Below are 115,343 nucleotides of genomic sequence, written 5' to 3'. Positions count from 1 at the left end.
CGGTGCGCGGCCTCTCGGGCCTCGGCGATCTGGTGCTGACCGCCACCAGCCACCAGTCTCGAAACCTGCGTTTCGGTATCGCGCTTGGCCGGGGTGAGGGCAAGGATATGTCCGGCGGGCTGGTGGAGGGCGCTTTTGCGGCAGCCGTCGCCGCCCGGCTCGGAGAAAGTCACGCTGTTGACATGCCGGTTACCGAAGCGGTGGCCGCCATCATCGACGGCAATCTGGACGTGGCGAGCGCCATGCAACAATTGATGACACGGCCCATCACCACCGAATGAGGCCGGGCCTGCTCCAAATCGCTGACGCTTTTGGAAGACATGATTTAATGAGGAGACGAAAATGCTGTTTGCCTTTATCTGCAAGGACAAGCCCGGCCATCTGAACGTGCGCATGGAAACGCGCCCGGCGCATCTGGAGCACCTGAACAAGCTGAATGCCGAAGGCACGCTGAAGATCGCCGGCCCGTTTCTCGATGCCGAAGGCAAGCCGAATGGCAGCCTCGTCATCGTGGAAGCCGCCGATATCGATGCCGCGAAGGCTCTCGCCAATGCCGATCCATACGCCAAGGCCGGCCTGTTCGAAAGCGTTGACGTGAAGCCCTATAATTGGGTCTTCAACAATCCGGGAGCGTGACCGGACATGGCGAATTACTGGCTTTACAAGTCCGAACCGTTCAAATGGTCCTGGGAAATGCAGAAGGCCAAGGGCGAGGCGGGCGAAGAATGGACCGGCGTGCGGAACTATCAGGCGCGCAACAACATGCGCGCCATGAAGATCGGCGACAAGGGTTTCTTCTACCACTCCAATGAAGGGCTGGATGTCGTCGGCATCGTCGAAGTCTGCGCGCTGTCGCACCCGGACTCGACCGCCGAAGGCGATCTGAAATGGGACTGCGTGGATATCCGCGCCGTCTGCGACATGCCGCAGCCGGTTTCGCTGAAGGATGTGAAAGCCAATCCCAAGCTGGAAAAGATGTCTCTCGTCACCTCCATGCGGCTTTCCGTGCAGCCGGTGACGGAAGAGGAATATCTTGAGGTCTGCCGCATGGGCGGTCTCGCCAATCCGCCAAAGTCACCGGATTGATGCCTCGGTGAGGACCGATCCCGAACGCTTCATTCTCGACAATACCGCCATCATGCATCCGCCGCATGTGCCGGAATTGCGTCTTCATCTCGCCACCGAAGCCCATGAGCTGTGGCTGAAGACGGAGGAGGAGCTGGAAGCGATCGGCCTGCCGCCGCCCTTCTGGGCTTTCGCTTGGGCCGGCGGGCAGGGGCTCGCCCGTTATGTTCTCGATCACCCTGAAAGCTTTCGGGGCCGGCGCGTGCTGGATTTCGCCAGCGGCTCCGGACTGGTCGCCATCGCCGCGGCAAAAGCAGGCGCTGCTGCGGTTCTGGCCGCGGATATCGACCCGTGGACGGAAGCGGCCATCCGGCTGAATGCGGCGCTCAATGCGGTCGATGTCGACTTTACGGGCCTCGATCTGATCGGGAAGCCGGTCTATGCGGATGTCTTGCTAGCGGGTGACGTGTTTTACGACCGTGACTTTGCCGATCGTCTCGTGCCTTGGTTTCTGGATCTTGCCGGAAACGGTGTGAGTGTGCTCGTCGGCGATCCCGGACGCGCCTATCTACCGAAAGAGCGGCTTTTGGCCGAGGCGACCTATCAGGTGCCTGTGACGCGGGCTCTGGAAGACAGTGAAGTAAAGAAGACCACGGTCTGGCGCTTTATTTGATTGTGGCACTTCGCGTTTCCGGACGCAGGACTGCTTCGCACTTTTGCTGGACATGCCCTAGGGCCGGATAATGCAGACGCCATGTTCATAGGCGCAGGCATCGCCTGCGGTTTCGGTATGGACATTGATGATCTTGGCCTTGGGGGCGAGTTGTGTAGCCTGGGAGACGGCTGTGCTTTTTCGCTGAAGCCCACCGCCAATTGCGAAATAATTGCCGTTGCCGCGAACCCGCAGGGCCGAGATAGCGCCCACATAAGTACCGCCCGAAAGGCTGGATGGCAGCCCCTCCGTGGAAAAGCTGACCTGGGATTGACGGTGCCGATAATCATGGCGGCCATCGAAATCCTGTGCCGCTGCCGGAGGCATAAGGGTGAAAAAGACGCCTGCAACCATCATGGTCAGGGCGGCGATTCGGTGCTGTAACATGAGCCTCATGCTCCGGTTTTTGAGGTTAACCAATGGTAAATTACACCTTTCCTGAATTACGTAAAGGTAAATATTTTAAGGGCGTAAATCTTGGAAACGCTCGATTTTTTATTTTCGAGCAAAAAAATTCCAAAAAAAATTCGTGAACCAATCGATTAAATTGGAATCGGCTATGAAATGTGCTTGTCGTGATGCCCCCATGTGATTAAACGTCGCGGTTGGTGCAATGCACATTCTTTCGTCATGTGCTGTTGCTTGGGGGCGTCCAATCTTGTGGGCGCACGGGAAAACGCCGCGAGGTTCTGATGGCGAATGCGACTAATAACCGGCCTCTGTCGCCGCATCTTCAAGTTTACAAGCTGATTCCGACGATGGTCGCATCCATCGTGCACCGTATCACGGGCGGCGCGCTTTATTTCGGAACGCTTCTGGTTGCCTGGTGGCTGATCGCAATCGCCTCGGGTCCGGCCTATTACGACTGGGTCAACTGGGCGATGGGCACGATCATCGGCAGGCTCATCCTGATCGGATACACCTGGGCTCTGGTTCATCACATGCTTGGCGGCTTTCGCCATTTCATGTGGGATCTGGGCTACGGCTTCGAAAAGCACTTTACCACCAAGCTGGCGAAGGCCTCGTGGGTGGTGTCGATCTGTCTGACCGCGCTGATCTGGGTCATTGCCCTGATCGTGCGCTGAGGAGATTTTTCATGGATATGCGTACACCTCTCGGAAAGGTTCGCGGCCTCGGCTCCGCCAAGGAAGGCACCGACCATTTCTGGCGTCAGCGCGTGACTGCGGTCGCCAACGTTCCGTTGCTCATCTTCTTTGTCGTCTTCCTCATCAGATATGCCGGCGCGCCTTATCCTGAAGTCGTTGCGGCGCTGTCGAACCCGCTCGTTGCGGTCATCATGGCTCTGGTTTTGGTTTCCGGCCTCATCCACATGAAGCTCGGCATGCAGGTCATCATTGAAGACTACATTCACGCCGAGGTTTCGAAGCTCGTTCTTCTGATGCTCAATATGTTTTTCGCGGTTCTCATTGGCGGTTTCTCCATCTTCGCCATTTTGAAAATCGCATTCGCAGGATAAGTCCGCCATGGCATCGATCAGTTCACCTTCCCAGAATGGCAAGGCCTACACCTATGTCGATCACTCCTATGACGTGATCGTGGTGGGCGCCGGCGGCGCGGGTCTGCGCGCAACGCTCGGCATGGCGGAACAGGGTTTCCGCACGGCCTGCATCACCAAGGTTTTCCCGACGCGCTCCCACACGGTTGCGGCGCAGGGCGGCATCGCCGCATCGCTCACCAACATGACGCCCGACTGTTGGCAGTGGCACCTTTACGACACCGTAAAGGGCTCCGACTGGCTCGGCGATGTCGATGCGATGCAATATCTCGCCATGGAAGCGCCGAAGGCGGTTTATGAGCTGGAACATTACGGCGTGCCTTTCTCGCGCAATGAAGAAGGCAAGATCTACCAGCGCCCGTTCGGCGGCCACATGCAGAATTACGGCGAAGGCCCGCCGGTGCAGCGCACCTGCGCCGCCGCCGACCGTACCGGCCATGCCATTCTGCACACGCTTTATGGCCAGTCGCTGCGCAACAATGCCGAATTCTTCATCGAATATTTCGCGCTCGACCTTATCATGTCTCCGGACGGTCGCTGCACCGGCGTCGTTGCCTGGAACCTCGATGACGGTACGATCCATCGCTTTGCCGCCAAGATGGTGGTTCTGGCGACCGGCGGTTACGGCCGCGCCTATTTCTCGGCGACGTCGGCCCATACCTGCACCGGCGACGGCGGCGGCATGATCGCCCGCGCAGGCCTGCCGCTTCAGGACATGGAATTCGTGCAATTCCACCCGACCGGCATTTACGGCGCAGGCTGCCTCATCACCGAAGGTGCACGCGGCGAAGGCGGTTATCTCGTCAACTCCGAAGGTGAACGCTTCATGGAGCGTTATGCGCCTTCCGCGAAGGACCTTGCCTCGCGTGACGTTGTCTCGCGCTGCATGACGATGGAAATCCGTGAAGGCCGCGGCGTCGGCAAGAACAAGGACCACATCTTCCTGCACCTCGATCACCTCGATCCGGCGATCCTGCATGAGCGTCTTCCGGGCATTTCCGAAAGCGCGAAGATTTTCGCTGGTGTCGACGTGACGCGCGAGCCGATCCCGGTCCTGCCGACGGTTCACTACAATATGGGCGGTATTCCGACCAACTATTGGGGTGAAGTGCTGAATGCCGATGCCAGCAACCCGGAGCGTATCGCGCCCGGCCTGATGGCTGTCGGCGAAGCGGGTTGCGCCTCGGTTCACGGCGCCAACCGCCTCGGTTCCAACTCGCTGATCGACCTCGTGGTCTTCGGCCGTGCCGCAGCGATCCGCGCCGCTCAGGTCATCAATCGTGATGAGGCGGTTCCCGCTCTCGATACGGCTGCCTGCGACAAGATCATGGAGCGCTTCAACGGCCTGCGTTACGCCAACGGCTCGACGCCGACGGCGGTGCTGCGCGACAAGATGCAGCGCGCCATGCAGGACGATGCGGCCGTGTTCCGCACGCAGGAATCGCTGGAAAGCGGTTGCCAGCGTCTTTCCGCCATCTGGAAGGAACTGCCTGACGTCAAGGTCACCGACCGTTCGATGGTCTGGAACTCCGACCTCGTCGAGACGCTCGAGTTGCACAACCTCATGGCCAATGCGATCACCACGGTCTATGGCGCGGAAGCGCGCAAGGAGAGCCGCGGTTCGCACGCCCGGGAGGATTTCGTCGACGGTCCGTTCGCCGGTCGCGACGACGTGAACTGGCGCAAGCACACGCTTGCCTGGGTCAGCCCGGAAGGCGACGTCAAGCTCGACTACCGCCCTGTTCACACCGACCTCATCGCCGACGGCATCGATCCCAAAAAGATCGAGCCGAAGGCGCGCGTCTACTGATTTGAGGAACTGGATATGGTTGAACTCGCTCTCCCCAAGAATTCCCAGATCAGCGAAGGCAAGGTCTGGCCGAAGCCTGACGGCGCCAAGAATGTGCGCGAATACCGGATCTATCGCTGGAACCCGGATGATGGCCAGAACCCGCGCATCGACACCTATTATATCGATGTCGACGATTGCGGGCCGATGGTTCTCGATGCGCTTCTTTACATCAAGAACAATATCGACCCGACGCTGACGCTGCGCCGCTCCTGCCGCGAAGGCATCTGCGGTTCCTGCGCCATGAACATCGACGGCACCAATACGCTTGCCTGCACCAAGGGCATGGAAGAGATTAACGGTACGGTGAAGGTTTATCCGCTGCCGCACATGCCTGTCGTGAAGGACCTCGTCCCTGACCTGTCGAACTTCTACGCCCAGCATCGCTCCATCGAGCCATGGCTGAAGACGGTTTCACCGACGCCTGCCAAGGAGTGGAAGCAGAGCCATGAGGACCGCCTGAAGCTCGACGGTCTTTATGAGTGCATTCTCTGCGCCTGCTGCTCCACCTCCTGTCCCAGCTACTGGTGGAATGGCGACCGTTACCTTGGTCCGGCCGTTCTGCTGCAGGCCTATCGCTGGCTGATCGACAGCCGCGATGAGGCGACCGGCGAGCGTCTCGACAATCTCGAGGACCCGTTCCGCCTTTACCGCTGCCACACCATCATGAACTGCGCGCAGGCCTGCCCGAAGGGCTTGAACCCGGCCAAGGCGATCGCGGAAATCAAGAAGATGATGGTCGAGCGCCGCGTTTAAAGGCGATTCGCTGACGACAGAAAATCTAGCGGGCCGCGGTCTCGACCGTGGCCCTTTTTACAACCCGGCGTGGGAAAATTCGGTAAAAATCGACCGAAATGGTAATTATCCCGGCCATCGCTTGCGCAAGATAAGGCTTTGGTAATAATTCAGCCTTCTTGTTTGATCATGATCTTTCCGGAAGCGAGAGAATCGGGAGCTTGATATGCAATTCAGATATGTGGTGACGGGCCTTGCGGTTGTGATGACTCTCGCCGGTTGCCAACGTACCTCCTACGATTACAACAACAATGGCAGCAACAATCCCGGTTATACGCCGCCTTTGCAGGCGCAGCCGGTGCCTTCCGTCCAGTCCGGCGCCCTGCCGCCGCCCGGTGGCGCTTCCGGCAGCCAGTTCCCGTCTGCGCCCGCCTCGGCAGCTCCCGGCGGCACTGATGTCGCTTCTGCCGCTCCGCCGGCTGCTGCGCTTGACGTCACCAAGGAATCCATGGTCGGCAACTGGCGCGTTTCCAATGGCGGCGCCAATTGCGACATGTTCCTGACGCTCACCAATCTCGGCAGCGGGTCGCGCGGCGGCACGCGCGGCTGCGCAGGCGAGCTGACGGCGATGGGCTCCTGGGAGGTCTCCGGCAAGATGGTTCTCTTCAAGGACCGCGCCGGCAATACGATCGGCCGTGTCTATAAAAGCGCCGATGCGCGGTATGACGGCACGACCAATAGCGGCCAGCCGCTCAGCCTTAGCCGATGAGCGCTTCCGGTGCCGCCGGATTGCCGTTTTCGCTCTAAGCAATTCCATTCGCCGCGGGTGCAGACTGGCGCCCGCGTCCGGGGCGCTTTTTCATGAAGCCATTGCCTGATTACAATCATAGTGTCGTTGAACAGCTCAACGCATTGACGGCAGCCGGCACGTTGCAGGCTGACGCCGCGCAGCTTGGCGTGGCGGCGCATCTCGACCGTATTCTCGCCGACCTCAAGGCACGCAAGCCTGCCAGGAAAAAAAGCGCGCTCGGCTGGATGTTCGCACGCAAGTCCGGGCCTGCCGTCGCCGTCAAGGGGCTTTATGTCTATGGCAGCGTCGGCCGCGGCAAGACGATGCTGATGGATATGTTCTATGAAATGGCGCCGGTTTCTTCCAAAAGGCGCTGCCATTTTCATGAATTCATGGCGGATGTGCATAACCGCGTGCATGCGCATCGGCAGAAACTGAAGAATGGCGAGACCAAACAGGCCGATCCCATTCCGCCGGTGGCGGCCGAGCTTCTGGCGGAAGCCGAGCTTTTATGTTTCGACGAATTCACCGTCACAGATATTGCCGATGCGATGATCCTCGCCCGGCTGTTCAGCGAACTCTTCGCCAATGGCTGCACATTGGTGACGACCTCCAACGTCGTGCCCAACAATCTCTACAAGGACGGTCTCAATCGCGGCCTGTTTCTGCCCTTCGTCGATCTGCTGAAGAAATATGTTGACGTGGTGACGCTGGACAGCCCCACCGATTACCGGATGGAGAAGCTGGAAAGCCTGCCGGTCTATGTCACGCCGCTCGACGGGTCGGCGGATCAGGCGATGGACATGGCCTGGCGGCACATGACCGGCGGTCACCTCGTCGCGCCGACGGAAATACCGATGAAGGGCCGCTCGATTCTGGTGCCGCGCGCCAGCGGCCGGGTGGCGCGCTTTTCCTTCTCCGACCTTTGCGAAAAGCCGCTTGGGGCCTCCGACTTCCTGGCCATCGCCAATCGTTTCGATACGGTGTTCATCGACCATATTCCGCTGCTCAATGCGGACAAGCGGAACGAGACCAAACGTTTCATCATCCTCATCGATGCTCTTTACGACCACAGCGTTCGGCTTTTTGCATCGGCTGCGGCCATGCCGGAGGACCTGCTCGGCAAGCGCAAGGGAACTGAAGGTTTCGAATTCGATCGTACCGCCTCGCGCCTGTTTGAAATGCGTAGCGCCGATTATCTGGCGCTGCACCATGAAAAACGGCAGAAAGTTTGACACTTTCGTGACGTATTTTCTTACGTTTACGTAAGAAAATATTGATCTAAACGATTGAAAATATTCATCACAAAAGAATCTGTTGCCAATTTTAGCCAATGGGGCTAATCGAAGTGCGACAATTTTGGCTGCCGGTTTGGCGCGGTGAAATTGAATTGAAGCTCAAGAGGAAGCATTCGATGGCTCGCAAAAAAATTGCACTTATTGGTTCTGGCATGATCGGCGGCACGCTGGCGCATCTCGCCAGCCTCAAGGAACTGGGCGATATCGTCCTCTTCGATATTGCCGACGGCATTCCGCAGGGCAAGGGTCTGGATATTGCCCAGTCCGGCCCGGTTGAAGGCTTCAATGCAAAGCTGACCGGCGCTTCCGATTATGCCGCCATCGAAGGTGCAGACGTCTGCATCGTCACCGCTGGCGTCGCCCGCAAGCCGGGCATGAGCCGCGACGATCTTCTCGGCATCAACCTCAAGGTCATGGAACAGGTCGGCGCCGGCATCAAGAAATATGCCCCGAACGCGTTCGTCATCTGCATCACCAACCCGCTCGACGCCATGGTCTGGGCACTGCAGAAGTTCTCCGGCCTGCCGAAGAACAAGGTTGTCGGCATGGCCGGCGTTCTCGACAGCGCCCGTTTCCGTCTGTTCCTTGCCGAAGAATTCAACGTTTCGGTTGAAGACGTCACCGCTTTCGTTCTCGGCGGTCACGGCGACACCATGGTGCCGCTCGCCCGTTACTCCACGGTTGCCGGCGTTCCGCTGACCGACCTCGTCAAGATGGGCTGGCTGACGGCAGAGCGTCTCGAGCAGATCATCCAGCGCACCCGTGACGGCGGCGCGGAAATCGTCGGCCTGCTGAAGACCGGTTCGGCCTATTATGCGCCGGCCGCTTCGGCAATCGAAATGGCTGAATCCTATCTCAAGGACAAGAAGCGCGTTCTGCCCGCCGCTGCCCACCTCTCGGGCCAGTATGGCGTAGACGACATGTATGTCGGCGTTCCCACCATCATCGGTGCCGGCGGTATCGAGCGCATCATTGAGATCGAACTCAACAAGGAAGAAGAAGCCGCCTTCCAGAAATCCGTCGGCGCTGTCGCTGGTCTTTGCGAAGCCTGCGTCAACATCGCTCCGTCGCTGAAGTAATAGCCTAGCGGCTCCAAACAGGGATTATTCCATGAATATTCACGAATATCAGGCCAAGGCTCTTCTGAAGGGCTACGGCGCGCCGGTTGCTGAAGGCGTCGCCATTCTCAAGGTCGAAGAAGCCGAAGCTGCTGCCAAGCAGCTTCCCGGCCCGCTTTACGTCGTCAAGAGCCAGATCCACGCCGGCGGCCGCGGCAAGGGCAAGTTCAAGGAACTCGGCCCGGACGCCAAGGGCGGCGTTCGTCTGGCGAAGTCCATCGACGAAGTCGTTTCCCACGCCAAGGACATGCTCGGCAACACGCTGGTAACGGCGCAGACCGGCGACGCCGGCAAGCAGGTCAACCGTCTCTATATCGAAGACGGCGCCGACATTGCCCGCGAACTCTATTGCTCGCTGCTGGTTGACCGTTCTGTCGGCCAGGTCGCATTCGTGGTTTCCACGGAAGGCGGCATGGACATCGAGGCTGTCGCCCACGACACGCCCGAGAAGATTCACACCATCGCCATCAACCCGGAAAAGGGTGTGAGCGACGCTGACGTTGCCGCGATCTCCAAGGCTCTCGAGCTTGACGGCGTTGCAGCTGAAGACGCCAAGGCGCTGTTCCCGATCCTCTACAAGGCCTTCAATGAGAAGGACATGGCTCTCCTCGAAGTCAACCCGCTGATCGTCATGGAAAATGGCCATCTGCGCGTTCTCGACGCCAAGATGTCCTTCGACGGCAACGCGCTGTTCCGCCACGACGACGTCAAGGCGCTGCGCGACGAGACCGAAGAAGACGCCAAGGAAATCGAAGCCTCCAAGTGGGACCTCGCTTACGTCGCGCTCGACGGCAACATTGGCTGCATGGTCAACGGCGCCGGTCTCGCCATGGCGACGATGGACATCATCAAGCTTTACGGCAAAGAGCCGGCTAACTTCTGCGACGTCGGCGGCGGCGCCGGCAAGGAGAAGGTTGCGGCAGCCTTCAAGATCATCACGGCTGACCCGAAGGTCGAGGGCATCCTTGTCAACATCTTCGGCGGCATCATGAAGTGCGACGTCATCGCCGAGGGCGTAATCGCCGCGGTGAAGGAAGTCGGTTTGCAGGTTCCGCTCGTCGTTCGCCTCGAAGGCACCAACGTCGAACTTGGCAAGAAGCTTCTCAACGAATCTGGCCTTGCGATTACGGCTGCTGACGATCTGGACGACGCAGCCAAGAAGATCGTCGCGGCGATCAACGGCTAATTGAGGGACCGGAAATAATGTCTATTCTTGTTAATAAAGACACGAAGATCCTCGTTCAGGGTCTGACCGGCAAGACCGGCACCTTCCACACCGAACAGGCGCTTGCCTATTACGGCACGCAGATGGTTGGCGGTATTCACCCGAAGAAGGGCGGCGAAACCTGGACCGGTTCCAAGGGCGAAAGCCTGCCGATCTTCGCAACGGTTGCCGAAGCCAAGGAAAAGACCGGTGCAGACGCATCCGTGATCTACGTTCCGCCGGCAGGTGCAGCAGACGCCATCATCGAAGCCATCGATGCGGAAATTCCGTTCATCACCTGCATCACCGAAGGTATCCCGGTCATGGACATGGTTCGCGTCAAGGCCCGCCTCGACCGCTCCAAGTCGCGCCTGCTCGGCCCGAACTGCCCGGGTATCCTGACGCCGGAAGAATGCAAGATCGGCATCATGCCGGGCTCCATCTTCCGCAAGGGTTCGGTCGGTATCGTTTCGCGTTCGGGCACGCTCACCTATGAAGCCGTGTTCCAGACCTCCAACGAAGGCCTCGGTCAGACGACGGCTGTCGGCATCGGCGGCGACCCGGTCAAGGGCACCGAGTTCATCGACGTGCTGGAAATGTTCCTCGCCGACGAAGCCACCCAGTCGATCATCATGATCGGCGAAATCGGCGGCTCGGCTGAAGAAGATGCGGCGCAGTTCCTGATCGACGAAGCCAAGAAGGGCCGCAAGAAGCCGATGGCCGGCTTCATCGCGGGCCGTACGGCTCCGAAGGGCCGCACCATGGGCCACGCCGGCGCTGTTGTTTCCGGCGGCAAGGGCGATGCAGAGTCCAAGATCGCAGCCATGGAAGCGGCTGGCATCAAGGTGTCGCCTTCTCCGGCGCGCCTCGGCAAGACGCTGGTTGAAGTCCTCAAGGGCTGAGACCACATGAGACCGGTAACGGGCGGCGCGGCTTTAATGCCACGCTGCCCGATGCCGCAAGAAGACAGACAGCATACCGCCCCGGCGGCAGACAGCAATAATCTAAGCGGCAGGCCGGCGAACGGCCCTAACGGCATCGAGGAGGCGGACGGATAAGTCCGCAAGAACACAATGGCAAGGCAAGAAGCGAACGAGCAGTTTCAGATCACGTCGTTTCTGGACGGCGCGAATGCAGCCTATATCGAGCAGCTCTATGCCCGGTACGAAGAGGATCCCTCTTCCGTGTCGCCGGAGTGGCAGAGCTTCTTCAAGGCGTTGTCCGATAATCCGGAAGACGTGAAGAAGGCGGCCAAGGGCGCCTCCTGGAAGCGCGCCAACTGGCCGATCCCGGCGAATGGCGAACTGGTTTCCGCGCTGGACGGTAACTGGGCCACGGTCGAAAAGGCCATCGAGAAGAAGGTTCAGGCCAAGGCTGAAGCCAAGAGCGCCGACACCGGCAAGCCGGTCAGCGAAGCCGAAGTGCTGCAGGCGACCCGTGACAGCGTTCGCGCCATCATGATGATCCGCGCCTATCGCATGCGCGGCCACCTGCATGCCAAGCTCGATCCGCTCGGCATCGCCGTCGCGGTTGAAGATTACAATGAGCTGTCGCCGAAGTCCTACGGCTTCGAGGAAAGCGACTACGACCGCAAGATTTTCATCGATAACGTTCTCGGCCTCGAATATGCGACCGTGCGTGAGATGATCGATATTCTGGAGCGCACCTACTGCTCCACCATCGGCGTCGAATTCATGCACATGTCCAGCCCGGAAGAAAAAGGCTGGATCCAGGAGCGCATCGAAGGCCCTGACAAGGGCGTCGCCTTCACGGCGGAAGGCAAGAAGGCCATTCTGTCGAAGCTGGTCGAAGCCGAAGGTTACGAGCAGTTCCTCGACGTGCGCTTCAAGGGCACCAAGCGTTTCGGCCTCGATGGCGGTGAATCGCTGATCCCGGCGCTCGAGCAGATCATCAAGCGCGGCGGCCAGGAAGGTCTGGAAGAAGTCGTTCTCGGCATGGCCCACCGTGGCCGCCTGAACGTTCTGACCAACGTGATGGGCAAGCCGCATCGCGCCGTGTTCCACGAGTTCAAGGGCGGTTCGTTCAAGCCTGACGATGTCGAGGGTTCGGGCGACGTGAAGTACCACCTCGGTGCGTCCTCCGACCGCGAATTCGACGGCAACAAGGTTCACCTGTCGCTGACGGCCAACCCGTCGCATCTTGAAATCGTCAACCCTGTCGTCATGGGCAAGGCCCGCGCCAAGCAGGACCAGCTGGCCAAGCAGTGGGACGGCGATATCATTCCGCTGTCCGAGCGCGCCAAGGTGCTGCCGCTGCTGCTGCACGGCGATGCCGCTTTTGCGGGTCAGGGCGTGGTTGCCGAAATTCTCGGCCTTTCCGGCCTGCGCGGCCACCGCGTTGCCGGCACCATGCACTTCATCATCAACAACCAGATCGGCTTCACGACGAACCCGGCCTTCTCGCGTTCGTCGCCCTATCCGTCCGACGTCGCCAAGATGATCGAAGCGCCGATCTTCCACGTTAACGGCGATGATCCGGAAGCGGTGACCTATGCGGCCAAGGTTGCGACCGAATACCGTATGAAGTTCCACAAGCCTGTCGTCATCGACATGTTCTGCTACCGCCGCTTCGGCCATAACGAAGGCGATGAGCCGGCGTTCACGCAGCCGAAGATGTACAAGGTCATCCGTGGCCACAAGACAGTCGCGCGCATCTATGCCGACCGCCTGATCGCGGAAGGCCTGATGAACGAAGGCGAATTCGAGAAGATGAAGGCCGACTGGCGCGCTCATCTCGAGCAGGAATTCGAGGCAGGCCAGTCCTACAAGCCGAACAAGGCCGACTGGCTGGACGGTCAGTGGTCGGGTCTGCGCGCCGCCGACAATGCCGATGAGCAGCGTCGCGGCAAGACCGGCGTGCCGATGAAGCAGCTCAAGGAAATCGGCAAGAAGCTGTCGACCATTCCGGAAGGCTTCAGCGCCCACCGCACGATCCAGCGTTTCATGGAAAACCGCTCGCAGATGGTCGAGACGGGCGAAGGCATCGACTGGGCAATGGCGGAAGCGCTTGCGTTCGGTTCGCTCGTTGCCGACGGCCACAAGATTCGTCTTTCCGGTCAGGATTGCGAACGCGGCACCTTCTCGCAGCGTCACTCGGTTCTCTACGATCAGGAAACCGAAGAACGTTACATCCCGCTCGCCAACCTTTCGCCGACGCAGGCCCGTTACGAAGTCATCAACTCGATGCTTTCGGAAGAAGCCGTTCTCGGTTTCGAATACGGCTACTCGCTGGCCCGCCCGAATGCGCTGACGCTCTGGGAAGCCCAGTTCGGCGACTTCGCCAACGGCGCGCAGGTGGTGTTCGACCAGTTCATCTCTTCGGGTGAACGCAAGTGGCTGCGCATGTCCGGTCTCGTCTGCCTTCTGCCGCATGGTTATGAAGGTCAGGGTCCGGAACATTCGTCCGCCCGTCTGGAGCGCTGGCTGCAGATGTGCGCCGAAGACAACATGCAGGTTGCCAACTGCACGACGCCGGCCAACTACTTCCACATCCTGCGCCGCCAGGTGAAGCGCGACTTCCGCAAGCCGCTGATCCTGATGACGCCGAAGTCGCTGCTGCGTCACAAGCGCGCCACCTCTTCGCTGGCCGAGCTTGCAGGCGAGTCCTCCTTCCACCGTCTCCTGTGGGACGATGCTGAGGTCATCAAGGACGGCCCGATCAAGCTGCAGAAGGATTCGAAGATCCGCCGTGTCGTCATGTGCACGGGCAAGGTCTATTACGATCTGCTGGAGGAACGCGAAAAGCGCGGTATCGACGATATCTACCTGCTGCGTATCGAACAGCTTTACCCGTTCCCGGCCAAGGCGCTCATCAACGAGCTGTCGCGCTTCCGCAATGCGGAAATGGTCTGGTGCCAGGAAGAGCCGAAGAACATGGGTGCGTGGTCGTTCATCGATCCTTACCTGGAATGGGTCCTGGCGCATATTGACGCCAAGTACCAGAAGGTCCGTTATACGGGCCGTCCGGCTGCCGCCTCTCCGGCGACCGGCCTGATGTCCAAGCATCTGGCGCAGCTTGCTGCGTTCCTGGAAGACGCGCTGGGAGAGTGAGAACTCTCCCGCATCGCCCCGCAAAAAAGACACCTGAATAACGGAACTAGATCATGGCCACTGAAATCCGCGTACCAACCCTCGGCGAATCCGTCAGCGAAGCGACCGTCGGCACCTGGTTCAAGAAGGTCGGCGATACCGTCAAGGCCGACGAACCGCTCGTTGAACTGGAAACCGACAAGGTTACCGTCGAAGTCCCGGCGCCTGCCTCCGGCGTTCTCACCGAAATCGTTGCGCAGAACGGCGAGACCGTCGGTCTCGACGCGCTTCTCGGCCAGATCGCCGAAGGTGCTGCCGGCGCTGCAACCTCTGCACCTGCCGCAGAACCGGCAAAGCCTGCTGCGGCTGCCGCACCGGCGCCTGCCGCCGTTGCCGCTCCGGCAACCGGCTCCATGCCGCCTGCACCTGCCGCCGGCAAGCTGCTTGCTGAAAACAACCTGTCCGCCGATCAGGTCGACGGTTCGGGCAAGCGCGGTCAGGTTCTGAAGGGTGACGTTCTCGCCGCTGTCGCCAAGGGCGTTTCGGCACCTGCCGCCGCTCCGGCTCCGGTTGCTGCTGCTCCCCGTCCGGTTTCCGCCGAGCAGGATCAGGTTCGCGAAGAGCGCGTGAAGATGACCCGCCTGCGTCAGACGATCGCCCGTCGCCTGAAGGATGCGCAGAACACCGCCGCCATGCTGACCACCTATAATGAGGTGGACATGAGCGCCGTCATGGACCTGCGTAACCGCTACAAGGACGTGTTCGAGAAGAAGCATGGCGTCAAGCTCGGCTTCATGGGCTTCTTCACCAAGGCCGTGACCCACGCCCTGAAGGAACTGCCTGCTGTCAACGCTGAAATCGACGGCACGGACATCATCTACAAGAACTATTGTCACGTCGGCATGGCTGTCGGCACCGACAAGGGTCTCGTCGTTCCGGTCATCCGCGATGCCGACCAGCTCTCCATCGCCGGCGTCGAAAAGGAACTCGGCCGCCTCGCCAAGGCAGCGCGTGACGGTTCGCTCGGCATGGCCGACATGCAGGGCGGCACCTTCACCATCACCAATGGCGGTGTCTACGGTTCGCTGATGTCCTCGCCGATCCTCAATGCACCGCAGTCGGGCATCCTCGGCATGCACAAGATCCAGGAGCGCCCGGTCGCCATCGGCGGTCAGGTCGTCATCCGTCCGATGATGTATCTTGCGCTCTCCTACGATCACCGTATCGTTGACGGCAAGGAAGCCGTAACCTTCCTCGTTCGCGTCAAGGAAAGCCTGGAAGATCCGGAACGTCTGGTTCTCGATCTCTAAGACTGAAACAGGGGAGAAGAGGGATGGAAAACCTGGCCGGCGGGCATGGACCTTTCGTGTTCCTGCTGGCGCTCAGTGTCATTCTTCTTCTCCTGCATGTCTGCCTTCAGGCCATGTCCGCCACGCGGGAACTCGGCCTTGCCTGGAATGCGGGCGCGCGCGATACACGGCAGGACCTCACGGGTGTCTTCGCCGGGCGCGCGCAACGCGCCTCGGATAATTTTCGTGAGACCTATCCCGCTTTTGTCGGCCTGGTTCTCGCCCTTGCGATTGCCGGCGACGCCTCCGGTTGGGGGCTGACGGGCGGCTGGATATGGATCGCGGCGCGCATCGTCTATATTCCGCTTTATCTGGCAGGCATTGCCTATGTGCGGTCGGTCGCATGGGTCGTGTCGCTTGCCGGTCTGGTTCTCATGCTTGTCGCGCTGATCTGAGGTTGAGCCTATGCATCAATATCTCATCGAACTTGCATCCCTGATGGCGATCTTCTCCTTTGCGATCGTCTCTCCCGGCGCCGATCTCGCCATGGTCATGCGCCAGGCCATGGTGCATGGGCGTCGGCAGGCCATCATCACCAGCTTCGGTGTTGGAACGTCGCTGATGTTCCACGTCACCTATACGATCCTCGGACTTGGCCTCATCATTTCCCAGTCGATCTACCTCTTCAACATCGTCAAATGGCTCGGCGTCGCCTACCTGATCTATATCGGCATCAAGGCGCTGCGCGCCGGCAAGACCGAATTGCCTGCTGCTGAAGGTGAAGGCGTTCAGGCAAAAAGCGGCCAGACGGCGCTTAAGGCCTTCACGCTTGGCTTTGCCGCCAATGCGCTCAATCCCAAGCCGGTATTTTTCTTCCTGTCGATCTTTTCGACGGTGGTCCATGCGCATACGCCGGTCGCCATCAAATTCGGATACGGGCTTGTCATGGCAAGCTGCCTTATCCTGTGGTTCGTCGGCGTCAGCCTGTTCATGACGACGCCACGCATGCGCGCCGCGTTTCAGCGCGCCAGCCAATGGATCGACCGCACCAGCGGTGTGGTCTTCATCGCACTCGGTATAAAACTAGCAACGGAAAAAGCGGCCTGAATTTCAGGTCAAACGCAAGCAGGGCAATGATCCGGCATCTTGCCCGATATCAATCAGGAAAACGAACATGGCATATGATGTAGTTGTAATCGGCACAGGTCCCGGCGGTTATGTTTGCGCGGTCAAGGCGGCACAGCTCGGCCTGAAGGTCGCCGTCATCGAAAAGCGTGCGACCTATGGCGGCACCTGCCTCAATGTCGGCTGCATCCCCTCCAAGGCGTTGCTGCATGCCTCCGAAACCTTCGCCCATGTCGCCCATGGCGTCGACACGCTCGGTATCGAAGTCGCTGCACCGAAGCTGAACCTTGAAAAGATGATGGGCCACAAGGACGGCGTGGTGAAGGCCAATGTTGACGGCGTGGCCTTCCTGTTCAAGAAGAACAAGATCGATGCCTTCCAGGGCACCGGCAAGGTGGTTTCCGCGGGCAAGGTTTCCGTCACCAACGACAAGGGTGAAGTTCAGGAAATCGAAGCCAAGAACATCGTCATCGCCACCGGTTCTGATGTTGCCGGCATTCCGGGCGTTCAGGTCGATATCGATGAATGCGTCATCGTTTCCTCCACCGGTGCGATCGCTCTTTCGAAGGTTCCGGAAAAGCTGATCGTTGTCGGCGGCGGCGTCATCGGCCTCGAGCTCGGTTCGGTCTGGTCGCGTCTCGGCGCCAAGGTCACTGTCGTTGAATATCTCGACAATATTCTCGGTGGCATGGATGGCGAAGTTTCCAAGCAGGCGCAGCGTCTGCTCGCCAAGCAGGGTCTCGATTTCAAGCTCGGCGCCAAGGTGACGGCTGTTGAAAAGACCGCTGCCGGCGCAAAGGTTGTGTTCGAGCCGGTCAAGGGCGGCGCTGCTGAAACGTTGGAAGCAAACGTCGTGCTGATCTCCACCGGCCGCAAGCCCTACACCGAAGGTCTCGGCCTTGCTGAAGCCGGCGTCGTGCTGGACAGCCGCGGCCGTGTCGAAATCGACGGCCACTACAAGACCAATGTCGACGGCATCTATGCGATCGGCGACGTGGTGAAGGGCCCGATGCTGGCGCACAAGGCGGAAGACGAGGGCGTTGCTCTCGCGGAAATCCTCGCCGGCCAGCGCGGCCATGTGAATTACGACGTCATTCCGGCGGTCGTCTATACGCAGCCGGAAATCGCTTCCGTCGGCAAGACCGAGGAAGAACTGAAGGCCGCTGGCATCGCCTACAAGGTCGGCAAGTTCCCGTTCACCGCCAATGGCCGCGCCCGCGCCATGCAGGTGACGGATGGTTTCGTGAAGATCCTTGCCGACAAGGAAACCGACCGGGTTCTCGGCGGCCACATCGTTGGCTTCGGCGCCGGCGAAATGATCCACGAAATCACCGTGCTGATGGAATTCGGCGGTTCTTCGGAAGATCTCGGCCGCACCTGCCATGCGCATCCGACCATGTCGGAAGCGGTAAAGGAAGCAGCGCTGGCGACTTTCTTCAAGCCGATCCACATGTGATCGGTTTTGGAGCCCGCTGCTCCAACATTAAATTTCAGTCATCTGCCAAACCCCGGCTTGCCATGCAGGCCGGGGTTTTTCATACTTGCGCCATAGCCTGTCTAACCTTTTGATAAAAGGCAGTAAAATGGCATTTTCAACTCAAGTTTCCTTCACCGTTCCGCAGCGTGTCATTCACTGGACGATGGCGCTTCTGATCTTCTTCAACCTGCTGTTTCCCGATGGGATGGAACATGCCTACCGGCTGATGCGGCGGGGCGAAACGCTCACACCGGAACAGGTATCTTCAGCCAATATTCACGCCTATGTCGGCTTCACCATTCTGTTGCTTGCGGTGCTGCGCCTCTGTCTACGCTTCTTCCAGGGCGCGCCGCCGCATCCCGCCGAAGAACCGCGGCCGTTTCGGATCGCCGCGAAGGTGGCGCATTTCACCTTCTACGCCCTGTTCTTCGTCCTGCCCCTGTCCGGTATTGCCGCTTATTATTTCGGCGCTCAGCCGGCCGGGCAGTTGCATTCCGGACCCTTCAAGGCGCTGATGTGGGTGCTGATCGCCGGTCACGTCGTCGCCGTTCTGGTTCATCAGTTCTACTGGCGCACCAATGTCCTGAAGCGCATGACGCACGGCTAAGCGGCGGTTTGTCACGTTCCCGGTTTCTCGGAAAAAGAGGAAGGTGGCCCTTGCCGCATGGCGCGGCCGGGGTTCAGGAATGCGGGATATCAACGACATATTGCCCGGCGCGGACTGGCAGGATTGCTATCAGGGAGAGATGGTAACACCGGAGCCGTCCTCACTCGATGTGAGCAGGCTTCTTCTCGATCATCCTCCGGCATGGATCGGCAGCCTTATGGCGCTTCGAAACCGTATCGTATCGCTTTTCGGTTTAAGAGCGGTCGAACTGGCGGCTGGCATATCGGCAGGAGGTTTTCCCGTCCTGTCCTCCACGCCACAACGGACTGTGCTGGGCTTCGATGACCGCCATCTCGATTTCCGGATCGTCGTCGATCTCGAAGAGAAGGAAAACCGCCAGCTGGCGACTGTCACCACCATCGTCAGGCGCAAGAATCTGTTCGGGCGGCTTTATCTTCTTGTCGTCGGGCCGTTTCACCGCCGCATCGTGCCGGCGACGATGCGGCCGTTCTGCGCCAATGTCCGGCCCATCAGCATCGGAAGTGAGTGGATCAGTCAACCCGCGTGAGGGTGAAACCCTGTGCGCGCAGCAGTTCGATGACGCCTTCCTCACCGGGCAGATGCAGCGCGCCAACGGCCATGAAGACATTGCCCCTGGCAAGCTCGGGCGAGGCTCGTTCAGCCATGACATGGTTGCGGTCGGTGATGATGCGCTGTTCGAAGGCGGCGTAGCCCTGTTCATTTTCAGCCGCAGCCTTCTTGGGGTCCAGGCTTTTGAGCATGGGCATGGTCATGCCGATATCGCCGGCGACGTAGAGGTCGGTCATGGTCGTCATCACGTCATTCATGCGCTCGCCGAGTTCCAGCGTTTCGATCAGCGCCTGAAGATGAAATTCCATCGGCAGCTCGGACATGGCCGTCAGCTGCTCGACCATGGTCTCCAGCCCGACAAGATGCTTGCCGTCGGCAATCGCATCTTCGGCCAGTTTCTTGTCGAGGAAAGAGAGGCCGGTCGCCTTGCGGGCGAATTCACAGGCGGGAAGGGCGACGAAGCTCGAAAGCATCCACGGTTTCATGCGCGAAACGGCGTTCAGAGGAATGCCGCGTTCCTTGAGGCCTCTTTCGAGGCGGGCGACATTTTCCGGCGACAGGATATCGGTGATCGATTTGCCGTCCAGAAACATGGTGAGCTCAGGCTTGCTCAGCAGCGATGCCGCGACCTTTTTGTCGTCGACGATTTCGTCCGATTCCACGATGACAGTCGCGGCCTTCTCAAAAGCGGGGCTGGCGGCGGCAGGCATTTCCAGAACGCGCGGATCGGTGACATGCATGGTTCCGAGAAGATAGGACGGGGCAGTATCTGCCTTTTCAATACGCCAGAAATTGCCCTTGCCATTCGGGATTGCGGCCGCTTCCTGTTCGATCTTTGCGAAGCCTTCAGGATCGGCCTTGCGCATGTCCACAAGAATATCACTGCCCGTGCAGGTGATCTGCTGCTCTGCGGCTTCCGCTTGTCCCAGCGAAAGCAAGGTCATGAACAGGATTGCGACGGCGGTGACATGCAGGGCGGCAAGCAGCCAGAGCAGGGCGTCGCCGGTCTTGCCCATCAGGGTGGCGGTGAGATTTTGTGGTTTTATCAGGCTGTGCATCGGTCCAATCCGGTTGTCGTTCGCTTATAGAACGGCGGCTTGGATGTCTGGTTAATGATTATGGTTAACCAATTCCTGCTTCATGCGCGGGGATGGGCGTTGTCGTAGATTTCCAGCAATCTTGCAGTGTCCACACCGGTATAGACCTGTGTGGTGGACAGGCTCGCATGGCCGAGCAATTCCTGAATGGTGCGCAGGTCGCCGCCGCCGGCCAGAAGATGGGTGGCGAAGGAATGGCGCAGCGCATGCGGCGTGGCGTTTTCCGGCAGGCCAAAAGCGCCGCGCAGTTTCTGCATTTCCCGCTGGATGATGGCGGGCTGCAATTTTCCACCGCGTGCGCCGAGGAACATGGGTTCGTCCGCCGACAGGGCGTAGGGGCAGAGCTTGCTGTAGGTATCGACGGCTTCCGTCACCACCGCCAGCAGCGGCACGATCCGCGTCTTGTTGCCCTTGCCGGTAATGCGCAGGCTGCGGGCTCCGGGCGGGAAATCGGCGGGTGTGAGGTCGAGCGCCTCCGAAATGCGAAGGCCGCAGCCATAAAGCAGCGAGAGGACCGCAGCATTGCGGGCGGCGATCCACGGTTCTTCATTCAACTGCGCCTCGGCCGTGGTGATTTTCAGCGCCTGCCGGTCGGTCAGCGGTTTCGGCAGGGATTTCGGCTGTTTTGGCGCGCGCATGGCGGTAGCGCCCGCCGCGTTGACGAGGCTCTTTTTCTGCAGGTGGTGCAGCAAAGAGCGCAGGCCCGCCAGATGCCGGCCCAGCGAACGTGCGCCGGCGCCTTCTTTCCGCCGGTTGGCCAGAAAGGCGCGAAGATCCACCGGGCGCAGATCGGCAATGTCGGTTATGGAGGCCGGTTTGCCGATGTAACCGGTCAGGAACGTCAGAAATTGCCTGGTATCGCGCTCATAAGCCTCGACGGTATTGTCCGAAAGCCGGCGTTCGCCGGCGAGTGCGGCGAGCCAGGACTGGCGCTCGGCAAGAAGATCGGCTTGGGCAAATGTCAGGATTTCGGTCACGAGGCGCTCCATTCCATGCTTCGAAACTATGCGCTTATGGTCAGCATTTGGTTAAGAGGTGGACTTTGCGAGGCGCGCCCACTACATGCGGGCGGTTTCCTTTTTCCTGTCGTCGGGGCATGGTCGCCACATCATGGCAAAAGATTCGTCCGATCTATTTGGGGCTCTGTTCGACCCGCCGTCGCCCACGCGCACGGTGCCCGTTCTCGTGCCCATGCCTGCCCCCGGACCTTATAGCTACTCCGTACCGGAAGACATGGTGGTGGAGACGGGTTCCGTCGTGCAGGTGCCGCTCGGCCCCCGGCAGGTCTTCGGCGTGGTGTGGGACGATGCGGGCGAGAAGGGCGTCGATCCGAAGAAATTGCGGCCCATTACCAAAAGTTTCGAGTGCCCGCCGCTGAAGGCGGAGATGCGCCGCTTCGTGGATTGGGTCGCCGCCTACACGCTGTCTCCGCCCGGCCTGGTGGCCCGCATGGCGCTCAGAGCGCCTGCCGCCTTCGATCCCGAGCCGATGATCGAGGGGCTGCGGCTGACCGAAGGCCGGCCGGAGCGCCTTACCCCCGCCCGCGAGCGGGTGATGGAACTGGCGGCGGAAGGGCATGGCTGGACGAAGAGCGGACTTGCCCATGCCGCCGGCGTTTCGACCAGCGTCATCGATGGTCTCGTCAAACAGGGCGTGTTCGAGACGGTGTTTCTGCCGGCGCCGCCTGTCGTGGCCGAGCCAGATCCTGATTATGTCGAGCCGCGTCTGGAAGGCCCGCAGAAACAGGCCGCTTCCGAGATTCTCGAAGATGTGCGCAAGGGCGGTTTTCACGTCTCGCTTATCGACGGCGTCACGGGTTCGGGCAAGACCGAGGTCTATTTCGAGGCGGTGGCCGAGACGCTCCGGCAGGGCAAACAGGTCCTCATCCTGCTGCCCGAAATTGCGCTGACGGCGGCCTTCCTTGAGCGTTTTCAGGATCGTTTCGGTGCGAAACCGGCGGAATGGCATTCGGACCTGTCGCCGCGCATGCGCGAAAAGGTCTGGCGGCAGGCGGTGACGGGCGAAGTGAAGGTGGTGGCCGGTGCGCGCTCGGCGCTTTTCCTGCCCTTCGACAACCTCGGTCTGATCATCGTCGATGAGGAGCACGATCCGGCCTATAAGCAGGAAGACCGCGTCTATTACAATGCCCGCGACATGGCGGTCGTGAGAGCGCGGATCGCGGAATTTCCTGTCGTGCTGGTGTCGGCCACGCCGTCGGTGGAAAGCCAGGTTAACGGCAGTTCGGGGCGTTACAACACCATTCACCTGCACACGCGCTTCGGCGATGCGGCGATGCCCGATCTGCATCTTGTCGATATGCGCCGCCATCCGCCGGAACGGGGAGGGTTTCTTTCCCCGGTTCTGCTGCGCGGTATCGGCAAGACCATCGAGAAGGGCGAGCAGGCTCTGCTCTTCCTCAATCGTCGCGGTTATGCGCCGCTGACGCTCTGCCGGGTTTGCGGCCATCGTTTCCAGTGCCCGCAATGTTCCAGCTGGCTGGTGGAGCACCGGTTCCGCAATCAATTGCAGTGCCACCAATGCGGCCACAACGAGCCGACACCCGACCATTGCCCGGAATGCGGCACCTTCGATCATCTGGTGGCCTGCGGGCCGGGTGTGGAGCGCATCGCCGAGGAGGTGGAGAAACATTTCCCCGAGGCCCGCACCATCGTGCTCTCCTCCGATCTCATGGGCGTCAAGCGGTTGCGGCTGGAGCTGGAGGCGATCGTCAAGGGCGAGGCCGATATCGTCATTGGTACGCAGCTCGTCGCCAAGGGGCATAATTTTCCGCTGATGACGCTCGTCGGCATCGTCGATGCCGATCTCGGCCTTGCCAATGGCGATCCGCGCGCGGCGGAGCGAACCTTCCAGCTGCTCTCGCAGGTGACGGGGCGCGCCGGGCGCACGGGGTTGAAGAGCCATGGCCTGCTGCAGACCTATCAGCCGCAGCATCCCGTCATGCAGGCCATCGTTTCAGGCGATGCCTCGGCCTTCTACGAAAGGGAAATCGTGGAGCGGGAAAAGGCCGTTCTGCCGCCCTTCGGACGGCTTGCCTCGATCATCGTTTCCGCCGATACGCGCGGGGAAGCGGAAACCCATGCGCGCGGCTTGAGGGCCGCCGCCCCGCAGGTTACCGGCATCATGCTGCTCGGTCCGGCGGAGGCACCGCTTGCGCTCATCCGTGGCCGCCACCGCTTCCGCCTTCTGGTGCACGGGCGGCGCAATTCCGACATGCAGTCTTTCCTTCGCACATTGCTGGCCAATGGCCCCAAAGAGCGCGGCAGCGTGTATGTTCAGCTCGATATAGATCCGCAAAGTTTCCTTTGAACTTTGCCGGAGGGGGCGTTTTCCCGCTGTCATGACCGTGTCATAACGCAGCAGGCAGTCAAAATGATTTGGGGAACGAGATGGAGTTTTATTTTCCCGCCGAGTTCGGCGAGCAGCTGGCCTTCGGTGCGGCGGCGGTGTCGGCCGTGATGGGCCTGTTTTTCATGTTTGCGCCGGGGATTACGCTGCGCGCCTTCGGTCTGCAGCCCGCCGGTGAGCGCAGGGATGGTTATGCGCTCGTGCGTTCGTCGCTTGCCGGGTTCTATCTCGGTCTCGGCGCTGCCGCCCTTCTTCTCGCGCAGCCCATGGTCTACCTCGCCTTCGGTGCGGCTTTCGGTCTCAGCGTGTTCGGCGGCATTCTCTCCATACTGTCAGATGGTGGCGCAACCATGCGGAATTTCATACTTCTGGTTGTGCACTTTCTGCTGTCCGCACTCGCTCTGAGCTACGTCTTCGGGCTGGTCTGAGGCGGGCTTTTTGGCTTTTGTGCCGCACATGCGCCGCATCCTGAGCGAAAACGGAAAATTTAAACGCATTCCCCCTTGCCCAAACGGCGCTTTCCGCTATTACGCGTGTTGCGAGTCCCGGCGTCCTATGCTAGACGGACCGCGAAATTGGGAAAAGGCAGGGGGGAATTCCGGTCTTTTTCGGGGAAATTGAAACGATTTCAAGAATTTGATGCGGTGGAGCCCCATCGCAGATGGTCTTGGACGATTAGCAGGGAAAAAGTGCCCGTGGCAGAGACCTCCCAGGGAACATCCGGTGTAGCGGAAAGGTATGCGTCGTCGCTTTTCGAGCTTGCTTTGGAAGCGGGTACGGTCGAAGCGGTTCAGGCCGAACTGGACAAGTTTGGCGCACTTCTCGACGAAAGCGACGATTTGAAGCGTCTGGTTGCGAGCCCGGTGTTTTCCGCCGAGGATCAGTTCAAGGCAATCACCGCGATCTGCGAAAAGGCCGGTATTTCCGGTCTCGCTCTCAATTTCCTCAAGGTTGTTGCGAATAACCGCCGTCTCTTTGCCGTTCCCGGCATGATCCGCGCCTACCGCACCATTGCCGCCGCCCACCGCGGCGAAATCACCGCCGAGGTCACCTCGGCACATGCGCTCGACGAGGCGCAGGAAACTGAACTGAAAGCGGCGCTGAAGAGCGTTACCGGCAAGGATGTGACGATTTCCGTTACCGTCGACCCGTCGATCCTCGGCGGCCTGATCGTCAAGGTCGGCTCTCGCCAGATCGATACGTCTCTTCGCACCAAACTTTCCACCCTTAAGCTTGCACTGAAAGAGGTTGGCTGATGGATATCCGCGCCGCGGAAATTTCCGCAATTCTGAAAGATCAAATCAAAAATTTCGGCAACGAGGCGGAAGTCTCGGAAGTCGGCCAGGTGCTTTCCGTCGGTGACGGTATCGCCCGCGTTTATGGCCTCGACAATGTTCAGGCCGGCGAAATGGTCGAGTTTCCCGGCGGCATCCGCGGCATGGCGCTCAACCTCGAAGCCGACAACGTCGGTGTGGTTATCTTCGGTTCGGACCGTGACATCAAGGAAGGCGACACCGTAAAGCGGACTGGCGCTATCGTTGACGTTCCGGTCGGTCCGGAACTGCTCGGCCGCGTCGTTGACGCGCTGGGTAACCCGATCGACGGCAAGGGCCCGATCAATGCCGCCAAGCGTTCGCGCGTTGACGTCAAGGCTCCCGGCATCATTCCGCGCAAGTCGGTTCATGAGCCGATGTCGACCGGCCTCAAGGCCATTGACGCCCTGATCCCGGTTGGCCGCGGCCAGCGCGAGCTCGTCATCGGCGACCGCCAGACCGGCAAGACCGCCATCATTCTCGATACGATCCTGAACCAGAAGGCCATTCACGACAATGGTCCTGACGGGGACAAGCTCTATTGCGTCTACGTCGCTATCGGTCAGAAGCGTTCGACCGTCGCCCAGTTCGTGAAGGTTCTGGAAGAGCGCGGCGCGCTGCAGTATTCGATCATCGTTGCCGCCACGGCTTCCGATCCGGCTCCGATGCAGTACCTCGCTCCGTTCGCCGGCTGCGCCATGGGCGAATATTTCCGTGACAACGGCAAGCACGCTCTCATCGGTTACGACGACCTTTCCAAGCAGGCCGTTGCCTATCGTCAGATGTCGCTTCTGCTGCGCCGTCCTCCGGGCCGCGAAGCTTATCCGGGCGACGTTTTCTACCTTCACTCCCGTCTTCTCGAGCGCGCTGCAAAGCTCTCCGACGAAATGGGCGCTGGTTCGCTGACGGCTCTGCCTGTCATCGAAACCCAGGGTAATGACGTTTCGGCCTTTATTCCGACCAACGTGATCTCGATCACCGACGGCCAGATCTTCCTTGAAACCGACCTGTTCTATCAGGGTATCCGCCCGGCCGTTAACGTCGGTCTGTCGGTTTCGCGTGTTGGTTCCGCCGCCCAGATCAAGGCGATGAAGCAGGTTGCCGGTTCGATCAAGGGTGAACTCGCCCAGTATCGCGAAATGGCCGCCTTCGCCCAGTTCGGTTCGGACCTCGACGCTTCCACGCAGCGCCTGCTCAACCGCGGCGCTCGCCTGACCGAGCTTCTGAAGCAGCCGCAGTTCTCTCCGCTCAAGACGGAAGAACAGGTTGCGGTGATCTTCGCCGGCGTCAACGGTTACCTCGACAAGGTTCCGGTCGCACAGGTCGGCAAGTTCGAGCAGGGCCTGCTCTCCTACCTCCGGTCGGAAGGCAAGGCGATCCTCGACACCATCCGCACGGAAAAGGCTATCAGCGACGATACCAAGGGCAAGCTCAAGGGCGCTCTTGACAGCTTCGCCAAGTCTTTCTCGTAATCAGGGCTCTTTTACTCGGACGGATAACGGATGCCTTCACTAAAGGATCTGAAAAACCGCATTGCCTCCGTAAAGGCGACGCAGAAGATTACCAAGGCGATGAAAATGGTCGCCGCGGCGAAGCTTCGGCGCGCCCAGGAAGCTGCGGAGGCCGCCCGGCCTTATTCTCAGCGCATGAGCGCCGTTCTCGCCAACATCGCCAAGGCGGTCGAGGCAGACGTTGCTCCGGCGCTGATGACCGGCACCGGCAAGGACGACGTGCACCTGCTCGTCGTCTGCACGGCTGAACGTGGCCTTTGCGGCGGTTTCAACTCGCAGATTTCCCGTTTTGCCCGCGATCACGCCCGCAAGCTGATTTCGGAAGGCAAGACGGTCAAGATCATCACGGTTGGCAAGAAGGGTTACGACAGCCTTCGCCGCGAATTTGCAGCCAATGTCATCGAGCGTATCGAGCTACGCGACGTGAAGAGGGTCGGTTTTGAAAACGCCGACCAGATCGCCAAGAAGGTGATTTCGCTCTTCAACGCTGGCGAGTTCGATGTCTGCACGCTGATCTATTCGGAATTCAAGTCCGTCATCAGCCAGATCCCGACCGGCCTGCAGCTCATTCCGGCCGCAACGCCTGTTGTGGAAGAGGATGCCGCGACGCAGAGCGCCGTCTACGAATATGAACCGGATGCGGCTTCTATTCTGGAAGACCTTATTCCGCGCAACATTTCGGTTCAGGTTTTCCGGGCTCTGCTCGAAAACGTTGCCGGTGAAATGGGCGCCAAGATGAGCGCGATGGACAATGCAACGCGCAATGCCGGTGAGATGATCAACAAGCTGACGCTTTCCTACAACCGTCAGCGTCAGGCTCAGATCACCAAGGAACTCATTGAAATCATTTCGGGCGCGGAAGCGCTCTGAGGTAAGGAAAGAGGGTAAGGATAATGGCTAAGGCAGCTACCCCCAAGAAAACCGCAGCGGTGAACGGCGCGGGCAAGGTTACCCAGGTTATCGGCGCTGTTGTCGACGTGGCGTTCGAAGGCGAACTGCCTCCGATCCTGAACGCGCTCGAAACCGAGAACAACGGCAACCGCCTCGTTCTGGAAGTCGCGCAGCATCTCGGTGAAAACGTCGTCCGTACGATCGCCATGGACTCGACCGAAGGTCTGGTTCGCGGTCAGGCCGTCGTCAACACGGGCGCTCCGATCGAGGTTCCGGTCGGTCCAGAAACGCTCGGCCGCATCATGAACGTCATCGGCGAGCCGGTTGACGAAGCCGGTCCGATCGTAACGGCCAAGAAGCGCGCCATCCACCAGGACGCACCTGCCTATGTCGAACAGTCGACGGAAGCGCAGATCCTCGTCACCGGCATCAAGGTCGTCGACCTTCTCGCACCTTACGCCAAGGGCGGCAAGATCGGCCTGTTCGGCGGCGCCGGCGTTGGCAAGACCGTTCTCATCATGGAACTCATCAACAACGTCGCCAAGGCACACGGCGGTTACTCGGTATTCGCCGGCGTTGGTGAGCGTACCCGCGAAGGCAACGACCTCTATCACGAAATGATTGAGTCGAACGTCAACAAGCTTGGCGGCGGTGAAGGCTCCAAGGCTGCGCTGGTTTACGGCCAGATGAACGAACCGCCGGGCGCCCGCGCCCGCGTCGCTCTGACCGGTCTGACGATCGCTGAAAACTTCCGCGACGAAGGCCAGGACGTTCTGTTCTTCGTGGACAACATCTTCCGCTTCACGCAGGCTGGTTCGGAAGTGTCGGCTCTGCTCGGCCGTATTCCTTCGGCCGTGGGCTACCAGCCGACGCTGGCAACCGACATGGGCCAGATGCAGGAACGTATCACCACCACGACCAAGGGTTCTATCACCTCGGTTCAGGCGATTTACGTTCCCGCCGACGACTTGACCGACCCCGCGCCGGCCACTTCGTTCGCCCACTTGGACGCAACGACGGTTCTGTCGCGTTCGATCGCCGAAAAGGGTATTTACCCGGCTGTTGACCCGCTCGACTCCACCTCGCGTATGCTTGATCCGATGATCGTCGGCGAAGAGCACTATGAAGTGGCCCGTAAGGTTCAGTCGACCCTGCAGCGCTACAAGGCTCTCCAGGACATCATCGCCATCCTCGGCATGGACGAACTGTCGGAAGAAGACAAGCTGACGGTTGCCCGCGCCCGCAAGATCGAGCGCTTCCTGTCGCAGCCGTTCTTCGTTGCCGAAGTCTTCACCGGTTCTCCGGGCAAGCTCGTCGCTCTCGAAGACACGATCAAGGGCTTCAAGGGCCTCGTCAACGGCGAATACGACAGCCTGCCGGAAGCTGCTTTCTACATGGTCGGTTCGATGGAAGAAGCCATCGAAAAGGCGAAGAAGCTGGCTGCCGAGGCTGCCTGATCATGAATTGGCAGGCGCGTGGTTCTAGCCGCGCGCCTCGCCGACAATGGTGGCGAAACCGGAACGGCTTTGCCTGCGTTGTAAAAGACAAGTCCGTGACGCCCGCGTAATTGAAAAGAAGTGAATAGCCATGGCTGACAGTTTCAAATTCGATCTCGTTTCCCCGGAGCGTCTGCTCGTTTCCGAAACGGTTACGGAAGTCGTCATCCCGGCTACGCTGGGTGAAATGACCGTTCTGGCCAATCACGCGCCGACGATGACCACCATCAAGCCGGGCCTGGTAACGGTGAAGTTCGCTTCCGGCGAGACGCATAAATATGTCGTCTTCGGCGGTTTTGCCGATATTCTGCCGACCGGCTGCACGCTTCTCGCTGAATCGGCTGTTTCTGCCGATGATATGTCTCCCGACACGCTGCAAAAGCGTATCGCCGCGGCCAAGGCCGAGATCGAAGAAGGCAATCATCATCACGAGCATCTGACCAAGCTTGAAAAGCACCTTTACGAACTGACGAACCTGCATGAGGTTCTCGTCGCTGCTTGAAAGCACCGGGCGGGTTCGAAAGAATGACTGCCCACAAAAAACTTAAAGCAGAAAGCGGCCGTTTCGGTCGCTTTTTTGTTTTCGGCCTCCAGCCCGTCAGGCGTGACATGGCTCTCTGCGCGCGCTGTTCAGTCAAGTCTGCACGAGGCTGTAGAATGTCGCTGGCAGAATTGCGCGACTGATTTACGTGCGAGAAATGGGGGAACGCTGAATAATGCCGCGCCTCCTGCGGTTCCCAATCGACCGGCGGCGCGGGAAACCGATTCCGATTTTCAGGGCTATAGGTTAGATGTGATGCCGGGAAGAGATGTCGCTTCTGTATCGTGAGCGGTATTGGATAAAGTTTCGTGACGGAGGAGTAATCGGCGTGTCGGCATCGGCAAAGGCAAGTTACCGAAGGGTCGCAAGAACCGCTCTGCGGGAAGGGGTTGTCAGCAGCGGTGAGCGTGCTGTGCCTGAGGAGGTGCCGGTCGCCTTTTCTTACGGTGGCAGCACGCATGCCGTGATGATGGCCAGCCCGGCGGATCTTGTCGATTTCGCCGTCGGTTTCAGCCTCACGGAGGGGATCATCTCCACGCGGGCGGAAGTCCATTCCATCGAGGTGGTTGAGGCCGGACAGGGTTATGATGTCCAGGTGGATTTACAGGACGCCAATGCCGATGCCCTGCGGGCAAGACGGCGGCATATGGCAGGGCCGGTGGGCTGCGGTCTTTGTGGCATCGAATCCATAGAACAGGCCGTTCGCGTGGTTCCGGATCTGAGCGACATCAGAAACAGCGTTGGCGGCCATGATATCGTTGCTGCAATCAGGGCGCTGAACGATGCTCAAAGCCTCAACCGTGAAACCAGGGCCGTTCACGGTGCGGGCTTTTATAATGTGAAAGAGGGGTTGTTGGCAGTGCGTGAAGATGTCGGCCGGCACAATGCACTCGACAAGCTCGCAGGTGCGGTCATGAATGCCGGCTTGGCGACCGGGGAGGGCATCGTGGCTGTTACCAGTCGGCTGTCGGTGGAGATGGTGCAGAAGACGGCCATTCTCGGCAGCCCCATTCTGGCGGCAATTTCAGCACCCACCGCACTTGCCATCGAAACGGCCGAGAGGGCGGGCATCACGCTTGTGGCGCTGGTACGGGGTGAAGACTTCGAAATCTTCACCCGCGCGGATCGTATCATTCTATAACCCAGAGGCCGCCTCATTCGGTGGCCTCTGGTTTCTAAAATTCGGCCCATTCGGCTGCCGCGTTCCCATGGGATATTGGCACGGCATATCGTGGCTGCGGGGCAGGCAGTCTGGTGACGGCGGCTGGTTTTTTGTCGGCCAGGCGGGCGGGTGATGCCGATGCCTCATGCGATATTCTGAACTGCCGCAGCAATTCGTGCAGATTTTCCGCCTCACTGGCCAGGCCGTGGCTTGCGGCAGTGGTTTCCTCCACCATGGCGGCGTTCTTCTGGGTCGCCTGGTCCATGACGTTGACGGCCTGATTGATTTCTCGGAGGCCATTGGCCTGTTCGCGTGAGGCCTCGACGATCGCCGAGACATTGGTGTCGATTTCACCCATCTGCGACTGGATATCCCGCAAGGCCTCGCCGGTCCTGCCAACAAGATCGACACCATTGGCGACCTGCTCGCGGGAGGTATTGATCAGGGATTTGATTTCCTTCGCAGCCACGGCGGATCGTTGCGCCAGTTCGCGTACTTCCTGCGCCACCACCGCAAAACCCTTGCCGGCTTCACCGGCGCGGGCGGCTTCAACGCCCGCATTCAAGGCCAGAAGATTGGTCTGGAACGCGATGTCGTCAATAACGCCAATAATGTTGGTGATCTCGCCGGAGGAGCGCGAAATCGCGTCCATGGCGGAGATCGCCTGCTGAACGATGTCACCGGAGTGCTCGGCATGTTCTCTTGTCCGCAGCACCAGCTTGCCGGCCTCGCCGGCGCGCTGGCTGGCGTCGGAGACGGTGGTGGTGATTTCCTCCAGGGCGGCTGCGGTTTCCTCCAGCGAGGCCGCCTGTTGTTCGGTGCGTTGCGAGAGCTGATCGGCGGCGATGCGGATCTCGCCGGAGCCGGAGGCAATCGTCGAGGCATTGTGGGCGATGGTCTGCATGGTGGCCTGCAGCTTGCTGACGACCTCATTGAAATCCGCCCGCAGCTTTTCCATGCTGGGCACGAAGCTGTTGTCGAGGCGCTGTACGAGATCGCCTTCGGCCAGTGCCTGCAGGGCTTCGGCAAGCACGGTGATGGCGCTCATGCGCGGTGTCACATCCGTGGCGAATTTCACCACTTTGACCACTTTTCCCGTGTCATCCAGTACTGGATTATAGGCGGCCTGGATCCATATTTCCTTGCCGTTCTTTCCGTAGCGGACAAATTCATCCGAGATGAATTCCCCGGCCGCCAGCCGCTGCCAGAAATTGCCATAGGCAGACGAGGCGGCATAGGTGGGATCGCAGAACATGCGATGGTGCCTGCCCTCGATTTCCTTGAGGTCGTAATTCACGGTGGCGCAGAAATTCGGATTGGCGGTGATGATGGTGCCGTCGGGAAAAAATTCGATGGTGGCCTGCGAGCGGGAGAGCGCTTCCAGCTTGCCTGCATCATCCACGGCCTTGATTTTCTTGGCGGTGATGTCGGTGGCAATCTTGACCACCTTATAGGGCTTGCCCGAACGGAAAACCGGGTTGTAGGAGGCCTCGATCCAGATGACCGAGCCGTCCTTGCGGATGCGGCGATATTCCTTCGCCTGAAATTCACCGCGGGCAAGAGAATCCCAGAAATCCTGATAGGCCCGCGACGCGATAAGCTCGCTGTCGCAGAAGATGCGATGATGTTTGCCGACGATCTCGGTGAGATCATAACCCAGCGCCGCGCAGAAATTTTTATTCGCGGTGAGAATATTGCCTTTAAGATCGAATTCTATGACTGCCTGCGATCTGGATATCGCATCGAGCAAGTTCCTGTTATCTGCGCTTTTCCCTAACCCCAGCATTAGACGTCCCCCAAAATCAGCCGACGGCGCGGTGAGCCGCACAGGAGATGCGGTCCACGTCGTATCATGTTGAACAACGAACAGGTTTGCCGCTGAAGGCGGCAATGCAGGCACTTCTGTCTCTCGGCCCTTGGTCAGGTATCTGCCCGCGTGATGATTGTGCTGGCGCGCTACTGATCTACGGCTATTAATATTAGACATCTATAATATTAAAAATGTTCTTATTTAATAAAACAGATGAAAAGGAAAAACAAAACCGCCGGGCGGGTGCTCCGGCGGTCTGAATTAACCGGTGGCCTTGCGGTGGCTAGGCCAGCCGAAAAGGCCTGATCAAGCGGCGAGGTCTTCCGCTTCGGTTCCCTTGAACATCTTCGCAAGGTTCAGGAAGCAGATCATGCCGTGTTCGTTGGCAATGATGCCTTCCGAATAGGACTTGTCGAACGAGGCCGAGATTTCCGGAACCGGCTGAACCTGGTTTGCGGGGATAGTCAGAATGTCGGAAACCCGGTCGACCAGCATGCCGATGACCATATTGTGCACTTCCGCCACCACAATGGCGCTTCTCTCATTGGCGACGGTGCTCTTCATGCCGAGCTTGTGGGCCAGATCGATGATCGGAATGACCGAGCCGCGCAGGTTCATGACGCCAATGACGTCTTTCGGCGCGTGGGGAATGGGCGTGGAGGGCGCCCAGCCGCGAATTTCGCGGATGGTCGTCGTCTTCACGCAGAATTCCTGATCATGCAGGCGGAACGCGATGATTTCGAGCGTCTCACCGCCAAAATTGGTAGAGTTAATCATTGCCATCAGAATTCTTCCCAATGCTCGCTGTGGAGGCCGGCGCAAGTGCACCGACACTTGCATATGCGGATTTGGCGTTCTGCCTGGTGCCTGAACAGCCGGAAACAATATTTCCGTCTTCAATGGAAGATTCGTAGCATGAGATGGTTTCGCAAACCTAAATGTGAACCGCCTCAATATTCCTTCTCGTAAAATATACCGGCTGCGCCTTCACCATCGCCGCCCGCCTCACCGCGCAGCTTCACACCACGCCCGACATCGAGGTTGATGATCGCCTTTGCGCCGGACTCGCCGCTTTGCTGCAGCTCGAGATAGGTTCTTTCGTTGAGATATTTGCCGGCGGAAACGCGGGCCTGTCCTTCGGAATCGGTCGAAATATCGAGATCGTCGACACCGAGATTGCTTCTGAGCTTGTCGAACAGCGAGGTGGAGCGCCCGCCGGCCAGCTGGGCGGCGGCATCGGCCAGCCTTGCGATCTGCAGAGCCGAGAGTTTCGACATGGACTGGCCAAAGATCAGCTGCGCCATCACCTCATCCTGCGGCAGGGCGGGCGCCGAGGAGAAAGCAAAGGTCGGATCGTTGGCATTGCCGGAAACGGACACGGTGATGGTCGTCGAGCCGACCGTCGAGTCCGCCTTCATGTCGAGAACCGGGACGAGGCCGCCGCCGAAACTGATATTGCCGGTGGTGAAATCGAGGCGGCGGGTGAGGATTTCAAGCCTGCCGCGACGCATTTCAAAGCCGCCGGAAATGACTGGAACGGCCGCCGTGCCGCGGATCGTCAGATTGCCCGTGAGTTCCGCATCGATGCCGCGTCCGCGTACGAAGATGCCGCTCGGGGCATTCACCTGCAGATCGAGGTTGATGGTGGACGAACTGCCGCTGCCGCCCTGATCGCCGCCGAGGGCCTTGGCCTGGGCTCGGACCTTCGGCGGGGCGTTCTTGTGCTTGACGTCGATTTCCGTCAGCGAAGCCGGGAGTTTTTCGGGAATGGTGATGGCGCTTCTGTCCAGCGTCAGATTGCCGCCCAGTATCGGGGAATTCAGCAGCGGGCCTTTCAGCGTCAGCGTACCGCTCACCACCGTCGTCACCAGCGTGCCGTCATTGTAACCGGCGCGATCCAGCGTGATCGATATATCGGCGGGGAAACCCGAGCCGCCGGCAATACCGACGCTGCCGGTTCCGGAAATCGTTCCGCCACCGGCGAGCTTCCCGTTCAATCGGGAAATGACGGCGCGATCACGGTCGAAGGTGATTGTTGCGCCCAGGCCATTGATCGTCAGGTTTCGGCGCACATCCGTCAGGCGCGTGCCATCGGTGGTGATGCTGCCGGTTACGGCGGGCGCGGAAGCGCTGCCGGATATTTTCACATCGATGGCCGCGGTGCCGTCCACATCGAGCCCCTGCGCTGCGGTTTGCGCTGCAACGGCGGAGAAGGGCAACCTGCCGGAAAAAGCCATGGAAAGCGGGCGATTGCCGGCGATGCCGAGCGTACCGCCGCCGGAAAGCGACATGCCGCCCTGGCCGGTCACATCAGTGTCGATCTGCAGGTTACCGCCAGCAAAACGGCCGTTCGCCTTGATGCCGAGCGCGGCGAGCCCCGCGGCGCGTGTCTGCGCGACCTCAGCGTTAACCCAGTTCAGATTGTAATCGACAGAGGGGTCGGATGCCGCACCCTTGGCACTGACCGTGCCGGAGATGTTGCCGGCGGCATCCAGCCCGGCGGCGAAGGCGTTTGCAAGACTGGCGGGGAGCGAACGGATATCGGCCCTGATGTCGAGTGTCGACCCGGCGGTGCCGTTGACCTCCACACGCCCGTCGCCCGTGACGATTGTCAGATCGGAGATGCGGGCCGCGCCGTTCTGGATGGCGATGGTGCTTGGTTTTTCAAGCCGCACCGCAATGCCCTTGGGGGCGGCGGAAAAAGCCTCGACCCGCACCGTCATCGGCGATCCGCCTGTTTCGGCGCTGCCCTTCACCACCAGCGGCGCGTTGTCATAACGGCCGTTGACGTCGAACGCAGTCGTGGTACCGGAATGGCCGATGGTGGCGTTCAGGCCTGATATCGCAGCGGCGCCGGCATTGACGCTGTCGGCGCTGACCTTGCCATTGATGGCGAGCGCCTGAAGATCATCGATGGAAATATCGGCGGCGAGCTTGGAGATCGTTGTTGTGCCCTGACGGATGCTGCCGCCATTCGCCTTTATCGTCGCGGCGATCCGGCCATTGGCGTTGCTCAGCGCGATATCGCCGGCAATATCGCCATCTGCCTGCTGCGCTGCAAGCGCGGCCAGCAGGGCGAGATCGGGGAAGTTGAAGGAAAGAGTGCCGCTCGGAAGGAATTGCTGCGAGAATTGCAGTTGACCGTTCAAGATATTGCGGCCCACCGCAACATGAAGTTCGGGTATCGCCGTGCCGTTTTCGGTCTGAACCACATTGGCGTTGGCGTCGATCTTCTGCCTGTCGAGGCTGCCGCTGGCTGTCAGCTTTGCCTGTGGTGCGGCCGGGTCGGCCTTGCCTGACGCGTTGACCTTCAGTGCTTCAAGCGCTCGTCCGGCAAGGGTCGCGCTTTCGGAACTCAGGGTGACGTTGAAATCAGGCGCGGTGAGCGCGCCGCTGGCTTCGATTGCAAAATCTGCAACACCTTTCGCCTGCGGCGTCAGCTTTTCGAGAGCCGGGAACTTGCCCGTCAGGCTGGCATTCAGTGCGTCGTTTTCGAGACTGACACTGCCTGCCGCCTCGATCGTTCCGGATTTCACGACGAGGTTCTCAACGCCGGTGCGCCCGCCGATGGTCAGGTCGATATCGCCCTGTAGGGCAATGGTGGTATCGAATTTTTCCGCGAGCGCCGGCGGAAGAGTGGCGGGCAGCGCAAAGAGCTGCACACTCGATGTCAGGCGGCTGTCGGCGAGATTGAAACTGCCGTTCAGCGTTCCGCCGACGCTTGCGCTTTCCAGCGTCGCGCCGTCAAAACCGATGGCGGAAGAGGTGAGGCTGAGCGGCGCCTTGATGGTGAGCGGCGCACGCACCAACCGGTCGATATCCGGGCTGACGAAGGAGGATTGGGCCACCGCGAGAACGGTGGCGATCGTGCCGCTGCGGTCCGCAATATTAAGATCGGCGCTTTCGGCGGTCAGTTTAAAATCGTCAAGCCTGCCCTGCGGCAGGGAAAGGCTGCGCAGGGACACAGTGGTGTTGAGATGCGCGGCATCCGCACCGCCCTTCAGGGAGAGATCGAGGCCGTTGATGAGGGCCTGAACTTCGCCATTGCTCAGCGGCCAGCGAAAATCCACGGGCCCGGCCGTGCCGATGAGATTGGCGGCGAGATCGTTCTGGCCGTTCGGATCGACGGTGCCGGATGCCGTCAGCAGCAATGTACCTGTCTCCAGCGTGCTGCTGCCGATTTCGATGCGGCCCTGCGGTGAGAGCGTGGCGTTTGCATCGAGCTTTGTCTCACCGGCAAAAAGCTGGCGGAAGGCGGGAGGCAGAAGCAGGTCGGGCTGGCCACCGCCTGTGATTTCGATACGGCGCGTTCCGTCTTCGCCGAGTAGGTGGCGGCCGGTGACGTTGACGACAGGGTTGCCGGCGACATTGCCACGCAGCGTGCCCGTCCAGTTGGAAAGAGGGCCTTCGCCATTGAGGTCTATCGCCACGGCAGGTGTGCCGGGAAGCGACAGCAGCGTGGCGAGAAGACCGCCCTCGGGCTCCTTCATTTCCGCTTTCAGCTTCAGAACATTCTCATTCGGAAGGAAAGCGACGTCGGCATTGACCTCCGCATCCGGCGCATTCAATCGGTGAGCGGTGAGAGACAGCCGCATATCGTCCTGAGCGGCCTTGAGATTGCCTTCGGCGGTCAGGTCGAAAGGACGACCGAGAAGCGATTGCCCGAGGCTGATATCGGGAAAGCGGAAATTGTCGATGGCGATTTCGATCGGCAGCGAGGAACTACCGGAACTCTTGGCTGTCGTTTGCTCGGGCGCAAGCGGCTTGCGTTCGACATCGATCGACCCGGCCGAGACCCGATCGGCATGGAAGGTGCCGGCAAGCAGCGAAAGCGGCGACCAGTCCACCGCGATCTGGTTCACGCGGGCATAGGGTCCCTGCCTGTCCGAGAGGGTGACATTGTCGAGCCGCAGGCGCCCGGTCAAAAGGCCGCTCGGTGGAGAAATCTCGATTATCTGATCGGGCGTGGAAACGAGCGATGAAATCTGCTTTGCGGCAATTCTTGCGCCCATCGGCGTAAAACCGACGAACAGAACCGCAAGCAACACCAGCGCCACGCCGCACAAAGCGACGTAACCCAGCCATTTCAGCAATCGAATCAACGTTTTCATAAAGGGTAATCTACACTCTGTTGCAAGGGTGTTCGACCGCGGCGTTTAAAAAGACTGGCCGATGCCAGCATAAATGCCGAAACTGTTACCGCCGTCATATTTATCAAGCGGCATGGCGACATCGAGACGCAGAGGCCCGAAGGGTGTCGCGTAACGCAGACCGATACCGGCGCCAGCCCGGATATCGGAAAAATCGGGTGTCACGTCTTCCGAAACCACGCCCGCATCGATGAAGGGCACGATGCCGATCGTATCGGTAACCTTGATGCGGGCTTCGATGGAGCCGACGACATAGGAGCGGCCGCCCGTCGCGTCGCCGGCGGCATTATAGGGCGATATTTCCTGGTAGCTGTAGCCGCGCACCGATCCGCCGCCGCCGGCATAAAAACGCCTGGTGGTGGGTATGTCCTGCAGATCGCTGCCGCCGACCAGCACGCCGCCGGAAAGTTTTCCGGCCATGATCAGCCGGTCCTCGGCGCCAAGTCCCTTGTAGCCCGAAATGGAACCTTCGAAGGAGGAAAAGAAGGTGCCGTTCAGTGCTTCATAGCTCGGCTTGGCGGCCACCGCGGCGCGAAAGCCTTCAGTGGGATTGAGCTTGTCGTCGCGGGTATCACGAATGAATTCCAGCGGTATGGAGGTGGTCAGATATTCGTTCTTGCCGAAGGCGTCTTCGGTATCGGCCCATTGCACCTCGAGACCGGCCGCGGCGGTGTCGGTATCGTTGAGTTCATAGGCAAAACCGGCCGTGCCCGTCAGCGTCTTTGCCTCATAGGTATCGGGATGTTCGGTCTTGGCGATCAGGCTGGTCTTGAAGGTCGTGCGTGGATTGAACATACCGGGTTTGGTGAAAGTGATGCCCGCCGAATAATCCATGCCTTCGACGCTCGATGCTTCGGCGATGCGCGAGACCGAGCCTTCGATACGCAGCGATTCCGCCTGTCCGAACAGGTTGCGGTGACCCCAGTAACCCTGGAGGCCAATGCCTTCCGTGGTGGAATATTGCGCGCCGACACCGAAATAGCGGTGCTTGCCTTCAGACACCTCGATGGTGAGCGGAATGGTGCCGTCGCGGGCGAGCGTTCCCGCCTCCTTGATGGTCAGGCTGGAAAAGACGCCCAGCTGGCGCAGCCTGTCGGCGGCCTTGCGCAGCTTTTCCGGCGAATAGGGCTCACCGCCATTGAGGCGTGAATAACGGCGTATGAAATCGCCATCGACGGTTTTTTCGCCTGAAACGGTGACCGTGCCGAGCGGGGCGACGGGACCGCCTTCAGCCGCCATGGTAATGTCAACCGTGCTGGTCGCGTGGTTTGCTACCGCCTCGCGCTTTGTCAGCTTCGCAAGCGGCCGGCCTTCGGCCTTCAGATCGTCGATCAGCTTGTTGCCGGCGCGGATGATCGCCAGAGAGCCGGCATCGCCGCCGCTGATCAGGCCATATTCTTCGAGGTTGCGACCGGTCACATCGCCTTCGAGCCGGACGTTGCCAAGCGTGAACTTCGGACCGGGCGTCACCGTTATGACCACGGGTACCGGCACGCTGTGATCGAAAACCGGATTGGGCGGCAGCTCGTCGACGTTTTTCCCGGCCACCGTAACGTTGACGATGCCGCCATAACGGGCGTTTTCATAAAGGGCTGCAATCAGCCTGTCCCTGTCGTCTCTTGCCTTTATCAGAAGGCCGAGATCGCCGGAGGCGGGCTTGTCCTTGTCGGCCAGGAGAAGCGAGCTGTTTTCGAGGCTTTCTTTCAGGGATTTGTCAGCGTCGGCAGCATTCAGCGTAACGGCGTATTTTACCGGATTGATAACTTCGACTTCAGGTTCCTCCGAACCCCACAGCCGCATGCCGAACAGTTTGAAGGCGAAGGCGTCACGCGTAAACGCCGGATACAAAGCGAACGTGAAAGCAACCGCAAGTGCGGTGCCAGCCTTCCGATACGCAATACCTGTCTTCGGGTTAGTTCGTGTTCTTCGCATAAGCTGCTTTATGGTTGAGCCTTTATTGTCGCCCTAACCCGTTTCCTGTCCGTTAACATTGCAATTTAATCATAAATAAACGGCTTTGAGGACCCTTCTTCCTGTCTTTTGCCCGCCACAACGCAAAAAGCCCCGGGTGACCGGGGCTTCTGTGCAACGGTATCTCGTGACGAGATTAGCGGCAACGTGCCGTGTAACGCTGACCGTACTGGTCGCGATAATAGCAATAACCCGGCTCAGAAGCATTGCCGATCAGGGCGCCGCCTACACCGCCGATTGCTGCGCCGACTGCCGCGCCACGAACGTTGCCCGTGATGGCTCCGCCAATAACAGCACCGGAAACGGCGCCGATCGACGCACCCTTCTCAGTCTGCGTGCAGCTTGCAAGCGACAGGCCGACGAGCGCAAATATGATTGCCTTTTTCATGAAACTCTCTCCAACGTTACAATGAGCTCTTCGGCTCGGTAGGCGTCCCATATTTATCTGCGGCGACTGCTACCTCCGACCGCCACAGATAACTAACAATTCGATGCCGTTTAGGGAAGCCTCCTCTTCAGGCATTCCTCCCGAGCGCAGATCGATTGCGTCCCAAACAACGGGGCCGTGCGAAAAAGGTTCCAGATTTCGCGGTTTTTTGATGTGAATCAATTTTGTACTTTTCATCGGCTTCTATAAACGGTTTATTGGAATGGTTCAAAACAACGGCGAATTGACGCAGAGGCAGTTAAAGTGACCTGCATGGGTTGACGGCCCCGGTGTCGGGGCAGAAAACGATCTGGTCAATTCTGGAGCATGGCATGGACTTCGAGGCATTTTTCACGACAGAACTGCAAAGCCTGCATTCTGAGGGACGTTATCGCGTTTTTGCGGATATCGAACGCCAGCAGGGTAATTTCCCCCGCGCGACACGGTATAACGCCAATGGCGAGCGTAAGGATGTCACGGTTTGGTGTTCCAACGACTATCTCGGCATGGGCCAGAACCCGAAAGTCATCGAAGCCATGAAAGCCGCCATCGATCACTGTGGCGCGGGTGCGGGAGGCACCCGGAATATTTCTGGCACCAACCACTACCACGTCCTGCTCGAGCGCGAACTTGCCGACCTCCACGGCAAGGAATCGGCGCTGATTTTCACCTCGGGTTATGTTTCCAACTGGGCCACCCTCGGTACGCTCGGTCAGAAAATTCCGGGCCTGATCATTTTCTCGGATGCGCTCAACCATGCATCGATGATCGAAGGCATCCGTTACGGCCGTTGCGAGCGGGTGATCTGGAAGCACAACGATCTCGAAGACCTCGAGGCAAAGCTGAAGGCGGCGGATCCGAATGCGCCGAAGCTGATCGCCTTCGAATCCGTCTATTCGATGGATGGCGATATCGCGCCGATCAAGGAAATCTGCGATCTGGCCGACCGTTATGGCGCGATGACCTATCTCGACGAAGTCCACGCCGTCGGCATGTACGGACCGCGCGGCGGCGGCATCGCCGAGCGCGAAGGCCTGATGGATCGCCTGACGATCATTGAGGGAACGCTCGGCAAGGCCTTCGGCGTCATGGGCGGTTATATTACCGGTTCTACAGCGGTCTGCGACTTCATCCGCTCCTTCGCTTCCGGCTTCATCTTCACGACGGCCTTGCCGCCGTCGCTTGCCGCCGGCGCGATTGCGTCGATCCAGCATCTGAAGGCAAGCCCCTTCGAGCGCGCCCGCCATCAGGACCGGGTGCGCAAGCTACGCGGCCTTCTCGATGCGCGCGGTATTCCGCACATGGACAACCCAAGCCACATCGTGCCTGTCATGGTGGGCGATGCCGCCAAGTGCAAATGGATTTCGGATATCCTGCTCGATAGTCACGGGGTCTATGTGCAGCCGATCAATTATCCGACCGTGCCGCGCAAGACCGAGCGCCTGCGCATTACGCCGACACCGCTGCATAGTGATGCCGATATCGAGCATCTGGTTGGCGCTCTGCACCAGCTCTGGTCGCATTGTGCGCTGGCGCGGGCGGTGGCGTGAGGTTCGCCGGAGTTTTCTGAATGTAAAGATGAAGAGAAGCGAGCTCGGATAGCGGGGTGAGATGCAGAGGCCAGTCCAGTATCCCAAACCGGAAGATTTCATAGCCGCGCTCGCCAATCCGTTCGACAGCGAAGCCGTCACGAAGGTTGTGGCGCCTTTTGGTCTGAGTTGGTCGAAAGCCGTCAAACTCGACAGGGATCTGGCGATATTTGATCTCAGCGCGACAGCGTTCGGCGTGGACTTTCATTTCAAAGATCAGGGTCTGGTGAATGAAAACGATGGCCATTCCGTTGGTGAGGGTCCCAACCTGCTGACCAGTTGTGCTTGCTGGGGTTATGAGAAAGGTGTCGAAACCTATGGCGGGCCTTTGTGGAGAGACCTTCGTTTCTCAGACACCACAGCCGATGCAATCGCCAAGCTGGGTGAGCCGAACCGGATCGGACGATACGATATTCACCGTTGGATTTTTCCGGATTTCCAGCTGTCGATCCACTGGAACAGCCCAGACAAAATCCGCGTCGTATCTTACTGGATGGTATCGGAATAGACCGCACCTCTGTGGCGATGCCGTTTAAGCCGCTTTTCCGATGTCGGCGACTATCTCCATCGCATGATCTCGGGCCTCCTCATCCGCTGCGAAAACGTCTTCAATCGTGGCTGCGGAGCGACCGTCATGCATGCGGTCCATGACCGTTTCGACGATCTCGGCCATATCGAGAAAACCGATATTGCCCGCAACGAAAGCGTGAAAGGCGGTCTCTTCGGCGGCGTTCAGGGCGGCGCCCTGCAAACCGCCGCGCTCCAGCGCCGTGCGGGCCAGACGGATCGCCGGGAAACGGGCTTCATCCGGCGCTTCGAAATCCAGCCGCGCCAGTTTTGCGAAATCCAGCCGCTCGACACTCAGATTGCCGCGTTGCGGATAGGTGAGGGCATAAGAAATGGCGGTGCGCATGTCGGGAGAGCCGAGCTGGGCGATATAGGAGCCGTCGGTATAACCCACCATCGAATGGATGATCGACTGCGGATGGACGATCACCTCCACCTGGTCGGGCCTGAGATCAAAGAGATATTTCGCTTCGATCATTTCCAGCCCCTTGTTGAACATCGAGGCGCTGCCGATCGACACCTTCAGTCCCATGGACCAGTTGGGATGCGCGCGGGCGATATCCGCCGTGACATTGGCCATCTCGTCACGCGACCAGGTGCGGAACGGGCCGCCGGAGGCCGTGAGCACGATACGTTCCACGGCCTGCCTGTGTTCGCCCGTCAGGCACTGGAAGATCGCACTATGTTCGCTGTCGACCGGGATCAGCCTGCCGCCGCCCTGTTTGACCGTGCGCAGAAAAACCTCACCCGCGGAAACGAGGCATTCCTTGTTGGCAAGCGCTATGTCTGCGCCACGTCGTGCGGCCGTCAATGTCGGGGCAAGGCCGGGCGTTCCGGCAATCGCCGCCATCACCCAGCCGGCTTCCATCGAGGCTGCTTCTTCAAGCCCCGACTTGCCCGAAGCTACCCTTATTCCGGTGCCGGCAAGGGCGGATTTCAGCGCTTCGTATTTGTCGTCTTCGGCCGTGACCGCGAACCGCGCGCCGAACTCACGCGCCTGTTCCGCCAGAAGCGCGATATTGCCTGCGCCGGTCAATGCCATGATCTCGAAACCGTCGCGGCCGCCAAGCTGACGGACGACATCCAGCGTATTGGTGCCGATCGACCCCGTCGAACCCAATATCGTCAGCTTGCGTGGCATTTCACTGGCATTCGTCATGTTCAGTCCGTCGGTCGTTTCCGGTTCGCAGCTTTGGTGCACGTCGCTTTCCCGAAACCGCTACACAGTTTCGGTCGGCACGCATTAGCCTCTACTCGCGAAAACCAGCCATAACAAGGATAAAGCCGGGCTATTGTTTTTGTGCGGGGCAAAGCCATATGCAAGAAAACAGTGAAAGGATATTGATGCGACGCTTCCTGGTTTCCAGCGGATGGATTTTTGTAGCGAGCCTTGTGCTGGTTCTGGTCTTCATTCCTTTCGATCCGCGCCTTTCCGAAAGCGCACAGGCTCTGCCAGGCGGTGTGGTTTCCTTCAACCGCGCCATTACCGACTTTGGAACGTTTCGCTGGATGCTTTATTCCACAGGAGCGCTCGCAATCCTCGCCTATATCGGTGCGCGGGTCCTGCAGGCGCAGACCTATGCCGGCCGCCTGAGAACGGCATGGCGGCTTCTTGCTTACTTCTTCCTGACGATCGGGACGGCGAGCATTCTCGTGCACACGCTGAAATTCCTGATCGGGCGGGCGCGGCCGGAGCTGCTTCTGGAAATGGGCGCCTATAGCCTGACCCCATTTACCGGTGACAATCTCTATGAAAGTTTCCCTTCCGGCCATTCGACGGCCGCCGGAGCTTTTTTTGGTGTTTTCGCCATGCTGATGCCGCGCTTCCGCTGGGCATTTCTGTTGCTTGCCCTTGTTGTCGGCGTTTCACGCGTCATTGTTGGTGCGCATTATCCAAGCGATGTCGCCGCCGGGCTGCTGCTGGGCATATGGACGGCCATGGCCTTCGCCTTTATCTTCGCCCGGTCCGAAATGCTGTTTCGTTTCGATGCACAGGGCTGGCCGCAGCCGAAAAATGCAAATCTTCCGGCGGCGGACGCACGATAGAGAGCTTTAACGGGATGAAAACGGGGGAAGGTGATGGAAGACGCGAAAGCCCGGCATGAAACGGACGGCGGGGCCGTTCAGCACATCCGCACTTCCGTTGCCGTGGCCGGCGGCGGGCCGGCCGGCTTGATGCTCGGCCTGCTGCTCGCCCGCAGCGGTATCGATGTGGTCGTCGTTGAGAAACACGGGGATTTTCTTCGCGATTTTCGCGGCGATACCATCCATCCCTCCACGCTTGAGCTGATGGAACAGCTCGGTTTCATCGATGAATTCCTGAGCCTGCCGCATACGCGCGCGCCACAGCTGCACGCGGTTATCGACGGTGAGCGCATCACGATTGCGGATTTCTCCCGCCTGCCGGTCCGCCACCGCTTCATCGCTTTCATGCCGCAATGGGATTTTCTCAATTTCATCGTCGGAAAGGCGGGGCAATATGAGAATTTCCGGCTGTTGATGAATGCGCCCGTAACCGACCTGATCGAGCGCGACGGGCGTGTCGGCGGTCTCACCGTCACTACGGCGGAAGGCGAAATCGAGATCGAGGCCGATCTGGTGGTCGGTGCGGACGGGCGCAACTCCATCGTCCGCGAGGCGGCGGGGCTCGAAGTCCAGCGCTTCGGTGTTCCGACCGAGGTGCTGTGGATGCGCCTTTCGAAACAGCCGGGCGATCCGAAAGAAACCATGGGTCATGTCGGCTCGCGACAGGGTTTCGTCATGATCGATCGAGGTGACTACTGGCAATGCGGTTATGTGGTGCGAAAGGGATTTTTCGCGGACATAAAACTCGAAGGGCTTGAGGCCTTCCGGGACAGGGTTGCGGAAATCTGCCCTTTCCCGCGGGAAAGGCTCGATGAACTCGGGAGCTGGGACGATGTGCATCTCCTGACCGTTCGTATCGACCGGCTGAAGCGCTGGTGGAAACCCGGCCTGATCTGCATCGGCGATGCGGCCCACGCCATGTCGCCTGTCGGCGGCGTCGGCGTCAATCTGGCCGTTCAGGATGCGGTTGCGGCAGCCAATATATTGGTGCCGGTGCTTGTGTCCGGCCGGACCATTGGCGAAGACGATCTCGCTGCAATCGAAAAGCGGCGATCCTTCCCGACCAAGGCTACACAGTTTCTGCAGCGGATGATGCGTATCGGCCGCAAGAGCGGACAGGCGGAGAAAAGGGAAAAGCCCAAAGGCCCGCCGGCTTTCGTGCGGGCGATCATGCGGTTTCCGCTTCTTTCTCACCTGACGGGCCGGCTGGTGGGGCTGGGTTTCCGACGGGAAAAGATCGAGACGATGTGAAGCCGCTCAGGCGGTGCCGGCGGCTTCTTTCTCATATTTCAGTCCGATAACGGCGGAACCGATCAATCCCGGCTCGATGCGGCAGATGGCGGGCACGACCAGCGGGCGGTCGAAGCGTCTGAGAATGCGGCTCCTCACCACCTCGTCCAGAGCAGCCAGAAGCGCCCTTGAATTGGAAAGCCCGCCGCCGACCGGCACGATCGTTGCACCGGTGACGTTGATAACCATCGCCAGAGGCGAGGCGAGAATATCGATGAGGATGTCGATGGTTCTGGCGGCCTTTGTATCGCCCGCTTGCCAGGCCGCAATAATATCTTCGCTGTTCATCTCCTGCCGATGAAGATGGGCGTGCAGTTTTTCCATGCCGCGGGCGCTGCCGATGGCGTCGACACAGCCGGTGAGGCCGCAACCGCATTCGAAGCGCGGCAGCGAGACGGGCGGATTGCCCGCCAATGTTGCGGCGACCGGCCCATGTCCCCATTCGCCGGCAAAACCGCCATCGCTGTTGATGAGCTTGCCGTCGATCACCAGTCCGCCGCCGACACCCGTTCCGAGGATGACGCCGAAGACCACGCGATGGCCTCGGCCGGAGCCGATTTCGGATTCTGCAATCACGAAACAATCCGCATCATTCGACACGATGACGGGGAGGTTCAGCGCTTTTTCCAGTTCGTCCTTCAATACCCTGCCATGGATGCTCGGAATATTGGCGACGGTGGCCTTGCCATTGTCGGGGTCGATGACGCCGGCAATCGACAGTGAGACACAGCCAGGGGTGCCGCCGCTGCCGTCGATGACGGATTTGAGGCCGGCGGCGAAGTCTTCGAAACTCGTTTTCGGCGTTGGTATGCGCGGTACGGGGCGGATATCGTCGGGCGCATAGGCAATCGCGCCCTTGATGGTCGTTCCGCCAATATCGAAACAAACGATCATGATTCACACTCCGGAATGTGCGGCATCGTGGACTTTTTCTCCGCCGATCCATGTCGAATGTATCTGGATGTCGGGTGTCAGAATGACGAAATCGGCATCGAAACCGGGCCGGAGGTTTCCTTTATCCGAAGCGCCCATGGCCTGCGCCGGATAGGCGGATGCCATTCTGAGCGCTTCTTCCAGAGGTGTATCAAGCTTTTCATGCATGAAACGGATGCAGGAAAGCATGTCGATATCCGCTCCCGCCAGTGTGCCGTCGGCCAGGGTCAGTCGCCCGCCATTACGATAAACGCGCCGGCCGTTCAGTTCGAACCCGTCATCATTCGTGCCGATGGTGGACATGGCATCGGTGACGAGGAAGATGCGGGCCGGGCCGTTCTTGGCGCGCAGCGCAATGCCTATCGCGGCGGGATCGACATGGAAACCGTCGGCGATCAGTCCGCAATCCAGCTTGCCGTTTGAAAGTGCGGCGCCGACCAGCCCCGGCTCGCGGTGGCCGAGCGGGCTCATGGCGTTGAAGAGATGCGTCACCATGGATGCGCCCGCCCCGGCATAGGCCGTCGCGACATCGAGGCCCGTATCGGTATGGCCGAGGCTGACGACGATACCGGCTTTGCGCAGCGCTGCGACCTGCTCCTCGGTTACGTTTTCCGGCGCGATGGTTGTCAGCACGAAAGGAAGCTGCGCCTTGCAGTCCGTCAGAACCGCAAGATCGGCCGCTTCCATCCTACGGATCAGCACCGGATCATGGGTGCCCTTACGTGCGACAGACAGATGTGGCCCCTCGAAATGCAGGCCGAGAAAGCCGGGCACCCCTGCCTTGTGGGCGGCGATGCCGGCTTCGGCGGCCTTGGCTGTAATATCCGGCCTGTCGGTGATGAGCGTGACCATCAGCGCCGTGGTGCCGAATTGCGCATGGGCCGAGCAGATGCGGGCAATGCCTCCCACGTCTGGCTCATTGTTGAACATCACGCCGCCGCCGCCATTAACCTGAAGATCGATGAAGCCCGGCGCAATGAGCAGTCCTTCCGCATCGATGATTTCGGCGTCCGCGGGCACGGACACACGGTCGGCGATGTCGGCAACGTGGCCATCACCGGTCACAAGCACCTTGCCATCGTGCCAGGCGGAACCATCGAAAATACGGGCGCCGACAAATGCCTTGCTGCTGCTCATTGGGTTTCCGTCACCTTCTTCAATGCCACGGGCGCATCCGGATTGAAGCCGCGTGCGCGCGACAATTGCTCGATGAAGCCGTAAAACGGGGCGATCAGCAACAGGGCGTCGGTCAGCGGGTGGTTGGTTTCCACGAAGGGCAGAGGCTTGGCCGGGCTGCCTTTTGCAGAGGTAACAAAAACACTTGCGCCCTTGCCGGCAAGACCGGCCGCGATATCCGTCACTGACGTTTCGGCGCGGTCACGCGCGGCAAAAGCGATGACGGGGAATTTCGGTGCGACCAGCGAAACGGGGCCGTGCATCACTTCCGCCGAGGAATAGGCCTCCGCGTGGAGTTCGCAGGTTTCCTTGCATTTCAGTGCGGCTTCCGCGGCAATGGCGAGGGCCGGGCCGCGGCCCAGCATATAGAGCGATTCCTCACCCTTGACCGCCTCGCCAATATGGCTCCAGTCGAGCGCGATGGCCTTGGCGAAATTCTGCGGCAGGGCGTTGACGGCTTTGGCGAGCAGGCTGTCTTCGGTCCATTCGGCAAGGATTGCGAGGCCAGCGACGATGGAATTGACGAAGGATTTGGTTGCGGCCACTGCCTTTTCCGGTCCCGCCTGAATATTGATTGCGTGATTGGCCGCCTCACCCAAAGGGGAGGGCAGTGTATTGACCAGCGAAAAGGTGAGCGCGCCGCCCCTGCGGGCGCTTTCAGCCAATGCGACGATGTCAGGGCTTTTGCCGGATTGTGAGACGGCGAAGGCCGCCGCCCGTTCCAGCCGCAGCTTTGTCTGATAGATCGAAGCGAGCGAGGGGCCGAGCGAGGCGACCGGAAGCCCGGTCTGCAATTCGATTGCATATTTCAGGAAATGCGCGGCGTGGTCGGAGGATCCGCGCGCAATGGTGACGATAACGGCCGGGTCGCGAGCCTTCAGCCTCTCTCCGGCCTCGTGGAAGTCGCCATTGGCATTGTCCAGCAGGCGGGCGACTGCATCGGGAATCTCGTCGATTTCCTGGCGCATCAGGGTTGTCATGGTTTTGTGTCCTTGATCAAGATTTGTCACTCGGGACCCATCGTCAGTTCGGCGACGAGGTCATAGGCATCACTGCGGTATAGCGCGCGGGATATTTCCATGAGGCGCCCACTTTCCAGATAGGCCATGCGCTGAACGGAAAGCGCCGCCGAACCCGGCGGAACGCCAAGCAGCAGGGTTTCCTCATCCGTGAGATTCCGGGCCGAGATGCGCTGTATGGCGCGCACGGGGCGAATGCCGTTTTTCTCGAGCTCCAGATAAAGCGAATTTTCCACCAGTTGCGGATCGGGTAGGATATCGCCCGGCAGACTGGTGACTTCGAGTGCGATCGGCTGGTCGTTGGCAAGGCGCAGGCGTGTGAGCCGCGCCACCATGGCGGATTGGGAAAGGCCGAGCGCCATCATCTCGTCGCCGGTCGGGTGGAACAGGCCTCTGTCCAGCCAACGGGTGCTCGCCGTCATTCCGCGCCGGCGCATGTCTTCGGTGAAGGAGGTGAGCTTGGTCAGGGGCTGCTGCATGCGGGTGATGGGCTTGACGACGAAAGTACCCGAACCGTGCCGGCGGACGAGAAGGCCGTCGCGAACGAGATCGTCCACCGCCTTGCGCACCGTGACGCGGCTGACGCAGGCGCTTTCGGCGATATCGCGCTCCGGCGGCAAGGCGTCGCCGTGCTTCAGCCGGCCGCCATTGATGGCGTCTTCAATTGTCTGGCGCAGTTTCAGGTAAAGCGGGCCGCCGCCTGATTGCAGGTCGTCCAGATTAAGCGCTGCCCCGTTCATCCATAACCTCTGTCACGATCCATAGTGGTCGGCGATATGGCCGGCTCTGGCTATATCATATGCCACGCAATCGGCAATACCAAAATAGAACCATTACTAGATTTGTACGATTAATCGGTGATTTTTTCGATACTTTGCCGAATAATAAGGCTGAATGCTTGATATTTCCGCATTAACCAAAAAAAATTTCCCAATAACGGAATTGCTCTGGACGATTGGCATTTTTTTGGTATTGTTTTTTGCGTCGGTGGTCGGCAACGATCCGTTTCGTATCCGTCGCGCCGGGGAAATCGATTTCCAATTCGCGGCAGCGTTTGCGAAATCGAATTTAGCTTGACCGGTGTGAAAATTAATTTCATCGTGGCAGGAAATTATCGCAGATAACTGGATAACCAGCACAGAAATGGTTGTTTCTGCGAAAATGAATTACGAATGAACAGGGAACAAAGTTCATGAAGGTGGGAATTATCGGACTCGGATTCCGTCTCGGTTATCTGGGCTACGTTTTTCATGAGATCGACAAGGATTTCGAGATCGTCGGTTACGTCGATCCTGCGCCTGCCGGCCTGCCGGGCCTGCAGGAAAAGGGCATTTCAGCCGGCAAGGCTTACGATAGTCCCGAGGCGCTGATCGCAAACGAAAAATTCGATCTCTTGATGATCGGCTCGCCGAACCACATGCATCTGGAGCATATCCGCATCGGGCTTGAGGCCGGCTGCACCATCTTCTCGGAAAAACCCATCGTCGTCAGTATCGAGGAAAGCCTCGAGCTTGCCCGGCTGCTCAACAAGCACGGTCACGAGCGTCTGCTTGTGGGTCTGGTTTTGCGTTATTCCCCGCTCTACCGCGATCTGCGCGCTGCGCAGGCCGAGGGCAAACTGGGCGATGTCGTTTCCATCGAGGCCTCGGAGCACATCCCGCCCTATCACGGCGCATTCTTCATGCGCGACTGGCGGCGTTACGAGAATTATTCCGGCTCCTTCATGCTGGAAAAATGCTGCCACGACCTCGACCTCTATAATGGCGTGGTCGGTGCGCGACCGCGTTTCGTCTCGAGCTTCGGCGGGCGCAAGAGCTTCACGCCGGCAAACGCGCCGCAGAATGACGGCATCAACGACATGGAGGTTTACCATCGCAAGCCAAGCGGCTGGATGGGCTCCGACAAGGTGTTCGACAGCGACGGCGACATCATCGACTACCAGACGGCCATCGTCGAATATGAGAACGGCGCCTCGCTTGCGTTCCATACCAATCTCAACGTTCCCGACGATTTCCGCCGCTTCTGCGTCATTGGCGCCAAGGGCATGGCCGAGGGCGATTTCGTGCGCGGCTTCCTCAACGTGCACAATGCCCGCACCAATGAGAAGACCGTGGCCAAGACCTATTCGGCGGCGACCACGCTTTCCCAGCATTATGGCGCCGATGAGCAGATGGCAGAGGATGTGATCGCCCATATCGTCAAGGGTGCGCCCTTGCCGGTTTCCGCGCTCGACGCAATCGAGGCCGGTATTCTGGCGCTTGCCATGGATGAAGCGCGCCATGGCCGCAAGGTGATCGATCTCAAGCCGGTGTGGGAGGAGTATGATCTGGCGTTGCACGGGCAGCCCAAATCCCCCGCCGTGAAATCGGCTTGAGGGGGGCGGCGCAATGGATGCGAAACGCAGCGCGGTCGTCTTTGCCTGGCTTCTTCTTCTGCCGGCGCTTTTATACATCACGGTTATCGTTGCTTATCCGCTCGTCGATACCTTCATCCTGTCCTTCACCGATGCGTCGCTTAGAAAAACGACGAACTGGGTGGGATTCATCAACTACGAGAAGATTTTCAACGCGACTTTTGCCGATGTCATCACGCGGACCTTTATCTGGACGTTCTTTTCCGTCTCGATAAAGATGATCATCGGCACATTTGGTGCGGTGCTTCTGAACTCGGCCGTTCCCGGCCGGGCGCTGTTTCGCCTTTTGACCATGCCGCCATGGATCGTGCCGATGGCTATCGGCATCTTCATGTGGGGCTGGATGTATAACGGCCAGTTCGGTATGATTTCCGGCGTGCTGCAAAATCTCGGGCTTGTGAATGGGCCTGTTGCTTTCCTTGCTTATGGCAACACGGCCTTCTGGGCGACGATCATCACTGACGTGTGGATCGGCGTGCCGATGGTGACGCTCTATCTGCTGGCGGCGATCCAGGCTATTCCGCAGGATCTCTACGAGGCCGCGTGGACGGACGGGGCAAGCCGCTTCTATCGCTTCCGCCGTATCACGCTGCCGCTGATGCTGCCCGCCATGATTACCATGTCGATGATTTCGCTGATTTCGACTTTCAATTCCTTCGATATCATCTGGATCCTGACGCAGGGCGGCCCGACCGGCCAGACCACGACCATGATCATCGACACGTACAAGACGGCGATCGGCTCCTACAAATACGGTGAGGGTGCGGCGCGCGCCGTGCTGATCTGCATCTTCCTGTCGATCTTCACTTATTTCTATTTCCGCATCACCAGCCGCATCTCGCAGGAGGCCAGCCGATGACCGACAAGAATGCGATGATCAACCGCTACAGATGGTATGAAATCGTCGGGATCTATTGCGGTATCGCCGTGTTCCTGACCTTCGTGCTGGCGCCCTTCGTGGAAGGATTTCTGGTTTCGCTGAAACCGCTCAGCCTGCTGTTTTCCTCGCCTTACAAGTTCTGGCCGACAAACGGTTCCTTCGAAGCTTATCGCACGATGTGGGTCAGCGTTCCGGGCTTTGCCCGCTACGTCTTCAACTCCTTCTTCATTTCGACGATCTCGACGATCATCGTTCTGCTTCTGGTGGTTCCGGCGTCCTATGCCTTTGCGCGGTTCCAGTTTCGCGGTCGCGGGCAATTGCTGGGCGCATTTCTGGCGATCAACATGTTCTCCGGCGCGGTGCTTCTGATTCCGCTTTACCGGCTGATGCGCAACATGGGTGTGCTCAACACTTATCTGGCGATGATCATTCCCGGTGCGGCCTTCCTGATCCCGACCGCCATCTGGCTGCTGCGCACCTACATGCTGCGTATTCCGCGGGAACTGGAAGAGGCGGCTTATGTGGATGGCGCGAGCTATTTCTACACCTTCCGCCGGGTGATCCTGCCGCTGGCGATGCCTGGTATCGCCGTTGTCTCCATCACCACTTTCATCGGCGCTTATGCCCAGCAGTTCATCTTCGCGCTCACCTTCAATTCCAAGACCGAATATATGCCGCTGCCCATCGGCCTCTTCGCCTATTTCGGTCGTCAGGAAGTCATCTGGAATGAGTTGATGGCGGCCAGCTTCGTCGGCATTGCGCCGGCCATGGTCGTGATCTTCTTCATGCAACGCTATCTCGTCAGCGGGCTTACCGCCGGCGCGGTGAAATAATCAACAACCGGAACGACCACCAAAAACGGGAGACTACCTATGGCACTGAAACATTACGGATTGGCGCTCTGCGCTTTCGCATTTGCCGGTTCCACTGCCCTTACCACGGTGACGGCGCATGCCGCCGACAAGGAGATCAGCTGGATCTATTGCGGCGACAAGATGGACCCCATCCATGAGAAATACATCAAGGAATGGGAAGGCAAGAACGAAGGCTGGAAGGTTGTGCCCGAGGTTGTCGGCTGGGCGCAGTGCCAGGACAAGGCCACCACGCTCGCCGCCGCCGGCACCCCGGTCGCCATGGCCTATGTCGGTTCGCGCACGCTGAAGCAGTTCGCGCAGAACGATCTCATCGTTCCGGTGCCGATGACGGAAGACGAAAAGAAGACCTATTACCCCAATATCGTCGATACGGTCACCTTCGACGATACACAGTGGGGCGTGCCGGTCGCTTTCTCGACCAAGGCGCTCTACTGGAACAAGGACCTGTTCAAGCAGGCCGGCCTCGATCCGGAAACGCCGCCGAAGACCTGGGCTGAAGAAATCGCCTTCGCCAAGCAGATCAAGGAAAAGACCGGCATTGCCGGTTACGGCCTGCCGGCCAAGACCTTCGACAACACCATGCACCAGTTCATGCACTGGGTTTACACCAACAACGGCAAGGTGATCGACGGCGACAAGATCACGGTCGACAGCCCGCAGGTTGTCGCAGCGCTGAAGGCCTACAAGGATATCACGCCCTATTCCGTCGAAGGCCCAACTGCCTATGAGCAGAACGAAATCCGCGCGATCTTCCTCGACGGCAAGGTCGGCATGATCCAGGCTGGCTCGGGCGCCGCCACTCGCCTGCAGGAAACCAAGATCAACTGGGGTATCGCGACGCTGCCGCTCGGTCCTGAAGCCAAGGGTCCCGGCACGCTGCTCATCACCGACAGCCTGGCGATCTTCAAGGGAACCGGCGTGGAAGAAAAGGCGACGGAATTCGCCAAATTCATCACCTCTCCCGGCCCGCAGGGCGAATACGAACTGCAGGGCGGCGCGGGTCTGACACCGCTGCGTCCGTCGCCGAAGGTCGATGAATTCATCGCCAAGGATCCCTTCTGGAAGCCGCTGATCGACGGTATCGCCTATGGCGGTCCCGAGCCGCTCTTCACTGATTACAAGGGTTTCCAGGACGTGATGATCGAGATGGTGCAGTCCGTCGTTACCGGCAAGGCAACACCGGAAGATGCCGCGAAGAAGGCAGCTTCGGCTCTCGAGCAGTACAAGTAATCCTCCATGAGCGGATGCGGGCGCAAGGCCGCCCGCATCCGGCAAGTTTCGCCGCGGGAATGCCTGCGTCCATGAAGGCGCTCTCTCCCGTGTTTTTCAACGGTTTCGATCCGGCGCGGTTTTGTCGCTGTTTCGGAACATCTCTGAACGTGGCCTGATGTCGGCCGCTGACGGGAGAGGCAAGTCTTGGGTCAGCTTTATCTCAACAACGTCCGCAAGAACTATGGACATTTCGAAGTCATCAAGGGCGTTCAGCTCGACATCAGGGATGGCGAGTTCGTCGTTTTTGTCGGCCCCTCGGGATGCGGCAAATCCACATTGCTGCGCATGATCGCCGGCCTTGAGGATATTTCCGGCGGCGACGTCGTCATTAACGGCGTGAAGGTCAATGAACTGCCGCCGGTCAAGCGCGGCATCGCCATGGTGTTCCAGTCCTATGCGCTTTATCCGCATATGACGGTTTTTGAGAACATCGCTTTTCCGCTGCGCGTCGAAAAGATGGAAGAGGACACGATCAAGCAGAAGGTCGAGGGTGTCGCGAAGATCCTCCAGCTCGACCAGCGCCTGCAGCAGCGCCCCGGCATGTTGTCCGGTGGCCAGCGCCAGCGCGTGGCGATCGGCCGCGCCATCGTTCGCGAGCCGAAGATATTCCTGTTCGACGAACCGCTTTCCAACCTCGATGCGGCGCTGCGCGCCGATATGCGCATCGAGCTCACCAATCTTCACCGGACGCTGAAGGCGACGATGATCTATGTCACCCACGATCAGGTGGAAGCCATGACCATGGCAGACCGCATCGTGGTGCTGAATGCCGGTGAAATCGCCCAGGTCGGCGCGCCGCTCGAGCTCTACCACAAGCCCGCGAACCTGTTCGTGGCTGGCTTCATCGGTAATCCGAAAATGAATTTTCTGAAGGTCACCTGCAAATCCGTCAGCGCTGAAGGGGTGACCGTGGCTTATGAAGGCCAGACGATCACCGTGCCGGTGGAGCCTCGCGCCGGTCTTGAAGGCGCACAGCTGACGCTCGGCATTCGCCCTGAGCATACCGGTCTTGAGACGGCCGACCTCAACATCAAGGTCGCGCCAAGTGTGATCGAGCGGCTGGGAGTGAATACGATTGCCTATGGCGTTGCGCCAACGGGCGAGAGCTATTGCGCATTGCTGTCCGGCTCCGCGCCCGTTGTCGTGGATGAGCCTATCGTCACCGGCGTCAAGGCGTCGGATTGCCACCTGTTCGATGAAAGCGGCATTGCCCTGGAGCGGCGCGTCGACCTTTCAGTCCTCAAGCTGATCCAGTAAGGGGCAGGAGGCGGGCCATGCATGCTGTCTTCCAAGGCCCGGCTTTTCCCGATGCGATCCGCTCCCGGCGGTTTTCTTCCGCCATAGCTCGACAAAAAAACAACGCCGGACTTTCGGTCCGGCGTTCAATGGCGTCACATGTGTCTGACGGATCACGGCATGGGATTAGCCATGTAGCCGGTGAAGCCGCTGATCTTCCAGCGTCCCTCATGCAACCGGCAATAATAGAGCGTCTGCCATTTCATGGCGTCGAAGCTGCCGTCAGCCTTGCGGAGCCCGCCGTCGAACTTCTTGCGCACCAGCGCGGTTTCGCCTTCCACCTCGATCTCCTCCAGCGTCGTGGTGGTGAAAATCGCGTTACGCGGGTCTTCAGCGAATTGCTGGGTCTGGAAGTCCTTTGCCTGCTTCAGCCATTCATCACGATAGGCTGCAAGCGAAGGGAAAGACAGGCGCCAGTTGTCCGGGTTTGCATCCCGGTTGGCGTTGATGCCGAGAAAGCCGTCCTCGACGAAATCATCCGCGACCTTCGACCAGTCGGCGGCCAGGAAAGCGTCGATGTCCCGCGTCACCAGCATCTCCCATATGGAATGGCGGGCAGTGTCGGTTTCGGGAAAGGGATTTTTGAAGGGATCACGCATGGTTTCGGTCCATTGTTGAAATTATTTTCAAGATTTGGAGATTTCTCTGGTGCGAATTGTTGCCATATGCTCATCTATCAATCAACAGAGAAAATAATTTTCAAATCAAAGGTGTCCGTCGTGTCGTCAAGGGGACGAAACATGGTCGATTCACAGGTCTATGCGGTTGACGGGCGCACTTTATTAGGGTGCATCGGCAACGGGGCCAAGGCTTAAGTTTTGGCGGAACGGAGACCGGTAAACATGGATATTTTTGCAAGGATACAGGAAGACAAAGGGCAGTTCTCGCAATCGGAGCGGCGAATTGCCGATATTCTGGTTTCGGACTTCGAATTTGCCGTCAATGCGTCGATCATCGAGCTTGCGGCCCGCGCCGAAGTCTCCCCGCCGACGGTGACGCGGTTCTGCCGCCGGCTGGGTTGCCAGAGCTTTTCGGATTTCAAGGTCAGCCTCGCCAAGACGGCCTATGTGGGTATCCGCTATCTCACCTCGGAACCGTCCAGCACCGGTCCCTCGGATGTCGCGGAAGAGGTGCTTGCCAAGGCGCAGGAAGCGCTTTTCCTGCTGCACAGGACGCTCGACCCAGCCCTTGCCGACGAGGCGGCCATCAAGATCGCCAATAGCGGCATGATCTATGCCTTCGGTGCGGGCGGCAATTCATCGATGATCGCCTCGGAAATCCAGAACCGGCTGTTCCGTCTCGGTTTGCGCGTTTCGACCAGCGCCGATCACAGCATGCAGCTGATGATGACGGCGGCGGCGCGCAAGGAAGACGTCATCATTGGTTCGTCCTTTTCCGGCCGCAACATGGAGCTGGTGAAGTGTTTCAGGCTGGCACGGGAAATGGGCGTCACCACCATCGCGCTTACCCAGAGCGATACGCCTGTTGCCGCGGCGGCTAATATGGTGGTGGCCGTCAATGTACCCGAAGGAAACAATATCTTCCGCCCCACCTCATCGCGTTACGCCTATCTGGCGGCCGTCGATGTTCTGGCGACGCTTGCTGCCTACCACCAGCGGCAACGATCGATGGTGACGTTGCGTCACATCAAGCAGCAGCTCGTGGAACATCGCGATCCGGATGACAAGCAACTGCTCGGTGACTGAGGGCGAAACACAGAAAAAAAGGCCGCTTTTCCTCAGAGACCGCCTGTGCGGTGGTGACGGAAAGCTTCAAGGGAGTGGTAGGAGATGAAGGACAGGAAAGACCAGCTCGCCATCGTAACCGGTGCGGCAGGTGATATTGGCCGGGCGATTGCTGCGGCGCTTTCCGAAAGCCATGCAAAGGTGGTGTTGGTCGATATTGATGCCAACGCCCTGTCCAATGCGCTTTCCGAGCTTTCCGGTCCCGGCTTTGTTGCGAAAACCTGTGATGTCACCGACCCTCAGGACCTTGCGCGGCTGGCCTCTGAAGTCGCCGAGCTGGGGGAGGTCACGACGCTTGTCAACAATGCCGGCGCCGCAAGGGCCGTCAGCCTGCATGACACGACTGCGGACATCTGGCGTCGGGACAATGCCCTCAATCTGGAAGCGCCGTTTCTCTGCTTCAGGGCATTCGAGGAGGTGCTGAAGCTTACGCAAGGCTCCGTGGTCAACATCACATCCGTTAATGGTATGGCGGTGTTCGGCCATCCGGCCTACAGCGCGGCAAAGGCCGGGTTGATCCACCTGACCAGGTTGATCGCCGTCGAATATGGCAAATTCGGCATCCGTTGCAACGCGGTCGCGCCGGGCACCGTGCGCACGCAGGCGTGGGAGGCGCGGGCGGCGGTCAATCCCCAGGTCTTTGCAGAGGCGAAGCACTGGTATCCGTTGCAGCGGATCGTCAGACCCGAAGATGTGGCCAATGCGGTCGCCTTTCTGGCCGGCCCGCAGGCCTTCGCCATCAGCGGTGTGTGTCTGCCGGTCGATTGTGGTCTCACGGCAGGACAGGCGCCGCTGGCCCGGACTTTTTCACAATCCGAACACTACTGACTAAAACCTTTTCACGGGTTCAATGCGCAATAAAGGGGAGCATCATGGCGCTCGCACAGTATCGTCTCGAAAATTCATGGCATCCGCTCAAAGACTCCGCCTCTGGCGGCTTCACCTTCACACTGGTCAATCTCTCCCGCGAGCCGCTGAAGGATTTTCGCATCGTTTATACGTCGCTGACGCGGACGGTGGACAAGCCGGTTTGCGGCAACGCCGTTTATCTGCGCCGCAACGCCAATTTCCATGAATTTGCGCCGCCGCCCGGCTTCGTGCTGGAAGCGGGGAAATCCTGGCGCTTCACCGTCGATGGCCTGCTGAGGCCCGCCCGTCATCGCACGGATGGTGCAAAATCCGCTTATGTCAGCCTTGCCGACGGCACACATCGTGCGGTGGATGTGGGTGACCTGATGCTGGATGGTCGCCACAGCGAGCCCGCGCCGGTGCTGCTTCCGGAAGGAGAGCTCGATCTGCCCTTCGCTATCCAGCCCTGGCCTGCCGAAATCGATGTCGAACCGGGCGAAGGCTTCCCCGTCGCACTCTTCCCGACGGATGATGCGAGGGTCGAAGAAGTGCTTGCGGTGGACACCGTTCTTTCGCTGTTCCGCCGGCTTTTTGCCGTCGGGCATGTGCCTTTCAGCCTTGCTCCGGTCCATGAGGGAAAACCACTGCATTTCAAGCAGCATAGCGGGCTGGAAGCGGAAGGTTATCGCCTTACTTTCTCAAGAGAAGCGGTCGTCGTGGAATATTCGGCCGCTGCCGGCCTGCAATATGGCCTGACGGTTCTGGCACAGCTGCTGCATGGCGCACGCATCGATCCCAAATTCCGTTTCCCTGCTGCCGGCACCATCAGCGATGCGCCGCGTTATAGCTGGCGCGGCTGCCATCTGGATGTTTCGCGGCAATTTTATCCAACTGGTGATGTGCTGCGGCTTATCGATATTCTCGCATGGCTGCGCATGAACCGCTTCCATTGGCACCTCACCGATGACGAGGCGTGGCGTCTCGAAATCAAGGCCTATCCGCTGCTGACGACGGTCGGTGCGACCCGCGGTCCGGACGCACCGCTTCTGCCGCAACTCGGTAACGGGGCTGAACCGGTTTCCGGCTATTACACGCAGGATGAGGTACGCATGGTCGTCGCGCATGCCGCGGCGTTGAACGTCGAAATCGTTCCGGAAGTCGATATTCCCGGCCACAGCACGGCGGTGCTTGTCGCCTATCCGGATCTGACGGACGGGCAGGAGGCGCCGGACAGTTACCGCTCTGTGCAGGGATATCCGAATAATGCGCTCAACCCGGCCATCGAGCCGACCTATGAGTTCCTCGGCAAGATATTCGACGAGATGGTTGAGCTCTTCCCGTCGCGGCTGATCCATATTGGCGGCGATGAGGTTGCGGATGGGTCCTGGCTTGCCTCGCCGCTTGCCAAGGCGCTGATGGAAAGGGAGGGGCTGGATGGCACCTTCGGCATCCAGTCCTATTTCATGAAGCGCATTCAGGGGATGCTGCATGAGCGCGGCCGCCAGCTTGCCGGCTGGGACGAAGTCTCCCATGGCGGCGGTGTCGATCCCTCAGGAACATTGCTGATGGCGTGGCAGAAGCCGGAGGTCGGCCTTGAGCTTGCGAAGCAGGGATACGATGTGGTGATGACGCCGGGTCAGGCCTATTATCTCGACATGGTGCAGGATGAGGCGTGGCAGGAGCCGGGCGCAAGCTGGGCCGGCACCGTTCCGCCGTCGCATACCTATGCCTATGAGGCCGTCGGCGAATTTCCCGAGGAGTTGAAGGAGCGGATGAAGGGTGTCCAGGCCTGCATCTGGTCCGAACATTTTCTCAATCGCGCCTATTTCAACCATCTCGTCTTTCCAAGACTGCCGGCCATTGCCGAGGCGGCCTGGACGCCAAAGGCACAGAAGGACTGGCTGCGTTTTTCCGCCATCGTTCCCTTGAGCCCGGTTTATTGAGGGGAAAGCGACATGCGTATTGCCGTTGGTGGCATCCACACCGAATGCAGCACCTATTCGCCGGTGCTGATGAACCAGGAGGATTTTCGCGTCTTTCGTGGCGTGGAACTGCTGGAGGCCGAGTACTTCAACTTTCTTGGCGAAGGTGAAGCGGAGGTCTTGCCGCTTCTTCACGCCCGCGCCGTGCCCGGCGGGCCGGTGTCGCGTGCGGCTTATGATGCATTCAAGCAGGAGTTCCTCGAACGCCTGAAGGCTTCGCTGCCGCTGGATGGGCTTTATCTTGCCATGCATGGCGCGATGAATGTCGAAGGCATTGACGACGCGGAGGGGGACTGGATTTCCAGCGCCCGCGCCGTGGTCGGGCAGGATGTCTTGATCTCTGCGAGCTATGATTTGCACGGCAATGTCAGCCAGACGATCATCGATCAGCTGGATATATTTGCCGGCTACCGAACAGCGCCGCATATCGATGTGCGCGAGACGATGGTGCGGGCATGGGCGATGCTGCTCAGGGCATTAAAAACGGGCGAAAAGCCCGGTGTGGCCTGGGCGAAAATTCCCGTGCTGCTGCCGGGTGAAAAGACATCCACGGAAGATGAGCCCGCCAGAAGCCTTTATGCCGTTCTGCCGGATCATGATGCCCGGCCCGGCGTGTGGGACGCAAATTTCATGATCGGTTATGTCTGGGCGGATGAGCCAAGGGCGACTGCCTGTGCGGTGGTGACGGGAACGGATAAAGCGGCCGCACAGGCCGCCGCGACCGAAATCGCGCAGTCCTACTGGAATGCCCGGCAGGATTTTCGTTTCGGCCCCGTGACGGAGCCGCTTGAGGCGATCCTGGATATAGCGGAAAAAACGACCACCCGACCAATCATTCTTGCCGACTCCGGCGACAATCCGACCGGGGGTGGGGTGGGGGATCGCGCGGATGTTCTGGCGGCGCTGATTGCGCGCAACTGGCAGGGCGCATTGCTGGGCGGCATTACTGACAGGCCGGCGGTCGAAGCCTGCTTTGCGACGGGTGAGGGTGCTGTGCTTTCCCTGAAGATCGGCGGCAGTCTCGATCCGCAGAGCCCCTCCGTTACCGCGGAGGCGCGTGTCCTGAAGCTGGACGATCCGGGAACTGCGGACCAGCGGCAGGCTGTGGTCGCCATCGGCGGCATCACGGTCATTCTGGCGGCACGGCGCAGGCCCTATCACATGATCTCCGATTTCATCCGCCTCGGCTTTGACCCGAAGGATGTGCGGCTGCTGGTTGTCAAATCAGGTTATCTTTCACCGGAGCTCGCGCCGATTTCCAACCCCAACCTCATGGCGCTGACGGATGGGGTTATCAATCAGGACATCGAGAACCTTCCCAATCGCCGACGGTCCGGAGATTTTTACCCATGGAAGCCGCATTTCGACTATACCCCGAAACCCATCCTTTCGGCCCGCTGGCAATGACAGCGGTCCGGTAGCTCTTACCCAGCGATCCGGCCGGGCCGGATCATCTCAGGCGAATCTCCATGCCGTCGGCTCTTTCCATCGTCATCAATAATCCGTCGATCCGCATCGGGGCGCTCGCCATCCTGTTCTTCGGTTTTTCGAATGCGGCGACCGCCCCCTATCAGGCGGTCATCGGTATTCGCGAAATCGGGTTGAGCAACAGCGTCTATTCGCTGCTGATGCTGTTTGCCGCCGTCATCAATGTCAGCGCCAGCGTGTTGATGGGTATCGTCGCCGACAGGCTGGGGGAATATCGCAAGCCCATGCTGTTCATCGCGCTCTTCGGCGTCAGTGGTTATATGCTGGTCTATCTGGTCGGCAACGCCATGGCTTTCGTAAGCGCCAAGCTCATTCTCCTGCCGATCTTCGGAGCGATGAATTCGCTGATTTTCGCCCATGTGCGCGCCGATGCCCGCAATCTTTCGACGGGTGAGATGATTGCGGTGAATTCGATCATGCGGGCAACCATCTCGCTTTCCTGGGTGCTGGTGCCCGGCCTTGTCGGCATTTTTCTGGTGAATTCCGGCAATATGCTGATGGCCTTCCTGTTTTCGGGCGTCTGCGCATTCATCTGTTTTCTGCTCGTCGCCTTCTGTCTGCCGAGGACCGCGACGCCCGCGACGGTCAATACAGAAGCGCGCTTCGGCCTGCTGGCATCGCTTGCGGAAATTGGATCGCGACGGGTGCTGCTCAGGATCATCGCCATTGCGCTCATCTGCTCCATGCTGCATCTCAATGATTCCGTGCGCTCGCTCATCATAACCGGGCAGGCAAAGGGTACGGTGGCGGATATCGGCATCGTGGCGGGTATTGTCGCCGCTCTGGAAATCGTCTTCATCCTCCTGTGGGGCTGGATCGAGAAGAGGGTGCCGCAGACACTGACGCTTGCGGCGGGAGCGGTGCTTTATGCCGTCTATCTGATCCTGCAGGGGCTTGCGACGGCGCCCTGGCATATTTATGCGCAGACGGTGATCAGTGCGCTGGGGGCTGCGGCGATCATCAGCATCCCCATTACCTATCTGCAGGAACTGATCGCGGACAGGCCGGGGCTTGGAAGCTCGCTGATCGCTGTGAACATCTTCCTTGGCGCCGGTCTGGGCGCCTTGATTTTCGCCGTTGGAACTCTGGTCTCGAGCTATTCGGGAACGTCCATATTGGGGGCGGCCGTGGGTCTCGGCGGCGTTTACATGCTTTACGCGCTTGATGGGAAAGGCCGCCGCAGGTAGAGCGTCGGCCGAAAATGTGGCTGGTTTTCGCATGATCCGGCGTGGAAACAGACCACAGTCAAATGAAAGAGGTTACGATGATTCTCGAGATTTGCGTGGACGATGTGGCCGGTCTGGAAGCCGCAGTCAGCGGCGGGGCCGACCGGATCGAGCTTTGCGCCGCCCTGTCCGGTGGAGGCGTGACGCCGTCGGCGGGCTTCATGCACCAGGCGGCGACCTATGGGTTGCCTGTCAGCGTGATGATCAGGCCGCGTGCCGGGGACTTTGTCTTCACGCGCGCTGAAGCAGATGTGATGAAACGCGATATCGACGCGGCACGGACTGCCGGTCTTTCAGGCGTGGTGCTCGGCGCATCGCGTGACGATGGATCGCTCGATATCGCCTTGCTTGAAGAACTGCGCCGTCATGCCGACGGGCTGGATATGACGCTGCACCGCGCCTTCGATGTCGTTCCCGACATGGATGAGGCGCTGGAGGCGGCCATCGCATTGGGGTTTCCACGAATTCTCACTTCCGGCGGTGCGCGTTCGGCGCTCGAAGGTATCGAGACTCTTGCGCGCCTGTCGGAAATCGCCGCAGGCCGGATCGTCATCATGCCGGGTGCCGGCGTGCGTCCGCAGAGCGTGCAGACAGTGCTGGATCGCTTTCCAATCAGGGAAATCCATGCATCCTGTTCCGCGGTTCCGCCTTATGATCCGGAAAGCATGGCGGCGAAGCTCGGTTTTACCGGTGCGGGACGCAAGGCGACGGATGAGGCGGCAGTGCGTGAACTAAAGGCGATCGTCAGCGCTCATCATAAAGGCGGCGCAACGCTCTAGCCGTTCCTGCCGCGCCATCGAGGTCGAGGTGGATTTTATCCGGTGCCGGCAGGGATAAGGCCGCCCTGATGGCATCAGCCATCGATTGCGCCGTGATATCTTCCTCCTCCAGCACCTGCGCCAGCCCCAGCCGCGCCAGTCGTTCGGCGCGCGCACTCTGTTCTGTTTCTCCTCCGGCGGCGAAGGGGATGAGGAGCGAGCGGCATTTGGCCCGGAGAATATCGCAGACGGTGTTGTAACCGGCCTGCGACACCGAAAGCCTCGCCCCGGCAAGCAAACTTGCGAAGTCCTTGCGGAAACGGAAGACGGAGACGTTCTCCGGCGCCCCGGCCGAGATCGCATCAAAATCCGCCTGCGGCATGTTTGGACCGGTTACGAGGCACCAGTTCTTGATGCCATCGAGCAGGGGGGCGGCCTCAAGGGCAGCCCGTATGAGTGTGGCACCGACTGCGCCACCACCGGCGGAAACGATGATATCGAATTTCTCGGCCGGTTCCGGCGGCGGAAGCGGAGCGACGAGACCGGTATAGACGATGCGCTGACCGATCTCGCTGGCAAGCGGGAAGGTTTCTTCCAGCCGGGCGAAATCCGGATCACCATGGACGAGCACCGCATCGAAATGTTTCTTCACCAGCGATACGGTCTCTTCATCTCGTCCCGGTTTGGTTTTTTCCTGCAGGATGTCGCGCAGTGACGCCATGACGAGCGGGCGCGGTTCGCTATCCTCGATCTCATCGAGAAGGGGCAGCAATTCGAAGCGCACCTGCCTGCGGCCAAATGGAAAAGCCTCGATGATCACAATGTCGGGTTTGGCGCCATGATAGGCCCCGATCAGCATATCGGTCCTCAGCCTCTTGAAGTCGTCGTCTACCGGTTTGCCGGAACTGTCGACCAGGCCGGCAAAGCTGCCGTCGCTGACGGCGATGGGCGGCAATTCGACATGGCGGATGCCTTCGCCCGGGAAGCCCGGGACCGGGGTGCCTCCCGTGACCAGAACGACATCGAAACCGTCAGCCTGCAGGGCGTTGGCAATGCGGCTGGCGCGGGCGATATGGCCGATGCCGAGAAGGTGCTGCACGTAGAAAAAAACACAGGGGCGCTTTTCCATCTCGGTCATGGTGTCTTTTCCCACTCAGTCTCGAAGAGAGCCTTTAGTTCGGCGACGCTGGTGCGATGATCGAAGGCCGTTCGCACGCGGTTTTCGGCGGCAGCGCCCAGACGCTGGCGCAATTGCGGATCGGTGATGGTCGCGCGCAGGGCCTCAGCGAAGGCCGCGGGATTTTCCGGTTCCGTCAGCAGGCCGTTTTCACCACTGACGAAGAATTCCGGAATGCCTGATATATTGGTGGAGATGCAGGTCAGCGCCTGGCTAGCGGCCTCGACCAGCACATTGGGAAGGCCGTCACGGTCGCCATCGCTGGTGATGCGGCATGCGAGTGCGAAAAGGTCCGCCTGCCGGTAGTTTTCCAGCACCTGTTTCTGATCCATGGCGCCGGTCCAGACGATCCTGTCAGCGATGCCAAGTTCGTCGGCGAGCTTCTTCAGCGCGGCCAGTTCATCGCCGCCGCCGATATGGGTAAAGCGCCAATGGACTGTCTCAGGAAGCGAGGCAAGAGCCCGCAGCAGGATATCGATGCCCTTTTTCTTGACCGCGCGTCCGACGCTTAAAATCCGTACCGGATCAACGGCATCCGATCCGTCCCTTGCAAGACGCGGTCCATCAAAATGCGGAAAACGGGTCAAATCGAGCCCGTGGTAACTGAGATGCACATTCTGCCTTGCACCTGAAAGGTTCTGCAGATGTTGAAATCCACCCGCAGTGCAGGTCACGGCCCAGCGGGCGCTTTGCAGTTTGGCGGCAAGGTCACGGTCGTTCGAGGTCCAGATGTCCTTCGCGTGCGCCGAAATCGTCCAGGGTGTGCCCGTTATGAGGTGGGTATAAGCGGCGACCGAGGCGGGCGTGTGGATGAAATGAACATGCAGCCACTCGGCATCCACAGGCCATTCATGGGCGAGCACGGCGGCCTGGCCGAAACGGCGGAAGCGGTTGCGGCTGAGATCATGCGGCAGATCGCTGAAAAACCGGCGAAGCGCCCTGGTGAAACCCGGCTTTTTGCGGCAGGCCCAGAGCGCTTTCAGAACCCGCAGCGGTTCCTCGTGCAGATATTCCGGCAGATAGGTGACCGGGGCGCGGATTTCATCATGAACGGGGTGGCGCTTCTTGTCCGTCGGCCGGCGCATGGACATGAGTTCGAGCTTCAGCCCGGCCTTTTCAAGCCCCAGAAGTTCCTGGGCGATGAAAGTCTCGGACAGGCGTGGATAGCCCTTGAGGAGCACCACGATTTTTTTTGTATCGGTCACGTTGCGCGTGTCTCTTTTGAAGCGGTGTTTGTTGGGAGGCCGGTCACGCGGTTAGCGTGATCGGCGCCTTGTCGCCCTCGGGCGGCAGCCATTCGGCGATCCGGCGCGATATGTTTTCCAGACCGTCGAGCTTCAGATCCTGCGAATTCACGGAGGGTGGCGCGCGGTTCGGCAGGGCTTTCAGCGCCGCCGCCATTTTTGCAGGGTTCTCGGCATCTTCCGGCAGAAGCATGTCGAAAAGGCCAAGTTCCGACGCGCGGCTGGCGCGGATAAGCTGTTCCTCGCGCGGCACGGTGCGCGGCACGACGAGGGCGGGTTTGTCGAAGGACAATATCTCACAGACGGTGTTGTATCCGCCCATGGAGACGACGGCCTGCGCGCCGGCGACGAGGTCTTCCATGCGGTTGTCGAATTCGATGATTTCGATATGCGGAATATCGGCGACGCTGTTCATGAAGCGCTGACGCTGATCGGCCGGCATGTACGGGCCCAGCACCACCAGCGCCTTATGCGTCAGTTCCTTGTCATGGCGATAGGCGTTGATGACGTCATCGATCAATTCGCTGCCATCGCCGCCACCGCCGGTGGTGATCAGAAGATAGTCGCCTTCCGGCCGGTGCGATGCAGTTTCTGCCTGTGTCTTCGATCTCTGCAGGAAGCCGACAAAATCCATCTTGTCGCGAACGGTCTGCGGAACATCGAGCCCCGTCAGCGGATCATGGAAATCCGGCGGACCATAGACCCAGACATGGTCGTAAAACTGGCCGATCTTGGTCATCACATTGTTGCGCTTCCATTCCGCTTCGAGCAGTTGCGGCGCATCCATGACGTCGCGCAGACCGATGACGAGCTTGGTTCCCTGCCCCTTGAGATAGGCGAGGGTTTCCTCCACCTCGCCGCGCAGGCCCATGGGCTCCTTGTCGACGATGAAGATGTCAGGCTGGAAGCTTTCGGCGGTGTGATAGATGATGGAACGGCGCATCTTCAGTGTTTCCTGAAGATCGATATGCCTGTCCATCGAGGTGTATTCGCCGTTGCGCAGCTTGATGACGCTCGGGATTTTCACGAAATCGACGCGGGCGCGATAGTCGAAAGCACCGGCAATCGTTGCGCCTGAAATGATGAGGACGTTGAGGCCGCGATAATCTTCCACCAGGGCATGCGCAATCGTGCGACACCGCCGCAGGTGCCCGAGGCCGAAGGAATCATGGCTGTACATGAGAATGCGCGCGTCGTTCAAACGGGAGCTCATGGGCCAGACCTCTTTTTGCCTTTCACGATGAAGGCGGCGTCGGAAGGGCAATGTATCAAGGCGTATTCCATTTTATCTGAAGGGGTCCGCAGCATCACGTAGTCCGTCGCCGAAGAAATTAAAGGCCAGAATGACGAGAACGACCGGGATCGTCGGGATGAGAAGCCATGGATATAGCGCAATGACACTGACGCTGCGCGCTTCCGTGAGCAGAATTCCCCAACTTGTGATCGGTGGCCTGAGACCGAGGCCAAGGAAGCTCAGTGCGGTTTCGCCGAGAATCATGCCGGGAATCGTCAGGGTGGCCGAAGCGATGAGGTGCGACATGAAGCCGGGAATAAGGTGTCTGCCGATGATGCGCGGCGTGCCGGCACCCATCAATTGTGCAGATAAAACATAGTCTTCCTCGCGAAGCGCCAGAAGTTTTGAGCGCACGGCGCGCGCAAGGCCCGTCCAGTCCAGCATGCCGAGAATGATGGTGATGCCGAGATAAACGAGGATGGGGCTCCAGGTCACCGGCATGATCGCCGCAAGCGCCAGCCATAGCGGAATGCTCGGGATGGATTGCAGCACCTCGATGATGCGCTGGACGATCAGGTCAAACGTGCCGCCGCGATAACCCGCCAGACCGCCGATCACAATGCCGAGAACGAAGCTCATCGCGACGCCGAGAAGGCCGATGGTCAGCGAAATGCGCGCGCCATAGATGATGCGGGACAGCACGTCACGGCCGAGACGATCGGTGCCGAGCAGAAACAATTCACCGCCCTCCGCCGGGCAGACGAGATGGGTTCTGCCCTCGAACATGCCCCAGAAGCGATAGGTATCGCCCTTGCAGAAGAAGCGCAGCGGCTGGATATCCGTCGGCACATCCCGGTAGACCCGTCTCAGATTGTCCATGTCGAGTGTCATTTCCCGGCCATAAACGAAGGGGCCGACAAATTTTCCATCATTGAACAGGTGAATGGCCTGAGGCGGGGCGTAGATATTTTCGATATTGCGGGTGTGGAGATTATAGGGCGCGAGGAATTCGCAGATCAGGATCGAAAGATAGAGCACCACCAGAAAGGCGCCGGACCACACCGCGATCTTGTGCTGGCGGAATTGCCACCACATGAGGCGGAGCTGCGAGGCCTTGCTGAAGGCCGCCATTCCTGACGTGTTGGGTTCGATCAGCGACGGGTCGAAGGGCGCGGTCGAGACGTAGTGGGGCAGGGCTTCGCCGGGTTTCGGAATGGATGAGGTCATTTGACGTTGCCACCTCCGAAGCGGATTCGCGGGTCGAGTATGGCAAGGGCGATATCCGACACCAGCACGCCGATTACCGTCAGGAAAGCAAGGAACATCAGGAATGAGCCGGCCAGATACATATCCTGGCTCTGTAACGCGCGGATGAGCATGGGACCGGTGGTTTCGAGTGACAGGACGACGGCGGTGATTTCCGCGCCTGAGATGATCGCCGGCAGGATGGAGCCGATGTCCGAGATGAAGAAATTCAGCGCCATGCGCAGCGGATATTTGGTCAGCACCTTGAAGGGGTGCAGCCCCTTGGCGCGGGCGGTGACCACATATTGTTTCTGCAATTCATCAAGCAGATTGGCGCGCAGGCGGCGGATCATGCCGGCGGTGCCCGCCGTTCCGATGATGAGGACGGGGATCCAGATATGTTCGAGGATCGACTTGAACTTCGCCCAGCTCATCGCCTGATTGAGATATTCCCGGCCCATCAGATGGCCGATGGAGATGCCGAACCAGATATTGGCGAAGTACATCAGGATCAGCGCCAGCATGAAGTTGGGAATGGCGATGCCGAGCAGGCCGAGGAAGGTGAGCCCGTAATCGCCCCAGCTATATTTATGCGTGGCGGAATAGATACCGATCGGAAAGGCGATGAGCCAGGTGACGATGATGGTGACGAAGGAGACCAGAACCGTCAGCCACAGCCGGTCTCCGACGACATCGGCGACCGGCAGCTGATATTCGAAGGAATAACCGAAATCGCCGACCAGCATGCCGGTCGCCCAGCGGAAATAACGGATCGGGGCCGGTTGGTCGAAACCATAGCGGGTGCGCAATTCCTCGATTTCGGCAAGGTTTGCCGTCTCGCCCATGGCGCGCAGTTCGGCGACATAGCTTTCGAAATAATCGCCCGGCGGCAGCTCGATGATGGTGAAAACCAGCATCGAGATCAGGATCAGCGTGGGGATCATGACGAGGATGCGCTTCAAAATATACCGCAGCATATCAGGCGTCTCCGTCATACCAGAAGCTATCCGGCATATAGACGCCGAGATAGGATGTGGGTTCGTAACCGAAAAGCGCCTTGTCCGGCACGTTTCGCATGCGTTTGACATGGACGACGGGCTGAAGCGCGCCGTTGACGATGCCGATGGAAAAGACCTGCTGCGTGTAAATACCCAGCATTTCCAGCCAGATGGCCTCCCGCTCCTGTTCTGTGATGCTTTTGCGCCATTTTTTCAGGAGATCGAGCAGATGCGCCGCTTCCGGCAGATCGGGCTCCTTGCCCTCGCGGCCGCCGGAGAGATAATGCACGCCCCAGACCGGCCATTGCAGCTGATCGTCACCGGTGGGCGCAAGGCCGGAAGGCAGCATGTCAGGTGTCGGCACACCATTGTCCATGCCCATCCAGACCGACATCAGCACCTCGCCGCCCATGGCGCGCTTGCGGAAGACATCGCGCTGGGTGGGACGTACGGACACCGCGATGCCGATATGCCGCCAATGGTCCGTCACCAGCTCCATGACGTCGGTTTCAAGCGTGCTTTCGCCCGTCGTCTCGACGATGACATAGGCCGGACGCCCATCCGGCAGGAGACGGAGGCCGGCATTGTCGCGCTTGTCGAGACCCGCTTCGTCAAGCAGCCTGTTGGCCGTCGCACGGTCGAAGGCGCTCCATGCGTCTGCGAATTCCTGCCGGTAGAGCGGGCTTTCCGGCAGAACCGTATCGGCGCTCTCCTTAGCCAGCCCATAAAAACAGACCATGTTGATTTCGTGCCGGTTTATCGCGAGCGACAGCGCCCGGCGCACGCGCACATCCTGAAAAGCGCTGCGCCAGACCGGATCGGCGCAATTCAGATTGGGCAGAAGCGCAATGCGCGAACCCTGGGAGCGCTTATAGAGGTTCACCTTCAGGGGAAAGCGCTTTTCCGCATCCTTCAGAAAGGTGTAATCGGCGAAATCGAGGCCGAAATATTGCAGGTCGCTGTCGCCCGAGGCCGTCTTGGCCGAGATGATGTCGGACGAGGTGACGTTCAGCAGAAACCGGTCGAGATAGGGCAGTTGCAGGCCGTTTTCATCGACACGGTGATAATAGGGGTTACGTTCGAAGACGAATTGTTCCGCCGGCGGTGCGGTGGTGTTGCGCCATGCATCCAGCGTCGGCAGATCGGGGTTTTCCGGCCGCACCTGCCGCGACATCTTGATGTGCAGGCCACTCCAGTCATCCGCCTTGTTTTTCTTGATGAGTTTGGCGAGCTTTTCCGCCGTCTGATATTTGACGTGAAACTGCTTCATATAGGCGGCGGGAAGGAACAGCCGCGCCGGTGAGGCAGCGGCGAGCTTCGCCAGAAAGTCCGGGTTGGGGCCGTCCCAGGTGTAACGTACCGTCAGCCGGTCGATGACTTCGATCAGTGGCGGTTTGCTGTTGACCAGAAGTTCGATTGGCGGACCGCCCTTGTGGATTTCCTTGTTGAGGGCGACGTCCTCCCAGAAATAGCGGAAATCCTCTGACGTGAAATCGCTGCCGTCAGACCATTTGTGGCTCTCGCGCAGCCTGAAGGTGAAGATGCGCTCTTCCTGTACGTCGTAGCTTTCGAGAATATCGGGATGCAGTTCGAATTTCTCGTCATAACCGACAAGGCGGGCATAGCTGCTGATCGGCATGAGCCTGATATCGCGCTGGCCGCCAATGAGCATGCGCACCGAGCCGCCATGTTTTCCCGGCTCGCGGCCAAGCGCTTTCATATCGATGACGCGTGGATTTTTCGGCAGGCGGTCTGCCACGTCCGGCAATTCGCCCTTTTCCCGTTTTTCCTTGAAATAGGCCGGATCGGTATAGGCGGCCCGCGCATAGGCCGGCAGGAAGACGGAGGCCAAGAGGGCAAGAGTGGTGCGGCGCGTGATCAAGGGCGAAGCTCCCGGATATCGGCATTGCCATTCGCAAGAACGAAATGGCCTTCGCCGAGATCGGCGGAAATCATGTCGCCGTCACCCTCGTCGCGGAACTGTTTGCCCCAGTCGAACTTGCCCGTCGCGCTGATCTTGCCGATGGTGCGGAAATCGAGCGGGCGGTCGAGATCGGGGAAAGGCACGGCGGCGAGCAGGGATTTTGTATAGGGGTGAACCGGAGAGCGCATCAGGATTTCGCGCGGCGCCAGCTCCACGATACGGCCCTCGCACATCACGGCCACGCGGTCGGCCATATAATCCACCACTGCAAGATTGTGCGAGATGAAGAGATAAGTCAGCCCGAGATCCTGCTGCAGATCCTTCAGCAGGTTGAGGATCTGCGCCTGCACGGAAACGTCGAGGGCGGAAACGGGTTCGTCGCAGATGAGAAGTTCAGGACCGAGCGCCAATGCCCTGGCGATACCGATACGCTGCCTTTGTCCGCCCGAGAAACTATGTGGGTAACGGTTCAGCGCGCTTTCTCCGAGACCGATGGCCCTGACGAGATTGCGCACTTTCTCCGCACGGTATTTCGCATCGCCCCGCCCGTGGATTTCCAGCGGCTCGCTCAGGATGTTACCGACGGTCATGCGTGGGGACAGTGACGATATCGGGTCCTGGAAGACCATCTGTATCTTCGACCGCAGTTCCTTGAGATCTCCATCCCTGGCATTGAGGACATCGATATCGCCCTCTGGCCGGTGAAAGCTCACCGAGCCTTCATCCGGGCGAACGGCGCGCATGAGGATTTTGCTGACAGTGGTCTTGCCGCTGCCGCTTTCACCCACCAGACCGAGGCATTCTCCGCGGCGGATTTCAAAACTGACGTTGTTGACCGCCTTGGTGGCGTTGGAGTCGCCCTTGCGGAACCAGCTGGACTTCCGGGTCGTGAAAGTCTTGCTGATATTGTCCACGGTCAAAAGCGGGCCGGGGGTCTTGTTCACCGCGGCGGTCTTCTTGCCGACAAGGCTTTCGTGGTCGATGTTGATTTCGCGCAGCGCCTTCAGCCTTTCGCCGGGCTTCATGTCGAAATGCGGCACGGCGGCCATAAGACCCTTGAGATAGGGATGGCCCGGAGCCTTGAAAATGTCGTCGACCGTGCCGGCTTCCATGATCTCGCCCTGATAGATCACGGCGACCTCGTCGGCGATGTTGGCCACCACGCCGAGATCGTGGGTAATGAGCAGCATGCTCATGTTCAGCCGGCTCTGGAGATCGCGCAGCAGCTTGAGGATTTGCGCCTGTATCGTCACATCGAGCGCCGTCGTCGGCTCATCGGCGATCAGAAGCGCTGGCCGACAGATCAGCGCCATGGCGATCATGGCGCGCTGGCGCATGCCGCCCGACAATTCGAAGGGATACATGTTCACGACCTTCTTGGGTTTGGAAAACCCCACGAGGTCGAGCGTTTCATGCATTTTTTCCGCGCGCTCCGCCGGTGACAGGACGCTGTGAATCCTGAGCGCCTCGTCGATCTGGTTGCCGATGGTGTGCAGCGGCGAAAACGAGGTCATGGGCTCCTGAAAAATCAGCCCGATGCGGTTGCCGCGAATGGCGCGGATTTCCCGGCCATCCTTCGGCAATTGCAGCAGGTCGACGGGGCCGGCTGCGGCGTTTTCCGGATCGGTGAACAGCACGCGGCCGTTCACACGCGCTGTCTTGGGATGGATGCCCATGATGGTCTGGCCGATCACCGATTTTCCGGAGCCGGACTCGCCGACCAGAGCGGTGACTTTTCCCGGAAGGATGCGGAGGCTTGCGCCCCTGACGGCATCGATGGTGCCGCCCATGAGAGAAAACGAGACCCGCAGATTTTCAATACGGAGCAAATCTGCGCCTGCACTCATGCCAAAGGGTTCCTTGCCGTCTCTTTATCGTTGCCTTGTGACAATTTGCTCAGGAGGGCTTAAAAAGCACGTTATCGCAGGGTTTGTTGTCTGTCTATGCCTCTGAAACATCGAATTGTTTAGCGAATTCAAAGCCGGCTTCCGAAACGCGATGGCTTGCCTGAGGCCTTTTGTTTGGCGATATGTTAACGAGCGTTTCTGGATGAGGATCCATGTCCGACAAGAAATATTATGACGCTGAACTCGATAAAGCCCGGCAGTTGCAAAATAACGGCCAATATGCGGAAGCCAATGCGCTTCTCTTATCGCTGGTTGCGGCAAAAGACGGGCATCTGATGGGCGAGAGAACGGTGCTTGGCTTGCCGCGCCGGCTGCACGCCGCGCGGCTGCGGCTCGCTAAGGCCGAGGGCGATATGGTCGCCAGGATCGGTTATCAATATACGCTGGTTCCACCGCCGCAGGTCCTGGCAAAATATGCACAGTTTTCCCCGGAAGAACGTCACGTAATCAGCCTCAAAAGCCGGGAGGATATCCCGAGGCTCATTCATCAGGTGTGGATCGGGGACAAGGCCCCGCCGGTATCGGTGGAGGCCTGGGCGCGCCATGCCGCAGAACATGGTTACGGCTATCGCCTGTGGCGGGAGGCCGATCTTGAGCGGGAAGGTGTTTTTTCAAACGATGTCTTCAGGACCATGCTGGAGAAGGGCGATTATCCGGGCGCGGTGGATGTCGCCCGCTATATCCTGCTGGAGCGGTTTGGCGGCATTTATCTCGACTGCGACTGGTATCCGGCCCGCGACGATGTGAGTTTTGATGCATTCCTGCCATTGGCGGGATTGACGGCGTTTGACGAAAAAACGCCGCGTGATACCGGTCACGGCAGCATGCTGCTTGCCAATTCCTTCATCGCCGCGCCTGCCGGGCATCCGGTGTTCCGCAGGATGCTCGACGCTTTTCCTGGAATTATCGAAGAAATGCCGCGTGCGCCGGCCTGGTGGTCGACCGGCCCCTTGATCTTTACCGTCGTCGCCCGTGCGGGAAGCATCAGCCTTGCGCCGGCGGCGTTTGTTGCGGCATCTCTGCCCGATCGTACGCCTTTGGAGGATGTGCAGGCGATCAGACGGGACCTTGCCTCTCAGGCGAGTGGGCTGCTGATCGCCTGGAAATCATGGTGAGATTTCGTCGACGAGGTCTTTCGAGGAACGCCAGCGTGCGGCGGCATGCCCTGCCGTTGCCTCAAAAAGTCGCCTGAGGAAGCACCAGACATTGTCATCATGCACGAGATGGTGGGTGAGGATGCCGGTTGTGCCGCCATTTTCAGCGGCCTTCAGGATGCGGGCGGCGGTTTCGGCGAAAAGAATGTCCTCTTCGCGGCCGCCACGGCTGCCGTGCCAATCGATCACATCGACGTGGGTATTCAGGCAGGGCGGCACGGTGTTTTTCTCCGGGCCGAACACGGACAGGGCACGATAACCGAGGCCGGCCAATCCCGCGACGATACCGGCGTCTATGCGGTTCCACGGCGGCACCAGCATCGGCACCAGGCGCCCGCCATGCAGGTCATGGAGCTTGTCCAGTCCGGACTGCAACTCATCGAGCACGATGTCCGGCTCACGATGCGATCCGAGTTCCTGCTTCTTTTCCTTTGTCCCGGCATAATTCACGTGGGACCAGCCATGGACGGCGACCTGCGCGATGTCGGACGAATCCAGATGCTGCGCGAGCTTCTCCGTCGTCGTCTCGGGAATGACCGCGAGCGTGACCGGCGCGGAAAAGCTGCCGCAAAGGTCGAGCAGCGTGTCGAGTGCCGGTGTCGGCTCCACCGCATCATCGTCCCGGAGCCAGAGGTCGGCCTTTAGGCCGCGCCGGTCGCATTCATCCAGCGCCGCAACGAGTTTTTCCAGACTCATGATCGTCGTGCCTTTGCTTGCAACAGGATATGGTTCAGTTTTGCTGCGGCATTTTCCAGAGATCGTTCGTTGGCGACGAACAGGCGGGCCGCCTGCGCCAGTTCTTCGCGCTGTCTGTCGTCACCGAGCAGGGTCTTGATTGCCTCGGCATAGGCGGCTCTATCATTTTCTGGTGTCAGTAATCCTGTGGCTCCGGATTTTACCACTTCGGGAACACCGGCCACTTTTTCGGCCACGACGGGCAGGCCGGCGGCCTGCGCCTCGAGATAGGCGAGACCATAGGCTTCGCCATGGCCCGGCCAGACATAGAGAGATGCCTTTGAAAGAAGCGCGGCGATCTCATTTGCGGTTTTTTGCCCGTGCCAGACAAGGCGGCGATCGGGAAAGCCGCTGAACATGGCCTCGACGGACCCGCGTTCCGGTCCGTCGCCGATGATATCGAGCACCCAGTCGAGATGCTGCGGCAACAGGGCGAGCGCTTCGGAAAGCGCGCGATAGCTGTCGAGTTTGTCGCCCGCCCGCATCATGGCGACGGTGATGAGTCTCGTGGGTTCCGGGCGGGGTGTGTTGGTGAGAAAGGCTCCGGCGTCGATGAAGGGCGGCAACATCGCCCATCGCAGGGCGGGCGAGGCCCGCACAAGCCCATCACGATCCCGTGCGGTGAAGCAGATATTGACCGCGGCTTGGTTCACTGCGGCCAGTAGCCCGTCCTGCACCACCTGCCAGCCCATCCCGTTGCGTTTGGGCGAGTAGGACGCTTCGGCGGTGATGTAGGGAATATCGAAGCGCCCGGCCAGTTCCGGCCCAAGCAAATCCGGCGCCTTGTAATAGGGGTGATAACAGAACCAGAGGTCCGGCGGCCCATCCTGTCGCCAGCGCTGCGCGATGGTTTCAATTTCGCGCGTTGCCTGCTCGGCAAGCGAAGTCCGGGCCGGGTCGTCCGGTTGCTTCAGGAAGCTGCGCAATTCGGAAGCGACGAAAACCTCGTGGCCGCTCATCGTCATCGCCTTCATCAGCAAACGGGCCATCAGCCGGTCGCCGGAGGGAACGGGATGGTTGGGTGATTTGAGCGGCGAATAAAAGGCGATCTTCATGGCGATGGTTGTGCGTTGTTGGCGGCTTGGGCGTCAACCGGAATTTGAAAGGGCCGAGCCTTGACAGGTCAGCCATTCTTGCCCAACTGAATGGCATCTTTTGTATATGCGCGGAGCGTGACACGCTTTGACTTCTCCAGACATTTCCAAGACCCTGCTTTCCAGCATCGACAACAGAAGCGCCAAGGCAGGGGTAATCGGCCTCGGCTATGTCGGCCTGCCGCTTGCCATGACGATCGCCAGGGGCGGTTTCAAGGTTGTCGGTTTCGATATCGATCCCGGTAAAATTACCGCGATCGATGCGGGCCGCAGCTATATCGAGGCCGTTTCGGACGAGGTGCTGACGAGTGTGAGGCAGGACGACGGTTTTGTCGCCACCTCAGATTTCTCCAGGCTGGCCGAATGTGATGTCATTGCCATCTGCGTGCCGACGCCGCTGACGAAATATCGTGAACCTGACCTTTCTTATGTCGAAAGGACCTGCCGGGAAATTGCGGCCCATCTGCGCAAGGGGCAGCTCGTGGTGCTGGAATCGACCACCTATCCCGGCACGACCGACGGGGTGGTGAAGACCATTCTGGAAAGCACCGGGCTTGTTTCCGGCACTGATTTCTTCATCGGCTTTTCACCCGAACGCGAAGATCCCGGCAATCGCGATTTCGAGACTTCGACCATTCCGAAGGTGGTTGCGGGCGATGGTGACGCCGCTGGAAAACTGATGGCGGCTTTCTACGGTTCGGTGGTTAAAAAGATCGTTCCCGTTTCCACCAATGCCACGGCGGAAGCGGTGAAAATCACCGAAAACGTCTTCCGCGCGGTCAATATTGCCCTCGTCAACGAACTCAAGGTCGTTTATGAGGCCATGGGCATCGACATATGGGAAGTGATCGATGCGGCGAAAACCAAGCCGTTCGGCTTCATGCCCTTTTATCCCGGTCCGGGCCTTGGCGGGCACTGCATACCGATCGACCCATTTTATCTCACCTGGAAATCGCGGGAATATGAATTGCCGACGCGGTTCATCGAGCTTGCCGGGGAAATCAATACGGGCATGCCGCGTCACGTCATCGGGCGGGTCGCCGAAGCGCTCGACATCCATTCCGGCAAGGCGCTCAGCCGTTCGAAGGTGCTGGTCGTTGGTCTCGCCTACAAGAAAAACGTGCCCGACATTCGCGAAAGCCCGTCGCTGAAGCTCATCGAGCTTATTCAGGAGCGCGGCGGCGAAGCGGCCTATTATGATCCGCACGTGGCGGGAATCCCTAAAACCCGGGAATATAGCCACCTGATGGGCATGAAATCGGTGTCATGGGACAGGCGGACGATCGGCGCATTTGACGCGGTTCTTGTCGCGACCGATCATGACAATGTCGATTATTCCGCTCTAAGCGAATGGGCGCCGCTCATCATCGACACACGGAATGTCTTCGCGCGCCGGGACATAGCCGCAAAACATATCATCAAGGCCTGACAGGATGAGCAGACTGGACAGCTTCATTCGCCGGTTGACCGCGCAGCGGGACATCCTCAACCATGTGGAGGCCGATCTCGATCTGCCGGATGAGGGCGCGTTGATGGAAATCGGGCTTGGAAACGGGCGTACTTTCAACCACCTTCAGGAACTGTTTCCCCACCGTCGCATCATTGCCTTTGACAGGGCCATGGGTGCCCATGCCTCCTCGGTTCCGGTGGCAGAGGATCTCGTGATCGGTGAAATCTCGCAAACCGCTCCGGCTTTCATCGGCGCGGAAGCGGCGATGGTGCATGCGGATATCGGCACGGGCTATCCGGAAAAGGACGCCGTGACGCTGACATGGCTGCCAGATATTGCGGCAGGCATGCTGGCGAAGGGCGGTATTGCAGTCAGCGGCCTGCCGTTGGATCATCCCATGCTGAAGCCGCTGCCGGTTCCGGCAAGCGTGCCGACGGACCGCTATTTTCTTTACCGCAAGATTTGAAACGGACAGCCGGGCAGCAGACACCAGGGATTCTTTATAGGTAACGCTCGCTCTCTTGTTTCGAGAGCAGGAACACTTTCATCTGCGAGTTTCGCCCGCGAATGGCGATCTCTTCGCTTCTGAGATCGGCAATATCCTGCCCCGCCTGAATGATGGCCGGTTCGGAAACGACGATGGCGGCGCCGAATTCCTTGGCCTTGGATTCGAGTCTGCTTGCCACGTTTACGGTGTCGCCGATGGCTGTCAGGGTTTTTGCTGCCCCATATCCCATGACACCGACGATGCTCGGACCGGAATGAATCCCGACCACCACTTCCAGACGGACGGCGAATTGTTGTTCCAACCCTTCGTTGAGGATCGCGATGTCCCGCAATATGGTTGCGGCTGCCTTCATGGCGTTGCGGCAGGCATGGGCATTATCCTCGCCAAGTCCGAAAAGGGCCATGGCGCCGTCACCGATGAATTTGTCGAGATGGCCGCCCGTCTGTTCAACGGCCTGGCCGACGATGGTGAAGTAGCGGTTCAGCAGGAAGACGACATCATAGGGCAGTTTCGCCTCGGATAGTGTGGTGAAGTTGCGCAGATCGCAGAAGAGGATGGCGATTTCCTCTTCCCTTCCGGGACGGGCCGGCTGCGCATCCGCCGGCAGGTCACTCTGCTGGGGCGGCGAAACGAGAAGCGCGATGCTGAGATCGCTGGTCGGGCGCAGCTGGCATCCGAGCCGCACATCAGAATCGGCATGGATGCGTCTCAATGTGGTTTGTTCTATATCTCCGGGCGGGGGAAGCGGGCCCTTGCTGTTCAGAACCTTGACCCGACAGGTTGAACAGCGACCCTTGCCGCCGCAGACGGAATAATGCGGAATTCCCGCAAGACGGCTGGCTTCCAGAATGCTGAGCCCGGCCGGTACATGCGCCTGCGCGCCATGTTCATAGCGGATTTCGATCGCCGTCAATCGTTGTCGAAAGCTGCGTACGCCACGCATTGCGAAAACCAGCATTACCGCGCCGACGAACAATGTCTCTGCCGTGCCGGAGATGAAGCGGATCTGTGTTTCCATTTCCCGCTGTAGTGGCAGCTCGTCCTTTTGAATCGTATTGTCGACAAGTCCGGGCGGAAGCGCGTATTTTTCGTCGATTTCAGCCAGCCAGCGGCCGGCGTCGCTGAAACCAAGCAGCGCCAGCAGCGGCAACATCACGGCCACCGTCATAAACAGCCCGGCTATGCGTGGATACCAGTCCCGGTAACGCAGCCAGAAATAAAGGCCGATGCATCCGTGGACCCAGATCACAATCAAGGCGAGGCTTTGCCAGGCGCCCTGTATCGGATTGTTGATCCACAGCCGGCGGATGACCGAGTAGTAGCCGACATCGATGCCGTAGAGCATGTGCGACACGCGGATATTGACGGCGTGGCCGATGATCAGGAACGGGATGGACAGGCCGAAGATGACCTGAAGCGCTTCGCGGAGCGGCATGCGCAGCGTTCTGCGCAGATAAAGCGAACGCAGGACAAGGCAGACATGCACCAGAACCGAACCATAAAAAAGCAGGCTGCTGACGGGATTGAGCCAGATCAGGCTGAACCATTTTCGCGCCCGCTCGGCGGTATCGATGGAGATGAGTGCGAGAGAATGATTGAAAAGATGGGAAAATACGAAAGCAAATATGATGAGGCCGGATAAAATCCGGGCGTGTCTCAAATTGGTCTCCGAAAAGAAACGGATCATACAAATCCCATCATGTGGCCATTCGACGCAGAATCATCATGTAGTATGTGGTGGCACCCTTATTGCAGGGCGTCTCGTGGCAATATCGTGGAGCAATTGATCGGGAACGGTCAATTGTGCGTGTTCGAATGCCCGCCTGGCAGAAGATGCCGGATCCGGACTTCAAAAAGCGGTCGGGTAGGCGTCCGACCCTGGCGAACGCCATCTTGCCTCAGAGTTCGATGACCTGACCGTCCATGGCCGCGAATGCACCGCCAAACCGGGCTTTCGCCTGTTTTTCGATACTGTCCAGTTCCTCGTCGCTGCGGCTTGGGGCGTGGTGGATGAAGCCGACACTTTTTGCATCGGCCAGTTTGGCGAGGCGGATCGCCTGTTGCCAGGATGAATGGCCATAGCCGCGATAAAGGCTCATCTCGTCATCTGTGAACATGGCATCGTAGAGGAAAAGGTCGACGTCCCTGATCAGGTCGAGGACGGTTTCGTCGACACTGCCCGGCTCATGTTCGGTATCGGTGATGATGGCAAGGGATTTTCCTTCCCAGTCCAGCCGGTATCCGATGGCGTTGCCGGGATGATTGAGCATTCCGGTTCTGATCGAAAGGCCGGGATGCACATCAAGTGCGTCGCCCGGCAGGAAGTCCCGCGTCGCGATCTTGGCGCAACAGATCTCCAGCGGCACGGGGAACCAGGGTGGGCTCATGAAGTCCTTGAGCATTTCCCGGGTCGTCATGGTGCCGGCGAGGTGGCCGGACCAGATGGCGACATCGTTGGAGCTGTTATAAAAGGGCTTGAAATAGGGAAAGCCGACAATGTGGTCGTAATGGCAATGCGAGAAGAACAGGTTGACGTCGCGAATGCCTTCCGCCCGCAGGGCAAGACCGGCGGGATGCAAGCCCGAACCCGCATCGAACAAAAGAACGTGATCGCCGCATCTTACCTCGATGCAGATGGTATTCCCGCCGTATTTTCGGAAGTTTTCACCTGAAACGGGAAGCGTTCCCCGCGCACCCCAGATCTTTACCCGAAAATTTCTATTACTTTCCCGACTTGCTGTGTCGGAATCGAACGCCATGACACACCCCAATAACAACGGAATCTTGCACGCTTTCCTCCCATGAAGCCCGTTGTCTCTACAGATTATTATATCCGCCCGTTTTTGGCGGATGCCTTTACCCTTATTCAGTCAGCATTTCATTTATATTGCAATAGTACGACATTTATTTTTCCAATATCGACCGTCATGGTAGCAAGGAATTGCCGCTTATGTTCTGGCGTTTGCGCGCGCTTTGCTCAGTTCCGCCGTGGTCTGGGTAAGGCGTTCGGCCAGAACACGCATGACCTTGATCGTGATGTCGGGGAAATCGGACATGAGCTTGAAGAACTGTTCCTTGCCGATACGCAGGGCTTCCACATTGGTGGAGGCGCGCACGGTCGCGGTTCTGACGCTATCACAGAGGATGGCGATTTCGCCGACGATGGCATTGCCGGTCATTTCGGCCACTTTCAGTGTGCCCGAAGGGGAGTCGACCAGTACATCCACCTTTCCGGTGAGGAGAACATAGGCCGCATCGCCGACATCTCCCTGCCGAAACAGCACGTCGCCGGCATGGTAGGACACCCGGTCGGACGCGAATGCGAGCAGTTTCAGTTTCGACGGTTCCATCTCCGAGAAAAACGGAACCCTTTTCAGCATTTGAATTTCGTCTTTAAACAGCATTGACTTACCCTGTTCTTGTTCCACCTCGGCCGCATTCTTGGACTTATGTTGCGACCATGTCCTTGAATGTACCGTTTTCCTCGGCGAGAGTCTCGTAACTTCCGTCGGCGGTGATCAGGCCCTGGTGAACAACGATCACACGCTCGAACAGGCGAGAGAGGGTCGCATTCGACAGAACCCATACGATCGCTGGGTTATTGTTGTTCTGTTTCAGGAGTGTGATGACCCGCTCGACAATTTCCTCCTGCTGTCGGGGATCGAGGCCGGGTAGAGGGCGGTTGAAGACGTAATAATCGGATTTGCGGATCAGCGCCCTTGCGAGATTGAGCTTCTGGCGCTGGAGCGGGCCGAGCCGCTTGCCGCCGGCGCCCAGGTTGAAGTCCAGACCCACCGCCAGCACACGCTCATAGACACCCTGTTTGCGCATGACATCGGCGACAATGCGGGTGATGCGCCGCGAGGCGTCCGTATAGCGATGGCTGACCTTGCCGAAGAGGATGTTGTCCAGCAGGCTGGTTGCGCTCATATATTTGCTCGGATCGTAGATTTCGATCACGTTTTTCAGGCTGTCGGGCAGGTTCTCGTGGAACATGTGCCGGACTTCGACGATCCGGTTCATGATCTCCGGCGACAGCAGACCGAAACGCTGGCGAGGTTCGATGTAGAAGAAGCTGAGCCGCAGCATTGCGCGCTTTTCGCTTTCATTGGCGTCGTCGAAACTCTTGCCCTGAAGGCGTTGCAGCATCCGCTGATAGACCGGGATGTCATCCGGCGTCATGAAGGTGAGCTGCTGGAAGAACGGGTGGTCTCCCGGCAGGTCGGCAAAGATTTCCACGATGTTTTCAGCAATCGTGTAGCCCATTTCGAACAGGGTTTTCACGAGGCCGGTCTCCCGCATCAGCGAACGGAAATAGTCGCTTTCGATGACGGTCCTGATCGTCTGGGACGGATCCCGCATGGTGCCGAACAGCAGGTTTTCGCCGACCGTCGCCTCGCTATTGTAGCTATCGAGCTCGAAAGGCGCGATAAGGCCGCTCAGATTTTCCTTTTCCAGTTCGGCGCGCAGGACATGCCGCAGTTCCACGATGCGGGCGGCGAGATGCAGGTCCGTCAGGGGATCGATCGATGAGCGAAGGGCGAATTCCAGAATGTCTTGCGACAGTTCCACGCTGTCGAGGACGGCAAGAATCGCCTGGATGAGGTTTTCCGGCTTGCCGTCTCCAGCGGGGCTGGAGGCATAGTCGATCCATTCGCTGTTGATGTCGATCAGCGGATTGCCCGCCATCTTGGCTTCGCGGATCTCCCATTTGCGGTGTTCCAGCGCTGCACCCTCGTAGTCCTTATCCGCAAGCGGCGCATGTTTGAGGCCGTAAAGCAGATTGTCCTTCAGGCTGGCGTGGAAGAAATAGCTGTCCGAGGAGACATAGGAAATGCGCCGCCCGGTGAGCGATTCCGGCAGTTCCAATATGTCGACGTCGTTGATGCTGACCTTGCCGGAGGTCGGCCAGAGCGTGCGGCCCATTGCATCCGCCAGCGCCTCGGCGCCCGAGCCGCCGACGATGGCGATTACCTCACCCGGCTCGATCTTCAGCGATGCCTGCTCCAGAAGCCGGCTGCCGCTGTCGTCCTCAAGCGTCAGATTGGCGACGACGATCGGGGCGCTGATCGCCGCGACGGCGCCGGGAGACAGTTTCTGCACCTTTTCGTCGATCATGTTTGGCGCATCGAACTGCTCGAAGACCTGCTCGTATTTCACCTGCACGTCCTGACGCGCCTGATCCCAGTCGATCAGTTCCTTCAGCGGCCCGGGCAATTCCTTATAGGCATTGATGACGGCGACCAGCTGCCCGACATCGAGGCTGCCCTTCAGGGTGAGATAACCGCCGAGCGCATAAAAGAAGAAGGGTGTGAGCTGTGCGAGGAAGTTATTGATAAATTTGACCAGAAATTTCCACTGGTAGAGATCGTAACGGATCTTAAAGATGTCGCCGAGCCGGTGCGAGGCATCCGCGCGCTCGTAATTGGACGTGTCATAGGCGTGGATGGTGCCGATGCCGTCGACCATTTCGCCGATGCGTCCGGCAAGCTGGCGGGCGCTCAGCTGCCGCTGGCGGCCGAGTTCGATGAGGCGGCGGCGCATTTTGGGAATGATGCCCACCTGGATCGCCGCCATGAAAGCCGCGATCAGGCCCAGCCAGAAGTTCTGAACCAGAATGAAGAAGAGTGCGGAGAGCGCCTGGCCGCCGAGAAGCGCCGGCTGCACGAAGGCGTCGCCGGTGAAGCCGCCGAGCGGCTCCACCTCGTCCTTCACCATGCTGGAGATTTCAGCGCCCTTGACCCGCTTGAAATGGGAGGGTGGGAACCGCAGGATCTTGTCTATGAGCTCGAAGCGGATACGCCGCAGAAGCCGCTCGCCGAGGCGGCCCTTGTAGGTATTGATGTAATATTTGAAGAGCCCGTTGATGATGACAAGCGCAAGGAAGGTCAGGCTAAGCGCCATCAGCATCGACATGCGGTTGAGCTCGAGCCCGGGGAACAATGTCACGGTGCCCCAATAGGGGATGTCGACCGTGAGATGCATGAAAAGCTGCGTCGCGTTCGCCCCTTCGAACCCGTCCCCCTGAATAGGCCCGTTGACGATCTGCTTGGGCAGATCGAAAGCAAGGAAATAGGGGATCATCGACAGAGCCACGATCAGCAGAATGAAAAGCTGCTGCCGCCTCGTGTGCGACCAGATATAACGCGTAAGGCTTTGTTCCATATAAAACTTCTATGACCTGTCGGGCGAGGCCCGGCGTGTTGGTTTGCGCGGTGTCTAGACGATCCGGTGGCCGGGTGGCGCAACCTCCTCCTGCAAATAGGTATGGGACTCGCTATTTATCAGTATATTCAAGCGGTTTCGAGCAAAATAGCGGTCCTGCAGAGACTTGTCCGTCATGCCGGCGATTGTTTTTTCAGGGGCGTGTATCGCAAGTGATATAAATGCGACTGTATTTTTAGACTTCTCTAATGTTGTTGTTTTTATTGTAGAACAGGCGTTAAGACGCTTCGATACAATGATCCCGTAATGGTTGAGCCAAACACTGGCACAATGATGGCAAGGTCGATGGCGATAGATATTTCAGAGCATGCAGGCAGCGATCCGTCCCTTGATACATTGTCGCTTTCCGGCATTGCATCGAACGGGGCTATTGCCCATCCCGTGTCTTTTGGCGGGCTCACCGGCATTTTTCATCCTGCACGGGAAGAGGCAAGGCAGGCTCATGCCGTTCTTTTTGTCAGCCCCTGGGGGATGGAGGAGCTGTGCAGCCGCAAGTTCCAGCGGGTTCTGGCCGAGCGGCTGGCTGATTGCGGTGTCGCGAGCCTGCGATTCGACTATCTTGGCGCGGGTGACGCCTTCGACCCCGATGATGCCGGCCGTACGGCGGACTGGCTTTCCGATACGCGCGCGGCACTCGCCTGTCTGAAGCGCCTTTCCGGATGCGCCGACGTGATTGTCGTTGCGCAGGGCCTCGGTTGCCTGATGGCGGCGCAGGCGCTTGCTGATGTAGCCGAAGCGGGCTCCATGGCGTTTCTGGCGCCTGTCGTTTCCGGCCGCGCCTATCTGCGTGAACTGGCGATGTGGTCGTCCATGATCGATGACGGCCTTGGCCTTCGGCCCGGACAACGCATGGCCGAGGCGGGATCGATTGCCGGCATGACCATGCCTGGGGGTGTTGCCGATGCGATCAAGAAGGCCAATCTTTCAAACCTCACTGTCGCTCCGGCGCGCGCCATTCTGGTTCTTTCCCGACCGGGCCGCGCAACCGATGCCGATTTCGCCCGGCACCTCGCCACCATCGGCGGTACGGTGCAGGAGGCGGAATTTTCAGGCTATGACGATCTCGTCTCCAGCCCGACGCTCTCGAAAATATCCGACGATGTGGTGAAGAGGCTGGTCGACTGGGTCCTGTCGCAGACCCATGCCGGGAGCCCAACGACCTCGGAGGAGGATGTCACCCTCAATGCCGCGCAGCGCGGCCGTGGTTTTTTCGAGCAGCCGGTACAGTTTGGCGAAGGTGGACGGCTTTTCGGCGTTCTCTGCACGCCGGACGACCGGGAGGTCGTTTCTTCCGTCCTTCTGCTTGGCGCCGCCTATGACCGGCATTCCGGCTGGGGCAGGCTTTCGGTGCAGATGGCCCGTATATTGGCGCGTGAAGGCGTCGCATCGCTTCGCTTTGATGCGGCCAATATTGCCGACAGTCCTCCGGTCAAGAATGTACCCGATCAGGTTCTCTACGATGTGGCGCAGAATGACGACGTGGCCGCCGCGCTCGATTTTCTCGGTATGCGCGGCAAAGGACCTTTCATTGCGGCAGGCCGGTGCAGCGGCGCTTATCTCGCTTTTAACGGCGCGCTTGCCGATGACCGGATCGGAGCGGTGGTGGCGGTCAATCCGGTTGTCTTCCACTGGCGCAAAGGCCGCTCGGTGGATGAAGCCCTGCATAAGCGACCGCGCTCCTTCGGAGAATATAGCCAGCGTTTTCGCCAGGGCGCGACATTCAAGCGCCTCATCAGCGGCGATGTCGATGTGGTGAGTGCCGGGCTGAATATCGCCAAGGCGACAATGAAGCGGCTTTCGACAAAAACGGCGCGGCTGTTCCGCAGGGGCAGCGAGGAAGGACGCGCCGTTTTCGGCGCTTTCGACCGGCTGAAGGCGAAGGGCATCGCCATTCGTCTGCTCTATAGCGACAATGACGATGGTCTCGAGCATTTCCAATATTACTTCGATGCCAATGGCGAAGGGTTGGCGGCCTATCGGAACGTATCTCTGACCATTATTCCCGATGCCGATCACAATCTCTCAACGCCGCAGGCCAAAGACATCTATATCGAGGCGGTGAAGCGACTGGCTCTAGAAGGAAAACCGCCGGCCGGAACCCAGTGACATCACCTCTCCGGAAGGCGGAGTTTCGGTGGTTTCCGCCTCCGGCAGAAGGCTGATTTTTCTCGTTTCGCCGGGGCCGAGATGAAACCAGTTTTCTGAGGTGCGATACCCCGGTGCTGCGATATGGACGGATTGCGCCAACCGGTCCGTGCCGATTTCGAGGAACCAGTTGCCACTCGCTTCGCTGATCGCAACCTGAAGATTTGCGGCATGCAGCGCCTTTTTCCGGCCGAGCGGAAAATGGAAGGCGTCGGCGATGACATGTCCGGTCGTGACGTCGCGAAGCCGGGCAACCGTCACATCATGGGATGGCGGGCCGAAACGATAGGCATAGGTCGTATCGAAAAACGCGCCGAAAAGGTCGGTTGCGGCAATCGTCTGGCTCTGCCGTGGCGAAAGCGTCAGCGGTCGTTTGGCGTGGACGACGGGCTGCATGCCTTCGCGCAGGCAGCTTAGCTCCAGCATGGCTTCGAAAGCGCCGCCGCTCTCGTTGAGGATATGAATATCCAAGCCATTGGTGCCTTCGTCGGAAAGGCTGACCTGGATGGGGCGGAACGCCCTTTTCAGCGCGTGCCAGACGGATTTGGGCTGGCCAGCGGCATCGATGATGCCCCAGCCCGCGCCGGGAACGAGATCCTGCAGGGTCCAGACCAGAGCGCCCTGACAAGGGGAACAGCTGCGCCGCCATTCGGCAAAAGTCGCTTCCATGACCTCGGCCGTCGCAGCCCGGGACATGTCGAGATAAAGGCCGCCGTCTTCGCGACGCAGAACATCCGGTTCGACGTCGTAAAGCAGTTTCAGATAATGGTCGCGAACATCCTCGAAATCCCAGGAGGCGCCGCGATCGCGCGGTGTGCGGGCTTTCCATCGTGGATCGTGCACGGCGACGCCGGGAAGATATCTGTCCAGCGTTTCCTGTTCAGGAATATTGGCGAAGGCGAGGCATTCCGCGGCGAAGCGCAGATCGGCGCGCCGCGCATCTTCCAGCGGGCGACAATAGGCGCCCACGCCGTAATAATGGCCGACCCCGGCGTTGGGAAAGAAGGGTAGCGCACCGCCGGAAGGGGAATTGGCGACATAGGCCGCATCCGGCCGCTTCTCGGCGAGGAGTTCCGGCAGGACCTCCTCGGTGAGCGTTCCTTTCCATATCTGCTCCGGCAGACCGAGCATCGCGCCCTGCTGGTACATTTCACTGCCGCCGCAGAAGACGGTGAGCGATGGAGAAAGCGCGGTGGCTTCGAGGAACTGCGAGATTTCCGTGACGATATGCTGGCGCAGGCTCTCGTCCTTTGCCGGGTAATCGAAATTGGCGAGCATGGCGTCCTGCCAGACCATGATGCCGAGTTCATCGCAAAGCGCGAAGAATTCCGGTGTCTCATAAGCCATGGTGCCGCCGATGCGGATCATGTTCATGCCGGCTTCCGCGGCTTTTCCAAGCCAGGGCTCGTAGTCTGGTCTTGTTCCCGGCAGGCGCACGATATCGGCCGTCGTCCAGACCGCGCCGCGGCAGAAGACCGGCTGACCGTTCACCTTGAGGCCGAAACCGTTACCGTCTTCGCCATGATCGATCTCGACCCGCCGGAAGCCGGTACGCCCCAGCCTATGTTGTTCGCCGTCCAGTTCCAAAAGCGTGTCGTGCAGCGCAGGCCTGCCATGGGTGTGCGGCCACCATGTTTCGACATCGGGTATGTGGAGCTCGCCGGAAAACTTGCCGTTCTCATCCCTGGAAAGTTCGGCGCTATAACCCGCGCAGCCAAGCCGTGCCGATTTTATGGCCCGGCTGGTTTCCAGCACGATGCCAATCGTTCCCGTTCCTGCCTCGTCCAGTGAAGATCGGAGCGTGCAGAGTACCCCGTCCTGCCTTATCAGGCTGATGGGCCGCCATGGGCCGGCGGCGTGGATTTCCGGGCACCAGCCGGGCATGTAACCGAGTGCGGTGGTGCGGATCAGCCGCAACCCCTGCGTATTCATCATCTGCGGCCGCCAGCGGGCGCGGGGACCGGGTTTTTCAAGTCTCGGCGCAAGCGCCCGGAAGCAGATCGAAAGCTCGTCCGCGCCCGTCAATTCGACAGGCACTTCCAGTCTTTCAAACATGCTCTGGCTTGCGGCAATCAGCTCGCCGTTGAAGAAGATTTCGGCAATGGTGGAGAGACCGTCGAAACGCAGGGTGGCGCGTTCGCGCGTATCGGAAATCATCGTCAGCCGATACCAGGCATCCCTGTCATTGAGAGGCGCCGGGGCAAGGCGGTCGAATTTTCCAACCGCTTCCAGAGCTTGCGCCACGGTGCCGGGAACGGAGACGTGAAGGCTGTCGAGCGGTGCGGGGATGTCGGATGGCGTCTCGCAGGCATCGGCGGGCGTCAGCGTCAGCGTCCAGCCTTCGCTCAGCAATTCCTCGCTTTCGCCCGGAAGATAGATCCTCACGCTGCCTCGCTGGCATCAGTGAGTTTGGCCGCAAGCGCTTCCATCACGCCATCCCATGCATCCGCTGCCGGATCGAGCACGGTGTCCAGCGCATCAAATTTACGGCGGGTGACGGCGCGGGCGAGCTGGAATTGCACGGTCTTGGCAACCTCGGAAATCTTGAGCGCGTGGTCTCTTGCTTCAGAAAAACCGTCTGCGTCCAGCCATTCGAGGTGGCTTGCCGCCAGTTCGAAATTGGCGCCGAGCTGGCGCAGCGTGTTGAAGGCATATTTGTGGAAAAAACCGAAGGGCCTGTCGGCGACCTTTTCCACCTGCGTCGGAAAAACGCCGGCAAAAGCGCGGACCGGGTTGGCGGAGGGCCGTCTGGAAAAATGAAACTTCAGGAGCCGTTCGGCCGTCTTGCGAATATGTGCGGGCGAGGTGCTGCTGTCCGCGAATTTCGCGAACTCGGTATAGGGCAGGAATGGCGGATCGGTCTCGGCCAGATGGTGCTGGAACAGGCCATCGAAGTCTTCGCCGGACAGGTGGAAGAAGCCGGCATTGTGGAAATAGTCGAGTTCGCGCTTCGCGAGGTCGAGCCGGTTGATGGCGATGGTGGTCTTGCCATGCTCCTTCCGGTAGCCCACCCCATGGGTATCCGGCATATAGAAGCTGTCCATCTCGATCAGGCAGATGCGGCCGCGTGCGAGCTGCGCCTCGATGTGGTTTTCCACGCTGTCGAAGATCGCAAGTTCGGTGGCGCGAACGCCATAAAGCGCCTCGAGGTCTTCCAGCGGCACCTTGAAGAAGGTGAACTGGTCGCCTTCGAAATCCTGCGTCAGCGTGAAACCGAACATGGCTTCCGGGGATAAGCCTTTCGAGGCCAGCACCTCGATCCATAAATCGATGTAGCAATTGGTTTCCGGCCACATTCTCTCGGAGGAATGAAGCGGATGCTGCACATAGTTCTTGGGATCGAGACCGGGGAAAATCTGCCGCATGAATGATCAGCCCCAGAGGGTTTCCACGACCTTTGAAGGCCATTTCTTCACATCGAGACCATGATGGGCAAACAGCGCCAGCGCGATGCGCTCAAGACCGAAACCGACGCAGGCGGTGTGGGCGACGTCACCATTCTCAAGGTTGAGGCCCCATTTCTGGCCGAAGGCATCCTGATGGTAGTTGAAGCTCATGCAGGCCGTCGGGCTGGTCGTTGACGTGACCGGGATTAAGAGTTCGAATTTCAGGTTCTGGTCGCGCTGGTTGTTGGCGAGCATCTTGCCGGCGCGGCCGAAGAAGGGATCGTTGGCGACATCGATGGTGACATCGAGCCCGACCGCCTTCATCATCTCCACGCCGCGATCCATCCAGGTCTGGCGGAATTCGGTGACGTTGGCCTCGGTTCCCATGCAAACATATTCGCGCATACGGAAAAGCTGCTGGCGGGCCGGATCCTTGGAGGGTTCATGGCGGAAGCAATAGGACTGGATGTCATAGAGACCGCCGCCTGCAGGCAGCGCGCCGCGCTTGGCAATCGTCGGATAAAGCGGGTAGCAGGCCGCCGGCGTCAGCACGATGTCTGTCGCTTTCTGGTCCTTGGTCCAGTCACCGCCCTCATCCATGGTTTTCAGCAGGCTGACATGGTCGAGCTCACAGCCGCAGAAGGAATGGACTGTGCCGGCGAGCTGCGGGAAGCTCTTCATGTAACCGCTCTTTTCGAAATAGGCGCGGTTGATGCCGGGCGGAAAGCGGATCGCTTCGGCGCCGTCAGCGCCGCCCGTGCGGTCGATCAGCCTCTCGAAGGCGGCAATGACATCCTCGAACTGGCCGCTGCGTCCATAAAGACCGTCCACACCCGTTTCAATCAGCAGGCCTTCTTCGAACAGTCGATCGAGAAACGATGTTTGCATGTCCATGGTCTTATCCCAAGAGGCTGGTGTCCTGCTTGTGAACCAGCAGGAGATTGGCGGAATTGCCAAGAATACGGTCGTTGGAAATCATCAGTCGGGCGGAATGCGCGTCACGCAGGTGCCGGCCGAGGCTGTAGGGCGTGCCGTTCTTGTAGCCCATGATGCCGCAGACCAGCATGGCGTGATCGATGATCTCGAGAATGGTTTCCGAAGAGCAGATCTTCACATTGTTCATGGCGACGGCAAAAGCCATCGACATCAGTTTTTCGGGGTCGCTCTTGGTATCCTCGTAAGCCTTGATGCCGGCGATGATGTTGGATTTCACGACCTGCAGCTTGGTGGAGACCTCGGCAAGGCGGATCGCGCCGGGAGGGGCGGTGCCGGGCGACTTGCGCGCTGCGGCTCTGACGAAGGACTGGGCGCGCAGCACGGCATCCGAGGCGATGCCATACCAGACGGCGCTCCAGAGAAGATGCGAGCTTGCAAGCATGGATTGCGCGGCGATTTCCGCGAAGGGCTTCGGGAATATTTGCGCCGCCGGCGCTTGCCCGCGGAACAGGAAACCATCCGAACAGGTGCCGCGCATGCCGAGCGTATCCCAGACATGGGTCTTTTCGAGCGTGTACTGGTTTTTCAGGAAGACCGTCATCACCTGATCGGCGGGCGCGGCATCCTTGTGGGCGCGCGAGGTGATGAGGATCGCATCGGCATTGCTGCCGTAGGAAATGACGGTGGCGTCCTTTTCCAGCCGGCAGTCATCGCCTTCGACCTCTATCGCGCATATGGAGTTGCGCAGATTGCCGCCGATGCCGCCTTCCGTGGTGGCAGAACCGAGCAGCAGCTGTTCCGCCGCCACGCGGCGCATGAAGTCCGCGTGCCATTCGCTCGCCTCGCCATGTTCCACAAGGCTCGACAGCTTGATGTGGTGCATGGCGAAAATCATCGCGGCTGCGGAACAGGCCTGGCCGAGGCGGGCGCAGATATCGGCGATTTCCTGCAGGGAAGCGCTTTCGCCGCCCAGCGAATAGGGAACCTGGATGCCGAGCAGACGTTCCTGCCGCAGTGCATCAACGGCTTCCTGGGGAAAGCGGCCGGTGACATCCACCTCATCCGCGTGTTTGGCGGCAATTGCCGCGACACGGCCCGCGCGCGCGGACAGCGTTTCATCCTGCGGCGCGACGGTGACGTTCATCAGGCTGCCTCTTTACCATCCAGAATGAGTTTAACGGTGTCTTCAATAGCCTTGATGCTGGCAAATGACTTGCGGTTCAAGAGATTGTCGGGGAATTCGATATCGAAAGCTTCTTCGATGCCGAGCATCAATTGCACCGATGCAAAGGAAGAAAGGCCCGCCGCATAAAGATCGGCGTCATCTGCAATCGTATCGACGGGGGTTGGAAGCTGGCCGAATTTTGCCAGTATTTCACGAATAGTCGCGTTCATTCCGACGTATCTCCCATGAATTTCACATCAGGATGGTTTGTGCTTATCGTTACGTAGCAAACGATAATATTCGCCTAAACCGTTAGGTTAATTACAACTAACGGCAGCATGCGCCATTCCCGCACCTTTGCCAAGCTTAGATCGGCGGCCTTGACAAAAGCCTGACGGTGTTTTTTGCTGTGGCCATTCACCAGGGGTGTCCCGTCAAGGGGCTGAGATTCTGCTTTCATGCGCAGTGACCCGTTGAACCTGATCCAGTTCATACTGGCGTAGGGACGGTGCAAAGACCGGAGGTCGGCTGGCGTATGCGTACGCTATCGGCGCGACGGTATTTTCCATCATTCCGGCTCGAACTGGGTCTCCACTGTCAAACTTTGGAGCCTCAAGATGAATATCGCTGCCAAGAATATCCCGCTTGCCGTCACCACCGGGCCGCACGCCGCCTCCACGAAAATCCACAGGTCGGGCATTTTGCATCCGCATATCCGTGTGCCGATGCGCGAGATCGCCGTACACCCGACGGCGGGCGAACCGCCGGTGACGGTTTATGATTCTTCCGGTCCCTATACCGATCCTTCGCATACCGTTCTGATTGAAAAGGGTTTGCCGCGTCTGCGTCATGACTGGATCGTGGCGCGCGGTGATGTCGAGGCTTATGACGGCCGGCACGTCAAGCCGGAGGATAACGGCTTTGCCACCGGCGAACGCCTGACGCCAGAATTTTCGGTGCGCCACCAGCCGCTCAGGGCCACCGCCGGTAAAGCCGTGACCCAGCTTGCCTATGCGCGGGCCGGTATCATCACGCCGGAAATGGAATTCATCGCCATCCGCGAAAATCTCGGGCGCGAGGTGGCCAAGGAAAAGCTGGCGCGTGACGGCGAAAGTTTCGGTGCGCATATTCCTGACTACGTCACGGCGGAATTCGTGCGTCAGGAAGTGGCGGCCGGCCGCGCCATCATCCCCGCCAATATCAATCATTCGGAACTTGAGCCGATGATTATCGGCCGTAATTTTCTCGTCAAGATCAATGCTAATATCGGTAATTCCGCCGTCACCTCCTCCATGGCGGAAGAGGTGGAGAAGATGGTCTGGGCGATCCGCTGGGGTGCGGATACCGTCATGGACCTGTCGACCGGGCGCAACATCCACAATATCCGCGAATGGATCATCCGCAATTCGCCGGTGCCGATCGGCACGGTGCCGCTCTATCAGGCGCTGGAGAAGGTCAACGGCATTGCCGAAGACCTCAACTGGGAAGTGTTCCGCGATACGCTGATCGAACAGGCGGAGCAGGGTGTGGATTATTTCACCATCCATGCCGGCGTGCGGCTGCATTACATCCCTCTCACCGTCAACCGCGTCACCGGCATCGTCTCGCGCGGCGGCTCGATCATGGCCAAATGGTGTCTGCATCACCACAGGGAAAGCTTCCTCTACGAGCATTTCGACGAGATTTGCGACATTTGCCGCGTTTACGATGTCTCCTTCTCGCTGGGCGATGGCTTGCGTCCCGGCTCGATTGCCGACGCCAATGACGCCGCACAATTCGCGGAGCTGGAGACGCTCGGCGAGTTGACGCAGATCGCCTGGGCGAAGGATTGCCAGGTGATGATCGAGGGCCCCGGCCATGTGCCGATGCACAAGATCAAGGAAAACATGGACAAGCAGTTGAAGACCTGCGGCGAAGCGCCCTTCTATACGCTCGGGCCGCTCACCACCGATATTGCGCCGGGTTACGACCATATCACCTCCGGCATCGGTGCGGCGATGATCGGCTGGTTCGGCACCGCGATGCTCTGCTACGTCACGCCGAAGGAACATCTCGGCCTGCCCGATCGCAACGACGTGAAGGTCGGTGTTATCACCTACAAGATCGCGGCCCACGCCGCCGATCTTGCCAAGGGCCATCCGGCGGCACAGGTCCGGGACGATGCGCTGTCGCGCGCGCGGTTCGAGTTCCGCTGGGAGGATCAGTTCAACCTATCGCTCGATCCGGACACTGCCCGCTCCTTCCATGACGAGACCTTGCCGAAGGAGGCGCACAAGGTGGCGCATTTCTGCTCCATGTGCGGGCCGAAATTCTGCTCGATGCGGATTTCCCACGATATCCGCGCGGAGGCGCAGAAGGAAGGGTTGGAGGCCATGGCCGCACGCTTCAAGGAGGGTGGTGAGCTTTACATGCCGCTCACGACGCCTGCGGATGCCGAGTAACATGCGCGTCCTTGTCAAGGGAACGGGGGTCGCCGGTTTGACGGCGGCCCTCGAACTGGCGCGAAACGGCTTTACGGTGGAGATTTGCGAGCGCAATGCCGAACCCTTTCGCGGTGCATCCTGGTATGCGGGCGGCATGCTGGCGCCCTGGTGCGAACGTGAAAGCGCTGAAGCGGCGGTTCTGACGCTTGGCCAGGCGGCGCTCGACTGGTGGGATGAAGCCACACCCGGTCTTGCCGTCCGCAACGGCACGCTGGTTGTCGCGCCAGCACGCGATAAGGCGGAGCTTTCGCGTTTCGCATCGCGGACCGACGGTTATCGCTGGGTGGATGAGGGCGAGATCGCCGCGCTGGAGCCAGATCTTGCCGGGCGGTTCCGATCCGGGCTTTATTTCCCGGATGAGGGGCATCTCGATCCGCGTCTTGCACTGAAATCGCTGCATCAGCGGCTTTGCACCATGGGTGTGCGTTTCCATATGGGTATCCCGTTGGATGAAGAGCCGTTCGACCGGGTGGTGGATTGCACTGGCGCTGCGGCGGTGGGGGAGATTTCCGGCCTTCGCGGCGTGCGGGGAGAGATGCTCTATCTCGCCACGCGGGAGGTTTCCCTGTCTCGTCCCGTCCGGCTGCTGCATCCGCGCATTCCGCTTTACATCGTGCCGCGCGAGCCCGGCCGTTTCATGGTGGGCGCGACGATGATCGAAACCGAGGATGCCGGCGCCATTTCCGCCCGCTCGATGATGGAGTTCCTGAATGCCGCCTATGCCGTGCATCCGGCTTTTGCGGAAGCGGAAATCATCGAGACAGGTACGGGCGTGCGCCCCGCCTATCCCGATAATCTGCCCGACGTCACGCAGGATGGCGGCACCATTTTCATCAACGGCGCGCACCGGCACGGCTTTCTGCTATCGCCGGCGATGGCGCGGCAGGCGGCTGAAATCGTCTGCCAAACTCTCTTTCAAAAGGAACGGGATCATGAAACTTCTGGTGAATGGCGACGAGCTTGATCTCGCCGCCGAGACGCTGGCCGGCCTGCTCGCCAGCCTCGAATACGAGGGTGAGTGGCTGGCGACGGCGGTAAACGGTGACCTGGTGCATTCGGAAGAGCGCGCCGATTATAAGCTGAAGGCTTTCGACCGTATCGAAATCCTCTCGCCGATGCAGGGAGGCTGAAACCATGCTGACGCTTTATGGCCGCGAGGTCTCGTCCCGTCTCCTGCTCGGCACGGCGCGCTATCCGTCCCCCGCTGTGCTTGCCGATGCCGTGCGGGCGAGCAACACGGATATTCTGACGATTTCGCTGCGCCGGGAAACGGCGGGTGGCAAGAAGGGCGGTCAGTTTTTCGAGCTTATCCGTGAGCTGGATCGCCAGATCCTGCCCAATACCGCCGGTTGCCACACGGTCAAGGAAGCGGTGCTGACGGCAAAGATGGCCCGCGAGGTGTTCCGCACCGACTGGATCAAGCTGGAGGTCATCGGTCATCACGACACGCTGCAGCCCGATGTCTTCGCACTTGTCGAGGCGGCGAAAATCCTCTGTGACGATGGTTTCGAGGTCTTTCCCTATACGACTGATGATCTGGTCGTCGCCGAGAGGCTGCTGGAGGCAGGCTGCAAGGTGCTGATGCCCTGGTGCGCGCCGATTGGCAGCGCCATGGGACCGCTCAATCTGACGGCGCTGAAATCCATGCGGGCGCGTTTCCCGGATGTGCCGCTGATTGTCGATGCCGGTATTGGTCGCCCGTCGCATGCGGTCACGGTGATGGAGCTTGGTTACGATGCCGTTCTGCTCAACACGGCTGTGGCGGGTGCGGGAGATCCGGTCGGCATGGCGGAGGCTTTCACCCGGGCGATAGAAGCCGGCCATCAGGCATATCTCTCCGGGCCGCTGGAGCCGAGGGACATGGCCGTTCCCTCGACGCCGGTGATCGGGACGGCGATTTTTTCCTGATCGTGGCTTGTCATCGACATCAGGCGGGTCACGTTTTGCGTTGACAGTGCGTGATGGTGGCGGGATACCGGGAGAAAAGGGAAACGGCATGGCGGCACTCACCAATTTTCTGACGGATATCGGCGGCGTTTCGGTCGGTAATGTCACCGATCTTGCCCTCGGCTCCGGTGTTACGGCGATTGTTTTCGAAAAGCCCGCCATTGCCTCCGGTTCTGTTTTGGGTGGTGCGCCGGGCGGGCGCGATACCGGCCTGCTCGACCCGGCGATGACGGTGGAAACGGTGGATGCCTTCGTGCTGTCGGGCGGTTCTGCCTTCGGACTGGATGCGGCGGGCGGCGTTCAGGCCGGGCTGCGCGAAATCGGACGCGGCCTGCAGGTGGGTTCCACCCGCGTTCCCATCGTGCCGCAGGCGATCCTGATGGACCTGCTGAATGGCGGCGACAAGGATTGGGGGCTGTATTCACCCTATCGCGAGATGGGATATGCAGCCTTCAAGGCGGCGCGTGCGACGCCCTTCGAACTTGGAACGGCCGGGGCTGGAACGGGTGCGACGACCGCCACCTTCAAGGGCGGGCTCGGTTCGGCAAGCGCTGTCAGTTCTGGCGGTTACAAGGTGGCGGCCATCGTTGCCGTCAATGCGCTCGGCTCGGCAACCGTTGGAACGAGCCGCCATTTCTGGTCCGCGCCGTTTGAAGTGCGGGGTGAGTACGGCGATTGCGGTTTTCCCGATCGTTTCGAGCCGGATCATACCGCGCTGCGCCTTAAGGGCGTCAATCTCACGGCAACGACCATCGGTGCGGTGGTGACGGATGCGGCGCTCACCAAGGCGCAGGCGCATCGCCTTTCCATCATGGCGCATGACGGGCTGGCGCGCGCCGTTCTGCCCGCCCATCTGCCGAGTGACGGCGACACCATGTTTGCGGCCGCGACCGGTGAAAAGCCGCTTGAGGGCGGCATTCATTTCACTGAGCTTTGCCATCTGGCCACCATCGTCATGGCGCGCGCGGTGGCACGTGGCGTCTATGAGGCGACGGCCTTGCCAGTGGATGGAGCGCAGAAGGCCTATCGCGATCTTCATGGACGGAGCTTTTGAACGATGAGTGAGGTCATCCCAACACTGAAACCCGTTCTTCGTATCGACTTTCCGCCCGGAGAACGTCTCGGTCATGGCAAGATCGAATTGATGGAGCTGATTGTCGAGACTGGCTCCATTTCCGCCGCCGGGCGGGCGATGGACATGTCCTATCGCCGCGCATGGCTGCTGGTGGATGCGCTGAACCATATGTTCAGGCAACCGGTGATCGAATCGCAGCGTGGCGGCAAACAGGGCGGCGGTGCGGCGTTGACCGCTTTCGGCACTGAGGTGCTGGAGCGTTATCGCGGCATGGAAAAGCGGATGAACGAGACATTGCGTCAGGATATCGACTGGCTGGAAGCCAACCGCAATCCTGATGCGGCTTTCAATAGGGATCGAGAGCCGCCGACTTTATGATTGCATGCACCGGTTTTCCGGGTTCCAGCTGCAGCCTCTCGCGTGACAGGTCGGTGATGCGCGACTGGATGATATCGCCGCCGCAATCCACCTGAACGGTGACCATACCGTCTTCGCTGGCGGCGACATCGCAGACATGGCCTTCGAGAATATTGAGCGCGCTCAGGCCCTCGGGCCTCACGGTTGCGAGCATGACGTCGCGTGCAGGTATCAGCACTCGCGCCGGAACGCCGGGTCCACCCTTCCGTGCCGGAACCTGCAGCAGGGCCGTACTCAGTCTCACGGCGGCGAGGCCGTGCCGTTCATCGAAGTTTTCGATGCGCCCGGAAAGAATGCTGCCCGCTTCGCGCCGCTCCAGATGTGTGCTGAAATCCGGTCGCGCCAGCACCTGGGCCGCTTTTCCCGCAGCTTCCACCTTGCCGTCGGTCATCACCACGATACGGTCTGCAAGGCGGGCGACCTCCTGAATGGAGTGGCTGACATAAACGATCGGGATTTTCGTCTCGTCGCGCAGACGCTCGAGATAGGGTATGATCTCGGCCTTTCTCTGCTCGTCCAGAGAGGCGAGCGGCTCGTCCATCAGCAGCAGGCGAGGGGAAGAGAGCAGTGCGCGGCCGATGGCGACACGCTGCTTCTCACCGCCGGAGAGCCTGTTCGGACGGCGCTGGAGAAGGTGGCCGATACCGAGCATGTCGATGATGTGGTCTTCATGCGCGCCCTTCCTTTTGTCTGAGGCGAACCATTTGCCGTAATGCAGGTTCTGCGCCACGCTTAGATGCGGAAACAGCCGCGCCTCCTGAAAGACATAACCGAAACGGCGTTTATGGGCCGGCAGGAACAGTCGCTTTTCGCTGTCGGCCAAGACTTCGCCATCGAGAATGATTTGTCCGCTATCCGGGCGCAGCAGGCCGGCAATGATGCGGATCATCGATGTCTTGCCGGAGCCGGAGCGTCCGAACAGGGCGGTAACGCCGCCTTCGGAGGTAAATGATGCGTCGAGTTCGAAGGCGCCGAGACGATGTTGGGTGGAAACCGAAAGCGTCATTCCATGCTCACCCGTTTGCCGATGATGCGTGCCAGAAACTCGGAGACGAGCAAGGCGAGCATGGAAATCACGACGGAAACGATGGTCAGGCGCAAAGCGCCGGCATCGCCGCCCGGAACCTGCGTGAAGGTGTAGATGGCGGCAGACAGCGTCTGGGTCTCGCCCGGAATATTGGACACGAAGGTGATGGTGGCGCCGAATTCGCCCATGGCCTTGGCGAAAGCGAGGATCATGCCGGCAATGATGCCCGGCAGCGTCAGGGGCAGGGTGACGGTGAGGAACACCCAGAACGGGCTCGCCCCCAAGGTGCCTGCCGCCTCTTCCAGCTCGCGGTCCACCGCTTCGATGGAAAGGCGGATGGAGCGCACCATCAGCGGGAAAGCCATGACGGCGCAGGCGAGTGCCGCCCCCGTCCAGCGGAAGGAAAAGACGATGCCGAAATAAGTATCGAGAAACTGCCCGATCGCGCCGCGGCGACCGAAGAGGACCAGCAGCAGAAAACCGGTGACGACGGGGGGCAGAATGAGCGGCAGATGGACGATGCCGTTGAGGAGCGATTTACCCCAGAAACGGCCGCGCGCCAGCGCCATGGCAACGGCAATGCCGAAGGGCAGGCTGGCGAGCATGGCGATGGAGGACACCCACAGGCTGAGCCTGATCGCCGTCCATTCTTCAGGGCTGAGTGTCCACCAATGCAATGCCGTATCCTGCAATCGTCATATGTCATGGCCCGCCGGAAAGCGGGCCTGAAAGAAGCTTACTTCAAAACGGTAAAGCCTTGCTTTTCGAAGAAGGGCGTTGCCTTTTCGGACTTCAGGAAATCCAGATAGGCTTTTGCCGCCGGCGATTTTGCTTCGGACAGAATGGCGACCGGATAGATGATCGCCGGATGGCTGTCTTCCGGGAAGGTGCCGACGATCTTCACGCCCGGATCGGCGGCGGCATCTGTCTGGTAGACGATGCCATAGGGTGCTTCGCCGCGCGAGACGAGGAGCAGTGCTGCACGCACGCTTTCCGCGCCGGCGACCTTCTTTTCCACCGAGGACCAGACGCCGAGCTTTTCCAGCGCTGCCTTGCCATATTTGCCCGCCGGAACGGAATCGACCGCACCCATGGCAAGGCGGCCATCGCCCATGAGAGCGGCAAGATCGAAGCCCTGCTTGATCTCGACGGGCTTTGCCTTGTCTGCGGGGGCGACGAGAACGATGCGGTTGCCGAGAAGATTGGAGCGGCTGTCGGCGTTGATCAGCTTCTTTTCGGCGACATAGTCCATCCATGCGAGGTCGGCGGAAATGAAGATATCCGCCGGTGCGCCCTGTTCGATCTGCTTGGCGAGCGCGGAGCTTGCGGCATAAGAAACGGTCGCTTCGTTACCGCTTTCCTTCGCCCATTCGGCATTGATCGCGTCGAGGGCGTTTTTCATGCTTGCGGCGGCAAACACCGTGACTTTTTCGGCGGCATGGGCCGGAACGGCCACAAGGGAGGCTGCGACCCAGAAGGATGTGGCGGCGGCGATGGTTTTGAAGAAGCTGCGACGCAAAAGTCTCATGGTGTGTTACCCCCTGTTCGAGATATTTTGATGGATATATCGATAGGCCTATAGGGCAATCATTATATTTTCAAGGATATATCGATGGGATGAGGGAAAGAGGCTGCTGCGGGTGTCTGGGTCAGAGGGTGGTTAAGCCAGAAAAGCTCTCCTCGTCGCGCTCGGGCTTGTTTCGAGCATCTGCAAAGTATGCACGGAACGCGGCTATGTGCCCGATCAAAAACGCTCGCCGGCGAAATGGGCGATCTGGGCGCCCGCCTCATAATAGGCTTCCTTCACCGCCCGGAAAGCCTGCGCTTTTGGCTCGGTCGCTGGCAGAGGCAGGTCGCCTTCGGCGATATCGCCCAGAATATGCCGGGCAATCACCTTGCCGAAGGCCGTGCCGGGCGCAATACCGCGGCCGTTATAGCCCGAAAATCCGATGACATTGTCGGCGAAACTGTGAAAGCGCGGCACGGCATTGTCAGTCATGCCAATCTGGCCGTACCATTCGCATTCGAATTCCGTATCGCCAAGCTGCGGGAAAAGCCGCTTCAGCGAGCGTTTCGCCCAGGCCCGGTGGATGGCGGCGCCGGTGCCACGCAAGGCGCCGACGCTGCCGAAGATCAGCCGTCCGGCCTTGTCCATACGGAAGGACGAGAGGATTTCCTTGGTATCCCAGCAACCTTCACGGCCTGGCAGGATGCTCTTTTGCAGGTTGTCGCCGAGGGGTCTTGTGGCGAAGTTGAAGTAGGGCAGGTAGATCTGTTCATCACGAACGATCTGCCATGGTCCGGTGCTATAGGCCTCGGTGGCGACGACGATCCATTTGGCGGTCACCGATCCCTGCGGGGTTTTTACCAACCATTTTTCACCGCTGCGTTCGGTCGAAACCACGGGGCTTGCGGTGTGGAGCCGTGCGCCGGCCTTTTGTGCGGCGACAGCCAGACCTCTGACATAGGCAAGCGGCTGAAGCGTGCCGGCGCGTGAATCGAAAAGTGCGCCCGCATAGCCGGTACTGCCGGTTCGCCTTGCTGTTTCATCGGCATCGAGAACGCGCACGGGAGCGCCGCGCGCGGCCCATTGGTCGCAGCGCTCGCGGATTTCGGCGAGCCCCTTTTCACCGACGGCACAATGCAGCGTCCCGTTTTTCTCGATTTCGCAGGCAATCACGTGTTTTTCCACCAGTTCGCGGACGAGAAGCGGGGCATTGCCCAAGAGGTCGAGAAGCCGTTCGCCGTAAGTCTCCCCCAGCACGCCGGGGAGTTCCTTCGGCATGACCCACATGCCGCCATTGATGAGGCCGACATTTCGGCCGGCGCCGCCAAAGCCGATTTCCCTGGCTTCGAGAAGAACGACATCCACGCTGCGTTCGGCAAGATGAAGGGCGGCGGACTGGCCGGTGAAACCGCCGCCGACAACCACGACATCGGCAGCCACGGCGCTTTGCAGCGCAGGCGTTGCGGGCGGCTGCGGCGCGGTCTTTTCCCAGAGACCGTGCGAGCGAGGGTCATTATACATTGTTCCACCATGTTCCGGGCAAGTTCATTTGGTTTCCGTATGAGTGACAAGCCCTTGTTTATGAGACTTTACAAGCCGTCCTGCCTGTTGAATATCGACATATCGTCAAGAGTTCATTCCGTGAGGGAATATGGTTCTGCCGCCCCGCCGCTTTCTGCCGTCGCTTTCGCTGCTTGCGGCCTTCGAAGCCGCGTCGCGCACGGGCAGCGTGACCGCTGCGGCAAGGGAGCTCGGTCTGACGCAGGGCGCGGTCAGCCGGCAGATTCTCGTGCTTGAAGAGCAGCTTGGCGTGGCCCTGTTCCTGCGCGAGAGGCAGACGATCCGGCTGACAAGGGCGGGCGAGGGATATGCGCGGGAAATCCGCGAAGCTTTGCGGCGTATTTCGACGGCATCGCTCAATCTGCGCGCCAATCCGGATGGGGGCACGCTTAATCTCGGCGTTCTGCCCAGCTTCGGCACGCGCTGGCTGGTGCCGCGCCTTCCTGATTTCATCGCCCGGCATCCGGGAATTTCGGTCAATCTCCTGACACGGTCGTCGCTGTTCGATTTCCGCACCGATTCCGTCGATGCGGCCATCCATTTCGGATTGCCGCATTGGCCGGGAACCGAACTGGTTTTTCTGATGCATGAGAAGGTCATCCCGGTATGCAGCCCGGCTTTTAAGGAACTGCATGGGCTTTTGCAGCCGGATGATCTGCTGCATGTGCCGCTGCTGCACATGACGACCCGGCCCGATGCCTGGGAACAGTGGTTTCGCAGCCATGATGTGCGGTTCGACAATGTGCATGGCATGCTTTTCGATCAGTTCACCACCATTGCCGAGGCGGCGAGCGCCGGGGTGGGGGCGTCGCTTATTCCTTCCTTCATGATCGAGGAGGAATTGCGAACCGGCCGGCTGGTCGCGGCCGTTGCGGGAGAGGTGCAGAGCGAAGAGGCCTATTATCTCGCTTGCGTGCCGGATCGCGCCGGTTATCCGCCGCTCGAAAGTTTCAGACGCTGGATCGTTTCTCAGGCCGCAGCGGAGACAGATGGCGGCGGCGAAGACTTTTCGGCGTAAACCGGTGGCCGGTCTTGCAAGAGCGGCGCGGCTAAGCCAATAGTGCGCCATGACGTGCGACGGACAACGCCGCACACCGCAAGTTCCAACACGGGAGATGTCCGTGAAGCCCATTTTTGTTCAGCTTCAATGCGAGCCCGGCAAGACCTACGATGTCGCCGATGCCATCTATAAAACCGAACTGGTTTCGGAGCTTTATTCCACCAGCGGCGAATATGATCTGTTGCTGAAAGTCTATCTTCCGCACGAAGAGGATATCGGCAAATTCATCAACCAGAACATCGTCAATATTCCGGGAATCGTCCGTTCGCTGACGACGCTGACCTTCACCGCGTTCTGACGCGGACAAGCCTTCATACGCCATCGATATCGATTATCGCCGTGAAGGCGGTGATCGGCTGCGGCGGCGGTGGGGCTCACTTCACCTGATTGAGACGCATATCTTTTGGGGGAAGGGTTTTGCCAGGCTTTTCAGCGCATCAGACCCGAGTGTTCCGATATGGCCTGGATGGGCCGCGCCACGGCGGCAGACGAATCGTCACGCAAAATAAAAGCGCGCCATCGGCCTGCAATTTGGGGTCCGATATTTGGCGCGCTTTGGTTTTGATGGTTCCATGAGCGGGCAATTGTATTCCCGCATCAGGCGACCGCAGCCAGGTTCCGGTTGCGCACGAGATCGCGGATCGCGATCCGCACATCATCGGCGCTGTCGAACTTCTGTTCGTCCAGATCGTGAACGTGGAATTTCACCGCGATGAACTTCAGCCGGTCGTTGTCCGGTATGACGATGCCGACGGGTTCGCCAGCGAATTCAATAACTTGCTTTTGCATAGATATACTCCCGCTGTGGCTAATTTACACAGCATGTTGTCGAACTGATTTTCAGGAAATTGAGACCGTTAAGTCACATTCGACAGCAGCGGGAACACGTGGATTTAAATCCAGCATTCCAGGACTCAAGACCAAGGATTGCTTTGATGCTGATATGTTTTGACATGACACACTCCCTGTATTGGTGTTGGCCCGGAATCAGGAGACTCGTTCTCCAGTTCCACACTGATAATCCAGACCAGCGTTAAAATCAATGCTGATTGTTATAGGTAGAATATTTTTCTTTATGATGACAGGAGAGGGGCGGAAATGTGAAATTTTTGTTTTCGCAGGGCGCTGCCTCGAAAAGCCCGGCGCAGCGGGCTTTTTATGCTTTTTTTAATCGTGGCCGGCGGCTTGCGGTGGGTAAATATGATCGTTTCCGTTGAAATCTGAGACGGAATAACAGCCAGCGCTTGTTTTTTCGGCCGCATTTCGGCCGATCATGGCCTTGCCGTGACCGCCGGGGATGTCGAGAACATAGGTTGGCTGGCAAAGACCGGAGACATGTCCCCGCAATGCGGAAACGATTCGCTGCCCCTCTTCAATCGTCAGCCGGAAATGGCTTGTACCCGGGGCGAGGTCGGGGTGGTGCAGGTAATAGGGCTTGATACGGTTCTCGACGAAACTGCGCATCAGCTCGGCGAGAACAGCCGGATCGTCGTTGATGCCCTTCAAAAGCACGGTCTGGCTGACCATGGCGATGCCGGCATCGATCAATCGTGCTGCGGCGCTTCTGGCCGCCTCGCCGAGTTCGCGGGCATGATTGGCATGCAGGGCGACATAGGTGGTCTTGCCGCTGGCCTTCAGCGCATCGATCAGCGCCGCGTCGATGCGCTCGGGGTCGACCACCGGAACACGGGTATGGAAGCGGACGATCTTCACGTGCGGTATGTCTTTCAGGCGCGCCATCAGGTCGGACAATCGCCGTGGCGAGAGCACCAGGGGATCGCCGCCGGTGAGAATGACCTCCCAGATGGCAGGTCTGGCTTTTATATAGGCGAATGCGGCATCCAACTCTTCCGGGCTCATCATGCCGTTGCCCTGCGGGCCGACCATTTCGCGCCGGAAACAGAAACGGCAATAGACCGGACAGACATGCACTGCCTTTAGAAGCACCCGGTCCGGATACCGGTGAACAATGCCGTGGACGGGACTATGGGCGTCATCGCCAATAGGATCGTCCCGTTCCTCGGGAAGGTGAACGAGTTCGGCCGGATCGGGCACAAATTGCCGGGCGATCGGGTCCTGCGGGTCGCGGTTGTCCATCAGGTTGACAACCGCCGGCGTGATGGCCAGCGCATAACGCTGCGTCACCGCGCGCAGACTCTCCAGCGATCCGGCATCGATCAGCCCCGCTTCGAGAAGCGCTTCGGGTGTCTTGATGGTTTCTGGCCCTGTCATCGTCCATATTCCGCAACGGGAGCCCACATGACGAGATCGATGCGCGGCGCGCCGGTTGCCAGCATTACCAGCCGGTCGAAACCGAGTGCTATGCCGCTTGCCGGCGGCATGATCGCAAGAGCGGCCAGAAAATCCTCATCCAGCGGATAGGTCTCGCCATAGACCCGCTGTTTCTCGGCCATTTCCATTTCGAAACGCCGTCTCTGCTCGGCGGCATCGGTCAATTCGCCGAAGGCGTTGGCAAGCTCGACGCCGCAGGCATAAAGCTCGAAACGTTCGGCAACCCGTGCGTCCCCCGGCGATTTGCGGGCAAGGGCCGCTTCGCTGGTGGGGTATTCGTCGAGAATCGTCGCGCGGCCGAAACCCAGTTCGGGCTCCACCCGCTCGACGATGACGCGGCTGAACATATCCGCCCAGGTATCATCCTCGGCGACGCGGATGCCGGCATTGGTGAGGCTGGCGGCAAGATGGCGGCTGTCGGTTTCGCCGTTTCGGCTGATAGTGGCCAGCAGATCCACGCCGGCATAACGCTCGAAGGCTTCGGCGACGCTCAGACGTTCCGGCTCCAGAAACGGATCGACGCTGCGGCCGCGATAGGTGAAATTTTTTGTCCCGGTGGTTTCGGCCGCCAGCGCCAGAAGGTTGGCGCTGTCCTTCATCAGGCTCTCATAGGTTTCGTCGACGCGATACCATTCCAGCATGGTGAATTCCGGATGGTGCAGGGGCCCCCTTTCCCGGTTCCGGTAAACATGGGCGAAACAGGAAATGCGTTTTTCACCGGCGGCGAGCAGTTTCTTGCAGGCGAATTCCGGGGAGGTGTGGAGATAGAGCGGCACGGCGTTGCCGCCCGGCGTCAGGCCCTGCGTTGCGAAGGCATGCAGATGCGCCTCATTGCCGGGGGAAACCTGCAGGGTGGCCGTATCGACCTCGAGAAAATCGGCTCGGGCGAAATAGCTGCGGAATACCGACTGGATAGCATTGCGGCCAAGGAGAAAAGCGCGGCGGTCGGCATGAACGTCGGGCGTCCACCAGGGCGACATTGTCTCTTTGCTTGCGGGCATCTTCTCTTCTTTTCCGTCTTCTCTGCGGCGTCCCATTGCGGAGAAATAGCCCGCAAAACGCCTGAACGCGTCATTTAAAGCAATTCCGGGCGGAAAACCGCTAGGCACTCTTCCGCGAATTGCTGTAGAAGGCTGGCAATTCGCGCGGATTTAAGGTAGTTGCGCCCCAGAAAAAAGACAAAACGTCTGCCGGGGCCGGTGCTGCCGCGCAGTCCTTTACGACGCATTTCATCGAGTTACAAGGAAGTCATATGGTCAAGGTTATCGCCTCATCCGTCCGCAAGGGCAATGTTCTCGACGTGGACGGCAAGCTTTACGTCGTTCTCACTGCGCAGAACTTTCACCCCGGCAAGGGCACGCCGGTCACGCAGGTGGACATGCGCCGCATCGTTGACGGCGTGAAGGTCTCCGAGCGCTGGCGCACCACCGAGCAGGTCGAGCGCGCTTTTGTCGAAGACCTGAACTTCCAGTTCCTTTATGAAGATGGCGAAGGCTTCCACTTCATGAACCCTGACAACTACGATCAGGTCGTTGTCGACGCTGACACGATGGGCGACCAGAAGGCCTATCTGCAGGAAGGCATGACCTGCATTCTTTCCATTCATGAAGGCAATCCGCTGGCTGTCGAACTGCCGCGCCATGTCACGCTGGAAATCACGGAAACCGAACCGGTTGTGAAGGGCCAGACGGCGTCTTCTTCCTACAAGCCGGCAATTCTTTCCAACGGCATCCGCACCATGGTACCGCCGCATATCGACGCCGGTATCCGTGTGGTCATCGCGACGGAAGACAATTCCTACGTCGAGCGCGCCAAGAACTGAGCCTGATGACGGACTGAAAAAAGCACCGGTCACCCGGTGCTTTTTTTGTGCCTTAAATAGCAAAAAGCCCGCGTCGAAAGACGCGGGCTTTTTGTTTGTCTTTTGGGGCCGTTATTACATGCCCTTCGCGGCAGCCACAGTCGGGCCGGCTGACTTCTTCGGGGCCGGCTGGCCAACGGCGTAACCGCCGCCGAGCGCCACGTTGAGCGAGACATAATCCTGCGCGGTCGTCTGGATCGCCGTGGCAAGGTTTGCCTGCGCATCCGAGACCGAGCGCTGGGCATCCAGAACATCGAGCAGGGACGATGCGCCATCACGATAGCTGGCGGTGGAGAGCTGCAGCGCTTCCTGGTAGGAGGCGACGGTCTTTCTCAGCGCGTCGACGGTACGCTGGTCGCGATTGATGGCGGCCAGGGCGTTTTCGACTTCTTCCACCGCAGTAAGAACGGTCGCCTTCCAGACGAGATATTGCTCGCGCGCCTGTGAGTTGGCGATGTCGACATTGGCGCGGAGTCTGCCGCCGTCGAGGATCGGCAGAGTGAGGCTCGGACCGAAGGACCAGCTATTGGCACTTCCCCTGCTGCCGCCGCTCACGAAATTGTAGCTCGGGGTGATCGCGCCACCAAGTTCGATGCTCGGATACAGCTGGGCCTCGCTTACACCGATCGTGGCGACCGCAGCGGCGAGATTGCGTTCGGCGACGCGGATGTCCGGGCGGTTGCGGATCAGGTCGGCCGGAATGCCGGTGCGGGGAATTGCGCGCGCCACAGGCTGGCGTGCACCCTTCTGCAGCTCGGTAATGAGCGACGAGGCCGGCATGCCGAGCAGGGTTGCGATGCGGTGCGCGGCCCTGCGGAAGCTGGTTTCGAGACCGGGTATCTGCGACAGCGTGGAGTTGACCAGACCTTCGGACTGGACGACATCGAGGCGCGAGGCGGCGCCCGCTTCGAGCTGCAGCTTGGTCAGGTCGAGCGTTTCGCGGCGGGAACTCAGGTTCTGGCGGGCAATCTCCAGACGCTCCTGATAATAGCGCACGTCGATATAGGCGGCGGCGACGGATGAAATCAGCGTCAGACGCTGGACGTCGACGGTGGAGTAGGCGGCATCAAGCGATGCATTGGCGCTTTCCGTTGCCCGGCGATAGCGGCCGAAGAGGTCGAGGAACCAGGAAACGCTGAGGCCGCCGGAAGATACGTTGGTGACGGGAACGTCACGGTAGCTGCCCTTGGTTTCGCTGGTCGTGTGGCTGCCACTGCCCGTCAGGCTTGGCAGGCCGCCAGCGCCCTCCACGATCACCTGTGCCTGCGCCTGGTTGATGCGCTCGATCGCCTGCATCACGGTGAGGTTCTGCGCCAAGCCGGTGGAAACGTAGCCATTGAGGCGGTTATCGTTAAAGGCTGTCCACCACGCAACGCTGCTGATGTCGCCATTACTGGTTTTTCCGGCTTCCGCAAACTTGCCCGGCAATTGAATTTCCGGGGTCTTGTGGTCGGGCCCGACGACGCAGCCTGAGAGCAGCAGCATAGTCAGGGGAAGAGTAGCGCGAATAGACAGCATGTAATTTTCCCAATTCTCTGGTTGGCTTACCGAGCGCGGCTTGCTGACAAATGGGCTGCGCGGTCGATATGCCGTAGAAACGTGCATTTGCCAAATCGGCGACATTTCTAGCAGCGTATTAACGGTTGGCACAGCCCATTTTTGTTTTGTTAACGCCTTGAAAGGCGACGAATGATGACGAAAAAGGACGGAACGAAGAAAATTCCGAGCAGTGTTGCAGAAAGCATACCACCCAGCACCCCGATACCGATTGCATTTTGCGCGGCAGAACCCGCTCCGGTTGCGATTGCGAGAGGTACGACGCCGAGGATGAAGGCGAGCGACGTCATGATGATCGGGCGCAGGCGCAGCTTCGCTGCCTCCAGCGTTGCTTCCATCAGGCTCAATCCGTGCTCCTGCCTTTCCTTGGCGAATTCGACGATCAGAATCGCGTTTTTCGCCGCAAGGCCGATGGTCGTCAGCAGGCCCACCTTGAAGTAGACGTCATTCGATTGACCGAAGAAATGCGCCGCGGTCAATGCGCCGAGGACGCCCACCGGCACGGCCATGATGACCGAGAAGGGGATCGACCAGCTTTCATAAAGGGCGGCAAGGCAAAGGAACACGATCAGCACCGAGAGTGCATAAAGCATCGGCGCCTGCGAGCCGGACAGCCGTTCCTGATAGGAAATGCCCTGCCACGCCACGGTGTAACCGCCCGGCAGGCTCGCCGTCAGCCGTTCCATCTCGTCCATGGCGTCACCGGATGCAACGCCTGCACCGGCGGTGCCTTCGAGCGAGATCGCGCCTGTGCCGTTGAAGCGGGCGAGAGACGGCGGCGCATTGACCCATTTCACCTCGCTGAAGGAGGAGAAAGGCACCATTTCGCCGCTGGTATTGCGGGCATACCAGAACTTGAGGTCGTCCGGCTGCATGCGATAAGGCGCGTCACCCTGGACATAGACGGGCTTGAGTTCGCCGTTGAGCGTGAAGTCATTGACATCCCGGCCGGCAAAGATCGTCGACAGCATGAGATTCACGGAGGAGAGATCGACGCCCATGGCGCCCATCTTTTCCTGGTCGAGAATGATCTTCATCTGCGTTTCATTGTCCTGGCTGTCGCTTCGAAGCGAGCTGATCTTCGGATTGCCGGTGGCAAGCGCGATCAGTTCCTTGGACGAGGCGGTCAGGGCGTCGGTGCCGTTGCGGCCGCTATCCACGAGATACATCGAGAAACCGCTCGATGTGCCCATGCCCTGAATTGCCGGCGGCAGAAGCGGGAATACCTGTGCATCGCGGAAACCGAAGAAGGTGCCCATCGCACGCTGCACGATCGCGCCGGCGTGTTGATCGGGCGCAGTTCTCTCGGCGAAATCCTTGAGCTTGGTGAAGACGATGGCGTTGTTCTGACCCGAACCGCTGAAGCTGAAGCCGAGGACGCCGAAAACCGATTCGACATTGGCGGCTTCCTTTTCGCGGAAGTAGCTTTCGACCTGCTTCACCACCTCGTTGGTGCGTTCGATGTTCGAGCCGGTCGGTGTCTGGATGATTGTCAGCAGCACGCCCTGGTCTTCCTGCGGCAGGAACGAGCTTGGCAGCTTGCTGAAGAACCAGGCGCAGCCGCCGATCACGATTGCGAAAAGGATCATTACGCGGAGCGGGCGTTTCAGCAGATAGCCGATGGAGGAAACATAACCATCGGTCGTTTTGCCGAAGCCACGGTTGAACCAGGCGCCCGGTCCTCGCTGCTTCTTGTGATGGTCGATGGGTTTCAGCATCGTCGCGCAAAGTGCGGGTGTCAGAACGATGGCGACAACCGCCGAAAGCAGCATGGCCGAAACGATGGTGACCGAGAACTGGCGGTAGATGATACCCGTCGACCCGCCGAAGAAGGCCATCGGAATGAACACGGCGGTCAACACAAGCGCGATGCCGATGATCGCGCCGGTGATCTCGCCCATCGACTTTTCGGTCGCCTCGACCGGCGACAGGCCTTCTTCCGACATGATTCGTTCGACGTTTTCGACAACGACGATGGCGTCGTCGACGAGAAGGCCGATGGCCAGAACCATGGCGAACATGGTGAGCGTATTGATGGAATATCCTGTCAGCGCGAGGATGCCGAAGGTGCCGAGAAGCACGACGGGAACCGCAATCATCGGAATGAATGTGGCTCTGAGGTTCTGCAGGAACACCAGAAGCACGACGAAGACGAGGATGATCGCTTCGATCAGCGTGTGCACCACCTTCTCGATCGACAGCTTTACGAAGGGCGTCGTGTCATAGGGATATTCGATCGCAACACCTTCCGGCAGCGAACCCTCGACGGCGGAAAGCGCCGACTTCACGCGTGCTGCCGTGTCCAGCGCGTTCGCGCCCGTGGCGAGGTTGACCGCGAAACCGGCAGACGGGCGACCGTTGGAGCGGGAATCGCCGCCATAGGTTTCCTGGCCGATCTCGATGCGGGCAACGTCGCTCAGCCGAACGGTCGCACCATCCTTCTCGACCTTCAGGATGACCGATTCGAAATCGGCAACCGTGGTGAGCTGGCTCTGCGCCGTCACCGTCACGTTCAGCTGCTGGCCCTTGACGGCGGGCACTGCGCCGAGCGAACCGACGGAAACCTGGGTGTTCTGGCTTTCGATAGCGCTGGTGACGTCGGCCGTGGTCAGCTGGTACTTGTTGAGCTTGAACGGATCCAGCCAGATACGCATCGCATATTCGGAACCGAAGACGTTGATGCTGCCCACGCCTTCGAGGCGCTTGATCTGGTCTTCGACACGCGAGGAGAAGACGTCGCCGAGATCGGCCGAATTGCGCTTGCCGTCGGAGGAGATCAGCGCGCCAACCATCAGAATGCTCGACGTGGAGCGGCTGACCTGGATACCCTGCTGCTGCACGGTATCGGGCAATTGCGACTGGACGAGCTGCAGCTTGTTCTGCACCTGAACCTGCGCGATGTCAGGCATGATGCTGTTGCCGAAAGTCAGCGTCACTTCGGCGCTGCCGGTGGAGGATGACGAGGTCATGTAGGTGAGGTCGTCGAGGCCGGTCATGCCGTCCTCGATGATGGTCGTCACCGATTTCTCGACTGTCTCGGCGCTCGCGCCATTATAGGTCGCGCTGACGCGCACGGTTGTTGGCGCAATATCGGGATATTGCGAAATGGAAAGCGTCCAGATCGCAAGCGCGCCGCCCAGCATGATGACGATGGCGATAACCCATGCAAAAACGGGGCGCCTGATGAAGAAATGGGCCATGGCAGTCCTGCCTTACCTTTTACGAGCTTCGACCGGGGGTTTCGTGCTCATGCTTATTTCGAGGGGGCGGCGGCAGGCTGAGCTTGCTGCGGCAGAACGACGATACCGCGATCGTCGATGGTCACTTCAACGGGTGCGACCGCCGCACCGTCAGCAATCCACTGGAAGCCGTCAACGATAAGCTTGTCGCCATCCTTGACATTTTCCGTCACCAGCCAGGCATTGCCCGACTGCTGGCTGGACGGGAAGGTGCGGGTTTCCACCTTGTTTTCCGCGGTCACGAATTTTGCGGTCAGTTCGCCATTGGCGTTGCGGCTCGCTGCGCGCTGCGGAATGCGGAAACCTTTCTCCTTGCCGATGGTCAGCGTTGCGCGGACATAGGTGCCGGGCAGCAGCAGATCATCCGGGTTGTCGAAAAGGGCGCGGATGGAGAAGGTACCGGTGGTTTCGCTCACCGCCATGTCCGACATGTCGATCTTGCCGTTATGCTTGTATTCGGTGCCGTCTTCCAGCGTCAGGTGAATGCCTGCTTCCTTGGTGTCGCCGCCGAGTTGGCCGGAGGAGATCGCCTTTTTCAGGCGCAGAAGATTGATGCTGGATTCCATCAGATCGATATAGATCGGATCAATTCGGCGCAGCGTCGTCAGGGCCGTCGTCTGGTTCGCCGTCACCACGTTGCCGATGCTGAAGGCGGTTGCGCTGGTAATGCCGTCGAAGGGTGCGCGGACCTTGGTGAGATCGAGGTTGATTTCCGCCGTTTCCAGCGCCGCCTTGGTCTGGGCCACATCGGCTTCCGCCTGGAGCAGCGTCACCTTGGCGTTTTCATATTCGATCTGCGTTGCGCCGCTGTTGACCAGGCGTTCGTAGCGGGCCAGATTCGCCTGTGCGCTCGGGACGCTTGCTTCCGCCTTTGCCACATTCGCCTTGGCCTGCGCCACTTCCGCGAGATAGGTATTGTCCTCGATCTGGTAGAGAACGTCGCCCTGCTTGACCTCGCTGCCTTCCTTGAAGGGAATTTCGCGGATGATGCCAGTGACGCGCGGCCGGATTTCGGCTGTCTGGAACGCGCTGGCGCGGCCGGGCAGAACGGTGGTCAACGGATATTCGCTGGTCTGCATCAGGATGACGCTGACCGGAGATGGCGGACGCTCCGCGCCCTGGGCGGCGTTCTGGCCGTTCCCGCCGCCATCGCTGCAGCCCGCCAGAAGCGCGGTTACACACAGAGAAGCAAATAGGGGTAAAATACGTCGGCTCATTGTTCTTCCCTGCGTATCAATCGCATTCAACTATAAGCGCAATGTCGCTCGGCGGATGCGCGTCCGGAAGCAGACACGACAGGCGAAGGTCCTGGAAGGGACCCGATTCGCTCATTCTGTCCGGACCGCCAAGCGCATAGAAGCGCAGGCTTTTGCGCTTCGCAAGCAATTGCGAGAAGGTGACGTAAATTGGGAATCGTCACTTAGCAAGCGGATTGCGCAATCCCGCATCGATAAAATCGACGAGTTGATCGCAACGTGTTGCTAAATTGCCGATATCTTCCCGTGCGATGAGGACGGGATGAATGACGCTGATAAGCGCGTGAAGCACGGTTTCCGCAAGCGTCGGAATGTCGGCCGGCGTGTAAATTCCCGCCTCGATGCCGTCGCGAATAATATCGGCAAACAGGTTTGCCATGACGGATTTATAATAGTCGCCGCACTTCATGTCCTGCTTGGCCGTCATCAGGATCATTTCAAATATATAAGGATTGTCGTTGAGATCCTGATGGTGCTGTTGCATCAGGGTGCGGGCAAGATGGCGTAGCCTCAAAAGCGGTGCATGGCTTTTGTCCAGCGGCCGAATGTCCCGTTCGAACACGTGGATCTGTTCGAATGCGATGGCGTCGACGAGCGCGTTCTTCGAATTGAAATTCTTGAAGACATTGGCGGGGGACATGCCGAGCGCCGCGGCGATATCGGCAATCGCCACCGCGTTGAAGCCGCGCTCGCGGAAAAGCTCCTCGGCCTTGGCGAGAATGTCCCGCCGCGTTTCCTCGGCGGAACGGCGAGGCCGGCGCCTGACAGGACGGTCATTCTTCCTGTCACCCTTTCTCGCCTGTTCGATCATTTTGCTCACGGTCAGACTCCGGGGAAGAACCGCTCCAGATTCCGGCGTACTCTTGCGAGCGGCGTCTCGCCGCTATCGTCGGGAACGAAGCTCTGTCCGGTGATGCGTTCGTAGGCATCAATATAGACCTTCGAGGTCTGCAAGACGAGGTCCTGCGGAATTTCGGGAACGTCGTCTTTATAGGGATCGCAGCGTTCGGCGACCCAGGCTCTGACGAAATCCTTGTCGAAGCTCGCCGGCCGTGTGCCGTTGCGGAAGCTTTCCTCATAGGTTTCAGCCATCCAGTAACGGCTGCTGTCGGGTGTATGGATTTCGTCAGCCAGAATGATCGTGCCGTTTTCGTCCGTGCCGAATTCATATTTCGTATCGACGAGAATGAGGCCCTGTTTTGCGGCAATCTCCTGTCCGCGCTTGAACAGTGCCAGTGCGTAACGGGAAAGCGTGTCCCACTGCTCCTGCGTCAGAAGTTTCTTCTCCACGATCTCTGCCGGCGTCAGCGGTTCGTCATGGCCGCCGTCGAAGGCCTTGCTTGTCGGCGTGATGACCGGTTCCGGCAAAATCTGATTGTCTTTCATCCCCTCCGGCAGGCTCATGCCGTACATCTGCCGCTCGCCCTTCTTATAGAGCGTCAGGATCGATGTGCCGGTGGTGCCGGCCAGATAACCGCGTACCACCACTTCGACCGGCAAGATTTCAAGCCGCTTGCCAACGACGACGTTCGGATCGGGGTAGCCGACCACATGGTTGGGACAAATATCGCCGGTCAGCTCGAACCAGTAGCGTGCTGTCTGCGTCAGGACCTGCCCCTTGTAAGGTATGCAGGTGAGGATACGGTCGAAGGCGCTGAGGCGGTCGGTGGATATGATGATGCGGTTGCCGTCCGGCAGATCGTAGTTTTCCCGCACCTTGCCACGGTAGTAGTTCGGCAGCTCGGGAATGACGGCTTCATCGAGAATGCGCACAGGCTCTCCAATTCTAGGCTATATAAGGGGCGTCGGACGCCCCGGTCTGGCTGAAACTCCTGTCCGTTCCTATTGCATGTTTCCCGGAACAGGGCCAGTCGCGAGATAAATGGGGCTCTCCTGAGTCTTCCTGAAGTCGTTTTATTAAATTTTGGTTAT

General features: G+C 59.6%; 101 protein-coding genes and 1 riboswitch (1 of these 102 running past the window's edge). Of the genes, 57 read left to right on the top strand and 44 right to left on the bottom strand.

Translation table 11 applies throughout. The features are described from left to right. The 4 genes from N5D22_RS14425 to N5D22_RS14410 form a co-directional block, all read left to right on the top strand. Window positions 1-281: the final stretch of an NAD(P)-dependent glycerol-3-phosphate dehydrogenase gene (locus N5D22_RS14425; protein ID WP_279656648.1), read on the top strand. 703 nt of this gene lie to the left of the window's left edge; 281 of the gene's 984 nt are visible here — the last part of the coding sequence; its start codon lies beyond the left edge, outside the window; it ends in the stop codon at window positions 279-281. Window positions 282-342: 61 nt separating this feature from the next. Next, window positions 343-636 (top strand): YciI-like protein, encoded by a 294-nt coding sequence (locus tag N5D22_RS14420; RefSeq protein WP_279656649.1) that lies wholly within the window; start codon window positions 343-345, stop codon window positions 634-636. 6 nt (window positions 637-642) lie between these two features. Then, window positions 643-1,086 (top strand): EVE domain-containing protein, encoded by a 444-nt coding sequence (locus N5D22_RS14415; RefSeq protein WP_003492407.1) that lies wholly within the window; start codon window positions 643-645, stop codon window positions 1,084-1,086. 7 nt (window positions 1,087-1,093) lie between these two features. Beyond that, window positions 1,094-1,738, top strand: coding sequence for a methyltransferase (locus N5D22_RS14410; RefSeq protein WP_279656650.1), 645 nt, complete (start codon window positions 1,094-1,096; stop codon window positions 1,736-1,738). A 57-nt stretch (window positions 1,739-1,795) separates the two neighbouring features. Here the strand turns inward: N5D22_RS14410 and N5D22_RS14405 are convergent, their stop codons facing one another. Continuing rightward, window positions 1,796-2,164 (bottom strand): hypothetical protein, encoded by a 369-nt coding sequence (locus N5D22_RS14405; protein ID WP_279656651.1) that lies wholly within the window; start codon window positions 2,162-2,164, stop codon window positions 1,796-1,798. Window positions 2,165-2,469: 305 nt separating this feature from the next. Between N5D22_RS14405 and sdhC the strand changes: the two genes are divergently transcribed. From sdhC to N5D22_RS14325, 16 genes are all read left to right on the top strand, one after another. Next, window positions 2,470-2,862 carry a succinate dehydrogenase, cytochrome b556 subunit gene (sdhC, locus tag N5D22_RS14400; RefSeq protein WP_279656652.1) on the top strand — a complete coding sequence of 131 codons (393 nt, stop codon included), beginning with the start codon at window positions 2,470-2,472 and terminating at the stop codon, window positions 2,860-2,862. Between the two features lie 11 nt (window positions 2,863-2,873). Beyond that, complete coding sequence (gene sdhD / locus N5D22_RS14395; protein WP_279656653.1) at window positions 2,874-3,254, top strand: succinate dehydrogenase, hydrophobic membrane anchor protein; 381 nt, start codon at window positions 2,874-2,876, stop codon at window positions 3,252-3,254. A gap of 7 nt (window positions 3,255-3,261) precedes the next feature. Then, window positions 3,262-5,103 (top strand): succinate dehydrogenase flavoprotein subunit, encoded by a 1,842-nt coding sequence (sdhA, locus tag N5D22_RS14390; protein ID WP_279656654.1) that lies wholly within the window; start codon window positions 3,262-3,264, stop codon window positions 5,101-5,103. 15 nt (window positions 5,104-5,118) lie between these two features. Continuing rightward, a complete protein-coding gene (locus tag N5D22_RS14385; RefSeq protein ID WP_003523509.1) occupies window positions 5,119-5,898 on the top strand; it encodes a succinate dehydrogenase iron-sulfur subunit in 780 nt (259 codons plus the stop codon). Window positions 5,899-6,103: 205 nt separating this feature from the next. Further along, window positions 6,104-6,646 (top strand): protease inhibitor Inh/omp19 family protein, encoded by a 543-nt coding sequence (locus N5D22_RS14380; protein WP_279656655.1) that lies wholly within the window; start codon window positions 6,104-6,106, stop codon window positions 6,644-6,646. Between the two features lie 92 nt (window positions 6,647-6,738). Further along, a complete protein-coding gene (gene zapE, locus N5D22_RS14375) occupies window positions 6,739-7,902 on the top strand; it encodes a cell division protein ZapE (protein ID WP_279656656.1) in 1,164 nt (387 codons plus the stop codon). 179 nt (window positions 7,903-8,081) lie between these two features. Then, window positions 8,082-9,044, top strand: coding sequence for a malate dehydrogenase (mdh, locus tag N5D22_RS14370; protein WP_003523512.1), 963 nt, complete (start codon window positions 8,082-8,084; stop codon window positions 9,042-9,044). A gap of 31 nt (window positions 9,045-9,075) precedes the next feature. Beyond that, complete coding sequence (gene sucC / locus N5D22_RS14365; protein WP_003492393.1) at window positions 9,076-10,269, top strand: ADP-forming succinate--CoA ligase subunit beta; 1,194 nt, start codon at window positions 9,076-9,078, stop codon at window positions 10,267-10,269. 17 nt (window positions 10,270-10,286) lie between these two features. Beyond that, window positions 10,287-11,189: a succinate--CoA ligase subunit alpha gene (gene sucD / locus N5D22_RS14360; RefSeq protein ID WP_127756557.1), complete on the top strand. Its 903-nt coding sequence runs from the start codon at window positions 10,287-10,289 to the stop codon at window positions 11,187-11,189. Window positions 11,190-11,360: 171 nt separating this feature from the next. Continuing rightward, window positions 11,361-14,357, top strand: a complete 2,997-nt coding sequence (locus tag N5D22_RS14355) for a 2-oxoglutarate dehydrogenase E1 component (protein ID WP_279656657.1) — start codon at window positions 11,361-11,363, stop codon at window positions 14,355-14,357. A 53-nt stretch (window positions 14,358-14,410) separates the two neighbouring features. Then, the gene (gene odhB / locus N5D22_RS14350; RefSeq protein ID WP_174057454.1) at window positions 14,411-15,646 is read left to right on the top strand and encodes a 2-oxoglutarate dehydrogenase complex dihydrolipoyllysine-residue succinyltransferase; all 1,236 of its coding nucleotides are present in this window, start codon (window positions 14,411-14,413) and stop codon (window positions 15,644-15,646) included. Window positions 15,647-15,669: 23 nt separating this feature from the next. Then, window positions 15,670-16,080, top strand: a complete 411-nt coding sequence (locus N5D22_RS14345; RefSeq protein WP_279656658.1) for an MAPEG family protein — start codon at window positions 15,670-15,672, stop codon at window positions 16,078-16,080. A 10-nt stretch (window positions 16,081-16,090) separates the two neighbouring features. Further along, the gene (locus N5D22_RS14340; protein ID WP_279656659.1) at window positions 16,091-16,732 is read left to right on the top strand and encodes a LysE family translocator; all 642 of its coding nucleotides are present in this window, start codon (window positions 16,091-16,093) and stop codon (window positions 16,730-16,732) included. Between the two features lie 67 nt (window positions 16,733-16,799). Then, on the top strand, window positions 16,800-18,206 hold the full coding sequence (gene lpdA / locus N5D22_RS14335) for a dihydrolipoyl dehydrogenase (protein WP_279656660.1): 1,407 nt from the start codon (window positions 16,800-16,802) through the stop codon (window positions 18,204-18,206). A 127-nt stretch (window positions 18,207-18,333) separates the two neighbouring features. Then, on the top strand, window positions 18,334-18,834 hold the full coding sequence (locus N5D22_RS14330) for a cytochrome b (protein ID WP_279656661.1): 501 nt from the start codon (window positions 18,334-18,336) through the stop codon (window positions 18,832-18,834). 79 nt (window positions 18,835-18,913) lie between these two features. Next, window positions 18,914-19,402, top strand: coding sequence for a DUF2867 domain-containing protein (locus N5D22_RS14325; RefSeq protein ID WP_279656662.1), 489 nt, complete (start codon window positions 18,914-18,916; stop codon window positions 19,400-19,402). Here N5D22_RS14325 and N5D22_RS14320 read toward each other — a convergent pair. Together N5D22_RS14320 and N5D22_RS14315 are read right to left on the bottom strand one after the other, a co-directional pair. Next, window positions 19,386-20,483, bottom strand: a complete 1,098-nt coding sequence (locus N5D22_RS14320) for a TraB/GumN family protein (RefSeq protein WP_279656663.1) — start codon at window positions 20,481-20,483, stop codon at window positions 19,386-19,388. The genes N5D22_RS14325 and N5D22_RS14320 overlap by 17 nt on opposite strands. 80 nt (window positions 20,484-20,563) lie before the next feature. Continuing rightward, window positions 20,564-21,511, bottom strand: coding sequence for a tyrosine recombinase XerC (locus tag N5D22_RS14315; protein WP_279656665.1), 948 nt, complete (start codon window positions 21,509-21,511; stop codon window positions 20,564-20,566). A 121-nt stretch (window positions 21,512-21,632) separates the two neighbouring features. On the opposite strand from N5D22_RS14315, the gene N5D22_RS14310 reads away from it, so the two are divergent. From N5D22_RS14310 to fdhD, 8 genes are all read left to right on the top strand, one after another. Then, the gene (locus tag N5D22_RS14310) at window positions 21,633-23,849 is read left to right on the top strand and encodes a primosomal protein N' (protein ID WP_279656666.1); all 2,217 of its coding nucleotides are present in this window, start codon (window positions 21,633-21,635) and stop codon (window positions 23,847-23,849) included. A gap of 80 nt (window positions 23,850-23,929) precedes the next feature. Continuing rightward, window positions 23,930-24,316: a phage infection protein gene (locus tag N5D22_RS14305; RefSeq protein WP_279656667.1), complete on the top strand. Its 387-nt coding sequence runs from the start codon at window positions 23,930-23,932 to the stop codon at window positions 24,314-24,316. 261 nt (window positions 24,317-24,577) lie between these two features. Continuing rightward, a complete protein-coding gene (locus tag N5D22_RS14300) occupies window positions 24,578-25,144 on the top strand; it encodes a F0F1 ATP synthase subunit delta (RefSeq protein ID WP_279656668.1) in 567 nt (188 codons plus the stop codon). After that, window positions 25,144-26,673 (top strand): F0F1 ATP synthase subunit alpha, encoded by a 1,530-nt coding sequence (gene atpA, locus N5D22_RS14295; RefSeq protein WP_004443771.1) that lies wholly within the window; start codon window positions 25,144-25,146, stop codon window positions 26,671-26,673. Before N5D22_RS14300 ends, atpA begins: the two co-directional genes overlap by 1 nt. Window positions 26,674-26,703: 30 nt before the next feature. Further along, window positions 26,704-27,582, top strand: a complete 879-nt coding sequence (locus tag N5D22_RS14290; RefSeq protein ID WP_279656670.1) for a F0F1 ATP synthase subunit gamma — start codon at window positions 26,704-26,706, stop codon at window positions 27,580-27,582. A 23-nt stretch (window positions 27,583-27,605) separates the two neighbouring features. Beyond that, window positions 27,606-29,060 (top strand): F0F1 ATP synthase subunit beta, encoded by a 1,455-nt coding sequence (atpD, locus tag N5D22_RS14285; RefSeq protein ID WP_279656671.1) that lies wholly within the window; start codon window positions 27,606-27,608, stop codon window positions 29,058-29,060. Between the two features lie 130 nt (window positions 29,061-29,190). Continuing rightward, window positions 29,191-29,601, top strand: a complete 411-nt coding sequence (locus N5D22_RS14280) for a F0F1 ATP synthase subunit epsilon (protein WP_279656672.1) — start codon at window positions 29,191-29,193, stop codon at window positions 29,599-29,601. Between the two features lie 451 nt (window positions 29,602-30,052). Continuing rightward, on the top strand, window positions 30,053-30,781 hold the full coding sequence (gene fdhD / locus N5D22_RS14275; protein ID WP_279656758.1) for a formate dehydrogenase accessory sulfurtransferase FdhD: 729 nt from the start codon (window positions 30,053-30,055) through the stop codon (window positions 30,779-30,781). Window positions 30,782-30,815: 34 nt separating this feature from the next. Here the strand turns inward: fdhD and N5D22_RS14270 are convergent, their stop codons facing one another. The 5 genes from N5D22_RS14270 to N5D22_RS14250 all read right to left on the bottom strand — a co-directional run bounded on the left by N5D22_RS14270 (window position 30,816) and on the right by N5D22_RS14250 (window position 40,121). Further along, on the bottom strand, window positions 30,816-32,588 hold the full coding sequence (locus N5D22_RS14270) for a methyl-accepting chemotaxis protein (RefSeq protein WP_279656673.1): 1,773 nt from the start codon (window positions 32,586-32,588) through the stop codon (window positions 30,816-30,818). A gap of 330 nt (window positions 32,589-32,918) precedes the next feature. Then, entirely contained in the window at window positions 32,919-33,395 is a 477-nt protein-coding gene (locus N5D22_RS14265; RefSeq protein WP_003504949.1) for a chemotaxis protein CheW, read from the bottom strand. 167 nt (window positions 33,396-33,562) lie between these two features. Beyond that, window positions 33,563-37,723, bottom strand: a complete 4,161-nt coding sequence (locus N5D22_RS14260; protein WP_279656686.1) for a translocation/assembly module TamB — start codon at window positions 37,721-37,723, stop codon at window positions 33,563-33,565. A gap of 45 nt (window positions 37,724-37,768) precedes the next feature. Beyond that, the gene (locus N5D22_RS14255; RefSeq protein WP_279656687.1) at window positions 37,769-39,694 is read right to left on the bottom strand and encodes an autotransporter assembly complex protein TamA; all 1,926 of its coding nucleotides are present in this window, start codon (window positions 39,692-39,694) and stop codon (window positions 37,769-37,771) included. A gap of 175 nt (window positions 39,695-39,869) precedes the next feature. Next, on the bottom strand, window positions 39,870-40,121 hold the full coding sequence (locus N5D22_RS14250) for a YMGG-like glycine zipper-containing protein (protein ID WP_003504940.1): 252 nt from the start codon (window positions 40,119-40,121) through the stop codon (window positions 39,870-39,872). A gap of 371 nt (window positions 40,122-40,492) precedes the next feature. On the opposite strand from N5D22_RS14250, the gene hemA reads away from it, so the two are divergent. Beyond that, complete coding sequence (hemA, locus tag N5D22_RS14245) at window positions 40,493-41,710, top strand: 5-aminolevulinate synthase (RefSeq protein WP_078052391.1); 1,218 nt, start codon at window positions 40,493-40,495, stop codon at window positions 41,708-41,710. Window positions 41,711-41,771: 61 nt separating this feature from the next. Continuing rightward, on the top strand, window positions 41,772-42,257 hold the full coding sequence (locus N5D22_RS14240) for a hypothetical protein (protein WP_279656689.1): 486 nt from the start codon (window positions 41,772-41,774) through the stop codon (window positions 42,255-42,257). Between the two features lie 24 nt (window positions 42,258-42,281). Here N5D22_RS14240 and dxr read toward each other — a convergent pair whose 3' ends face one another. Further along, window positions 42,282-43,475 (bottom strand): 1-deoxy-D-xylulose-5-phosphate reductoisomerase, encoded by a 1,194-nt coding sequence (gene dxr, locus N5D22_RS14235; protein WP_279656690.1) that lies wholly within the window; start codon window positions 43,473-43,475, stop codon window positions 42,282-42,284. 185 nt (window positions 43,476-43,660) lie between these two features. Between dxr and N5D22_RS14230 the strand changes: the two genes are divergently transcribed. Next, on the top strand, window positions 43,661-44,362 hold the full coding sequence (locus N5D22_RS14230; protein ID WP_279656691.1) for a phosphatase PAP2 family protein: 702 nt from the start codon (window positions 43,661-43,663) through the stop codon (window positions 44,360-44,362). Window positions 44,363-44,395: 33 nt separating this feature from the next. Beyond that, complete coding sequence (locus N5D22_RS14225) at window positions 44,396-45,652, top strand: FAD-dependent oxidoreductase (RefSeq protein ID WP_279656692.1); 1,257 nt, start codon at window positions 44,396-44,398, stop codon at window positions 45,650-45,652. A gap of 6 nt (window positions 45,653-45,658) precedes the next feature. Here the strand turns inward: N5D22_RS14225 and N5D22_RS14220 are convergent, their stop codons facing one another. From N5D22_RS14220 to N5D22_RS14205, 4 genes are read right to left on the bottom strand one after another with little or no spacing between them, the layout of a single operon-like run. Beyond that, entirely contained in the window at window positions 45,659-46,585 is a 927-nt protein-coding gene (locus N5D22_RS14220) for an ROK family protein (RefSeq protein ID WP_279656693.1), read from the bottom strand. A gap of 3 nt (window positions 46,586-46,588) precedes the next feature. Beyond that, window positions 46,589-47,761 carry an N-acetylglucosamine-6-phosphate deacetylase gene (nagA, locus tag N5D22_RS14215; protein WP_279656694.1) on the bottom strand — a complete coding sequence of 391 codons (1,173 nt, stop codon included), beginning with the start codon at window positions 47,759-47,761 and terminating at the stop codon, window positions 46,589-46,591. After that, window positions 47,758-48,780, bottom strand: a complete 1,023-nt coding sequence (locus tag N5D22_RS14210; protein ID WP_279656695.1) for an SIS domain-containing protein — start codon at window positions 48,778-48,780, stop codon at window positions 47,758-47,760. The genes nagA and N5D22_RS14210 overlap by 4 nt, the downstream gene beginning before the upstream one ends. A 26-nt stretch (window positions 48,781-48,806) precedes the next feature. After that, window positions 48,807-49,559 (bottom strand): GntR family transcriptional regulator, encoded by a 753-nt coding sequence (locus N5D22_RS14205; RefSeq protein WP_003521268.1) that lies wholly within the window; start codon window positions 49,557-49,559, stop codon window positions 48,807-48,809. 154 nt (window positions 49,560-49,713) lie between these two features. Here N5D22_RS14205 and N5D22_RS14200 point away from each other — a divergent pair, with 154 nt between their 5' ends. From N5D22_RS14200 to ugpC, 6 genes are all read left to right on the top strand, one after another. Next, the gene (locus N5D22_RS14200; RefSeq protein ID WP_279656696.1) at window positions 49,714-49,896 is read left to right on the top strand and encodes a hypothetical protein; all 183 of its coding nucleotides are present in this window, start codon (window positions 49,714-49,716) and stop codon (window positions 49,894-49,896) included. Window positions 49,897-50,011: 115 nt separating this feature from the next. Next, window positions 50,012-51,193, top strand: coding sequence for a Gfo/Idh/MocA family oxidoreductase (locus N5D22_RS14195; protein WP_279656697.1), 1,182 nt, complete (start codon window positions 50,012-50,014; stop codon window positions 51,191-51,193). A 13-nt stretch (window positions 51,194-51,206) separates the two neighbouring features. After that, entirely contained in the window at window positions 51,207-52,091 is an 885-nt protein-coding gene (locus N5D22_RS14190) for a sugar ABC transporter permease (protein WP_279656698.1), read from the top strand. Beyond that, window positions 52,088-52,945 carry a carbohydrate ABC transporter permease gene (locus N5D22_RS14185; RefSeq protein WP_004443724.1) on the top strand — a complete coding sequence of 286 codons (858 nt, stop codon included), beginning with the start codon at window positions 52,088-52,090 and terminating at the stop codon, window positions 52,943-52,945. The genes N5D22_RS14190 and N5D22_RS14185 overlap by 4 nt, the downstream gene beginning before the upstream one ends. Before the next feature lie 39 nt (window positions 52,946-52,984). Beyond that, a complete protein-coding gene (locus N5D22_RS14180) occupies window positions 52,985-54,217 on the top strand; it encodes an ABC transporter substrate-binding protein (protein WP_279656699.1) in 1,233 nt (410 codons plus the stop codon). Window positions 54,218-54,403: 186 nt separating this feature from the next. Next, entirely contained in the window at window positions 54,404-55,516 is a 1,113-nt protein-coding gene (gene ugpC / locus N5D22_RS14175) for a sn-glycerol-3-phosphate ABC transporter ATP-binding protein UgpC (RefSeq protein ID WP_279656700.1), read from the top strand. A 152-nt stretch (window positions 55,517-55,668) separates the two neighbouring features. Here ugpC and N5D22_RS14170 read toward each other — a convergent pair whose 3' ends face one another. After that, complete coding sequence (locus N5D22_RS14170) at window positions 55,669-56,154, bottom strand: hypothetical protein (protein ID WP_279656701.1); 486 nt, start codon at window positions 56,152-56,154, stop codon at window positions 55,669-55,671. Window positions 56,155-56,397: 243 nt separating this feature from the next. On the opposite strand from N5D22_RS14170, the gene N5D22_RS14165 reads away from it, so the two are divergent. The 6 genes from N5D22_RS14165 (at window position 56,398) to N5D22_RS14140 (ending at window position 63,624) form a co-directional block, all read left to right on the top strand. Beyond that, window positions 56,398-57,261, top strand: a complete 864-nt coding sequence (locus N5D22_RS14165; protein WP_279656702.1) for a MurR/RpiR family transcriptional regulator — start codon at window positions 56,398-56,400, stop codon at window positions 57,259-57,261. Between the two features lie 84 nt (window positions 57,262-57,345). Continuing rightward, window positions 57,346-58,128, top strand: coding sequence for an SDR family oxidoreductase (locus tag N5D22_RS14160; protein WP_279656703.1), 783 nt, complete (start codon window positions 57,346-57,348; stop codon window positions 58,126-58,128). A 44-nt stretch (window positions 58,129-58,172) separates the two neighbouring features. Then, window positions 58,173-60,092: a beta-N-acetylhexosaminidase gene (locus N5D22_RS14155; protein ID WP_279656704.1), complete on the top strand. Its 1,920-nt coding sequence runs from the start codon at window positions 58,173-58,175 to the stop codon at window positions 60,090-60,092. A gap of 12 nt (window positions 60,093-60,104) precedes the next feature. After that, a complete protein-coding gene (locus tag N5D22_RS14150; protein WP_279656705.1) occupies window positions 60,105-61,538 on the top strand; it encodes a M81 family metallopeptidase in 1,434 nt (477 codons plus the stop codon). A 62-nt stretch (window positions 61,539-61,600) separates the two neighbouring features. After that, complete coding sequence (locus tag N5D22_RS14145; protein WP_279656706.1) at window positions 61,601-62,806, top strand: MFS transporter; 1,206 nt, start codon at window positions 61,601-61,603, stop codon at window positions 62,804-62,806. A 77-nt stretch (window positions 62,807-62,883) separates the two neighbouring features. Beyond that, window positions 62,884-63,624 (top strand): copper homeostasis protein CutC, encoded by a 741-nt coding sequence (locus N5D22_RS14140; protein ID WP_279656707.1) that lies wholly within the window; start codon window positions 62,884-62,886, stop codon window positions 63,622-63,624. On the opposite strand, the gene N5D22_RS14135 is transcribed toward N5D22_RS14140, so the two are convergent. From N5D22_RS14135 to N5D22_RS14105, 7 genes are all read right to left on the bottom strand, one after another. Further along, the gene (locus N5D22_RS14135) at window positions 63,590-64,741 is read right to left on the bottom strand and encodes a glycosyltransferase family protein (RefSeq protein WP_279656708.1); all 1,152 of its coding nucleotides are present in this window, start codon (window positions 64,739-64,741) and stop codon (window positions 63,590-63,592) included. The genes N5D22_RS14140 and N5D22_RS14135 overlap by 35 nt on opposite strands. Then, on the bottom strand, window positions 64,738-65,985 hold the full coding sequence (locus N5D22_RS14130) for a glycosyltransferase family 4 protein (protein WP_279656709.1): 1,248 nt from the start codon (window positions 65,983-65,985) through the stop codon (window positions 64,738-64,740). Before N5D22_RS14130 ends, N5D22_RS14135 begins: the two co-directional genes overlap by 4 nt. A gap of 43 nt (window positions 65,986-66,028) precedes the next feature. Beyond that, the gene (locus tag N5D22_RS14125) at window positions 66,029-67,237 is read right to left on the bottom strand and encodes a glycosyltransferase family protein (protein WP_279656710.1); all 1,209 of its coding nucleotides are present in this window, start codon (window positions 67,235-67,237) and stop codon (window positions 66,029-66,031) included. 72 nt (window positions 67,238-67,309) lie between these two features. After that, window positions 67,310-68,485, bottom strand: coding sequence for an ABC transporter permease (locus N5D22_RS14120; RefSeq protein ID WP_279656711.1), 1,176 nt, complete (start codon window positions 68,483-68,485; stop codon window positions 67,310-67,312). Next, complete coding sequence (locus tag N5D22_RS14115) at window positions 68,482-69,480, bottom strand: ABC transporter permease (protein ID WP_279656712.1); 999 nt, start codon at window positions 69,478-69,480, stop codon at window positions 68,482-68,484. Before N5D22_RS14115 ends, N5D22_RS14120 begins: the two co-directional genes overlap by 4 nt. A 1-nt stretch (window position 69,481) precedes the next feature. After that, window positions 69,482-71,383 (bottom strand): ABC transporter substrate-binding protein, encoded by a 1,902-nt coding sequence (locus tag N5D22_RS14110; protein ID WP_279656713.1) that lies wholly within the window; start codon window positions 71,381-71,383, stop codon window positions 69,482-69,484. Continuing rightward, the gene (locus N5D22_RS14105) at window positions 71,380-73,272 is read right to left on the bottom strand and encodes an ABC transporter ATP-binding protein (RefSeq protein WP_279656714.1); all 1,893 of its coding nucleotides are present in this window, start codon (window positions 73,270-73,272) and stop codon (window positions 71,380-71,382) included. Before N5D22_RS14105 ends, N5D22_RS14110 begins: the two co-directional genes overlap by 4 nt. Before the next feature lie 212 nt (window positions 73,273-73,484). Between N5D22_RS14105 and N5D22_RS14100 the strand changes: the two genes are divergently transcribed. Continuing rightward, complete coding sequence (locus tag N5D22_RS14100) at window positions 73,485-74,447, top strand: glycosyltransferase (protein ID WP_279656715.1); 963 nt, start codon at window positions 73,485-73,487, stop codon at window positions 74,445-74,447. On the opposite strand, the gene N5D22_RS14095 is transcribed toward N5D22_RS14100, so the two are convergent. Together N5D22_RS14095 and N5D22_RS14090 are read right to left on the bottom strand one after the other, a co-directional pair. Further along, window positions 74,439-75,182 (bottom strand): polysaccharide deacetylase family protein, encoded by a 744-nt coding sequence (locus tag N5D22_RS14095; protein ID WP_279656716.1) that lies wholly within the window; start codon window positions 75,180-75,182, stop codon window positions 74,439-74,441. The two genes, N5D22_RS14100 and N5D22_RS14095, sit on opposite strands and share 9 nt — an antisense overlap. Beyond that, window positions 75,179-76,276 carry a glycosyltransferase family 4 protein gene (locus tag N5D22_RS14090; RefSeq protein ID WP_279656717.1) on the bottom strand — a complete coding sequence of 366 codons (1,098 nt, stop codon included), beginning with the start codon at window positions 76,274-76,276 and terminating at the stop codon, window positions 75,179-75,181. The genes N5D22_RS14095 and N5D22_RS14090 overlap by 4 nt, the downstream gene beginning before the upstream one ends. Window positions 76,277-76,403: 127 nt before the next feature. Here N5D22_RS14090 and N5D22_RS14085 point away from each other — a divergent pair, with 127 nt between their 5' ends. Together N5D22_RS14085 and N5D22_RS14080 are read left to right on the top strand one after the other, a co-directional pair. Next, entirely contained in the window at window positions 76,404-77,744 is a 1,341-nt protein-coding gene (locus tag N5D22_RS14085) for a nucleotide sugar dehydrogenase (RefSeq protein ID WP_279656718.1), read from the top strand. A 4-nt stretch (window positions 77,745-77,748) separates the two neighbouring features. Further along, window positions 77,749-78,231, top strand: coding sequence for a class I SAM-dependent methyltransferase (locus N5D22_RS14080; RefSeq protein WP_279656719.1), 483 nt, complete (start codon window positions 77,749-77,751; stop codon window positions 78,229-78,231). Window positions 78,232-78,265: 34 nt separating this feature from the next. Here N5D22_RS14080 and N5D22_RS14075 read toward each other — a convergent pair whose 3' ends face one another. From N5D22_RS14075 to N5D22_RS14060, 4 genes are all read right to left on the bottom strand, one after another. After that, window positions 78,266-79,960 carry an adenylate/guanylate cyclase domain-containing protein gene (locus N5D22_RS14075; protein WP_279656720.1) on the bottom strand — a complete coding sequence of 565 codons (1,695 nt, stop codon included), beginning with the start codon at window positions 79,958-79,960 and terminating at the stop codon, window positions 78,266-78,268. A gap of 211 nt (window positions 79,961-80,171) precedes the next feature. Beyond that, a complete protein-coding gene (locus N5D22_RS14070; protein WP_279656721.1) occupies window positions 80,172-81,032 on the bottom strand; it encodes an MBL fold metallo-hydrolase in 861 nt (286 codons plus the stop codon). A gap of 189 nt (window positions 81,033-81,221) precedes the next feature. Further along, window positions 81,222-81,677: a cyclic nucleotide-binding domain-containing protein gene (locus N5D22_RS14065; protein WP_279656722.1), complete on the bottom strand. Its 456-nt coding sequence runs from the start codon at window positions 81,675-81,677 to the stop codon at window positions 81,222-81,224. Between the two features lie 43 nt (window positions 81,678-81,720). Next, on the bottom strand, window positions 81,721-84,438 hold the full coding sequence (locus N5D22_RS14060) for an ABC transporter ATP-binding protein (RefSeq protein ID WP_279656723.1): 2,718 nt from the start codon (window positions 84,436-84,438) through the stop codon (window positions 81,721-81,723). 345 nt (window positions 84,439-84,783) lie between these two features. Here N5D22_RS14060 and N5D22_RS14055 point away from each other — a divergent pair, with 345 nt between their 5' ends. Beyond that, window positions 84,784-86,604 (top strand): alpha/beta hydrolase, encoded by a 1,821-nt coding sequence (locus N5D22_RS14055; protein WP_279656724.1) that lies wholly within the window; start codon window positions 84,784-84,786, stop codon window positions 86,602-86,604. Here N5D22_RS14055 and N5D22_RS14050 read toward each other — a convergent pair. The 5 genes from N5D22_RS14050 to N5D22_RS14030 are packed head-to-tail and all read right to left on the bottom strand — an operon-like array spanning window position 86,572 to window position 92,360. Next, window positions 86,572-89,028, bottom strand: a complete 2,457-nt coding sequence (locus N5D22_RS14050) for a glycoside hydrolase family 2 protein (protein WP_279656725.1) — start codon at window positions 89,026-89,028, stop codon at window positions 86,572-86,574. The genes N5D22_RS14055 and N5D22_RS14050 overlap by 33 nt on opposite strands. Continuing rightward, window positions 89,025-90,008 (bottom strand): DUF1839 family protein, encoded by a 984-nt coding sequence (locus tag N5D22_RS14045; protein ID WP_279656726.1) that lies wholly within the window; start codon window positions 90,006-90,008, stop codon window positions 89,025-89,027. Before N5D22_RS14045 ends, N5D22_RS14050 begins: the two co-directional genes overlap by 4 nt. A gap of 6 nt (window positions 90,009-90,014) precedes the next feature. Continuing rightward, entirely contained in the window at window positions 90,015-90,923 is a 909-nt protein-coding gene (locus N5D22_RS14040; protein ID WP_279656727.1) for an amino acid--[acyl-carrier-protein] ligase, read from the bottom strand. A 4-nt stretch (window positions 90,924-90,927) separates the two neighbouring features. After that, complete coding sequence (locus N5D22_RS14035) at window positions 90,928-92,109, bottom strand: acyl-CoA/acyl-ACP dehydrogenase (protein ID WP_279656728.1); 1,182 nt, start codon at window positions 92,107-92,109, stop codon at window positions 90,928-90,930. Further along, window positions 92,109-92,360, bottom strand: a complete 252-nt coding sequence (locus N5D22_RS14030) for an acyl carrier protein (RefSeq protein ID WP_174030466.1) — start codon at window positions 92,358-92,360, stop codon at window positions 92,109-92,111. Before N5D22_RS14030 ends, N5D22_RS14035 begins: the two co-directional genes overlap by 1 nt. Window positions 92,361-92,542: 182 nt before the next feature. After that, a riboswitch (TPP riboswitch) is annotated at window positions 92,543-92,654 on the top strand. Between the two features lie 93 nt (window positions 92,655-92,747). Here N5D22_RS14030 and thiC point away from each other — a divergent pair. The 6 genes from thiC (at window position 92,748) to N5D22_RS14000 (ending at window position 98,013) form a co-directional block, all read left to right on the top strand. Further along, on the top strand, window positions 92,748-94,571 hold the full coding sequence (gene thiC, locus N5D22_RS14025; protein WP_279656729.1) for a phosphomethylpyrimidine synthase ThiC: 1,824 nt from the start codon (window positions 92,748-92,750) through the stop codon (window positions 94,569-94,571). 1 nt (window position 94,572) lies between these two features. Continuing rightward, window positions 94,573-95,577, top strand: a complete 1,005-nt coding sequence (gene thiO / locus N5D22_RS14020) for a glycine oxidase ThiO (RefSeq protein WP_279656730.1) — start codon at window positions 94,573-94,575, stop codon at window positions 95,575-95,577. After that, window positions 95,546-95,743, top strand: a complete 198-nt coding sequence (thiS, locus tag N5D22_RS14015) for a sulfur carrier protein ThiS (protein ID WP_003521310.1) — start codon at window positions 95,546-95,548, stop codon at window positions 95,741-95,743. The genes thiO and thiS overlap by 32 nt, the downstream gene beginning before the upstream one ends. A gap of 4 nt (window positions 95,744-95,747) precedes the next feature. Then, window positions 95,748-96,521: a thiazole synthase gene (locus N5D22_RS14010; RefSeq protein ID WP_279656731.1), complete on the top strand. Its 774-nt coding sequence runs from the start codon at window positions 95,748-95,750 to the stop codon at window positions 96,519-96,521. A gap of 88 nt (window positions 96,522-96,609) precedes the next feature. After that, complete coding sequence (locus N5D22_RS14005; RefSeq protein WP_279659051.1) at window positions 96,610-97,614, top strand: P1 family peptidase; 1,005 nt, start codon at window positions 96,610-96,612, stop codon at window positions 97,612-97,614. 3 nt (window positions 97,615-97,617) lie between these two features. Next, window positions 97,618-98,013 (top strand): winged helix-turn-helix domain-containing protein, encoded by a 396-nt coding sequence (locus N5D22_RS14000; protein ID WP_279656733.1) that lies wholly within the window; start codon window positions 97,618-97,620, stop codon window positions 98,011-98,013. Here the strand turns inward: N5D22_RS14000 and modC are convergent. From modC to N5D22_RS13980, 4 genes are all read right to left on the bottom strand, one after another. Next, window positions 97,982-99,058, bottom strand: coding sequence for a molybdenum ABC transporter ATP-binding protein (modC, locus tag N5D22_RS13995; protein ID WP_279656734.1), 1,077 nt, complete (start codon window positions 99,056-99,058; stop codon window positions 97,982-97,984). The genes N5D22_RS14000 and modC overlap by 32 nt on opposite strands. Next, window positions 99,055-99,756 (bottom strand): molybdate ABC transporter permease subunit, encoded by a 702-nt coding sequence (gene modB / locus N5D22_RS13990; protein WP_279656735.1) that lies wholly within the window; start codon window positions 99,754-99,756, stop codon window positions 99,055-99,057. Before modB ends, modC begins: the two co-directional genes overlap by 4 nt. A gap of 59 nt (window positions 99,757-99,815) precedes the next feature. Then, entirely contained in the window at window positions 99,816-100,607 is a 792-nt protein-coding gene (gene modA / locus N5D22_RS13985; protein ID WP_279656736.1) for a molybdate ABC transporter substrate-binding protein, read from the bottom strand. Window positions 100,608-100,823: 216 nt separating this feature from the next. Continuing rightward, window positions 100,824-102,107 carry an FAD-binding oxidoreductase gene (locus tag N5D22_RS13980; RefSeq protein WP_279656737.1) on the bottom strand — a complete coding sequence of 428 codons (1,284 nt, stop codon included), beginning with the start codon at window positions 102,105-102,107 and terminating at the stop codon, window positions 100,824-100,826. Window positions 102,108-102,237: 130 nt separating this feature from the next. Here N5D22_RS13980 and N5D22_RS13975 point away from each other — a divergent pair, with 130 nt between their 5' ends. Beyond that, window positions 102,238-103,164 carry a LysR family transcriptional regulator gene (locus N5D22_RS13975; RefSeq protein ID WP_279656738.1) on the top strand — a complete coding sequence of 309 codons (927 nt, stop codon included), beginning with the start codon at window positions 102,238-102,240 and terminating at the stop codon, window positions 103,162-103,164. 103 nt (window positions 103,165-103,267) lie between these two features. After that, on the top strand, window positions 103,268-103,504 hold the full coding sequence (locus N5D22_RS13970) for an Lrp/AsnC ligand binding domain-containing protein (protein ID WP_279656739.1): 237 nt from the start codon (window positions 103,268-103,270) through the stop codon (window positions 103,502-103,504). A gap of 299 nt (window positions 103,505-103,803) precedes the next feature. Here N5D22_RS13970 and N5D22_RS13965 read toward each other — a convergent pair whose 3' ends face one another. The 3 genes from N5D22_RS13965 to epmA form a co-directional block, all read right to left on the bottom strand. Then, window positions 103,804-103,995, bottom strand: coding sequence for a hypothetical protein (locus N5D22_RS13965; RefSeq protein ID WP_003492264.1), 192 nt, complete (start codon window positions 103,993-103,995; stop codon window positions 103,804-103,806). Window positions 103,996-104,373: 378 nt separating this feature from the next. After that, the gene (locus N5D22_RS13960; protein WP_279656740.1) at window positions 104,374-105,438 is read right to left on the bottom strand and encodes a lysine-2,3-aminomutase-like protein; all 1,065 of its coding nucleotides are present in this window, start codon (window positions 105,436-105,438) and stop codon (window positions 104,374-104,376) included. Further along, window positions 105,435-106,499 carry an EF-P lysine aminoacylase EpmA gene (epmA, locus tag N5D22_RS13955; protein WP_279656741.1) on the bottom strand — a complete coding sequence of 355 codons (1,065 nt, stop codon included), beginning with the start codon at window positions 106,497-106,499 and terminating at the stop codon, window positions 105,435-105,437. Before epmA ends, N5D22_RS13960 begins: the two co-directional genes overlap by 4 nt. Before the next feature lie 251 nt (window positions 106,500-106,750). Between epmA and efp the strand changes: the two genes are divergently transcribed. Further along, window positions 106,751-107,320, top strand: coding sequence for an elongation factor P (gene efp, locus N5D22_RS13950; RefSeq protein ID WP_279656742.1), 570 nt, complete (start codon window positions 106,751-106,753; stop codon window positions 107,318-107,320). A gap of 114 nt (window positions 107,321-107,434) precedes the next feature. Here the strand turns inward: efp and N5D22_RS13945 are convergent, their stop codons facing one another. The 5 genes from N5D22_RS13945 to N5D22_RS13925 form a co-directional block, all read right to left on the bottom strand. Further along, window positions 107,435-108,877: an efflux transporter outer membrane subunit gene (locus N5D22_RS13945; protein WP_279656743.1), complete on the bottom strand. Its 1,443-nt coding sequence runs from the start codon at window positions 108,875-108,877 to the stop codon at window positions 107,435-107,437. A gap of 149 nt (window positions 108,878-109,026) precedes the next feature. Beyond that, the gene (locus N5D22_RS13940; protein ID WP_279656744.1) at window positions 109,027-112,116 is read right to left on the bottom strand and encodes an efflux RND transporter permease subunit; all 3,090 of its coding nucleotides are present in this window, start codon (window positions 112,114-112,116) and stop codon (window positions 109,027-109,029) included. A 53-nt stretch (window positions 112,117-112,169) separates the two neighbouring features. After that, the gene (locus N5D22_RS13935) at window positions 112,170-113,372 is read right to left on the bottom strand and encodes an efflux RND transporter periplasmic adaptor subunit (protein ID WP_279656745.1); all 1,203 of its coding nucleotides are present in this window, start codon (window positions 113,370-113,372) and stop codon (window positions 112,170-112,172) included. A 199-nt stretch (window positions 113,373-113,571) separates the two neighbouring features. Next, window positions 113,572-114,231 (bottom strand): TetR family transcriptional regulator, encoded by a 660-nt coding sequence (locus tag N5D22_RS13930; protein ID WP_279656746.1) that lies wholly within the window; start codon window positions 114,229-114,231, stop codon window positions 113,572-113,574. A 2-nt stretch (window positions 114,232-114,233) separates the two neighbouring features. Next, the gene (locus N5D22_RS13925) at window positions 114,234-115,184 is read right to left on the bottom strand and encodes a phosphoribosylaminoimidazolesuccinocarboxamide synthase (protein ID WP_279656747.1); all 951 of its coding nucleotides are present in this window, start codon (window positions 115,182-115,184) and stop codon (window positions 114,234-114,236) included. Window positions 115,185-115,343: the final 159 nt, after the last annotated feature.

The organism is Agrobacterium sp. GD03872 (assembly GCF_029840625.1).
Classification (GTDB): domain Bacteria; phylum Pseudomonadota; class Alphaproteobacteria; order Rhizobiales; family Rhizobiaceae; genus Agrobacterium; species Agrobacterium fabrum_A.
The sequence above is the reverse complement of the archived record's forward strand: the minus strand, read 5'-3'. Positions and strand labels throughout refer to the sequence as shown.

Bases quoted from the DNA above. Each gene is read 5' to 3' on its own strand.
- N5D22_RS14420 (WP_279656649.1), top strand. From the start codon at position 343: ATGCTGTTTGCCTTTATCTGCAAGGACAAGCCCGGCCATCTGAACGTG.
- N5D22_RS14415 (WP_003492407.1), top strand. From the start codon at position 643: ATGGCGAATTACTGGCTTTACAAGTCCGAACCGTTCAAATGGTCCTGG.
- N5D22_RS14405 (WP_279656651.1), bottom strand. From the start codon at position 2,164: ATGTTACAGCACCGAATCGCCGCCCTGACCATGATGGTTGCAGGCGTC.
- sdhC (WP_279656652.1), top strand. From the start codon at position 2,470: ATGGCGAATGCGACTAATAACCGGCCTCTGTCGCCGCATCTTCAAGTT.
- sdhD (WP_279656653.1), top strand. From the start codon at position 2,874: ATGGATATGCGTACACCTCTCGGAAAGGTTCGCGGCCTCGGCTCCGCC.
- sdhA (WP_279656654.1), top strand. From the start codon at position 3,262: ATGGCATCGATCAGTTCACCTTCCCAGAATGGCAAGGCCTACACCTAT.
- N5D22_RS14385 (WP_003523509.1), top strand. From the start codon at position 5,119: ATGGTTGAACTCGCTCTCCCCAAGAATTCCCAGATCAGCGAAGGCAAG.
- N5D22_RS14380 (WP_279656655.1), top strand. From the start codon at position 6,104: ATGCAATTCAGATATGTGGTGACGGGCCTTGCGGTTGTGATGACTCTC.
- zapE (WP_279656656.1), top strand. From the start codon at position 6,739: ATGAAGCCATTGCCTGATTACAATCATAGTGTCGTTGAACAGCTCAAC.
- mdh (WP_003523512.1), top strand. From the start codon at position 8,082: ATGGCTCGCAAAAAAATTGCACTTATTGGTTCTGGCATGATCGGCGGC.
- sucC (WP_003492393.1), top strand. From the start codon at position 9,076: ATGAATATTCACGAATATCAGGCCAAGGCTCTTCTGAAGGGCTACGGC.
- sucD (WP_127756557.1), top strand. From the start codon at position 10,287: ATGTCTATTCTTGTTAATAAAGACACGAAGATCCTCGTTCAGGGTCTG.
- N5D22_RS14355 (WP_279656657.1), top strand. From the start codon at position 11,361: ATGGCAAGGCAAGAAGCGAACGAGCAGTTTCAGATCACGTCGTTTCTG.
- odhB (WP_174057454.1), top strand. From the start codon at position 14,411: ATGGCCACTGAAATCCGCGTACCAACCCTCGGCGAATCCGTCAGCGAA.
- N5D22_RS14345 (WP_279656658.1), top strand. From the start codon at position 15,670: ATGGAAAACCTGGCCGGCGGGCATGGACCTTTCGTGTTCCTGCTGGCG.
- N5D22_RS14340 (WP_279656659.1), top strand. From the start codon at position 16,091: ATGCATCAATATCTCATCGAACTTGCATCCCTGATGGCGATCTTCTCC.
- lpdA (WP_279656660.1), top strand. From the start codon at position 16,800: ATGGCATATGATGTAGTTGTAATCGGCACAGGTCCCGGCGGTTATGTT.
- N5D22_RS14330 (WP_279656661.1), top strand. From the start codon at position 18,334: ATGGCATTTTCAACTCAAGTTTCCTTCACCGTTCCGCAGCGTGTCATT.
- N5D22_RS14325 (WP_279656662.1), top strand. From the start codon at position 18,914: ATGCGGGATATCAACGACATATTGCCCGGCGCGGACTGGCAGGATTGC.
- N5D22_RS14320 (WP_279656663.1), bottom strand. From the start codon at position 20,483: ATGCACAGCCTGATAAAACCACAAAATCTCACCGCCACCCTGATGGGC.
- N5D22_RS14315 (WP_279656665.1), bottom strand. From the start codon at position 21,511: ATGGAGCGCCTCGTGACCGAAATCCTGACATTTGCCCAAGCCGATCTT.
- N5D22_RS14310 (WP_279656666.1), top strand. From the start codon at position 21,633: ATGGCAAAAGATTCGTCCGATCTATTTGGGGCTCTGTTCGACCCGCCG.
- N5D22_RS14305 (WP_279656667.1), top strand. From the start codon at position 23,930: ATGGAGTTTTATTTTCCCGCCGAGTTCGGCGAGCAGCTGGCCTTCGGT.
- atpA (WP_004443771.1), top strand. From the start codon at position 25,144: ATGGATATCCGCGCCGCGGAAATTTCCGCAATTCTGAAAGATCAAATC.
- N5D22_RS14290 (WP_279656670.1), top strand. From the start codon at position 26,704: ATGCCTTCACTAAAGGATCTGAAAAACCGCATTGCCTCCGTAAAGGCG.
- atpD (WP_279656671.1), top strand. From the start codon at position 27,606: ATGGCTAAGGCAGCTACCCCCAAGAAAACCGCAGCGGTGAACGGCGCG.
- N5D22_RS14280 (WP_279656672.1), top strand. From the start codon at position 29,191: ATGGCTGACAGTTTCAAATTCGATCTCGTTTCCCCGGAGCGTCTGCTC.
- N5D22_RS14270 (WP_279656673.1), bottom strand. From the start codon at position 32,588: ATGCTGGGGTTAGGGAAAAGCGCAGATAACAGGAACTTGCTCGATGCG.
- N5D22_RS14265 (WP_003504949.1), bottom strand. From the start codon at position 33,395: ATGGCAATGATTAACTCTACCAATTTTGGCGGTGAGACGCTCGAAATC.
- N5D22_RS14260 (WP_279656686.1), bottom strand. From the start codon at position 37,723: ATGAAAACGTTGATTCGATTGCTGAAATGGCTGGGTTACGTCGCTTTG.
- N5D22_RS14255 (WP_279656687.1), bottom strand. From the start codon at position 39,694: ATGCGAAGAACACGAACTAACCCGAAGACAGGTATTGCGTATCGGAAG.
- N5D22_RS14250 (WP_003504940.1), bottom strand. From the start codon at position 40,121: ATGAAAAAGGCAATCATATTTGCGCTCGTCGGCCTGTCGCTTGCAAGC.
- hemA (WP_078052391.1), top strand. From the start codon at position 40,493: ATGGACTTCGAGGCATTTTTCACGACAGAACTGCAAAGCCTGCATTCT.
- N5D22_RS14240 (WP_279656689.1), top strand. From the start codon at position 41,772: ATGCAGAGGCCAGTCCAGTATCCCAAACCGGAAGATTTCATAGCCGCG.
- dxr (WP_279656690.1), bottom strand. From the start codon at position 43,475: ATGACGAATGCCAGTGAAATGCCACGCAAGCTGACGATATTGGGTTCG.
- N5D22_RS14230 (WP_279656691.1), top strand. From the start codon at position 43,661: ATGCGACGCTTCCTGGTTTCCAGCGGATGGATTTTTGTAGCGAGCCTT.
- N5D22_RS14225 (WP_279656692.1), top strand. From the start codon at position 44,396: ATGGAAGACGCGAAAGCCCGGCATGAAACGGACGGCGGGGCCGTTCAG.
- N5D22_RS14220 (WP_279656693.1), bottom strand. From the start codon at position 46,585: ATGATCGTTTGTTTCGATATTGGCGGAACGACCATCAAGGGCGCGATT.
- nagA (WP_279656694.1), bottom strand. From the start codon at position 47,761: ATGAGCAGCAGCAAGGCATTTGTCGGCGCCCGTATTTTCGATGGTTCC.
- N5D22_RS14210 (WP_279656695.1), bottom strand. From the start codon at position 48,780: ATGACAACCCTGATGCGCCAGGAAATCGACGAGATTCCCGATGCAGTC.
- N5D22_RS14205 (WP_003521268.1), bottom strand. From the start codon at position 49,559: ATGAACGGGGCAGCGCTTAATCTGGACGACCTGCAATCAGGCGGCGGC.
- N5D22_RS14200 (WP_279656696.1), top strand. From the start codon at position 49,714: ATGCTTGATATTTCCGCATTAACCAAAAAAAATTTCCCAATAACGGAA.
- N5D22_RS14195 (WP_279656697.1), top strand. From the start codon at position 50,012: ATGAAGGTGGGAATTATCGGACTCGGATTCCGTCTCGGTTATCTGGGC.
- N5D22_RS14190 (WP_279656698.1), top strand. From the start codon at position 51,207: ATGGATGCGAAACGCAGCGCGGTCGTCTTTGCCTGGCTTCTTCTTCTG.
- N5D22_RS14185 (WP_004443724.1), top strand. From the start codon at position 52,088: ATGACCGACAAGAATGCGATGATCAACCGCTACAGATGGTATGAAATC.
- N5D22_RS14180 (WP_279656699.1), top strand. From the start codon at position 52,985: ATGGCACTGAAACATTACGGATTGGCGCTCTGCGCTTTCGCATTTGCC.
- N5D22_RS14170 (WP_279656701.1), bottom strand. From the start codon at position 56,154: ATGCGTGATCCCTTCAAAAATCCCTTTCCCGAAACCGACACTGCCCGC.
- N5D22_RS14165 (WP_279656702.1), top strand. From the start codon at position 56,398: ATGGATATTTTTGCAAGGATACAGGAAGACAAAGGGCAGTTCTCGCAA.
- N5D22_RS14160 (WP_279656703.1), top strand. From the start codon at position 57,346: ATGAAGGACAGGAAAGACCAGCTCGCCATCGTAACCGGTGCGGCAGGT.
- N5D22_RS14155 (WP_279656704.1), top strand. From the start codon at position 58,173: ATGGCGCTCGCACAGTATCGTCTCGAAAATTCATGGCATCCGCTCAAA.
- N5D22_RS14150 (WP_279656705.1), top strand. From the start codon at position 60,105: ATGCGTATTGCCGTTGGTGGCATCCACACCGAATGCAGCACCTATTCG.
- N5D22_RS14145 (WP_279656706.1), top strand. From the start codon at position 61,601: ATGCCGTCGGCTCTTTCCATCGTCATCAATAATCCGTCGATCCGCATC.
- N5D22_RS14140 (WP_279656707.1), top strand. From the start codon at position 62,884: ATGATTCTCGAGATTTGCGTGGACGATGTGGCCGGTCTGGAAGCCGCA.
- N5D22_RS14135 (WP_279656708.1), bottom strand. From the start codon at position 64,741: ATGACCGAGATGGAAAAGCGCCCCTGTGTTTTTTTCTACGTGCAGCAC.
- N5D22_RS14125 (WP_279656710.1), bottom strand. From the start codon at position 67,237: ATGAGCTCCCGTTTGAACGACGCGCGCATTCTCATGTACAGCCATGAT.
- N5D22_RS14120 (WP_279656711.1), bottom strand. From the start codon at position 68,485: ATGACCTCATCCATTCCGAAACCCGGCGAAGCCCTGCCCCACTACGTC.
- N5D22_RS14115 (WP_279656712.1), bottom strand. From the start codon at position 69,480: ATGCTGCGGTATATTTTGAAGCGCATCCTCGTCATGATCCCCACGCTG.
- N5D22_RS14105 (WP_279656714.1), bottom strand. From the start codon at position 73,272: ATGAGTGCAGGCGCAGATTTGCTCCGTATTGAAAATCTGCGGGTCTCG.
- N5D22_RS14100 (WP_279656715.1), top strand. From the start codon at position 73,485: ATGTCCGACAAGAAATATTATGACGCTGAACTCGATAAAGCCCGGCAG.
- N5D22_RS14095 (WP_279656716.1), bottom strand. From the start codon at position 75,182: ATGAGTCTGGAAAAACTCGTTGCGGCGCTGGATGAATGCGACCGGCGC.
- N5D22_RS14090 (WP_279656717.1), bottom strand. From the start codon at position 76,276: ATGAAGATCGCCTTTTATTCGCCGCTCAAATCACCCAACCATCCCGTT.
- N5D22_RS14080 (WP_279656719.1), top strand. From the start codon at position 77,749: ATGAGCAGACTGGACAGCTTCATTCGCCGGTTGACCGCGCAGCGGGAC.
- N5D22_RS14075 (WP_279656720.1), bottom strand. From the start codon at position 79,960: ATGATCCGTTTCTTTTCGGAGACCAATTTGAGACACGCCCGGATTTTA.
- N5D22_RS14070 (WP_279656721.1), bottom strand. From the start codon at position 81,032: ATGGCGTTCGATTCCGACACAGCAAGTCGGGAAAGTAATAGAAATTTT.
- N5D22_RS14065 (WP_279656722.1), bottom strand. From the start codon at position 81,677: ATGCTGTTTAAAGACGAAATTCAAATGCTGAAAAGGGTTCCGTTTTTC.
- N5D22_RS14060 (WP_279656723.1), bottom strand. From the start codon at position 84,438: ATGGAACAAAGCCTTACGCGTTATATCTGGTCGCACACGAGGCGGCAG.
- N5D22_RS14055 (WP_279656724.1), top strand. From the start codon at position 84,784: ATGGCGATAGATATTTCAGAGCATGCAGGCAGCGATCCGTCCCTTGAT.
- N5D22_RS14045 (WP_279656726.1), bottom strand. From the start codon at position 90,008: ATGCGGCAGATTTTCCCCGGTCTCGATCCCAAGAACTATGTGCAGCAT.
- N5D22_RS14040 (WP_279656727.1), bottom strand. From the start codon at position 90,923: ATGGACATGCAAACATCGTTTCTCGATCGACTGTTCGAAGAAGGCCTG.
- N5D22_RS14035 (WP_279656728.1), bottom strand. From the start codon at position 92,109: ATGAACGTCACCGTCGCGCCGCAGGATGAAACGCTGTCCGCGCGCGCG.
- N5D22_RS14030 (WP_174030466.1), bottom strand. From the start codon at position 92,360: ATGAACGCGACTATTCGTGAAATACTGGCAAAATTCGGCCAGCTTCCA.
- thiC (WP_279656729.1), top strand. From the start codon at position 92,748: ATGAATATCGCTGCCAAGAATATCCCGCTTGCCGTCACCACCGGGCCG.
- thiO (WP_279656730.1), top strand. From the start codon at position 94,573: ATGCGCGTCCTTGTCAAGGGAACGGGGGTCGCCGGTTTGACGGCGGCC.
- thiS (WP_003521310.1), top strand. From the start codon at position 95,546: ATGAAACTTCTGGTGAATGGCGACGAGCTTGATCTCGCCGCCGAGACG.
- N5D22_RS14010 (WP_279656731.1), top strand. From the start codon at position 95,748: ATGCTGACGCTTTATGGCCGCGAGGTCTCGTCCCGTCTCCTGCTCGGC.
- N5D22_RS14005 (WP_279659051.1), top strand. From the start codon at position 96,610: ATGGCGGCACTCACCAATTTTCTGACGGATATCGGCGGCGTTTCGGTC.
- N5D22_RS14000 (WP_279656733.1), top strand. From the start codon at position 97,618: ATGAGTGAGGTCATCCCAACACTGAAACCCGTTCTTCGTATCGACTTT.
- modC (WP_279656734.1), bottom strand. From the start codon at position 99,058: ATGACGCTTTCGGTTTCCACCCAACATCGTCTCGGCGCCTTCGAACTC.
- modA (WP_279656736.1), bottom strand. From the start codon at position 100,607: ATGAGACTTTTGCGTCGCAGCTTCTTCAAAACCATCGCCGCCGCCACA.
- N5D22_RS13980 (WP_279656737.1), bottom strand. From the start codon at position 102,107: ATGTATAATGACCCTCGCTCGCACGGTCTCTGGGAAAAGACCGCGCCG.
- N5D22_RS13975 (WP_279656738.1), top strand. From the start codon at position 102,238: ATGGTTCTGCCGCCCCGCCGCTTTCTGCCGTCGCTTTCGCTGCTTGCG.
- N5D22_RS13965 (WP_003492264.1), bottom strand. From the start codon at position 103,995: ATGCAAAAGCAAGTTATTGAATTCGCTGGCGAACCCGTCGGCATCGTC.
- N5D22_RS13960 (WP_279656740.1), bottom strand. From the start codon at position 105,438: ATGACAGGGCCAGAAACCATCAAGACACCCGAAGCGCTTCTCGAAGCG.
- epmA (WP_279656741.1), bottom strand. From the start codon at position 106,499: ATGCCCGCAAGCAAAGAGACAATGTCGCCCTGGTGGACGCCCGACGTT.
- efp (WP_279656742.1), top strand. From the start codon at position 106,751: ATGGTCAAGGTTATCGCCTCATCCGTCCGCAAGGGCAATGTTCTCGAC.
- N5D22_RS13945 (WP_279656743.1), bottom strand. From the start codon at position 108,877: ATGCTGTCTATTCGCGCTACTCTTCCCCTGACTATGCTGCTGCTCTCA.
- N5D22_RS13940 (WP_279656744.1), bottom strand. From the start codon at position 112,116: ATGGCCCATTTCTTCATCAGGCGCCCCGTTTTTGCATGGGTTATCGCC.
- N5D22_RS13935 (WP_279656745.1), bottom strand. From the start codon at position 113,372: ATGAGCCGACGTATTTTACCCCTATTTGCTTCTCTGTGTGTAACCGCG.